The organism is Catenulispora sp. GAS73, from assembly GCF_041262085.1.
In the GTDB taxonomy this organism is placed as follows: Bacteria; Actinomycetota; Actinomycetes; order Streptomycetales; family Catenulisporaceae; genus Catenulispora.
Genome location: NZ_JBGCCM010000015.1, coordinates 115344 through 230686, shown reverse-complemented (window position 1 = coordinate 230686; position 115343 = coordinate 115344). Strand labels below are relative to the sequence as shown.

The following is a 115343-nucleotide window of genomic DNA, read 5'->3' as shown; positions in this document are numbered from 1 at the left end:
GCGGGCGTTCGCGCGGGTGGCGTTCGACGGCGACGGACCGGCGACCCGGGCGGTGGTGCGGGCTCTGCTCACCCAGCTCGCGGTATTCCACAGCCCGGAGGACCTGCGGATCGCCGTGCACTGCGGCGACACCACGCGCGAGCGCTGGGAGTGGGTCAAGTGGCTGCCGCACGCTCTGCACACCTCGGAGGTCGACGCGGTCGGCCGGGTACGGCTGATCAGCGACAGCTTCGCGGACCTGGAGCGGTTGCTCTCTCCCGGCGACTTCCGGGAGCGCGGACCGCACGATCCGAGCGCGGCGCCGACCGCGCGGGAGCCGTTCACCGTCATCCTGCTGGACGGCGGCGAGCTGCCGGCCGACCACCGTGCGCTGCGCAGCGGCTATCGCAACGCCGTGCTGCTGGACCTGACCGGCGCGGCCGTCGGGCCGGACGTCCCGGTGGCGACGCTGCGCCTGCGTGCGACGCGGGAGGGCGCCGACGCGGCGCTGGCGACGGTGACCCCGGACCGGGCCGGCGGTGAGGATGTCAGCCCTCTGGGACGTGCCGCGACCTTGAGCACCGCCGAATCTTCGGCTACGGCACGGATTCTCGCCCCGTTGCGAGTCAGCGGGGCCGGGGACGCCGGCGGACGCGGCACCGGTGACATCTCCTTCACCGGCCTGCTCGGCATCCGCGACGCCCGCGCCCTCGACCCGGCGCAGGCCTGGCAGCCGCGGCCGAACCGGGAACGGCTGCGGGTCCCGCTCGGCCTCACCGAGCAGGGGCTGCCGGCCGAGCTGGACATCAAGGAGGCGGCGCAGGGCGGGACCGGGCCGCACGGCATGATCATCGGCGCCACCGGGTCCGGAAAGAGCGAGCTGCTGCGCACGCTGGTGCTGGCGATGGCGGTGCGGAACGATCCGGAGATCCTGAACTTCGTGCTCGTCGACTTCAAGGGCGGCGCGACGTTCCTGGGGCTGGACAGGCTGCCGCACACCTCGGCCGTGATCACCAACCTGGCCGACGAGCTGCCGCTGGTGAAGCGCATGTACACGGCGCTGCACGGCGAGATGGTGCGGCGGCAGGAGCTGCTGCGGGCCGCCGGGAACTACGCCTCGCTGCGCGACTACGAGGCGGCGCGGAACTCCGGGGTGCCGCTGGCGCCGATGCCGTCGCTGTTCCTGGTGGTCGACGAGTTCAGCGAACTGCTCGCCGCGCACTCGGAGTTCTTGGAACTGTTCGTGATGATCGGCCGGCTGGGGCGCTCGCTCGGCGTGCACCTGCTGCTGGCTTCGCAGAGGCTTGATGAGGGCCGGATCCACGCGCTGGAGGGCCACCTCTCGTACCGCGTGGGCCTGCGGACGTTCTCGGTGGCCGAGTCGCGGGCCGTGCTCGGCGTCGGCGACGCCTACGACCTGCCCTCGACCCCGGGCCACGGATTCCTGCGCTGCGGCACCGATCCATTGATCCGATTCCGCGCGGGATACGTGTCAGCACCATATGTCCCGCCGAAGTCCGGCGAGGAGGCTGAGGATTCGGGGCGCTATCACGTGATCCGGTACCGCTCGTCGTACCTGGCGCCGCGCGTCGCCCCGCAGACGGAGGAGGCGGAGACGGAGGCCGAGGAGGAGTTCACCAGCCCGCCGATCTCCGAGACCACGCTTCAGGTCCTGGCCTCGCGGATGCAGGGGCAGGGCCGGCCGGCGCACCGGATCTGGCTGCCGCCGCTGTCCACGCCGCCGACCCTGGACGCACTGCTGCCGGAGGCGGTCGCGGCGCTGACCGGCGGGCTGCCGAACCCGGATCCGCGGGCCACGCGGTACGGCTCGCTGGCCGCCGCCGCCAGTCCCGCGCGCGGCGTGAACGGGCCCGACGACACGCTGCTGGCCGTGCTCGGCGTCACCGACCGGCCGTTCGAGCAGCGGCACGATCCGCTGGTCGCGGACCTGGCCGGGGCGGCGGGGCACGTCGCGGTGGTCGGCGCGCCGCTGTCCGGCAAGTCGACGATGCTGCGGACGCTGATCAGCTCCCTGAGTCTGCGGTACACCCCGCGCGACGCCCAGTTCTACTGCCTGGACTTCGGCGGCGGCGGGCTCACCGCGCTGTCGGACCTGCCGCAGGTCGGCGGCGTCGCCGGGCGGCTGGAGGGGGAGAAGGTGACGCGGACCGTCGCCGAGGTGTCGATGCTGCTGGCCGAGCGCGAGCAGGCGTTCGCCGCGGCCGGGGTCGGGTCGATGGCGGAGTACCGGCGGCGCCGGCGGGCTGGGGACTTCCCGGACGATCCGTTCGGTGATGTGTTCTTGGTCATCGACGGCTGGTTCACGTTCCACCAGGATTACGAGCGACTGGAGCCGGCGATCCAGGACATCGCCGCGCGCGGGCTCGGTTTCGGCGTGCACCTGGTGATCACCGCGGCGCGCTGGACCGAGGTGCGGCCGTGGCTCCGCGACCTCATCGGGACCCGGCTGGAGCTGCGGCTCGGCGACCCGATCGACTCCGAGGTGAACGCCGCGCTGGCCAAGGAGGTGCCGGCGATCCCGGGCCGCGGCCTGACCTCGGGGCGGCTGCACTTCCTGGCGGCGCTGCCGCGCATCGACGGGGATCCGGACTCCGCGACGCTCGGCGAGGGCACGCGGGACCTGGTGCGGTACGTCACCAAGGCGCACCCCGGGCAGGCGGCGCCGCCGGTGCGGATGCTGCCGACGCTGCTGCCGGCCGCGCGGCTGGTGCAGCCGGCGTCCCGGACCGCGGTGGCGCTGGGGTGGGACGAGACGCGGTTGCAGCCGGTGCTGCACGAGTTCGCCGCCACGCCGCACCTGATGGTGTTCGGGGAGAACGAGAGCGGGAAGACGAACCTGCTGCGGCTGGTGGCCAAGGCGGTGACCGAGCGCGCAGAGCCGAAGGAAGTCAGGGTTCTGCTGGCGGACACACGGCGCCGGCTGCACGACGCGGTGCCGCCGTCGAAGCAGCTCGGGTACGCGGTGACGGCCGGCGCGTTGGAGGAGCTGCTGAAGGAGATCACGCCGGTGCTGTTGCAGCGGGTGCCGGGGCCGGATGTGGAGCCGGCGCGGTTGCCGCTGCGGGACTGGTGGAGCGGGCCGGAGCTGTACGTGGTCGTGGACGACTACGACCTGATGATCGGCAGCCGCGGGACGCCGCTCGGGCCGCTGCTGGAGCTGCTGCCGCAGTCCGCGGAGATCGGGCTGCACCTGGTGCTGGCGCGGTCCACGGCCGGTGCGGCGCGGGGGATGAGTGATCCGGTGCTGCGGCGTCTGTGGGAGCTGAGTACGCCGGGGTTGTTGCTGTCGTGCAGCAAGGACGAGGGGGTGTTCCTCGGGGACGCGCGGCCGATGCGGTTGCCGGCCGGGCGGGCGCAGTTGGTGAGCCGGCGGAGCGGGACGATGGTGGTGCAGACGGCTTGGGCCGGCGAGGACGCGGCGTGAGGCGGGTTTTGTCCTGCGGGATGTTGAGTGCGCTCGTCGCAGGACTCATCATCGTGCCGGTCGGCGGACTGCCCTCCGCGGCGGCTGACGACTGCTCGCCGTCGGTGCAGGCTGTGCCGGTGACCGCGCAGGTGCCGTGGGCGCAGACGGCTTTGCGGTTCGGGGATCTGGCGCCTTTCGTCGCCCTGACATCCGGGGCGCGGGTCAAGGTCGCGGTGGTCGATTCGGGGATCGATGTGGGCGCGCCGCAGCTGGCTGGGGCGGTGGACGTCGCGGACAGCGTGTCGCTCGTCGATCCGAAGACGTATCCGGCGACGGCCGACGCGCTCGGGCACGGGACGATGGTCGCCGGGATCATCGCGGCGCGGGCCCGGTCCGGGTCGGGGATCGTGGGGCTGGCGCCGTCGGTGGTGAGCTTGCTGTCGATCCGGACGTACAAGACGTGCGAGAGCGAGGACGCGCCGATCGCGCAGGGGATCCGGGAGGCGGTGGCGCGGGGCGCGAAGATCGTCAACGTGTCGGCGGGGAGCTCGACGAACTCGCCCGATCTGGCTTCGGCGGTGCGGGACGCTCAGGCCGCCGGGGTGTTGATCGTGGCCGCGGCGGGGAATCTCGGTGCGCAGCAGGACGGGAATCCGCCGCAGTATCCGGCTGCTTATCCGGGGGTGATCGCGGTTGCGGCGGTGGGGGCGGATCGGGCGGTGACGCCGTACTCCGAGCACGGTGCTTATGTCGGGATCGCTGCTCCCGGCGGGTCTTCGGACGCGCCGCTGCTGGGGATCGGGCCGGCGGACAACGGGACGTTGGCTTCGGGGCTGGGGACGTCTTTCGCGGCGCCGTACGTCACGGCCACCGCTGCGCTGGTGTGGAGCCGGTATCCGTCGTTGACGGCCGCGCAGGTGCGGCAGCGGTTGTATGCGACGGCTGATCGGATGGCGGCCGGGGCGCCGGATGCTCACTACGGGTGGGGGATCGTTGATCCGTATGCGGCGCTGACTTCGGTGTCGACTCCGGCGCCGGCCGCCACGCCGCCTGCTGCCGTGCCGGCTCCGCTTCCGTTCGCCGCGGCTCCGGTGAAGCAGGATTTCACCGGCCGGGCTTTGGCCGTTGGCGGAGGCGGGATACTGTCCGCCGGGGGAGTCGCCGGTGCTGCTTGGTTGGCCCGGCGCCGCAAGCGTGCCATGCAGCCGCTGGATCCCTCTGGAAAGCTCTGACCTATGGCTTGAGTCTGACTGAGTCCGACTTGAGTCTGTCCGACACGATTCTTGGGGAACGGCGTTATGTGGGGTGAGGGAACCGTCCTGGCCGGCCGGTACCAGCTGCGCCAGCGGATCGGCGGCGGGTCGATGGGCGATGTGTGGCGTGCCCTGGACACGGTGCTGGGACGCGAGGTGGCGGTCAAGATCCTGCTGCCGGCGCTGTTGGACGACGCCGGCTTCGCCGCCCGCTTCCACACTGAGGCCCGGGTGCTGGCGGCGCTGAGCCACCCCGGCATCGTGTCGGTGTTCGACTACGGCGAGGCGGACGACCCGCGCACGGCGTTCCTGGTGATGGAGCTGATCACCGGGCGCCCCCTGTCGGACCTGCTGGACGAGAGCGCCCCGCTGTCGGAGGCCACGACGCTGACGGTGGTCGCGCAGACGCTGGAGGCGCTGCAGGCGGCGCACGACCAGGGGATCGTGCACCGCGACGTGAAGCCGGCGAACCTGATGCTGCGCGGCGGCAGCGTGGTGGTGACGGACTTCGGCGTGGCGCGCACCGCGGACGCGCGCCGCCTGACGGCGGCGGACGTGGTGCTGGGCACCGCGGTGTACGCGGCGCCGGAGCAGGCGCGGCACACGGCGGTGACGGCCGCGGCGGACCAGTACGCGGTGGGGGTGATCGCGTACGAGTGCCTGACCGGCACGCCGCCCTTCGACGGCGGGACCCCGCTCGGGATCATGATGAAGCACCTGCAGGAGCCGGTGCCGCCGCTGCCGGAGACGGTGTCCGAGCCGGTGCGCGAGCTGGTGATGCGGGCGCTGGCGAAGGACCCCGAGGCGCGGTTCGCGAGCGCGCGGGAGATGGCGGAGACGGCGCGGCGGCTCGCGGCGCGCGGGGCGCGGGAGGCGGGGGTGACGCGGATCGGGAGTCCGCGGGACAGCTTTCAGGTGGGGGTGGATGTCGCGGGGGTGGCTGCGGCAGCGGCTGCCGGTGCTGCGGGGGCGCGGGTGGATGGGGACTTTCTGTCGTTCACGGTGGTGCCTCGGGGGGTTGGGGACGATGACGGGGACGGCGCGGGTGATGTGGGTGGTGATGCGGGTGGCGATGAGGGCGAGGGCGGCGTTGGCGCGGAGCTGAGCTCGGCTGGTGGTGGTGGTGGCGGTGTGGCTGCGGGATCTGTGGGGGAGGTCGCGCCGGCGTGGGCTTCGTATGCCGTGCGGCCGGAGGCGGAGGGTACGGACTGGGCTTCGTTCACGGTGAGTGGGGCCGGGGACGAGACGGTGCCGCTGCCTGATGGTGAGGCGGCGGTCGATGGGGGTGCGGGCGGCGCGGCGGCTGGCGTGGCGGCCGAGGCGAGCGGGCGGACGGCTGGGGCGCGTGGTGGGGCGGGGCGGGTAGTGCCTCAGGACTCGTTTATCGCTGGCGTAGAGGTGGACGCTGGCGACGGCGCCGGAGCTGTTGAAGCGGCGGAGGTTGGCGGGGCTGCGCGCGGAGGTTTGGGCGGTCGGTGGCGCAAGCGTGGGCAGCAGGCAGCCGGTACGCCGATCTCGGTAGACGAAAGCGAAAACCAAGCAGGCGATCCGGCCGAGCCGGGCGAGCAACAAACGGGCAGCCCGTCAGCGACTGCCGAGCCGCAGGAAACCAGCCCGGCTGATATCCCGGTCCCCGAGCCCGAGCCCGAGCCCGCGCCTGAGTCTGAGCCTGAGCCTGAGCCTGAGTCGAAGGCCGAGGCGAGCCCGCACATCGCCCCCGGTCACGCGATGCCGCTGTACTCCTTCAACGCAGGCGTCGAGCTGGATCCCGTCGATGCGGATGACGCGACTGCGGGAAGTGGTCGGGTGGTGCCGCAGGACTCGTTCACCGTCCTCGGCGCCGATGGTCCCGATGCCCCCGACTCCGACCTCCCGGATCGGCCGATGCAGCCCGGGCGGCGGCGGGCGATCGTTCTGGCGGCTGTGGGTGCGGTTGTCGTTGTGGGGATCGCGGTCGTCTATCCGCTTTCGCACGGCAAGTCGTCGACGGCTGCTGTCGTCGGGGCGACGCAGGCTACGTCTAGTGCGTCGGGCGCCGTTTCTACCTCGGATGTGAGCGTCACGTCGGTGGTGTCGGAGACGTCGACCATCGTTGTGAGTTCGTCGGTGACGAGTGCGGCTGGGAAGCCTTCGGCGACGGCTTCGGTGCCGGGGCGGTCGAGCGGTGGGGCGGGGAGTCCTACGTCGACGAGTTCGGCGGGGTCGTCGATGGCGTCGCGGCCGTCGGCGACGGCGGGGGGTACGTCCACCGCCAACGTGCCGCCTCCGCCGGTGTCGGCGTCGACGTCCGCTGCTGTGCCGCACAAGTCGGGGTACATCACCAACGTCGGGGACAGCGATGCGATCGATGTCTTCGGGACGTCGGCCGGTGCGCCGATCTTCGGTGACGGTGCGCAGCTGACCGTGGAGCCGCAGGCGGGGCGGACCGGGCAGAGCTTTCAGGCGACCGCGTTGACCTCGGGTGGGCAGGCGGTTTACGAGTTCGGCGACGGGCTGGACACCAACCAGCTGATCGACGGCGGTGGCGGCAAGGTCAGTCTGCTGCACGGCGGGGGTGCCCCGACGCAGATGTGGTGGCTGTCGCAGGATTCGAGTACGCCGAGTGGTGCGTTCTACATCAACAACCAGGGTGCCGGGCAGTGCCTGACGGACAACGGGCCGTCGAACGCGTTGTCGCTGAAGCCTTGCGTGGCCGGGAACAAGGCGCAGCAGTGGTATCTGCCGTGAGGCGGGGCGCGGTTGGGGTGGCCGGCGCGGCTGTTCAGAGGTCGTAGGGGATGCCGCGGACCGCGTGTTCGGCGTGGCCGACGACTTCCTCGACCAGCCGCCTGATGTGGCCGCCGCGGAGGCGGTAGAGGCGGGCGCGGCCGTCGGCGCGCTGCTCGACCAGGCCGCCGAGGCGGAGTTTGGCGAGGTGTTGGCTGGCCGCGGTGGGGGTGCAGCCGGCGGTCTCGGCCAGGGCGCTGACGCCGAGTTCGCCGTCGCGCAGGGCCCAGAGCAGGCGCAGGCGGCTGGGTTCGGCCAGCAGATCCAGGAAGCCGACGGCGGTGTCCACGACCGGGTCCGGCAGGGTGCGCTCGGCGGAGTCGGCGTGGTCCGGGTGATGGTGGTCGGGGCCGGAGCCGGCCGAGTTGTCGGCGTGGGAGCCGGGACCGCTGGCGGCCGAGGCGGCACGGGAGCCGGAAAAGTCAGCAGAGTCGCCGGCAGAGTCGTCGGCGTGGGAGTCGGGCTGCTCGCCTGGCTGGGGCATGGAGGCCATCCTCTCACCTGCGCGGACGGCTCGGCGCGCCGCATGTTCAAGCCCGCTGCCGCAGAACCCCGCCATCGAAGAACCCGCCGCCGCAGGACGGGCCCCGCGCCGAAGCAGCCGGAACGGGACCCTGGCCGCGGGCTCAGCCCGTCGGCTCGAACTCCTCGGCCTTCACCCCCGCGACGAAGGCCGCCCACTCCGTGCGCGAGTACACGATCACCTCGGCGTCGGGGCGGCGGGAGTGGCGCACACCGACCGAGCCGTCGGCCAGCATCGCGACCTCCACGCAGTTGGTGGCGCCGTTGCTGTGGCTGCTCTTGCGCCACGCGGCGCCGGTCAGGAGGGTCTCGTGCGGGGCGGCTCCGTTCTCAGGGGTCGAATTCGGCGTTGCGCTGGTGCTCAACTAGCTCTCCATCTTCGTCAGCAGGTCGGCGAGCCAGAGCGCCGACCGTTCGGGGGAAAGCGCCGCGGCACGCAGCTGGTCGAACACCGACGCGTAATTGCGCACCTCGTCGACGGTCTCCAAGAAATGCGTTCGCGTCAGGTTGTCCAGGCATACCACGTCGTGTTCCAGAGGATTGTCAAAGCCTACAATCGCGAAGGGTTCGTCAAGTCCTGAATATGCCCCGGCCGAATGGGTGATGATCTGGATGATGATATTCGGGCGGCGGGATTCCTCGATGACGCGTTCGATCTGACCTCGCATCACCTCGCGTCCTCCCACCCGCTGGCGCAGCGCGCCCTCGTGCATCACCACGCGCAGCCGCAGCGGATCCGCGCCGCCGAGCATCCGCTGCCGGGTGCGGCGCACGGCCACCAGCGCGTCGACGTCGAGTGGTTCGGCGCGTATCCGCCAGGCTTCGGCCAGGGCGCGCGTGTAGTCCTCGGTCTGCAGCAGGCCGTGGACGAGTTGCACGGTGTGCGCGTCGATCGACGTCGCCGCCGCCTCCACGCTGATGTAGTCCGCGTAGGGCTCCGGGATGGCCCGCCGGTAGTACTGCCACCAGCCCTTGTCCCTGATCTGGCCGGTCAGGTTGAGTAAAGTCGTCCGCAGCTCCTCGTCGACGACCCCGTACACGTCCAGCGCGGCCGAGACGTCGATGCGCCGCAGCCGGCCCTGGCCGTTCTCCAGCCGGGACAGCGTCGAGTCCGAGATCTCCAGCCGCTCGGCCGCGCCCTGCAGGGTCAGGCCCGCGGCCAGCCGGAGCCGGCGCAGGGCCGCGCCGAGCCGGCGGCGGCGGATCGGCGGCGCCGACGGGCCGGCCGGGACCCGGGCCGCGCGCTCGACCGGGTTGCCGGGTTCGGCCGGGCCGCCGGGCTCCCGCGCGCCGCCGCGCTCCTCCGGGCCGCCGGGGACGTGCTCCTCCGGCTCGCCGTCCGGAGCGGTTCCGGTGGCGGGTCCGGGAACGTCTGCGGATGTCATCGCCAACCCCCTGCGGTTCGCTTTTGCGATGCAGGCCATTGTGCCCGAACCGGCCCCGGCGATTTCACGGATTCCCCTGCGGGGCCCGCGCCCGGGGTGGGATATTTCATTGTGGGGTGCGCGCTGGGGGAGATGGAATCGCGCAGACATCGATGATGTGAGGCCGTCATGCAGCAATTACGCCACCCCGCCCCGGCGGCGTGCCGCGTCGCCGGACCGGGCGCCGGCGGCGGGGTGGCAGCCCGAGGCGCGGCGGTCGGCTCCGAGCCGGCCCCGGATGCCCCGGCATCGCAGAACACTGCTCTGTACTGGACGTTCCCGGGCTCGGCCCTGGACGTGTGCCTGTCCCGGCGCTGGCTGGCCGCCGCCGTCGAACAGGCCTGGGGCGCCGGCGACGACGCCGACCGCGTGGTGCTGGCCTACAGCGAGATCGCGACCAACGCCGTGGTGCACGGCACCGGGCCGGTGACGGTGTCCGCGCGGATCCGGCCCGGCGCGGTGACCTGCGAGGTCGCCGACTGCTCGGCCCGCGCCCCGCAGCACCGGCACGCGACCGGCGAGGACGTCCGCGGCCGCGGGCTGGACCTGATCGAGTGGATCGTGGACCGGTTCGGGGTGGCCGTCGGCGAGGCCGGCAAGACCGTGTCGTTCGAGGTCGGACGTCATACCGGAGGTCACACCGAAGGGGCCCGCGGGTCCGGGAGAAGTCCGCTGCCGCGGTCCGGCCCGGGTCCGGTCGGGCCGCCTGAATCAGGGCTCGAACCAGCCCTCGAACCAGCCCTCGCACCACGACCCGGCCCCGGACCGGAGTCCGGAACCGGGTCGCAGGAGATCTCCGTCGGCGGGTCTGCGGGTGGGTCCGCCGACGGGAAGCAGGAAACCGGCTAGCGGGCGATCCAGACGGCGGTGTCGGCCGGGATCCGGCCCTCCGCCGTCAAAGGCCCGCTGGCCAGCAGCACTCGGCCCGCGACCGGCTGGTCCGACGGTCGCGGGCCGAAGTTCACCGCGCACACGAACCCGGGTCCGCGCTCGAAGGCCAGCACGCCCTCGGGCGCCGGGAGCCAGGCGAACGGCCCGTCGCCGAGTCCCTCGGTCTCCCGCCGCAGTCGCAGGGCTTTGCCGTACAGCGTCAGCATCGACGACGGATCGGCCAGCTGGCCCTCGGCCGTGTAGTCCTTCCACGCCTCCGGCTGCGGCAGCCACGGCTCGGCCGACGCCTGCTCGGGGCTGAAGCCGAACGGCGGCTCGCTCCCGGACCACGGCAGCGGCACCCGGCAGCCGTCCCGGCCGGGGTCCGCGGGGTTGCGGCCCTTGCGCTCCCACATCGGGTCCTGGCGCAGGTCGTCGGGGATGTCCTCGACCTCCCACAGACCCAGTTCCTCGCCCTGGTAGATGTACACCGAGCCGGGCAGCGCCTGGGTCAGCAGGGCCGAGGCCCGCGCGCGCCGCGTGCCCAGCTCCAGGTCGACCGGCCGGCCGAGCTGCCGGGCGTAGATCGCGAACGAGGTGTCCTCGCGGCCGTAGCGGGTTACCACGCGGTCCACGTCGTGGTTGGACAGCACCCAGGTCGGTGGGGCGCCGACCGGGGCGTGCAGGCTCAGCGTCTCGTCGATCACCTCGCGGAGCTTGTCCGCCTCCCAGGCGCAGCCCAGGTAGGGGAAGTTGAAGACGGTGTGCATCTCGTCCGGGCCGAGGTAGCGGGCCAGGCGCGCGGCGTCCGGCAGCCAGATCTCGCCGATCAGGACCCTGTCACCCTCGTAGGAGTCGGCGACGGCCCGCCACGAGCGGTAGATCGCGTGCACTTCCTCGCGGTCGACGAACGCCGAGTCGTCGTCGCCGACTTGGTCCGGCAGCGCCGGGTCCTTGACCAGCAGCGCTGCCGAGTCTATGCGGAAGCCGTCGGCCCCGCGGTCGAACCAGAACCGCAGCACGTCCTCGAACTCGGCCGGGACATCGGGGTGCTGCCAGTTGAAGTCCGGCTGGGCCGCGTCGAACAGGTGCAGGTACCACTCGCCGGGCTCGCCGTCCGGTTCGATGACCCGGGTCCAGGTCTGGCCGCCGAACATGCCCTGCCAGTTGGTCGGGGGCAGCTCGCCGTCCTCGCCGCGCCCGGAGCGGAACCAGAACCGCTCGCGCTCCGGCGAGCCGGGCCCGGCGGCCAGCGCCGCGGCGAACCAGGGGTTCGCCGAGGAGGTGTGGTTGGGCACGATGTCCACGACCACGCGGATGCCCAGGGCGTGCGCCTCGGCGATCAGCGCCTCGGCGTCGGCCACGGTCCCGAACAGCGGGTCGATGACGCGGTAGTCGGTGACGTCGTAGCCGCCGTCCGCCTGCGGGGACAGGTACCAGGGGTTGAACCACACCGCGTCCACGCCGAGCTCGGCCAGGTACGGCAGCCGGGCGCGGACGCCGGCCAGGTCGCCCATGCCGTCGCCGGACCCGTCGGCGAAGCTGCGCGGGTAGATCTGGTAGATGGCGGCCGAGCGCCACCAAGGCGCTGGGGAAGTATGCGCGGACACCGGGAACCTGCTCTCTAGTACGTGAAGCAGACACGACGGCGGGACAGCCGACGGTGAAGGACAGGGGGACGTTTGACGGTCGTCTGCCGGCGGTCTCTCAGGGCCCTGTCATCCCTTGACACCGCCGACCGTCAGGCCGGCCATGATGTTCCGCTGGAAGAACAGGAACAGCACGATTGTCGGGATCGAGGCCAGGAACAACCCGCCGACCAGCGCGTTGTCCGGCATGGAGGTGGCGGCGGTGTTGACGCCGACGTTCAGCGTCTCGTGCGCCGGCACGGTGATCAGCGGCCACAGGAAGTCCTTCCAGACCGCGACTATCGCGAAGATCGAGATCACCCCGAGGATCGGCCGCGAGATCGGCAGCACGATGCGCCACAGCGTGCGCAGCGGGCCCGCGCCGTCCACGGCGGCCGCGTCCAGCAGGTCGTTGGGGATGGAGTCGAAGAACCGCTTGAGCAGGAACACGTTGAAGGCGTTGGCCACCGTCGGGAGCCAGATCACCCAGGGCGTGTTCTGCAGGTTCCAGTGCACCAGCGGCAGGTCCAGCACCGTCAGGTACTGCGGGATGACCAGCGCCGCGGCCGGGATCATCATCGAGGCCAGCATCAGGGCCAGGATCCAGTTGCCGAAGATCGGCCGGAGCTTGGACAGCGAGTAGGCGGCGCCGACGCAGAAGGTGAGCTGGAACAGCAGCGCGCCGCCGGCGTAGACGACGGTGTTCCACAGCAGCTGCGCCATCCCCAGGCGGTTCCACGCCAGGCTGAAGGCGTGCGTGGAGGGGTGCGAGGGCAGCAGGACCGGGGGGTTGCGGACCAGTTCCTGCGAGGTCTTGAACCCGCCGGTGGCCATCCAGAACAGCGGGCCGATGAACACCACGGTGGCCAGTACCAGGGCCACGGTCAGCGCGATCCAGTAAAAACGCTTGCCCCGCGTGGTGTTCAGCTGGGTGCGGGATATCAGAGTGCGGTGATAGGTCGGCGCGGCCTTGGGCTTCCTGGCGCGGAAACGATTTCGGGTCAACAGGACCCGGCTCGCGGTCTGCTGGGTCATCTCTCAGTCCTCGCTTCCGCGTCGTTCCAGCACGATGTAGATCGCGGAGAAGCAGGCCAGCACCAGCAGCATGATCACGCCGAGTGCGGCCGCGGTGTTGAACTTGTTGTAATTGAAGGCGTAGTTGTAGAGCAGGTAGACGACCGTGGTCGTCGATCCTTCGGGCCCGCCGCCGGTCAGCACGAACGCCTCGGTGAACATCTGCATCGTCGCGACGATCTGCAGCATCGCCATCAGCGACAGGATCAGCCGGGTTTGCGGGACGGTGACGTGCCGGATCCGTTGCAAGACGCTGCAACCGTCCAGTTCGGCCGCTTCGTACAGGTCGCCCGGAATCCCTTGCAGGGCCGCCAGGTACACCAGCGTCGCGGTGCCCATGTTGCCCCACGTGGAGACCACGACCAGCGAGGGCATCGACGAGGACTTGGACGCCAGCCACTGCGACTTGGGCAGGTGCAGGATGTGCAGCGCCTCGTTGAACAGGCCGAACCCGGGGTCCATGAAGTACTTGAACAGCAGGATGCCGGCCACCGGCGGCAGCATCACCGGCAGGTAGACCAGGATCCGCAGATACCCCTGCGCGTGCCGGAACTCGTTGACGACGATGGCCACCGCGAACGGCGCGGCGAACCCGAACACCAGGGCCAGGCCGGTGAACTCCAGGGTGTTGCGCCAGGCCTGCCAGAACTCGGGGTCGGCGGCGACCTGGCGGTAGTTGCCCAGGCCCACCCACGTGGTCTGGCCGCGGTGCACGCGCTGGAAGGACATGATGATCTCGCGGATCATCGGGTACCAGGTGAACAGTGCGAAGCAGACCAGCGCGCCGAACAGGAACGCGTGGGCCCGCAGGTTGCGGCCGGCGGCGCGGCGCAGCGCCTTCCACGTCGACTCGCTGCCGCCGCGTCTCGTGGTGTCCTGCAGCCGCTCTGTGGCCAGGGCGTAGGCCATCGTGTCGACTCCGTTTCCTTGTATCCCTCAAGTGCGCTCCGTGGGGGCGGCCGGTCCCCGTCCCTCAACAGGGACCGGCCGCCTGCCGCGGATCGCGGCGTTACTGGTTGGCCAGGATCGAGTTGACTTGCGACTCGGCGGTGCTCAGGAGCTTGGCCGGATCGGCGCTGGCGTTGGTCATCGCCGCCGACATCGCGGTGTCCAGGACCTTGTAGAGCTGCTGCGCGGCCGGGGGTTCCAGGACCGGCGCGATCGGGTTGTTCACGAAGTCCGTGTACTGGTCGACGGGCAGCGTCGCGGAGGTCTTCAGGTCCGACTGCACCTGCGTCATCTGCGGGGAGGTCGGGTTCCAGAAGAACTTCTGCGGCAGGCCGATCGCGACCGGCTTGTCCGGCGCGGCCAGGGCCTTGTCGCGCGCGAAGTCGAACTGGCCCTTGCCCGGGGTCAGGTACTCGAACGTGATCCAGGCGATCTCGGCCTTGATCTGGTTCGGGGTCAGACCCTTCTTGAAGTAGTACAGGTCGCCGCCGGCCAGGGTGCCGGTCGCCGGCCCCGTGCTACCGGGGATCGGGCCCATGCCGTACAGCTTCGGGTCCGCGCCGAGGACTTCGACCAGGTGCTGGATCACGTCCGGGGCGCCGAGGAACATCCCGACCTTGCTGGTGGCCAGGGGCGGGAAGGCGTCGGCCCACTGGGTGAGCGGTGTCGGGCCGATGCCGCCGTCCTTGAAGCGCATGTCGTGCAGCCGCTGCAGGACCTGCTTGCCCTGGTCGGAGTTGAAGGCGGCCTTCTTGCCCGCGGAGTCGACCATCTGGCCGCCGAGGCTGTCGATCTCCCCGGCGAAGTGCCAGCCGCCGGTGTTGCCGCCGCTGTAGTCCTCGTAGCCGGTGACCCCGCCGCCGAGGGCGGAGATCTTGGCGGCGTCGGTCTCGACCTCGTCCCACGTCGTCGGGGGCTTGTTCGGGTCCAGGCCGGCCTTCTGGAACAGCGAGCGGTTGTAGATCAGACCCTCGGTGTAGAAGTTGATCGGCAGCGAGTAGGTCTTGCCGCTGTCCTGCAGGTTCTGCTTCACCCCGGGGAGCAGCTGCGACCAGCCCGGGACGGTCTGGTCGTTGACGTAGGAGCTGATGTCCGTCACGTCGCCGGAGTCCAGGACCTGGTTCTTGTCCGTGAAGTAGGCGTGGAAGGAGCCGGTCTCGTTGTGCGCCTTCAGGCTCGCGGTGAACTGCGGGGGATCCTCGACCTGGCCCACGTAGGGCTTGGCGTTGACCGTGACGTTCGGGTACTGGATCTTGAACGCCTGCAGGTCGTCGGCGTAGGCGGCCTTGTTCGCCGCCTGGTCCGCCCCGGGCGCGCCGTCGATGGTGATGGTCACCGTGGCGTTGGGATCCAGTGGCTTGCCGTCGGCGACGCCGTCGGCGGAGTTGCCGGAGCCCTTGTTCGAGGAGCCCTTGCTGGAACTGGACGAGCAGGCCGCGCCCGCCATGGCTATACCGGCCGCCGTGACGAGCGCGACCATCGTGCGTGATGCGTTGCGTTTCATGCGTTTCACCCCTTCGTTCCGTTGTCTGGGGAGGTGCCGTGCCGCAGTCATCGGCGTGCCGCGAAGGTACAGCTGTAAACAGGCGACTGCAAGAGTCTGATGAAAAATCGAAAGAACACGACTAGGTTACGGATGATCCACTCAGGCCTCTGACGGCTGGTCGCAGGGTCACCGGAGGTTTGCGGACAGATCTTGGAATCTTGCACGAGTTGGCGCGAACCCATCGCGTTCTTACCGATTTCCGTTCTACTCTTGCGGTATGACGAGCAGACTCGCCGAGGTGGCGCAAAAGGTGGGGGTCAGCGAGGCCACGGTGAGCCGGGTACTCAACGGCCGACCAGGGGTTTCCGAGAGCACCCGCACGGCGGTGCTGACCGCGTTGGACGTGCTGGGGTACGAGCGGCCCACGCAGCTGCGCGGCGAGCGGGCGCGGCTGATCGGCCTGGTCCTGCCGGAGCTGCAGAACCCGATCTTCCCGGCGGTCGCCGAGGTGGTCGGCGGCGCGCTGGCCCAGCGCGGCTTCACGCCGGTGCTGTGCACCCGCACCGCCGGCGGCCTGTCGGAGTCCGACTACGTGACGATGCTGCTGGACCAGCACGTCTCCGGCGTGGTCTTCGCCGGCGGCCACTTCGCCGAGGACGAGGCCCCGCACGAGCACTACCACCTGCTGCGCGAGCGCGGCATCCCGGTGGTCCTGTTCAACGCCGCGGTGGAGCACCTGGAGCTGCCGCAGGTCTCGACGGACGACGCGGTGGCGGTGGAGCAGGCCTTCGCGCACCTGGCGTCCCTGGGCCACGAGCGCATCGGCCTGGTCCTGGGTCCGGAGGACCACGTCCCCTCGCGCCGCAAGCTGGCCGAGTACCGCACACAGTGCGAGAAGTACGGCCGCACGGTCGACGAGACGCTGATCGAGCACGCGATGTTCGCCCTCGAAGGCGGCCAGGCGGCGGCCTCCCGGCTGCTGCGCGTCGGCGCCACCGGCATCATCTGCGCGAGCGACCCACTGGCGCTGGGCGCGATCCGCGCGGTCCGGCGCGCCGGACTGCGCGTGCCGCGGGACGTGTCGGTGATCGGCTACGACGACTCGGCGTTCATGAACTGCACCGATCCGCCGTTGACCACGGTACGTCAGCCCATTGAGGCGCTGGGGCGGGCCGCCGTGACGCTGCTGGTGAACCAGATCGAGGGCGGCCGGGTGGCGGCGGAGGAGCTTTTGTTCGAGCCGGAGCTGGTGGTGCGGGGGTCGACGGGGTCTGTGGTGGGGCGCGGTGGCGGGGTCGAGGTGGACGGGGAGGAGTTGGTGGAGGTGGTGGGCGAGTAGCGGGGGTGGAGCGGCTGGCCGCTTGCTAGATGGCGGTCCCGATCTTCCACACGGTGATGGTTGTCGTGCCGTCGTCGTTCGGCTCGGCGGCGATCTCGTAGGTGATCCGGAGCCAGCCGGCGTGGAGGCGGCCGACGCTACCGTGCCGGGGTTGGGGATTGCTTCGGAGGTCGTTGAGCGAGGCGTACACCGCGCGACGGTCGTCGGCGTCCAAAGCGGCCAGGGCGCGACCGGCGACGTCGTCGAGGATGACGCGATAGATCATGTGTCGCGTGCCGCCTTGGTGACGATGGCGTCGAATTCCTCGAACGGCATGTTCGTCATGTCGCCGATGACGACCGGCGGTCTGCCGGACGCGGTGGCGGCGGCCTTAGCCTCGGCGATCTCCCTGGCGATCTCCCGGGCGATCTCGGCGGCCTCCAGGCGGGCGAACTCTTCGGCGTCCTCGGGCGAGATGAGGACGGCGGCGGGCCGGCCGTGGTCGGTGATCGCGATCCGCTCGTGGCCGTGCCGGGCGCGAGCGGCCAGTTCGCGCAGTTGTCCACGGGCCTCTGTCATCCCTATCGTCATCATGCTCACAGTGTACGCAGTGGTAAAAGTGCGCACATTGCAGACCCGCCGAATACCGAGCCGCCCGAGCCCCGCGTGCTACCGTTTTGGATCCAGTTCCGGGCAGTGAGGGTGGGAGGCGTTGTGGCCGAGGTGGGGTCGCGGCCGCCGACCGCGCAGCAGTTCGTGTTGGCCGAGGTGCGGCGGGCGATCACGGCGGGGGAGTTGGTGCCCGGGTCTGCTATTCGGCAGGAGGCTTTGGCCGCGCGGTTGGAGGTCAGCCGGGTTCCATTGCGGGAGGCCTTGAAAACGCTTGAGGGCGAGGGCCTTGTCACCTATCGAGCGCATCGGGGGTATCGGGTCGTCGAGTTGTCGATGGCTGATCTGCGTGAGGTGTATCGGCTGCGGGAGATTCTTGAGGCCGAGGCGGTGCGGGCCGCGGTGCCGTTGCTTGATGACGCGGTGTTCGGGCGGCTGGAGACCGCGCAGGCTGAGGTGGAGCGGGCTGCCGAGGACGGTGCCGTCGCGGAGATGGCGGCGGCCAATCGGCGCTTCCACTTCGCGCTGTTCGAGGCGGCGGGGATGCCGCGGTTGGTGCGGATCATCGGCACGCTGTGGGACAGCACCGATGCCTATCGTTCCCTCTACTACGCGGGCGATGAGAACCGGCGGCACGTCGTGGCCGAGCATCGGGCCGCGTTGGCGGCGCTGCGCGCCGGGGACGCTGAGGGCGCCGTGCGGTGGTTCGATCGGCACCGGGCGGCTGCGGTGGAGACGTTGGCGGGACAGATAGAGAGTTAGGCCAGGGGCTAGGGCTGCGCCAGCCACTCCCGGATGGCGCCGCCGTCGGCGTCCAGCGCGGGTGGTGCGGCCCGGTAGGCGGCAGGCGTCGTGCTGAAGCGCACCGGATGCGCGGTCTGCCGCACGCCCCCGACCTCCACCGCCGCGTTCAGCCCCAACCGGTCGGCCAGTGCGAAGGCGTCCGCGACGTCGTTGATCGGCCCGCATGGCATGCCGGCCTCCGTCAACGTGCTGAACCACTCCTCCGCCGGTCTGGCGGCCAGTCGCTGGTTCAGCTCCGCGATCAGCGCATCGCGGTGTGCGACCCGCGAGGTGTTCGTCGCGAAGCGCGGGTCGGCGGCGAGTGCCGGGGCGCCGAGCGCTCTGCACAGGCTGTGGAATTGCCGGTCGTTGCCGGCGGCGATCACCATCGGCCGGTCGGCCGCGTCGAAGACCTCGTACGGCGCGATGCTCGGGTGCCGGTTCCCCATCGCGCGCGGCACCACGTCGGCCGCCAGGTACGCCGAGGCATGGTTCACCAGCCCTGACAACAGCGACGTCAGCAGTGACACCGACACCCGCTGCCCCTCGCCGGTGGCGTCGCGGTGGCGCAGCGCCGCCAGGATCCCGAACGCCGCGTGCAGCCCGGTGATCACGTCCACCAGCGCGACGCCCACCTTCGTCGGCCGACCCGGCTCGCCGGTGACACTCATCAGGCCGCCGACCGCCTGGACCAGCAGGTCGTAGCCCGGGAGCGTCGCGCCCGCGCCGTCGCCGAACCCGGTGATCGAGCAGTAGACGACCCCGGGATTGCGCTCCCGGAGTTGGTCGTAGCCCAGGCCGAGGCGCTCCATGGTGCCGGGCAGGAAGTTCTCCACCACTACGTCCGCGCGCCGTATGAGCTCCTGGGCCAGCGCCACGTCCTCCGGCGACCGCAGGTCCAGCGCGATCGAGCGCTTGTTGCGGTTCACGCCCAGGAAGTACGTCGCCGTCCCGTCGGCGGCGAACGGCGGACCCCAGGCCCGCGTGTCGTCCCCGCCGCCGGGCCGCTCCACCTTCACCACGTCCGCGCCGAGGTCGGCCAGCAGCATCGTCGCGTAGGGGCCGGCCAGGACCCGGCTGAAGTCCGCGACCAGGACGCCGTGCAGCGGGGGATTCATGCGGCCACCATACTGGATCCAAAATCCATTCTGTGGTGGAGTAGCCCCATGCCCTCGAAGCCTGTGTCCCCCCTCGACCTCTTCGCGATCGACGGCCTCCTGGACGACGAGGAGCGCGCCATGCGCGACCTGGTCCGCTCCTACGGCGCCCGCGAACTGCGTCCGCACATCGCCGACTGGTTCGAAGCCGGAGAGCTGCCCGCCCGCGACATCGCCCGCGGGCTGGGCTCCCTCGGCGTCCTCGGCATGCACCTGCACGGGTACGGCTGCGCCGGGACCAGTGCCCTGACGTACGGTCTGGCCTGCATGGAGCTGGAGGCCGTCGACTCCGGCCTGCGTTCGCTGGTCTCGGTGCAGGGTTCGCTGGCCATGTTCGCGATCTGGCGCTACGGCTCCGAGGAGCAGAAGCAGACCTGGCTGCCGCGCATGGCCGCCGGCGAGGCGATCGGCTGCTTCGGGCTGACCGAGGCCGACTTCGGCTCCAACCCGGCCGGGATGCGCACCACCGCCAAGCGGGAGGGCGGCGGCTGGATCCTGAACGGCACCAAGATGTGGATCACCAACGGGTCGGTGGCCGACGTCGCCGTGGTGTGGGCCGGGACCGAGGATGGGATCCGGGGTTTCGTCGTGCCCACAGACACCCCCGGGTTCAGCGCGCCGGAGATCAAGAAGAAGCTCTCGTTGCGCGCCAGCGTCACCAGCGAGCTGGTGCTGCAGGACGTCCGGCTGCCGGCCGACGCGATGCTGCCCGAGGCCGCCGGCCTGTCCGGGCCGCTCGGCTGCCTGGACGAGGCGCGCTTCGGCATCGTGTTCGGGGCGCTCGGGGCGGCCCGCGACTGCCTGGAGGCGGCGATCGCCTATGCGCTGGACCGCGAGGTCTTCGACCGGCCGCTGGCCGGCTTCCAGCTCACCCAGCAGAAGCTCGCCGACATGGCGCTGGAGCTCGGCAAGGGCATGCTGCTCGCGCTGCACCTGGGCCGGCTGAAGGACGCCGGCACGCTGGACCCGCGGCAGGTGAGCCTGGGCAAGCTGAACAACGTGCGGGAGGCGCTGGCCATCGCGCGGGAGTGCCGGACCATCCTGGCCGCCAACGGGATCACGCTGGAGTACCCCGTGCTGCGACACGCCAACAACCTCGAATCCGTGCTCACGTACGAGGGCACGAGCGAGATCCACAGCCTGGTGATCGGCCGGGCGCTGACCGGGGTTTCAGCCTTCGTGTGAGCGCGGGAGTGACCGGACTCGATCTTGTAGGCCGCTGATGCTTGGTCGCGCACAGTCCGCCGAATAGTGTGTGAGGCGTGCTGAGCAGCGAGTCACCGAGGGCTGATGAGGGGGACGGCGTCGGGGGCGGGCGTCACGCGTCCGGCGGGACCGGGGTTTGGCCGGGGCGGTCGGCTGGAAACTCGGCAGGCATGCGTGGGTCACTGCTTCGTCGGAGTGTCACTGTCGCCGCGGCGTGCGCGGCGCTGATCGCTGCGGGCGCCGGGGGCGCGGTGGCTGCTCCCGCTCCCACCCCCACGCCGTCTGTCCCCAGCTCCACGCCGCTCGGCCCGACGGTGACCAGTCCCGGGACCCCGCCGATCCCTCCGGACGTCCAGGCCGGGTCGTTCGTGCTGGCCGACGAGGACACCGGAACGATTCTGGCCGAGCGTGCCCCGCACGAACGGCTGCGTCCCGCCTCGACTCTCAAGATCCTGACAGCGCTCGCACTGATGCCCCGCCTGGATCCGGCGCAGGTCCACCTCTCCGTGCCCGGCGACATCGCGGCGCTGGGCACCACCGAGCCCGGCGCGAGCGCGGTCGGCATCAAGCCGGGGCTGTCGTACCGGGTCTCCGACCTGTGGAACGGAGTGTTCCTGCGCTCCGGCAACGACGCCATCGCCACACTGGCGGCCATGGCCGGCGGCGAGGGGCCGACCGTGGACCTGATGCGCCAGACCGCGCAGCGGCTGCACGCGAACGACACGGTCGTGGTCAACGCCGACGGCTACGACGCCGACGGCCAGGTCTCCAGCGCCTTCGACCTGGCGCTGATGGCCCGCGCGGGCCTGCAGGACCCGGGTTTCCGGGCCTACTGCTCGCTGGAACGCGCCAAGTTCCCCTCGGTCAACGGCACCACGTTCGAGATCGACAACGAGAACCGGCTGCTCGGCAGGTACCCGGGCATGATCGGGGTGAAGAACGGCTACACCTCGCTGGCACACCACACCTTCGTCGGCGCCGCGCAGCGCGCCGGCCGCACGCTCGTGGTCTCGGTGTTCGACGCCGGCACCGACATCTACCAGCAGACGGCGAAGCTGCTCGACTGGGGTTTCGCGGTGCCGGCGACCGTGGCTGGGGTGGACCAGTTGGCCGCGCCGGATCCGCTGCGGAAGTCGGCCGTTCCGGACGAGACGCTGCCGCCGCCGGACGCGCTGCACGTGAAGAAGCGTGACGCGCTGACGGGGAGCGACGGGAGCATTCCGACGTCTGCTGCCGCCGCCTCGTCGCCGCACAAGGCGGGCGGCTCCACGGCGCTGGGCGACGCGTTCGAGACGCTGCTCTACGTGCTCGGGTTCCTGGTGTGCGCGGTCGTGGCGTTACGCGCGCGGGTGTTGTTGAAGCAGCGCAAGGAGCGGTGATGTGCGTTCGGCTCGGGCTCAGGACGCCGCGGCGGACGCCGACTCCTTCAGCATCAATCCGATCGAGTTGACGCAGTAACGCCACCCGCCGAGTTCCTCGGGCGCGTCCTGGAACAGGTAGCCGAGGTGCGATCCGCAGGTGGCGCAGCGGATCTCAGTACGCAGCATGCCCTGCGAACGGTCCTCGTGCGTCTCGACGAGTTCTTCGGTGATCGGGCCCGAGAAGGCGGCCCAGCCGCACTCGGCGTTGAACTTGGACTGCGAGCCGAACAGCGCGGTGTCGCAGCCCCGGCACAGGTAGATGCCCGGGTCGTCGTTCTCGACATAAGCGCCGGACCACGGGTTCTCGGTTCCGAACTCGCGCAGGGTCTTGTAGGCGGCCGGTCCCAGATGCTGCCGCCACTCTGCCTCGGTGCGCTCGACCTTGTACACCATGTAGTCGAGCCTACTCATGTGACGCGCGGGCGCCAGGGTTTTGGAGATGCGTTACAGAGCACGGGCTGCTCCTGAGAGTGGTTTTCGGTAACCGGCGGGTAGCGTCGTGAACAGGGCGAATGTATGTACGAACTCGTATTCGCCGCAGCGCCCGGTGATATGCACTGCGGCGAATCAGGCGTCGGATGCCGCGCGGGCGGAACGTCAGCCGGCATGCCCGCCGACGGTCGTCACCACGGACGACTGGACCCCGGTCGACACCGCGACCGGGCCGCCGAAGATCTCGACCGCCGCCAGCTGCTGCTTCCACAGCGCGAGCAGCCCGGACACGTTCGGCGGCAGCTGCTTCGGATCGGTGAGGAGCAGCGGGACGCCGGCGTTGGCCGCGTAGGCGCCGCCGGTGAGGGCGTCGGGGAAGACGGTGCCGCTGGCGAGGCCGACCGCGACCGGGGCGTGGCCGGCGGTCATGGCCTCTCCGACCTTCACGGCGGTCGCGTAGCGGTCGCCGCCCCACAGGTCGGTGGCCGCCTTGCCGGGGGCGGCCTTGGCCACCGCTGTCACCGCCGCCCCGCCGACGGCGGTGACGTGGCTGTGCGCGGCCACGAACGCGGCGGTCGCCGGGTTCAGGACCGGGCCGTCGGAGAGCACGACGGCGGCGTGCTGCGCGGCCGCGAGCGGGCCGGCGGCGAGCGCGTCGGCGAAGTCGGTGCCGGTGGCCACGACGACGTTCGCGGTCGGCCCGAGGCCCTCGCCGGCGATGCGCAGCGCGGTGTCGAACCGGTCGCTGCCGCCGATGCGCTGGACGTGGTAGCCGAGCGCGGTCAGCTGCGCCTGCACCGCCGGGGAGACGGCCGTGGTGCCGCCGAGGAGGGTGATCGTCTTGGTCTTGTCGGCGCCGAGGACCCGCTTGATCTCGGCGGCGGTCGCGCCGTCCAGCGACTTGGGATCGGTCAGCAGCAGCGGGCCGTGGACGTGCGCCGCGAGCGGGACGCCGGCCAGGGCGTCCGGGGCCGCGTCACCGCGCGCGATGACGACGCCGCCGGCCGCGCCGTCCTTCCACTGCGCGGCGGAGACGTCGAGCGCGGTGCCGTAGCGGGTCGTGCCGCCGAGCCGGGTGACGGTCGCGTGGCCGGGGGTGCCGGACGGCGGGGTGGGGCCGACGGGGGTGCCGGTCGGCGGTGGTGTGGTGACCGGGGGCGGGACGGTGACGGCGATCTCGCGGGTGATGCTCGCGCTCTGGAGGGTGCCGGTCGTGACGGTGAGGGTCACCGGGTAGGTGCCGGACTTGGTGTAGGTGTGCGGGATCGGGGTCACCGGGGCGTTCTGCACGTACGGGGTCGAACCATCGCCCCAGTCGACGGTGTAGATGCTGATGAACGACCCGTTGTCGCCGCCGTTCAGGTCGGGGGGAGGAGCGGAGGCGGTCGGGTCGGCGATGATCCCGCCGGGTGTGCTCGGGTCTGCCGTCAGTGTGAGAACCGGAGTGGGCTGGATGACGGTGCCGAGTTCGTAGCTCTGCACGGCCGTGCTGCCGGCCTTGCCGTCCTGGCCGGTCGCGGTGACGTACAGGTACTGACCCTGGGTTTTGGAAGGATCCGAGCTGACCGGGAAGGTCTGGGAGAACACCGGGTTGGTGCTGGTGACCTTGGTGCCGTTGAAGTCTGCGGTGTAGCTCGCGATCGGGGTGAAGCCGGCGATACTGGCGCGGGCGTCGACGGTGATGGTCTCGGAGGTGGCCGTGCCGGTGATGGAAATGCTGGCCTTCGTGACAGGCCCGCCCTGGTACTCGGCGGCGCCCCGGTCGTAGTACGTCTCGGGCCCGGTGCCGGTGTCGCCGACCTGTGGGTCGTCCACGCGGGGATTCCCGTTGAGATCGGTTGGAAGGGCGCCGGGCGCGGAGGAATCCGCCGAGTCGATGGCGGGCGATCCGGGCAGCGGCTCCTCGTTGTCCGGGTTGAGCCGCGGGTCCGTCATCAGGTCGAAGGCGCCCCGGCCGGAGTGTGCGGCGAAGGAGGCCACGTCCGGATAGGCCGTGCCGCCCCAGGAGTACGGCGCGCCCGCGGGCAAGGGGGCGCCGGTGTCCGGGTCGTTGGACCGTGGAGCCGGATCGACGATGTTGTGGTGAACGGCGGTGCGGCTCTCCGCGGCGGTGTCGACCGAGATCTCGACCGGCTGGGCCGACGACAGAGTGCGTGTGCCCGTCGAGATGTTGTTCGCGATGGTGGTACCGGTCGAGACGCCGTACACGCCGATGCCGACGTTGAATCCGTCGACCACGGTGTTCCCGGTGATCTCGTTGTCCGGCGAGTCTGTGATCTTGACGCCGCCCTTGGCGTTGGTGATGTAGTTGCCGGCGACGACGTTGCCCGTCGCGCCGCCGGAGATGGCGACGCCACTGCCGCTGGATTCGATGCGGTTGCCGGTGAGCGTCACCCGCGTCGAGTTCCCGCTGATCACGAAGGTGTCCGTGGCGGACGAGGGACCCGATGCGGTGAAGCCCTCGATGACGACGTCGTGCTGGTCGTTCACGACGGCCGCGTGGGCCGGCGAACTGATCGGGGAGGTGCGGCCGAAGGAGTCGGTGACCGGTTTGACGGTGATCGGGGCGCCGGGTGTCCCCGACTTCGTGACGTCCAGCTCCGTGTTGTAGAGGCTGTAGACCGCGATGGTGTCGCCGGGGCCTGCCGCGCTCATCGCTGTGGGAAACGTGCAGAACGGGTCCGTGGCGGATCCGGTGCCGCTGTCGGAGCAGGCGTTGGTGCCGTTGTTCCCGACATAGATCGTGTTCCCCGTCGCGGCGTGTGCCGACGTGATGGGGGCCAGTCCCGCCGTGGCGAGCGTGGACAAGGCGAGAAGGGTTACCCGACGAGTAGACACAATCCTCAATCGTGCCGGTCGCGCACGCGCGGGGGATCCGATCGCTGGCGTATACGTTCGACGCTTTACGGCTGATCAGGACATTGATTCACGGGGTTCGGCGGGGTCGGTCGGGACTCTGCTTGGCTAGTTTTGCCAGCATCTGCCGTACTTTCGGGTCCCGGTTCTTCTCGGCGGCCTTGTACAGCTTGTCCAGGCGTTCCGGGAGGTCGGCGTAGTCGGCGGGTTCGGTGGGCTCAGATGGCCGAGGGTTCTTCGCCTTCTGCGATGAGCTGACACAGCGGATCGGCACCTCGGGCAGCTTGTACTGCCGCGTGAAGCGCGCGACCACGTCGGCGATCCGTGCCGGCTCGCCGAGGTCGAGGGTGTAGATCTCGCCGCCGGTGGCGGCGCGTGCGGCTTCCAGCGTCAGGGCGACGGCTTCCTCGACGGTCGCGAAGCAGCGGGTCGCATCCGGGTGCGTGACCGTCACCGGGCCGCCGGCTCGGATCTGGTCGGCCAGGACGGTCAGGAGCGAGCCGTGGGCGTCGAGGACGTCGCCGACGCGGACGGCGGCGAACACGGTGTTCGTGCGCTTCTTCGTACTCTTGTCCGCGGCGGCGCGGATGACGGCCTCAGCCGCTCGCTGAGAGGCGCCGAGCATCGATGCCTGATCTGCGTCGGGGGAGATCCGTACGAAGCGCTCTGTGCCGTGCCTGGCCGCCGCGCGGACCAGGTTGTCGGTGCTCAGGACGTTCGCCCTGACGCCCAGGCTCGGGCGGCGCTCCAGGACCGACGCCTGCCTGAGTCCGGCGGCGTGGAAGACAACCTCGGGGCGGAGGTCGCGGAAGGTGCGGTCGGTCTGGTCGCGGTCGGCGAGGTCGGTGGTCAACGGCGTGGCGTACAGGTCCGGACGGAGGCGGTGCACGGCGGCTTCGTCGCCGTCGAGGAGGAACAGCTCGCCGGGGTTGAAGGCGTGCAGGTGGCGGCTGAGTTCGGCGCCGAGCGCGCCGCCGGCCCCGGTGACCAGGACGCGCTTGCCGGTGACGATCTCCTTGACCTCGGGGGAGACCGCGTGTGGTTCCGGGCCGTCGATCAGCGCCCTGACGTCCAGGGGGCGCAGGTCGGAGCTGGTCGCCTCGCGGGGCAGGTAGGCGGAGTGCCAGGGCAGATACCGGACGACGGCTCCCGCGCCGATCGCCGTGGCGGTCAGTTCGCGGATGCGCGCGGTCGGCAGGCCGGGGATCGCCAGCAGTACGGCTTCGGCCTGGTGCTCCGCTACGAGGTGCGCCAGGTCCGGGAGGGTGCCGAGGAGCGGCAGGGCCGGCTCGGGCCGGGCTCCGCGGTCGGCGAACGGGTCGCGGGCGTCATCCACGAAGCCGATCGGCCGCAGCTCCTGGTCCTCGGCGCCGCGCGAGCCCGCTGCGCCGTGCAGGTCCCGCACCAGCGCCCGGCCGGCCCGTCCCGCGCCGACCACCAGCGCGCGCAGCACGGCGGGTGGCCGGATCCACGAGGCGGGTCCTTGCGACCCGTCCCATGGTGCCTCGGCCTGTCCGGTCATCGTTCCTCGCGGTGCCTGGCGCCGCCTCAGCGGGGGTCTTCCCCGATTCCGGCGCGTCGGGCCACCGCCACGGCGGCCAGCGTGGAGTGTACGCAGAGCTTGCCCAGGACGTTCTGCATATGCGTGCGGACCGTGTTGGGCGACAGGAACAGGTGCTGGGCGATGGAGGCGCGGGTCATGCCCGAGACCATGCACTGCAGGACCTCGCGCTCGCGCGGGGTGAGCGCGCCGACCAGGGTCTCGTGCTCGTTGCGCTCCTGCTCGGCGGCCATCAGGTCGCTCAGGACGTAGGTCAGCAGGCGGGGCGGGATGTGCGTCTCGTCGCGCAGGACGCCGCGGACCACCTGGAGCAGGTGCTCCACGGAGCCGTCCTTGGCGACCCAGGCGTTCACGCCGCCGCGGACCGCCTCGGCGACCCGCTTCTCCTCCTCGCCGGCGGTGACCATGATGATGCGGACGTCGGCGTGGCCGGCCCGGATCTCGGCGGCGAAGCGGATGCCGTCGCGGCCGTCGAGGTCCACGTCGAGCAGGACCACGTCCGGGCGGCGCTCGTCGATCAGCCGCCGGGCGCCGTCGATGGTGGTGGTGGCGGCGACCCCGAAGCCGGGCTCGGCACGCAGGCGCGAGGCCAGGGCCTCGGCGAAGGTGCGGTGGTCGTCGACGACAAGGATTCGGACCTCCCCGAGGCCCGCGACGTCGAGGCGCTCCTCGGCGCGGTCCTCGAGTCCGATCGTGGAGGCGTCAAGCATGCTCCCCATCCTTGCAAGCCGGTGGCGCGGCGCCCACCACCATGGTGTGGAGCCGCCGGTACTCCAAATGACGTAGACGCTTGTCTAGACGGGCCCGGTCAGACTGGACCCGGCGGTCACTGCGTCGCGCCGAGGCGGTCCACCGCGCCGACCCGGGCCACGATCGCCGAGGCCTCGACGCGGGAGTGCGCACCCAGCTTGACCAGCACGTTCTGCACGTGGGTGCGGGCCGTGGACTGCGCGATGTCCATGGCGCGGGCGATCTGCTTGGTGGACTCGCCCTCGACGATGCGGCGTAGCACCTCGCGCTCGCGCGGCGTCAGGTAACGCAGCGTGCGCTCGGCCTGATCGACGTCCGGGGCCTTGAGATGCCGGACCGCCGCGCGCAGCAGCTCGGGATCCACCGCCACCTCGCCGCCGGCGACCCGCTCCAGGATCTGCACGATGCCGTCGATCCGCTGATCCTTGCGAGTGAAACCGGACACCCCGAGATCCAGCGCGGCACTGACGATCGCCGGATCGTCGGTCGCCGAGACCATCAGCACCTTGGTGCGCGGATGCCGCTCCAGCACGGCCCGCGCCAGCTCCAGGCCCGCGGTGACCATCCGGCTGTTCGGCCGCGACACCGGGAACGCCTGCTCCCCCGCGGTCGCCAGCGGCGAGGCGGCGGCGCGCGCCGAGACGGACATCGGGAAGTGCACGTCCAGCATCAGGATGTCCGGATCCAGGGAAGCCACGGCGGCCAACCCCTGCGCCGGGGTCGAGGTCACGGCCTCGACCTGGTAGCCCTTGGCGGCCAGCGAGGCGGCCAGGGACTCGGTGAGCAGGGTGTGGTCGTCGCAGAGCACGATCCTGGTGGGCATCAGAAAGCGCCTCCTGGGAGCAGGGAGAGCTGGACCGAGGCGACCGGCTGCAGCGCCGAGGCGGGGATGCGCGGGGGATGGGTCAGGTTCGCCTGGGAGGGGAGCTGGATCGAGGCGAGGGCGGTGTCGTCCTGACCGGTGGGGATGATGTGGAGGGGCTGGGTGTCGGAGGGGTCGAAGGTGGGGGTGGGGGGCTGGGGGGCTTGGGTTGGTGTCGGTGTTGGTGTCGGTGTCGGTGTCGGTGTCGGTGCCGGCGCCTGCGCCGGGAGCTGTGGTGCGGCGAACGCGGGCGGGGCGGTCGGTGTTTGCGTGGCGGCGGCTTCGACCTGGGCCTGCGGTGTGCCGGAGTGTGCCGGGCCAGCGGCGGCAAAGACATCTGCGGCGAACGCGGGCGCGGCAGTGCGGGCCGGCTCGTCGGCAGAGGCGAAATCCGGTGCGGCGAACGCGGGCGCGGCGGCCGGTGTTTGCGCGGCGGGGGCTTCGACCTGGGCCTGCGGTGCGCCGGAGGGCGCGGGGCCGGCGGGGGCAAAGACATCTGCGGCGAACGCGGGCGGGGCGGCCGGCGTTTGCGTGGCGGCGGCTTCGACCTGGGCCTGCGGTGCGCCGGAGTGTGCCGGGCCGGCGGGGGCAAAGACATCTGCGGTCGGCGTGGCGGCTTCGGCGGGAGCTTGGGGCGCGGCGGGTGCCGCAGAGCGCGCCGGCTGCGAGGCGGCGGCCTCGGCGGGAGCCTGGGGCCCGGCGCTGCGGCGCTCGGCGAGCAGACCGGTCGGGACCGGGTGCGCGGCGATGTCGGCCTGCTGGGGCATCGGTGGCTGCGGCGCGGTGATCTCCGAGGGCGCGTCGTAGACGCGACGCTGAGGCGCGGCGTCGTTCTTCAGCGGCAGGCCGAAGTAGCCCGTCTCCGCAGCGTCCGAAGACTGGTTCTTCTGCGCCGCGACCCCGAAGAAGCCGCGGTCGTCGGCCGGGCGGTTCTGCTGCGCCGGCAGCCCGAAGTAGCTCCGGTTGGCGGCAGCCTCCGGTGCGATGGCCGGCGGCGCGGCGATCGCGTCCTGCTCCGTCGCCCGGGCCCCGAACAGGTTCCCCCGGTCCGCGGGCCCGCCGATCGCCAGCTGCTCCGGTGTACCGGAGATGGCCATCGGCTCCGGCCAAGCGCTGATCCGGGTCACGAAAGCGTGGCCGCCGGTCAGCGTGTGGCCCGTCGGCGCGACGGTGTGACCTGCCGCCGGGGCGGTGTGCCTGGCGATGGCGAGGTCGTCCACGTCCTCGAAGTCGTCCTCGTCGAGGTCATTGAAATCGTCGAAGTCCGCCAGCGCCCGGTGCAGGTTGCCGGCCGCGAGCTCGGCGGCCAGCTGGGTCAGCGAGATCTCGCCGTGGAAGGTCTTGGTCAGCTCGTCGTCGGCGCTCAGCGGGCGGATCGGGGTGACCGGGAGGACCAGCCGGACCAGCGCGCCGCCCAGCGGGCCCTCGGCGAACTCCACCGAGCCGCCGGCGGCCTCTATCGTGCGGCGGACGACCGCCAGGCCCAGGCCGTGGCCGGCCGGGATGTTGCCGAAGCCGGGGCCGCTGTCGTCGACCTCTATCACCGCGCGTTCGCCCTCGGCGGTCTCGAAGCGGCGGACGGTCACCTGGACGCGGCCGGAGTCGCCGGCGGCGCGGGTGCCGTTGGACAGGACGTTGCCCAGTGCCCGCTTGAACAGCACCGGGTCCACCGTCACGTGCAGCGGGTCCTCGGCCGCGGCCAGGGCCAGGTCGCCGTCGAAGGTGGCCCGCCAGCGCTCCACGGACTCCGCGGCCAGGCCGGCCACGTTGCACGGCACCGGATCGCCCAGGCCGTCCACGCCCTGCTTGGCGTCGTCCAGGAACTGGCGGACCGTCGCGGATATCTCCTCGGTCTGGGACATGATCTCCTGCAGCACGTCCCGGACCCGCTCGGGCACGTCCGGCCGCAGTTCGGCGGCGGAGGCCAGCATCAGGATCGCGGCGACCGGCTGGCGCAGGTCGTGGCAGACCTCGCGGACCCGGTCCAGGGGGATCGCGGTGCCGCCGTCGGCGTACAGGACCGCGTCGCGGCGGTGCGAGCCGTGGTAGCGCTCCAGCTCCGCCCCGGTGGCACTGGTGGCACCGGTGGTCCCGGCCTCGATCGCTCTGGTCGCTTCGGCGGTTCCGGGAGCTCCGGGCGATCCGGGCGTTCCGGTGGCAGAGGGATCGGCGGAAAGACCGGCGGCCGCGGCTCGCGCCGCCTTGTCCGCCGCCTCCTGGGCCCGCAGCTCGCGCAGGTCCAGCAGCACGGTCTCGTCCGTGCCGCGGAGGTACGGGTCCTTCGACCCGCCGGCGCCGCCCGCCGGTCCGCTCATGTCGGCGCCGGGCGTGGTGGTGTCCGTGGTCGTGCTCATGATCGTCCCCCACCCCAGCGGTTCCGGGCACGGTCCGACGCGCGGCGGATCGGACATGCGGCCCCGGCGGGCCGTGCGTCCGCGTAGCGTGCCACGCGCCTCCCCCTTGCTCCGGCCGCCGGGCGAACCCCGCGGCCATCATCGACGTTACGCCGGCGGACCACGGGCGAGCAGGCAGGACGCGACGGATCACGCGATGGGAGCAACCGGCCGGCCGGCGGGTGTACGCCGCCCGCGGTCCTGCCCTCCCACCTCGAACCCGGCAGGCCCCCACGACCCACCCGACCGGTTCCCCCGGTCCGGCTTCGAGGTCGATCGCCGTCTACTCGGAGAGTGAGAGCCACTCATCCTCTAGACGGAGACGTTCCTCATGCAACTCGCGTAGCTTAGCGTCCGCATCGGCCGCTGCGAGATAGTCTCCCCCAATCCGTGAGAGTTCCTCATGCAGCGCGGCCTCCAACTCGGCGATCTTGTCCAGGCGCCGTTCGATGCGCGCCAGTTCCTTCTTGGTCGCGCGGTCCTCGCGAGAGCCCGCACCACCGCTCGACAGGTTTGACTGCTGGGCGGGCGCTTTGGTTGTGCGGGAGTTGGAAACCTCTGTGGCGCGCTGCTCACGGTGGGCGAGGTACTCGTCGACGCCACCGGGGAGCAGCCGGATCCGGCCGTCCCCGTACAGCGCGGCGACCCGGTCGGTGGTGCGCTCCAGGAAGTAGCGGTCGTGGCTGACCACCAGCAGGCTGCCCGGCCAGCCGTCGAGGATGTCCTCAAAAGCGGTGAGGGTGTCGATGTCCAGATCGTTGGTGGGCTCGTCGAGCAGCAGGACGTTCGGGGCGTCCATCAGCAGCCTGAGCAGCTGCAGCCGGCGCCGCTCGCCGCCGGACAGGTCGCCGACGCGCGTCCACTGCTTCTCGCCGGCGAAGCCGAACCGCTCCAGCAGCTGCCCGGCGGTCAGGGTCTTGCCCTTGCCGATCTCGACCGTGGAGTGGACCTTCTCCACCGCCTCCAGCACCCGCCAGGTGGGGTCGATCTCGGCTACCTCCTGCGACAGGTGCGCCGGCTTCACGGTGACCCCGGTGACCACGCGCCCGGAGTCCGGCTGCGCCTCGCCGAGCAGCAGCCGGACCAGCGAGGACTTGCCGGAGCCGTTGACGCCGATCAGGCCCAGCCGCTCGCCGGGCCCGAGCTGCCAGGTGACGTGCTGCAGCAGCTGCTTCTGTTCGGCGCCCTCGCCCACGGCGTAGGACACGTCCTCCAGCTCGTAGACGGTCCGCCCGAGCCGGCTGGTCGCGAACTTCTGCAGCTCGGTGCTGTCCCGGACCGGCGGCTCGGCGGCGATCAGCTCGTTGGCCGCCTCGATCCGGAACTTCGGCTTGCTGGTCCGGGCCGGGGCCCCGCGCCGCAGCCAGGCCAGCTCCTTGCGCAGCAGGTTCTGCTTGCGGTCCCACTCGGCGTCGGCCTGCCGCGACCGCTCGGCGCGGGCCAGGACGTAGGCCGAGTAGCCGCCGTCGTAGTCGAGCACCTGCCCGTTGACGACCTCCCAGGTGCGCGTGGTGACGGCGTCCAGGAACCAGCGGTCGTGGGTGACGGTGAGCAGCGCGGGCTTGGCGGTCGCCAGATGCCGGGCCAGCCAGGCGATGCCCTCGACGTCGAGGTGGTTGGTGGGCTCGTCGAGCAGCAGCAGGTCGTGCTCGTTGATCAGGGCCTTGGCCAGCGCCACCCGCCGCCGCTCGCCGCCGGACAGCGGCCCGATCCGGGTGTCCATGCCGTCGGGGAACCCCGGGAAGTCGATCCCGCCGAACAGCCCGGTGATGACGTCGCGGACCCGCGCGTCGGCCAGCCACTCGTGGTCGGGCTTGTCGGCGACCAGCTCGTGCCGGATGGTCGCGTCCGGATCGAGGGTGTCGTGCTGCCCGACGAAGGCGATGCGCAGCCCGCCGGTGTGCGTGACGCGCCCGGAGTCGGGCTCGTCGAGCTTCGCGAGCACCCGCAGCAAGGTCGACTTGCCGCCACCGTTGCGGCCGACCACGCCGATCCGGTCGCCCTCGGACAAGCCCAGCGAGACTTTGTCCAGGAGGGTGCGGGCGGTGTAGGCCTTGGAGACGTTCTCCAGGTTGACGAGGTTGACAGCTTGGGGTGCCATTCCGCCAACGCTACCGGGTGGTGGCGGGGGCGGTTGTCAGACGTCCGTGAGATCGATCTCCACGGGGAAGCCGAGGTTGGTCTTCACGACGCCGTCGAAGATGCCGGTGTTCTGGTAGACACCGGTCTTGGGGTCGAGGGAGTACGTGTAGATGACCGGTTGTTCGCCATCGATCTCGATCCGCCAGTAGTACCGGATTCCGGCGGCCGCATATTCGAGTGGCTTCACCATCCGGTCCGTCGACTGCGAACCGGGCGAGACGATCTCGACCACCGCTAGCACTGCGTCGAGCGGGATCCGTCGATTACGCGGAGTGTCCGCCTTGTACACGAGCACGTCAGGTTGGCGGTTCAGGAGCGGGATGTCACGAAGTCGAAGATCAACATCCTCAGTGGTGCGCCACGCGGGCCCGCCTGCTGCCTCGATGACGTTCGCGATACGCCGCGACACATCGTTGTGGAACGGGGTGGGGGTAGGGCTCACGTGGACCATCCCGTCGACGATTTCGATGTTGCGGCAAAGCTCCTCCGGCATGGCGTCGTACTGCTCTGCGCTTATCTGCTCGTGCATCCACGAGTAATCGACCGTCTCAACAGACATGTCCCACTCCTCCCTCCGGCTTTGTGGCCAGCCTAGCTGTCGCTCTCGGTGTTCGGTACACCCGAAAGGACCAAATTGAGTAGCCGCCCCGCCCCCGCCTTGTCCAACGGGTTGTTCCCGTTCCCGCACTTCGGCGACTGCACGCACGACGGACACCCCTCCGCGCACTCGCACGCCGCGATCACGTCCCGCGTCGCCGTCAGCCACGCCACGGCCGCGCCGTACGCGCGCTCGGCGAAGCCGGCGCCGCCGGGGTGGCCGTCGTAGACGAACACCGTGAGGCGCTCGGTGTCCGGGTGCATCGGCATCGAGACGCCGCCGATGTCCCAGCGGTCGCAGGGGGTGAACAGGGGGAGGAGGCCGATGGAGGCGTGTTCGGCGGCGTGGGCGGCGCCGGCGCTCATGGCGGTGTCGAGTTCGGCGTCGCGGAGGGCCGCGGGGTGGACGGTCCACCAGACCGCGCGGGTGCGCAGGATGCGCTCCGGGAGGTCCAGGGGCTTGGTCTCGATGATCTGGCCGGTGCCGGCCTTGCGCTTCAGGTAGGAGACCACCTGGGTGCTCACCTCGACCGAGCCGAAGTGCAGGGAGGCGTCGCCCCAGTCCTGGGTCTGCTCGGTCTCCAGGATGGCCACCTGGACCACGTCCCGGGCCATCGTGGTGTAGTCCGGGTTGGCGCGGTGGACCAGCGCTATGTTCTGCTCCAGGTCCAGCTTGTCCACCAGGTACGTGTGGCCCTGGTGCAGGTACACGGCGCCGTCGTGGACCGTCGAGTGCGACGCGCCCTCGTCCACGGTGCCGAGCAGGCGGCCGGTCTGGTCCTCGACGATGCGGACCGTCGGGCCGCCGGTGCCGCGCAGGTCGGTCAGGGCCGAGGGGCGCTCGCGCCGGGTCCAGTACCAGCCGGTGGGCCGGCGGCGCAGGTACTCGCGGCGGGTCAGGTCGGTCAGCAGGGCTTCGGTGGCGGGGCCGAAGAGGTCTAGGTCCGCTTCCGTTAAGGGCAGTTCCGCAGCGGCCGCGCAGAGGTGCGGCGCCAGGACGTAGGGATTGTCCGGGTCCAGGACGGCGGCCTCGACCGGGCGGTCGAAGATCGACTCGGAGTGGTGCACCAGGTAGGTGTCCAGGGGGTCATCGCGCGCGATGAGGACTGCCAGCGCCCCCTGCCCGGCGCGTCCGGCGCGCCCTGCCTGTTGCCACAGAGAGGCGCGGGTGCCGGGGAAACCGGCCATGAGCACGGCGTCGAGCCCTGCGACGTCCACGCCGAGTTCCAGGGCCGTGGTGGCGGCCAGGCCGACGAGCGCGCCGTCCAGGGTCGGGTCCATGTGCAGAGCGGCCTCTAGAGCGCGGCGTTCGGTCTTGAGATATCCCCCTCGGTACGCCGCGATGCGCTTTCCATAGCCCCTGCGGCGCTCCTCCAGATAGTCGCGGGTCTGCATCGACACCTGTTCGGCGCCGCGCCGGGAACGTGTGAAGACCACTGTGCGGACGTCGTCCAGGACCAAGTCCGTCAGCAGATCCGCGGCCTCCGCTGTAGCGGAGCGGCGCACGGGCGCTCCGCGCTCCCCGATGAGGGTTGTCAGAGGGGGTTCCCAGAGGGCGAACACCAGCGGGCCGCGCGGAGAGGAGTCATCTGTAACCGCCGCGACCTCAACGCCGGTCAGCCGAGAGGCCGACACTGCGGGGTCGGCGGTGGTGGCCGAAGCCAGTATGAAAGTCGGACTGGATCCGTAGCGCGCGCAGATACGGCGCAGTCGCCTTAGGACCGCGGCCACGTGTGAGCCGAAGACACCTTTATAGGTGTGGCATTCGTCGATGACCACATAGCGGAGCTTCCGCAGGAATGACGCCCAGCGCGCGTGTCCCGGCAGAAGTGAGTAATGCAGCATGTCCGGATTGCTCAGAACGTAGTTCGCATGCTGACGTACCCAGTCGCGCGCCTCAGTGTCCGTATCGCCGTCCAGCAGTCCGGCGCGGACCCCCGGTACGTCCAAACGAGTGAGACGCCTGAGTTGGTCCGCGGCCAGCGCCTTCGTCGGCGCCAGGTACAGCGTGGTGCCGGCGTTCTCGCGGATCGCGGTCAGCGCCGGCAGCTGGAAGCCCATGGACTTGCCGGAGGCGGTGCCGGTGGCGAGCGTCACATGCCGGCCGTCCCGGGCCGCCTCGGCCGCCGCGACCTGGTGCCGCCAGGGCCGGGGCACGCCTCCGGCCTCGCGGAACCCGTGCACCACGGCTTCGTCGGCCCACTCCGGCCACTCGGCGTGCTCCGCGTCCCGGGCCGGTACCACGCGCACATGCGTCACACGTTCAGCGCGCGACGCGGGAACCGAGATCAGTCTCTCCAGCGTTGGTTGGAGGGAACCGGCGACGGAACCTTCCGGGATACCGGCATCCGACCCGGGTGTTGGTGTGGACACACCACCCGTGTCGGGGTTTTGCTGGTAAGGAGGAGTCGGCGACATCGCAGTCCAGTATCCGACAGCCAGACCGACTCCATGCCCGAATCCCGACCTGGAATCCGAGCGACCATCCGAAACGACATGAACTTCCGGCGGCGCGGAGCACTCGCCTCCCCGCTAACGGGGCCGGTACGGCGCACCATTAGAGGGCACTTGACGCGAATCGTGGCCGAGTGTCACCCCGAGGTGATTGACTGTGCTCAAGCCCTGACCCGGGTGAAGCTGTACTTTGTGTTGCCGAGGACACACCTTTTCTCACCCCCGCCACGGCGGGAAGGCACCGATTTTGGAGGCCGGCAGTGGACCTGAAGCTGGAGACGCGAGACGAGAACGGCCGGACGATCGTCAAGGTCGGCGGGGAGATCGACGTGTACACCGCCCCGAAGCTGCGCGAACAGCTGGTCGAGCTCGTCGGTGCCGGGAAGTACCACCTGATCGTGGACATGGAGGACGTCGACTTCCTCGACTCCACCGGTCTGGGCGTCCTGGTCGGCGGCCTGAAGCGGGTGCGGGCGCACGACGGCTCGCTGCGCCTGGTCTGCACCCAGGAGCGGATCCTGAAGATCTTCCGGATCACCGGCCTGACCAAGGTGTTCCCGATCAGCGACAGCGTGGAGCAGGCCGTCACCGCCGTCGACTAGCGGTCATCGGCGGGCCGCGGCGCGGGAGACAACCGCGCTCAGGCCCGCCGCGTACCCCGGCCATCACATCCCGCACTTGTTCCTAAGGGGTCTGCCAACATGGATGCGCAATCGTCGGCCGTCGGCACGGTGGCCAAGACGGAGAGCGCCACGGCCGTTCTGCTGCGGTTCACCCCGCAGCCCGAGCATGTCCGGACCGCGCGCCTGGTCGCGGTCGCCCACGCCCGCCGGGTCGGCGTGGAGGCCGGCCTGCTCGACGAGGTCCGCCTCGCCGTCGGCGAGGCCTGTTCCCGGGCCGTCGGCCTGCACCAGCGGCACTGTCCGGGCGAACCGGTCGTGGTGGTGCTGGACGCGGTCGACGAGTCCGACTCCGGCCTGGTCGCCGACCGGTTCGTGGTGACGGTGGCCGACAAGGTCTCCGGCGCGGTGCCGGGCCAGCGCGACGGGGCCGCGGCCGCCGACGACGGTGAAACCGCCGCCGAGGCGGCCGGCACCGAGGCGACCGGCGCCGCGCAGGACGACGACGAGGAAGACCTCGACGACGCCGAGATGGGCCTGGCCGTTCTGACCGGGCTGGTCGACGACCTCGACATCACCTCCGGGCCCGACGGGGGCTCGGTCCGTATGGGATGGCCCGTCAAGGACTTCTGAGCACACTTATATGAACACCGGTTCGAGCTACCGGCACAGGCTCAAGTAGGCTCGTAGCACTCATCGCGGCGGAGCGCCCCCATCCCTGGGTGCTCCGCCGATTCACTGGGCATCAGCCCACATCAAGCGACGCTCGCATTCACCAAACCGAGTGAAAAGTGTCCTTCATCACATAGCGATCCGTGAGGTCGGCGAAACGATCTGTTGACCGACCTCGGGTTTTCGCGCGTAGACTCCCCTGCCATTGGCTGTGATCTGAGTTACAGCGTCGGAAATACGGATCGTCACAGTGGAGGACGCATGCCGCGAATCGCGGACAGCGGCTCGACGGTGATCCCATTGGCCGGGGGCAACCTCGCCTGGATCTTCGTGGTGGCCGTGATCGCCCTGGGTGCGCTTGGCGTCGCCGGAATCCTCGTCAAAGAGGTTCTGGCGGCCAGTGAGGGCACAGAGAATATGAAACGCATCGCGGCCGCGGTGCAAGAAGGCGCTTCAGCATACCTCGCGCGGCAGTTCCGTACGCTGGCGATCTTCGCGGCCGTGGCCTTCTTCCTGCTGCTGGCGCTGCCCGCCGACGACTGGTCGCAGCGCATCGGCCGCTCGGTGTTCTTCCTGGTCGGCGCCGCCTTCTCGGCCACGACCGGGTATGTCGGCATGTGGCTGGCGGTGCGCTCCAACGTGCGCGTGGCGGCCGCGGCGAACGAGTCAGGCTCGCCGCGCGCGATGCGTATCGCGTTCCGCACCGGCGGTGTCGTCGGCATGTTCACCGTGGGCCTGGGCCTGTTCGGCGCCGCCCTGGTGGTGCTGATCTACAAGGGCAACGCCCCGAACGTGCTGGAGGGCTTCGGCTTCGGCGCGGCCATGCTGGCCATGTTCATGCGAGTCGGCGGCGGCATCTTCACCAAGGCCGCCGACGTCGGCGCGGACCTGGTCGGCAAGATCGAGCAGAACATCCCCGAGGACGACCCGCGCAACGCCGCGACCATCGCGGACAACGTCGGCGACAACGTCGGCGACTGCGCGGGCATGGCCGCGGACCTGTTCGAGTCCTACGCGGTGACCCTGGTCGCGGCGCTGATCCTGGGCAAGATCGCCTTCGGCACCCAGGGCCTGGTGTTCCCGCTGCTGGTGCCGGCGCTCGGCGTGATCACCGCGGTGATCGGCATCTTCGCGGTGTCCCCGCGCACCGGGGACAAGAACGCGATGGCGGCGATCAACCGCGGCTTCTTCATCAGCGCCGTCGTGGCGGTGATCCTGGTGGCGATCGCGGCGTTCACCTATCTGCCGGACAAGATCTCCAAGCTGGACCGCGTCGATCCCAGTGTGCTGACCGACGCCGCGACCAAGGACCCGCGGCTGATCGCGCTGGGCGCGGTGGTGATCGGCATCGTGGTCGCCGCCGTCATCCAGGTGCTGACCGGGTACTTCACCGAGACCACCCGGCGTCCGGTGCAGGACATCGGCAAGACCTCGCTGACGGGGCCCGCGACCGTGGTCCTGGCCGGCATCGGGATCGGCCTGGAGTCCGCGGTGTACTCGGCGCTGCTGATCGGCGGCGGCGTGTTCCTGGCGTACCTGCTCGGTGGCGCATCCCTCACGCTGTCGCTGTTCGCGGTGGCCATGGCCGGCACCGGCCTGCTGACCACGGTCGGCGTCATCGTGGCGATGGACACCTTCGGCCCGGTCTCGGACAACGCGCAGGGCATCGCGGAGATGTCCGGCGACGTCGGCGAGGAGGGCGCGAAGGTGCTGACCTCGCTGGACGCGGTCGGCAACACCACCAAGGCGATCACCAAGGGCATCGCGATCGCGACCGCCGTGCTGGCCGCGACCGCGCTGTTCGGGTCGTTCACCCAGAAGATCACCGAGACGGTCGCCAAGGTCCACAACCCCAAGCTGGGCAGCCTGGAGCAGTCCCTGCAGTTCGGCGGCGTCCTGAACGTCGGCGACCCGCGGAACCTGTTCGGTCTGATCATCGGCGCGTCCGTGGTGTTCCTGTTCTCGGCGCTGGCGATCAACGCCGTGTCCCGGGCCGCGGGCGCGGTCGTGTACGAGGTCCGCCGCCAGTTCCGGGAGATCCCGGGGATCATGGACGGCACCGGCCGTCCGGAGTACGGCCGCGTGGTGGACATCGTCACCACCGACTCGCTGCGCGAGCTGGTCACCCCGGGCCTGCTGGCGGTGATGGCGCCGATCGCGGTCGGCTTCACCCTCGGCGTCGGGGCGCTGGGCTCCTACCTGGCCGGCACCATCGGCGCCGGCGTGCTGATGGCGGTCTTCCTGTCGAACTCCGGCGGGGCCTGGGACAACGCCAAGAAGCTGGTCGAGGACGGCAACTTCGGCGGCAAGGGCTCCGAGGCGCACACCGCGACCATCGTCGGCGACACCATCGGCGACCCGTTCAAGGACACCGCCGGCCCCGCGATCAACCCGCTGATCAAGGTGATGAACCTGGTCAGCCTGCTGATCGCGCCGGCCGTGGTGCAGCTGTCGATCGGCACCTCGGCCAACGCCGCGGTCCGCGCCCTGATCGCAATCGTCGCCATCCTGGTGATCGTCGCCGCGGTCTGGAACAGCAAGCGCAAGTCGATCGCCGTCTCCGACTCCAACTCCGACTCGCACTCCACCCCGGTCACCGGCACCGGCCCGGCGGTCGAGGCCGCGGCGTCCGCCCCCGGCGCGCCGCGGAGCGGGGACGAGGACACGACGATGGAGGCTTCCGCGCAGTCGATCTGAGCGGGTGCTTCGGGAGTTCTCTCCTATTAAATAGGGCGCCCTCGGCCTTCGGGTCGGGGGCGCCCCACGTTTCCCGCGACAATGGACTCATGGAGAAGCTGCGCGAAGCCCTGATCAAGGCCGACTACACCGTCGACGGCGTCTTGGAAGTCCTCGGCCCGCTGGCGTACGCGGCGCTGGCCAGGAGCGAGAGCGTGCCGGCGCTGCGGGCGACGGGTGGGGGCTCGCCGGTCGAGACGCTGATCCGGCTCTTCCTCTTGCAGCAGCCGGTGGACCGAAAAGCCGTCGAGGCCGCGTTGCCGGTTGAGGAGTCGGTGGCCGCCGGGTTGGTCACGGTCGACGGGGAGCAGGTGCGGGCCGCCATCGACATCCGGCCCTATGGCGACGACGACGGCCACGACTGGTACCTGGTCTCCGACCTGTCCGGCGGGCTGCACGCGCAGGGGCAGGGCCATCCGGTGCGCGAGGACCACGTGCTCGGCGTCGGGGGTGCCTCCACGACGCTGGCGCAGCTCACCATCCGTGATCGGTTCGGGTCCGCGCTGGACGTCGGGACCGGCGGGGGAGTCCAGGCGCTGCACCTGTCGACGCACGTCGACCGGGTCGTCGGTAGCGACCGGAACCCGCGGGCGCTCAAGTTGGCGCGGATGACGCAGCAGCTCTCCGGGGTGGCGCTGTTCGACCTTCGCGAGGGTTCCCTGTTTGAGCCAGTTGAGGGAGAGCGGTTCGACCTGATCGTCTCCAACCCGCCGTTCGTCATCTCGCCGGACAATGTCGCGCAGGGCGGCCGGTTCGTCTACCGCGACTCCGGGCTGCCGGCCGACGAGGTGTGCCGGCAGCTGGTCGCCGACGCGCACCGGCACCTGGCCGAGGACGGCTGGTGCCAGGTGCTGGCCAACTGGCTGCACGTGGACGGCGTGGACTGGCGCGAGCGGGTGGCCGGCTGGGTCCGGGACACCGGCTGCGACGCGTGGGTGGTGCAGCGCGAGGCGCAGGACCCGGCCGAGTACGTCGAGCTCTGGCTGCGCGACTCCGGCGAGTACGGCACGCCGGACTACCCGCAGCGCTACGACGCCTGGCTGGACTACTTCGAGCAGAACAAGGTCAGTGCCATCGGCTTCGGCTGGATCACCCTGCACAACGCCGGCGCCGACAGCCCCCTGATGCGCCTGGAGGAGATCTCGCACCCGGTCGAGCAGCCGCTCGGGCCGCACATCCCCAGCTGGTTCGCCCGCCACGACTTCCTGCGCGGCACCGACGACGAGGCGCTGATGCACCGCAAGTTGGCGGTTGCGCCGGACGTGCGCTGGGAGCAGGTGGCGCGGCCGACGTACGAGGGCGGTAGCGGCTGGGGGAGCGACTCCTCGCGGCTGAGCCAGCAGGAGGGCTTCATGCGCTCGGCGGACATCGACCCGGTCGGGGCGGCCGTGGTGGGTGCCTCGGATGGTGAGACGCCGCTCGGGGAAATCTTGGACGCCGTCGGCGAACGCTACGGGATCGACGGCCGGAGCCTGCGCACCGGCGCGGTCGAGGCCATCCGGGGGCTGGTCGAAGACGGCTATCTCTTCCCCGTGGCCTAGGCGACACTCAGGGCTGTCATCAGCGTCGATCCCCTCAACACCGGTTGTCGTGCGTCACATCCGTCCCACCTCTGGCGTTTTCGGGTTCCGTCCTATACGCCAGTTCGGGTTAACGTTCGGTTGTACGCCGACCATTCAAGACAACGAGTAGGACACAGTAGACAGCGCGGAGACGTACGGCTGAGGTACGGTCACTCTCCGTTGGTGTCGCGGTATCCCGACTACGTGTCACACCGCGGTGTGCGGGGTACGCCCAAGCGCGTATCCCTTGGGGCTAGAGGCTGGGAAGCAGAGGTAACGGTGGCAGGCAAGGGTTCAGCGGACTCGGGCGGCGCGACTCGCCGGCTGGTCATCGTCGAGTCGCCGGCCAAGGCGAAGACGATCAAGGGCTACCTCGGAGCGGGTTACACCGTCGAGGCCTCGGTCGGCCATATCCGCGACCTCCCAGCCGGGGCGGACGAGGTACCCGAGAAGTACAAGGGCACCTCGATGGGCCGGCTCGGGGTGGACGTGGACGGCGACTTCGAGCCGCTGTACCTGGTCAACGCCGACAAGCGCAAGCAGGTCGCCAAGCTCAAGGACCTGCTCAAGGAAGCCGACGAACTCCTGCTCGCCACCGACGAGGACCGCGAGGGCGAGGCCATCGCGTGGCACCTCCAGGAGGTGCTCAAGCCCAAGGTCCCCTCCAAGCGCATGGTGTTCCACGAGATCACCCGCGAGGCGATCCAGGACGCCGCGCGGAACACCCGCGAGATCAACCTGCAGCTGGTCGACGCGCAGGAGACCCGCCGCATCCTGGACCGGTTGTACGGCTACGAGGTCTCCCCGGTGCTGTGGAAGAAGGTCGGCCCCGGGCTGTCCGCGGGCCGCGTGCAGTCCGTGGCCACCCGGATGGTGGTGGACCGGGAGCGGGAGCGCATGGCGTTCACCGCCGCCGAGTACTGGGACCTGACCGGCACGTTCGAGACCCTGAAGGCCGGCGGCCCGGACGACCCGCGGGCGATGACCGCGCGGCTGTCCAGCGTCGACGGCAAGCGCGTGGCCGCCGGCCGCGACTTCGGCCCCGACGGGCAGCTCAAGTCCGGCAGCCAGAACGTCGCGCACCTCACCGAGGTCACCGCCAAGGCGCTGGCCGCCGCTCTGCGGGACGCCGACTTCAGCGTGCGCGGCGTGGAGCGCAAGCCGTACCGGCGCTCGCCGTACGCGCCGTTCCGGACCACCACGATGCAGCAGGAGGCCAGCCGCAAGCTCGGCATGGACTCCAAGCGCGCCATGCGGGTCGCGCAGAGCCTGTACGAGAACGGCTACATCACCTATATGCGTACCGACAGCATCACGCTGTCGGACACCGCGCTGAACGCCGCGCGGACCCAGGTGCGCGACCTCTACGGCGCGGACTATCTGCCGGACGTTCCGCGGCGGTACGACTCCAAGGTGAAGAACGCGCAGGAGGCGCACGAGGCGATCCGCCCCTCCGGCGACACGTTCCGCACCCCGGCGCAGACCGGCCTGTCCGGCGACGAGTTCCGGCTCTACGAGCTGATCTGGATGCGGACCGTCGCCTCGCAGATGAAGGACGCCACCGGGCACACGGTGACCGTGAAGGTCGGCGGCGCCGCTTCCGACGGCCGGGACGTGGAGTTCAGCGCCAGCGGCCGCATCATCTCCTTCCACGGCTTCCTGAAGGCCTACGTGGAGGGCACCGACGACCCGGACGCCGCGCTGGACGACTCCGAGCAGCGGCTGCCCGCGGTGGCCGAGGGCGACGCGCTGACCACGACCAAGGTCACCGCGGACGGGCACTCGACCAAGCCGCCCGCACGCTTCACCGAGGCCTCGCTGATCAAGGAGATGGAAGAGCGCGAGATCGGCCGGCCCTCGACGTACGCCACGATCCTGGGCACGATCCTGGACCGAGGTTACGCGTTCAAGAAGGGCACGGCGCTGGTCCCGTCCTACATCGCCTTCGCGGTGGTCGGGCTGCTGGAGAACCACTTCGGCGACCTGGTGAACTACGAGTTCACCGCGCGCATGGAGGATGACCTGGACCGCATCGCCCGCGGCGAGGCGCAGCGCGTGCCGTGGCTGCGGCGGTTCTACTTCGGCCCGACCGAGGAGGAGCAGCTCGGCCGTGCCGATCACCAGGGCGGCGACAGCGCGGTGTTCGACCACCTCGGCGGCCTGAAGGACCTGGTGACCGACCTGGGCAACATCGACGCCCGGGAGGTGAACTCCTTCCCGGTCGGGAACGAGGGGATCATCCTGCGCGTCGGCCGCTTCGGACCGTACATCGAGCGCAATCTGGAAGACGGCACCCAGCAGCGCGCCAGCGTTCCGGACGACCTGCCGCCGGACGAGCTGACCCCGGCCTTCGCCGAGGAGCTGTTCCTGCAGCCCAGCGGCGACCGGGAACTGGGCAAGGACCCCTCGACCGGCTTCGAGGTGGTGGCCAAGGCCGGCCGCTTCGGCCCCTACGTCACCGAGATCCTGCCCGAGGGCACCCCGACCCGCGGCAAGAACGCGGTGAAGGCCCGCACCGGCTCGCTGTTCAAGAGCATGGGCCTGGACACGGTGACGCTGGAGGAGGCGCTGCAGCTGCTGTCGCTGCCGCGCGTGGTCGGCGCCGACCCGGAGTCCGGCGAGGAGATCACGGTCCAGAACGGCCGCTACGGCCCGTACCTGAAGAAGGGCGCGGACTCCCGCTCCATCACCTCCGAGGAGCAGATCTTCACGATCACCCTCGAAGAGGCGCTGGAGATCTACAAGCAGCCGAAGGCCCGCGGACGCGGCGCGGCCAAGCCGCCGCTGCGCGAACTCGGGCCGGACCCGGTGTCGGGCAAGCCGATCGTGATCAAGTCGGGCTTCTACGGCGAGTACCTGACCGACGGCGAGACCAACGTGACCATCCCCAAGAGCGAGACGGTCGAGGGCATCACGCCGGCGAAGGCCTTCGAGCTGCTGGCGGAGAAGCGGGCGAAGGGGCCGGCGAAGAAGACGGCCAAGAAGGCCGCCGCGAAGAAGACGACGGCGAAGAAGACGGCGGCTTCGGGGACGAAGACGGCGAAGGCCACGGCGGCGAAGAAGACGGCTGCCAAGAAGACGGCGAGTTCCGGGACGAAGTAGGCGGTGGGGACGACGTGGCGCGGGGCGTTTGGGGCCCCGGCCGCTGGGTCCGGGCGGCGGCGCCGGGCGGGCACGGCGGTGATGGTGCGCCGTCACGCTCAAGAGTGAATATGGCCGGGTTTTCTTCGCTCGTCCGAGTGAAGAAAAACCTTGATGTCATTTACGCTGGGTACCGACACGGAGACCGTTCGTAAGATCGGAGCATGAGCGTGGCGGCCCTACCTCCGGCGTTGGAACAGTCCTCGGGCGAGCCTCCCGAGGAGGCCTGGCCGAGCTGGATCGTGCCTCCGGTCTACGGTTTCACCTCCGCCGATCTGGACCGGTTGCCAGGGCTCCCCGCCCATACCGAACTGCTCAACGGGAGTCTGGTCTTCGCGTCTCCCCAAGGCGCTTGGCACAGCCTGGTGATGTTCTTCCTCCGCACTGTGCTGCGATCGAGCGCGCCGGAGGGCTGGCGCGTCACCCATGGGATGACCGCGTGGCTGGACGAACGGAATCGGCCCGAGCCCGACGTCCTGGTGGTCGCCGCTTCGGCGACGCGCCCGGACCTGAGCGAGACCTTCTATCGGCCCGAGGACATCGCGCTGGCCATCGAGATCGTCTCGCCGGAGTCCGTCGAGCGCGATCACGAGGTCAAGCCGCCGAAGTACGCGCGAGCCGGGATCAAGAACCTGTGGCTCATCGAGCGAGACGGCGAGGGGATGATCGCCTACGTCTACACGCTTGATCCGCTTACCGGGGACTACAGCCTGATCGGTACCTTCGGCGAGCGGTTGAAGGTCTCGGTGCCGTTCGACATCGACATCGACCTCACCACCCTCGACGACTACGAGTGACCGCCGCCCCGGCGAGTTCGGCCGACCGGGGACGGGGCGGACCGGCCATAATGGCGCGCATGAGTTCGAGCACGAGTCGGGCCCACGGCGTCGACATCCGCGAGGCGGTGGCGGGGGACGCCGACGACATCGGGCGGGTGCGGCACGCGTCGTGGCAGGTCGCCTATTCGGGGCTGATGCCGGCCGACTATCTCGCGGGGCTGTCGGTGGACGGGTTCGTGCTCAGTGCGCGGCGGATGCTCGCCGACCGGGCGGCGCGGCGGGCGGAGGTGCTGGTCGCCGAGGTGGGCGGGGTGGTGTCCGGCTTCGCGTCGGTCGGGCCGAGCCGGGACGCCGACGAGGATCGGGACCGGGTCGGGGAGCTCTACGCCATATACCTCGATCCGGCGATCTGGCGGCTCGGGATCGGCGCCCGGTTGCAGGAGGTCGCGCTCCAGCGCCTGCGGGACGAGGGGTACGTCGAGGCCACGCTGTGGGTGCTGGCGACCAACAGCGCGTCGCGCGCCTTCTACGAGCACACCGGGTGGCGGCACGACGGCGGGGTCTCCGGGTTCGAGGCCGGGACCGAGGTGCTGGACGAGGCTCGGTACCGCAGGACTTTGTGATCTTGGCCGGGTGACAGCCCGGCGCCACGGCCCGACGTCCGCCTGTGTCCCTCTTTCGGAGGAAACCCTCAGCCCTCTGACCACGCCTCGCGCGATGTGCCCTTTTTGTGATGAAAGGTCGTAGGCGGCGGTGGGTAGCTCACCCCACAGCCAATGCGGATACGGACACACTCGGGCGGCGCGGAAGGAGTTCGGCATGCGGGGACGCGGACACGGCCGGCGGGCGACGCTCGTCACGGCCACGGTCCTGACCGCGGCGCTCCTCGGCGCCGCCGCGCACGCCGACCCGAGCACCCCGGTGATCCCCGGCCAGGGCACCATCGACCGGGCCAAGGTCGACGTCCGCGACCGTCAGACCGCTGCCGACCGGATCCAGGCGGCCCTGGACGCCGCGAGCGGCCACCTGCACGCCCTGCAGGCGACCGCCGGTCTCGCGGCGGAGGCGTACGACGCGGCTGTGGCGCAGGCGGCGACCGCGGCGCAGGCGGCTGACGAGGCCCGGGCCCGCGCGTCCACCGCCCTGGACGCCCAGCACCAGGCCGAGGCGCGGCTCGGGGCGTTCGCGGCCGAGATGTACCGGCAGGGCCCGGACATGGCCATGGCCGTGGCCCTCCTGCACGTCGGCTCCCTGCACGACTACGCAGTCCGCCGCCAGGTCCAGGCGAACTACAACGCGGCCGAGGCGCTGGCCGTCTCCGGCGCGCGGCAGGCGACGAAGGACGCGGCGGCGGCGCGTCAGAAGGCTGACCAGACGGTAGCGGACCAGCGCCGGGCCGAGGCGCGGGCGCAGAGCGCGCTGGGCGCGGCGCGGGCGGCGGCGGCCGACGCGCAGAGCCAGGTCGCCGGGATCCAGGCGCAGCAGAACACGCTGGTGCAGCAACTGGCGGCGGCGCAGGGTATCGAGGTCGGGCTGGAGCGGCAGCGGGAGGCCGGGCTGGCGGAGCTCGCGGCGCAGCAGGCGGCGGCCCGGCAGGCGGCTGCCGCTGCCGCTGCGGCGTCGGCGGCCCGGGCTGCGGGAGCAGGGTCCGGTGGCGGCTCGGCGCACGCGTCCTCGGGCGGCGGCGCGACGTGGACGCCGCCGTCCGCCCCGGTCGGACCCGTGCCGTACGCGGAAGGCGCCGTCCGCCTGATGCTGAACTACATCTACGCGCAGCTCGGCAAGCCCTACGTCTGGGGCGGCGCGGGCCCGGACGTCTTCGACTGCTCCGGCCTGGCGATGCGCGGCCTGGAGGCTGGCGGCTGGTCCTTCCCGCACCCCGCACAATGGCAGTACCTGGCGATGCGCTCGCTCACGTACAACCAGCTCCGGCCCGGCGACCTCGTCTTCTGGGCGGAGGACGGCGCCAACCCGCACACGATCTATCACGAGGCCGTCTACATCGGGAACGACCGCATCATCCAGGCGCCGCACCCCGGCGGCGTGGTCGAGCAGCAGTCGCTGTGGATCAACGGGACGCCGAGCTTCTACGGCCGGCCGTAGTCGGCGCACGCTTACTCGCCGGACCTCACAGAGACACATGGTGCCGATAGCGTGACGGCATGCCGATTCCCGAATTCATTGTCGAGATCCGCAAGAAGATCGGTCACGACCTGCTGTGGCTCCCCGGCGTCACCGGCCTGGTCGTCGACGACGCCCAGCGCCTGCTGGTGGTCCGGCGGGCCGACAACCTCCAGTGGACGCTCGTCTCGGGATGTCTGGACCCGGGGGAGCAGCCGGCGGTCGGGATAGTCCGCGAGATCCTGGAGGAGACCGGCGTGACGGCGCGCGCCGAGCGGGTCTTGGCGGTGGACGTGACCGGCCAGTTCGCGCATGCCAACGGGGACGAGACCGTGTTCATGGACGTCGCGTTCCTCTGCAGGGCGACGGGAGGGACCGCGCGGGTCAACGACGACGAGTCTGTGGACGTCGGGTGGGTCTCGATCGACGAGCTGCCGGAGCTTCCGGCGCGGCATCAGGCTTATGTGAAGCAGTACCTGTCGGGAGTGGAAGCGGCTTGGTTCGCCGAATGAGCTGAATGACATGACGGGGCGCGAGCAGTCGCGCGTTCCGTGCGGACGCGCGACCTGAGGTTTTATTCGCTCGCGACTGTCAGACCCGGCCCGGATGATGGAACCATGGCCGCCATCCAGTTCATCGCCGGTGACGCGACGGTCCCGCAGGCGAAGGGGCCGAAGATCATCGCGCACGTCTGTAACGACCGGGGCGGCTGGGGCAAGGGGTTCGTGCTGGCGCTGTCGGCCCGGTGGAAGGAGCCTGAGAAGGCCTTCCGCAAGTGGCATCGCGAGCGCTCGCGCAACGACTTCGGCCTCGGCGCGGTGCAGGTCGTCGCGGTGGGCCGGGGGCTGTGGGTGGCCAACATGATCGGGCAGCACGGGACCAAGACCGGTTCGGCCGGGCCGCCGATACGCTACGAAGCCGTCGACGAGTGCCTGGCCCGGCTCGCGGAGCACGCGGTCGAGCTCAAGGCGTCGGTCCACATGCCGCGGATCGGCTGCGGGCTGGCCGGCGGCAAGTGGGGGCGGATCGAGCCGCTGGTGGCCGCGCGGCTCACCGAGCGCGGGATCGCGGTCACGATCTACGACCACGACTGAGTGCGCCCGCAACGGCCGGCAGCAGCGCCGCGGGTGTGGCGGAAATCAGCGCGCTTCTGAGTGAGCTTCGGCGCGGTGGGATTTCCGGCAGTCCGATGTCCGAACCGTCAGCAGTGGCACAACAGCCGCACGACCACGCAGTCCTCGTCCAGCGCTTCGAGATACGCCGTGGACCGCCGGGCGAACGTGTCGCTCTCCTCATCGGGGTCGGGGCTGTAGGGCTTGATGCCGGTCCACTCCCCGTCGAGGGTCAGCAGCGCGGCGCGGGCGACGGCCCAGGTCTCGGCCAGCTCGAAACCGGGCTGCGGGTCGCGCGTGTAGATGGTGATCGGGTCCGTGTCGGGGCCGAGGACCCAGGCGCCCAGGCTCGGGTAGCGATCGAAGACCGACTGGTGGTTCAGGGCCTTGATGAGCGGCTGCGCGTGGTGGTCCTCGACCGCCTGCCGGCGCGGGTAGCCCTCGGGGTCGGCGGCGTGCCGGGCCAGGAACGCGGTCAGCGGCTCGGCCGGCGGGTGGTCGGCGACCAGGCGCTCGAAGTCGCGCATCTGCGCCTCCCAGTACGTCAGCGCCTCGGCGCGGGCCGCGCGGCGGCAGGCGTCGAAGTCCAGCAGGCCGCGCGGGCCGCCGTCGCAGCGCAGTGGTTCGTGCGGGGTGCCGACGACGACCGGGTCGGCGTGGATCAGCCGCGGGTCGCCGTCGTGCCGCGGGTTCACGGCGAAGCGCTGCCGCCCGGCGTCCACGCGGTACCAGTCCCAGGTGGCGTCCGGGTCGAAGTCGTCGCCGCGGTTCATGTCGAACGGCGCCATCGCGTCGGCGAGCGCGCGCTCGACGTCGGTGAGCGCGGACGGCGGCAGGCAGACGTTGACCCGGTACTTGCTCATGGATGCGGCCCCTCTCGCCGGTCGCGAAGGGGCCGATGTTAGCCGTCCGCTGCCGCTGTCGGCCAACCGGCTGTCAGGATTCGATGTTCGTGGCGGAATCGGATGGGGACTCGGATGCGGGCTCGGACACGGGCTCAGACATGGACGCCGACGCCCACCGGGCCACCGGCACCGTCGCGAACCCGGCCACGGCGAAGACCGCGCCGAGCAGGGCCCAGCCCGCCAGGCCGTGCCGGATCGCGGTCTGCGTGACCACGAGCGGCCCGGCCATCTGCCCCGCCGCCGTGCCCGCGTTGAACACCCCCTGGTAGGCCCCGACGGCGCGCTCGTCGGCGAGGTCGTAGCTCAGGGTCCAGGAACCGGCCTGCGTCAGGACCTCGCCGACGGTCAGCAGGACACCGGCGAGCAGCAGTACCGCGACCGCCGCGACCGGTGACAGCCCCTTGGCGCACGCGGTCGTCACGCACGCGCCGGCCAGCACCAGCGTTCCGAGGCACGTCGCCCGGGCCGCCGACGCGATCCCCCGCACCCCGCGTGCCACGCGCACCTGGAACAGGACGACCAGCACCGTGTTCAGGATCAGCATCCCGGAGACCATGAAGCGCGGTGCGCGGGTGTCCTGAAGCAGCCAGAGCGGGAGGCCGATGTCGAAGAAGGCGAACTGGAGGGTCATGACGGCGTTGAGTGCTGAGATCGCTTGGTAGGGCCGGGTGACGCGGATCTTCGGCGGACGCGGGGTGCGGGAGCGGGAGTGAGCCCGGGATCGGGACCGGGACCGGGACCGGGAAGCATCGGCGGAGGCCGCCACGCCGCGCGCCGGCTCGCGCAGCGGAATCCCCGGCAACAGCGCCGCGACTCCGACGAAGCTGAGCGCGTTCGCCAGGATCGCGGCCTGGAACAGCCAGCGGCTGTCCGCTTGCAGCACCAGCGCGGCCACCGCCGCTCCCACCCCGATCGCCACGTTCGTGACCGCCCGGATCGCCGCGCGGTCGGCGACCCGCGTCTCCGGGTCGAAGGCCTGCGCGTAGAGCGCCTGCCGCACCGCCGAGGCCGCGCGGTCCAGCGCCGTGGAGACGCACGCCACCGCCGCGAACGCCCAGAACGACGTGCAGAACGCCAGCGCTCCGACCGCCGCCGCCTCGGCGACGAGCAGCACCGCGTAGCTCGGCTTGATCCCGAACCGGTCTGCGGCGCGGCCGGCCGGCAGGCTGGCCAGCACTCCCGCGAGCCCGGCGACTGTCAGCACCACGCCGACCCGCGCGGCGCCGAAGCCGAGCGTGCGGGTGAAGAAGAGGGCTGAGACGGTCAGGTACAGGCCGGTGCCGAAGTTGCTGACGAACGTCGCGAGCTCCAGCCGGCGGCGGGAGCTCGGTGGGTTCGGTGGGCTCGGTGGCGCGACCGCGCCGGAGCCGGAAGCCGCCGGCGAGCCTGGAGCGGTTTGCGGGCCCGAAGCCGGCGGCTGTGTGGAAGCCGTAGTCATGCGATCAGCACAACGCGGCTAGCATCGTCGCCGGAATGGATTCAGCGGGGGACTGAATGATCACTGTCGAACTGGGCCTGGACGAACTGGCCGCGACCTCCTTCGCGTGCTCGGCGCTCCTGGAGACCGGCATGAGTCTGCGCATGTGGACGCACCCCGGCCACTATGCCGAGCAGGTGCCGCTGTTCACCCGCATGCGGCCGGCCTTCGAGCGCCTGGACACCGAACTGCTCACCGCGCTGGTCGGGTCCTGGCGCTGGATCCCCGACTTCCTCACGCCGCGGCCCACGACGCCGTGGCCGGACTTCCACAAGGAGCTGGCGGCGCTGCGGGCGACGCCGCTGGAGCGGATCTGGCCGGACCTGGAGCGCACGTTCGTCGAGCTCGACGGCGCCGTCCCGCCCCGCCTGGTGCGCGGCCGCCGGGACCCCGGCGGGCTGCTGGCCGAGATCGCGGATGCGTTCGAGGCGTACTGGGAGACGTGCCTGGCGCCGGAGTGGTGGCCGCGGGCGCGGTCGGTGCTGGAGGCCGACATCGTCTACCGGGCCCGGATGCTCGTGGAGCGCGGGGCCGGCGCGCTGTTCACCGGCCTCGGGGACCGGCTCAGCTGGGACGGCCGGCGGCTGGTGATCCGGTGGGGCACCGTGGCGAACCCCGCCGCGGCGCCGGTGTACGACGTGCCGGTCGGCGGAGGCAGTCTGTTGCTGGCCCCGACGTGCTTCGCGCACGGCGCGCTGAGCCAGATCGAGCCGACGGCGGCGCCGTGGATCCTCTATCCGGCGCGCGGGCTGGGGACGATGGCCGAGCGGGTGGTCCCGCCGCCGCCGGGACCGGCGCTGGAGCGGCTGCTGGGGGCGCCGCGGGCCCGGATGCTGCTGATGCTCGGCGAGCCGGTGTCGACCACGGAGCTGGCGCGGCAGTTGGGGGTGACGCCGGGGGCGGTGAGCCAGCATCTCAAGGTGCTCCTCGACGCCGGGTTGACGTCGCGGGCCCGGCACGGGCGCAGCGTGCTCTACGCGCGCAGTCCGCTCGGAGATTCTTTGGCGGGGATGCCACAGGGGCTGTCACAAACCGGCGCGCGCCGGAGTCATAGAGGTGATGACGACGACGCAGCTTGTTGAGGAGCCCGAAATGACCGGCATGACCGGCACGACCACCATCCGTAGCCACCACTACCGCGTCAGCCCCGAGAAGTTCGACGAGTTCAGCGTCCGGCGCGCGGCTGTCATCGACGCGGTGCGGGCCAAGCACCCGGCGCTGGCCGCGACCCGGCTGGTCCGGCTGGAGGACGGCAGCTACTCGGACGTGTGGGTCTGGGAGAGCGCCGAGCAGATGGGGCGTGCGATGGCCGATCTGCCGAACACGCCGGAGGCGTTCGCGGCGATGTCGATGGTCGACGGGAACGTGGCGGTGAGCGGTCTGGTGCTGGACGAGCGCTGAGGCCGGAAGCTGAGCCGGAAGCCGAGCCAACTCGAAGGCGGTCCGGGACGTCGCGGCCGAGGGGGGCCGTGGCAGTGCGGCCAGGCGTGGCGACGCCCGGAACGCGAAGCCCCCGGCGGGATCTGCTCCCGCCGGGGGCTCCGACGTTCTCAACCGAGTTCTCCACCGAGTTGTCCACCGTGCCGGTCCGGGCCGGGGGCCGGCGGGTGGCACCGCTTGGCGGGCGCCACCGCCTGACTACAGGTGGTGGACCTTCTCCTCCTCCGGCAGGTCCTCGAACCGCTTGTAGGAGCGCTGGATCTCGGTCTCGGCCTGGGCCCGGTTCTGCCACTCGGCGTGGTGGACCTCCTTGCCCGGCTCCAGGTCCTTGTAGCTGGTGAAGAAGTGCTGGATCTCCTGGCGCTCGAACTCGGAGATGTGGTGGTAGTCACGCAGGTGCTCGAAGCGCGGGTCGGTGGCCGGGACGCAGAGGATCTTGTCGTCGCCGCCGGCCTCGTCGGCCATGTTCAGCATGCCGATCGCGCGGCAGCGGATCAGGCAGCCCGGGAACGTGGGCTCGTCGAGCAGGACCATGGCGTCCAGCGGGTCGCCGTCCAGGGACAGCGTGTCCTCGATGAAGCCGTAGTCGGTCGGGTAGACCATCGAGGTGAAAAGCATGCGGTCCAGCCGTATGCGGCCGGTCTTGTGGTCGACCTCGTACTTGTTGCGCTGGCCCTTGGGGATCTCGATGAGAACGTCGAACTCCATTGGTCTTTCCTCGTTTCCGCGCTTTCAGGTGCTGCTACTAGTGTCGCCCAGACAGGCGGTGACGACAGAGTTCGCAAGATCAAGGAGTGACCTGAGTGGCAAGACAGGTGCCGGGAACGCTGCCGACCGCCATTGTGTCAGCCGCGCTCGGGATCGTACTGGCCGCGGGCTGCGTGTGGGCGGCCGGTCCGTGGTCCGGCGGGCAACGCGTGAGCGAACGCGGGGGGCGCTCGCGGGCGGCCGTGACGCCGGTCGCGCAGGCGTCGCAGGACTCGGTCGCCCCCTCCTCGCCGGCCCCCTCGCCCCGCTCCGCCGGGCCCGCGCACGCCCCGGCCGGGGCCGCGCTGCTCCCCGTTCTCGCAGGTGACAAGCCCGGCGGCGCGCTGACGGCCGGCCAACTGGCCGGCGCGCTGGGACCGCTGACGCTGGCTCCGGGACTCGGCAAACATGTCGGGATCGCGGTCGCCGACCCGGCCTCGGACGCGCTGTTGTTCGACGAGCACGCCGCCGACGGCTTCGCGCCGGCGTCGACGAACAAGGTGGTGACGGCGGTGGCCGCGCTGGCGGCGCTCGGACCGGACGACCAGTTCACGACGCGGGTGACGCAGGGCCCGAACTCGGGGTCGGGATCGGCCGCGACGACGTCGATCGTGCTGGTCGGAGGGGGTGACCCGACACTGTCGACGCAGGGTCCCGCCTCGGACCCAGGATACCGGCCGGCGTCGCTGGACGACCTCGCGGCGCGGACCGCGACGGCTCTCCAAGCCAAGGGCGTGAATTCGGTCACACTGGGCTACGACGCCTCCGTTTTCGGCGGCCCCGCGCTGAACCCGACGTGGTCGGCGGGCTACACGGACGGGAACGTGGCGCCGGTGGTCGGGCTGATGGTCGACGAGGGGCGGGCGAGGGCCGCGGACGACTTGAGCCCGCGGGTGCCGGACCCGGCCGCGGTGGCGGCGGTGGACTTCGCCGGGCGGCTGGCGGCGCACGGGGTGCAGGTGGTGGGGAAGCCTTCGGCGGCTGCTGGCGCTGGTGCCGGGTCGGGGGCGTCGGACGCGGCTGGGGCGGCGGGCGCGTCGGAGCTGGCGCGCGTCTCGTCGCCACGGCTGGCGGACCTGGTCGAGCACATGCTGACGGTGTCGGACAACGACCTGGCCGAGGCACTGCTGCGGCACGTGGCGCTGGCCGACGGGCAACCGGCGACATTCCAGGGCGGCGTCGCGGCCGTGCGCGACCAACTGGGCAAGCTGGGCCTGAACCTGTCGGGCCTGAACGTCCTGGACGGCAGCGGCCTGTCCCGCCAGGACCGGATCGCCCCGGAGTTCCTGGTCAAAGTCCTGTCGACAGCGGCCGCGGACAACCACCCAGACCTGCGCGCAGCCCTGACCGGCCTCCCAGTAGCGGGCTTCACCGGCACCCTGGCCGAGGACGGCCGCTACACGACCCCGCCCTCCCTGGCCGGAGCCGGCCTGGTCCGAGCGAAGACAGGCTCGCTGGCCGGCGTGGTGACGCTGGCAGGGCTGGTACGCGACAACTCGGGCCAACTGCTGGTGTTCGCCCTGATGGCGGACCAGGCCCCGGACACCACCGCGGCGCGGGCGGCGGTGGACCGGTTGGCGACGACGCTGGCGGGCTGCGGCTGCGGGGGCGCGGCGGCTGGGTAGGCGGCGCGGCTCGGCTTGAAAGAGGCGGCGTGCGCGGCGGTCGGGCAAGGAGTGGCGCGGCGGCTGGCGGCTCGGCCCGAAAGTAGTAGCAGGCGCGGGGCGGACCGGTCAGGCTGCGGCTCGGGCGGCGGTCGGCGGGTAGGCAAACTCCTGCGCAGCGGAGGCGGCGCGCGAAGGGCGACAGCGTGGCGACAGCGCGGCGACAGCGCGGCGGCGTTGTAGCGGTGGCGGATATGCGCCAAGCGCGCGCCGAGTGGTCTGGTCGCGGCGTCGCGAATCAGCTGTCGGCGATGCAGGCGCGCCAGGCCGCGAGCGGCGCGGTCGCCGTCAGCTGCGGCTTGTCTCATCCGGCGCGTCGGGCAGGAGCGGGAACAAGCGCGTGATCAGCGCGACCGGCAGCGCGCCCTCCGGTCGTGCCAGTGGCCGTTGCTCGCGGTCCTGGTAGCGCGCGAGGAGTTGCTGGATCGTGCGGGCGAGGTGGGTCATCTCCTCGGCCGTCAGGTAGGCGACGGTGCTGAAGGCCTCTTCGCGCGGCAGGTCGGCGGGTGCCTGGTCGCGGAGGCGCTGCCAGCGCTGCCAGCTTTCGTCCTCCAGGCCGCGGGCCAGGGCGCCGAACTGGTCGTCGGGGGTCGGGGTGGGGTCGATGGCGGCTGGCTTTTGCTTCAGGCGCCAGGGCCGCGCTCTGCCTCCGCGGTGCGGTGCCTCTTCGATGAGGCCGTGGCGTTCGAGTTGGCGGAGGTGGAAGGAGCAGAGGCCTGAGCTGTGCCCGAGGCGGGTCGCGGCTTCGGTGGCGGTGACGGTTCCGACCTCGGCCAGCAGTTCCAGCAGGGCGGAGCGGACCGCGTGGGTGCGGAGGTCGGTGTCGGCGTTCGCTTCGTTCACTTTGCAAAGTTTGGTACTTTGCAAAGCCTGGGGCAAGCCGCGAGAGGACGACTGCGATGAACGTGCGGGTGCAGGGCCGACCCGTCGGGACCCACCCGACGGTGCCGCCCGAGGTGGGGCGCGGGGCGATGCGGCGGATCACCGAGGTCGGGGAGGAGGTCCTGCGCAGGCCGTGTCGGGAGGTGGCGGCGACCGAGTTCGGGACGCCGGAGTTGGCCGCGCTGATCGACGACATGTTCCTGGCGATGCACGTCGCCGAGGGGGCCGGCCTGGCCGCGAATCAGGTCGGCGTGGATGTGCGGCTGTTCGTGTTCGACTGCCTCGACGGTCTCGGGGGCCGGCACGTCGGCCACATCGCGAACCCCGTCCTGGACGTGCCCGACCTCGCGGGCAGGCGCCTGATCGAGGACGTCGAGGGCTGCCTGTCGGTCCCGGGCGCGAGCGCGGTCGTCCCACGGACCGCGCACGCCGTCGTCCGAGGCTTCGACAAGGACGGCGCGCCGCTGGTCATCGAGGGCGAGGACTACTTCGCCCGGTGCCTGCAGCACGAGGTCGACCACCTGTCGGGCACTCTCTACCTCGACCGGCTCTCCAAGCGGAGCCGCAAAGACGCCCTGCGGCAGATGGAAGACCGGCGTGCAGGGGTGTTCGAGAGGCGAGTGATGAGGCAAGAGAGGTTGGCCGCCGCCAACCCGTAACCGCCTCAACCCCGACCCCCTCCCGCTCCACCCCTAAAGCGCACTGCTTCAAAGCCAGTGCCCTGCTGCATGGCGCCGGCGCCGCACCCCGCCGTCTGGAGCACGACCTCCGACGCGATCGCCGACCACCACCTGGCGGTGACGGGGCAGGCCGGGGCCTCGGATCCGCGCGCCTGACGGGCGTCGAACGGCCGATCCGGCCGCGATCCGATCTAGGTTTCACCGCCCCCGCCACGTAGCCTGAGACTCATGACGGCGAGAGCGCAGCTGGTCGACTGGCAACTTGCGGTGGCGACGGCCCAGCGCCTGGTCCGCCCGGGCCCCCCGACTTCCGCGGCCGAGGCCGCCGCCACCGTGGCGGACCTGCGTCGGTACGCCGCCGAGTCGCGGGAGCACGTGGCCGGATTCACCGGTCTGGCGAACCAGGGCACGATCCTGACCGAGCCGCAGGTGCTGGTGGTCGACCGGGCCGGCTGGATCCGGGCCAACGCCGAGGGCTTCAAGATCGTCACCGAGCCGCTGGCGCGCAAGCTGAACGAGAAGCGCGAGGGCGTGCCGCCATCCGGCCTGGCCGCCCTGGGCCCCAAGGCCACCGCGCTGGAGCTGGGCACCCTGCTGGCCTACCTCTCGCACCGCATCCTGGGGCAGTACGAGATCTTCCAGGAGCCCGGCCGGCTCCTGCTGGTCGCCCCGAACATCGTCAGCGTCGAGCGGGAGCTGCAGGTCAAGCCGGACGACTTCCGGCTGTGGGTGTGCCTGCACGAGGAGACGCACCGCACGCAGTTCGCCGCCGTGCCATGGCTGCGGGCGCACATCCTCGGCGAGATCGAGTCCTTCATCGCCGGCATGGACACCGACCCCGGGGCGCTGGCCAAGCGGATCCGCGAGGCCGGGCAGAAGCGGCGCGAGACCGGCGAGCGGCGCCCGATCACCGAGCTGGTGCAGACCCCGCAGCAGGTGGCGGTGCTGGACCGGATGGTCGCGGTGATGTCGCTGCTGGAGGGGCACGCCGACTTCGTGATGGACGGTGTCGGGCCGCAGGTGGTGCCCAGCGTCGCCGACATCCGCCGCAAGTTCGGGCAGCGGCGGGCCAAGGGCGCCAGCCGGATCGACGCGCTGGTGCGGCGGGTGATCGGCATGGACGCCAAGATCCGGCAGTACCGGGACGGCTCGCGCTTCGTGGCCGCCGTGGTCGAGCAGGCCGGGATGTCCGGCTTCAACCGGGTGTGGACCTCGCCGAACACGCTGCCGACCCGGAGCGAGATCAACGATCCGGCGGCCTGGCTGGCGCGCGTGCGACCCTAGAAGCCAGGGAGGTGACGGGGAAGGCGCCTGGGAAAACGCCGAGGAAAATGCCGGAAAGGCAGAAAATCCGCAGGCGTGACCCGGGCCGCCACGCCGTAAGGGTGGTCCTGCGGAGTGTCGCCGCGACCTGAGCCGGGCCCGCTCGTTGCGCCGGGAAAGATGCCCAGGAAGAAAAGTCCCGGGCCTCGCACGTCCGAAGGAGTACCACCATGGGTCCCGCCCCCGCCGTCGCCGCGATACGCCTGGCAGTCCGCAAAACCCTCGCCGACCAGCCCCCCGGCGGCCTGGTCCTGGTCGCCTGCTCCGGCGGCGCCGACTCCATCGCGCTGGCCTGCGCCGCCGCGTTCGTCGCGCCCCGGCTGTCCCTGCGTTTCGGCGGCCTGACCGTCGACCACAACCTGCAGGAGGGCTCGGCCGCGCAGGCCGAGCGCGTCGTGCGCTTCCTGGCCGGCCTGGGCTTCGACCCGGTCGAGAGCCTGTCGGTGCACGTCGACGGCCGTGGCGGCCCCGAGGCCGCGGCCCGCGTGGCGCGCTACGGCGCGCTGGACGCCGCCGCCGAGCGGTTGGGAGCGGCCACCGTCCTGCTCGGCCACACCCGCGACGACCAGGCCGAGACCGTCCTGCTCGGGCTGGCCCGGGGCTCGGGGGCGCGCAGCCTGGCCGGGATGCCGGCCGTTAGCGGCCGCTACGCGCGCCCCTTCCTGGACCTGCCGCGCGCCACCACCGTGGCCGCCGCCGCGGCCGAGGGCTTCGAGCCCTGGGACGACCCGCACAACGCCGACCCCGCCTACACCCGCTCGCGGGTCCGGCACGCCGCCATCCCGGCCCTGTCCGCGGCGCTCGGTCCGGGGATACCGGAAGCCCTGGCCCGGACCGCGAAGATGCTGCGCGAGGACACCGAGGCGCTCGACGCGTGGGCCGCCCGGGAGTTCGAACGACTGGTCGAGCCCTTCGGCGACTGTGATCTGTCCCACTACCTCGACGTCTCCGAACTGTCCGGCCTGCCCACCGCGGTGCGCCGCAGGGTGCTGCGTCTGGCCGCGCTCCGGGCTGGTTGTCCCGGGTCTGACCTGGCTGCCGTCCACATCGAGGAGCTGGACCGACTGCTGACCGACTGGCGGGGTCAGGGGCCGTTGCACCTGCCCAGCGCGGTCGCAGTGGCCCGCCGGTATGGAAAGCTGGCCTTCGAGAGATCCGGTGCGTTGCGCCGTGGGGGCGCGGACCGGAACGATCCCGGCCAAGCGGCGGAGGACCCCGCCCCGGCCGGATTGTTGATGCCGGCTTAAGCGACGCACGACGGGACCGCAGCGTGGACGACAAGGACATGGGCCAGGACCTGGAGAAGGTCCTCATCCCCGCCGACGAGATCAAGGCCAAGGTGGCCGGGCTCGCCCGCGCGATCGAGGCCGACTACCAGGGCAAGGAAGTGCTCCTGGTCGGCGTGCTGAACGGCGCGCTGATCGTGATGGCCGACCTGATCCGCGAGCTGCACATCGACTCCGAGATGGACTGGATGGCGATCTCCTCCTACGGGGCCGGCACCAAGTCCTCGGGCGTGGTGCGGATCCTGAAGGACCTGGGCGCCGACATCCAGGACCGGCACGTGCTGGTGGTCGAGGACATCATCGACTCCGGGCTGACCCTGTCCTGGCTCCTGTCGAACCTGCGCTCGCGCCGTCCGGCCTCGCTGGAGGTGGTCACGCTGCTGCGCAAGCCCGACGCGGCCAAGGTCGCCATCGACGTGAAGTACGTCGGATTCGACATCCCGAACGAGTTCGTCGTCGGCTACGGCCTGGACTACGCGCAGCGCTTCCGCGGACTGCCCTTCATCGGGACGCTCGCGCCGCACGTATACAGTTCGTAGCGGAATGACACTCCGGTAAGCCACGTTGGGACCAGTGTGGGTTCATCCGGAACCTCGCGCGGGAACGCAGTGACCGCGTACGGTCGTTAGGCATCATGAACTAACACACCGAGATGCACCCCACATGCCCCCCGCCGTGAACCGCTAGCACGAGTCGTAGAGGATCGATGGACGTCAAGCGTTACTTCCGAGGCCCAGTGATCTGGGTCGTCCTGGCCGTCGTGGCGGTCCTCGCGGTCATGCAGCTGGTCTCCTCGGCCGGCGGCCCCAAATCCGTGGACACGTCCGTCATCCTGGACGCGATTCACAAGAACGAGGTTGTCTCGGCCAAGCTGGTCGGCGGCTCCAGTACCTCGATCGAGGTCAAGGTCGACCCGAACAGCGCGGCCGCGCAGTCCCAGGGCGGCGCCACCGACCTGAAGGCCACCTACCTGAACGACCAGCAGGGCAACGACATCGCCACCGCCCTGAACAACTCCCAGCAGGCCGGCGGACTCAAGGACGGCTACAACGTCTCGCTGGCCAGGCAGAACGCCATCGTCGGCATCCTGATCACGCTGCTGCCCTTCGTCCTGATCGCCCTGGTCTTCCTGTTCCTGATGAACCAGATGCAGGGCGGCGGCTCCCGGGTGATGAACTTCGGCAAGTCCAAGGCCAAGCTGGTCAGCAAGGACACGCCGAAGACCACCTTCGCCGACGTGGCCGGCGCGGACGAGGCCGTGGAGGAGCTGCAGGAGGTCAAGGAGTTCCTGGAGGCCCCGGCGAAGTTCCAGGCCATCGGCGCCAAGATCCCCAAGGGCGTCCTGCTCTACGGCCCGCCCGGAACCGGTAAGACGCTGCTGGCCCGCGCGGTGGCCGGCGAGGCCGGCGTCCCGTTCTTCTCGATCTCCGGTTCGGACTTCGTCGAGATGTTCGTCGGTGTCGGCGCCTCCCGGGTCCGGGACCTGTTCGAGCAGGCGAAGGCCAACGCGCCGGCGATCGTGTTCGTCGACGAGATCGACGCCGTGGGCCGGCACCGCGGTGCGGGCCTGGGCGGCGGCCACGACGAGCGCGAGCAGACGCTGAACCAGCTGCTGGTCGAGATGGACGGCTTCGACGTCAAGGGCGGCGTGATCCTGATCGCCGCGACCAACCGCCCGGACATCCTGGACCCGGCGCTGCTGCGCCCGGGCCGCTTCGACCGGCAGATCGCGGTCGAGGCCCCGGACCTGCAGGGCCGCAAGAAGATCCTCGAAGTGCACAGCAAGGGCAAGCCGCTGGCGCAGGGCGTGGACCTGGACTCGCTGGCCAAGCGGACCCCCGGGTTCACCGGTGCCGACCTGGCCAACGTGCTGAACGAGGCGGCGCTGCTGACCGCCCGCGGCGACAAGAAGCTCATCGACAACCTGGCGCTGGACGAGGCCGTGGACCGCGTGGTCGCCGGCCCGCAGAAGCGCACCCGCCTGATGAGCGACAAGGAGCGCAAGGTCACCGCCTACCACGAGGGCGGCCATGCCCTGGTGGCGCACGCCATGCCGAACGTGGACCCGGTGCACAAGGTGACGATCCTGTCCCGCGGCCGGGCCCTGGGCTACACCATGACGCTGCCGGACGAGGACAAGTACTCCACCACGCGCAACGAGATGCTGGACAACCTGGCCTACGCGATGGGCGGGCGCACGGCGGAGGAACTGGTCTTCCACGACCCGACCACCGGCGCCAGCAACGACATCGAGAAGGCCACCAACATCGCGCGCGCGATGGTCACCCAGTACGGCATGACCGAGCGCCTGGGCCCGATCAAGTTCGGCAAGGACTCCGGCGAGGTCTTCCTGGGCCGGGACATGGGCCACCAGCGCGACTACTCCGAGGAGATCGCCTCGATCGTCGACGAGGAGGTCAAGCGGCTCATCGAGGGTGCGCACGACGAGGCCTGGGAGGTCCTGGTCGAGTACCGCGACGTGCTGGACCAGCTGGTCCTGGAGCTGCTGGAGAAGGAGACGCTGAACAAGGAGCAGATCGCCGCGATCTTCGCCCCGGTGGTCAAGCGCCCGCAGCGCCCGGCCTGGATCGGCTCCTCGCGCCGCACCCTGCAGTCCCGCCCGCCGGTGCAGACACCGCGCGAGCTGGAGGCGGCCCGTTCGGCGGCCAACGGAACGGTGACCGACAGCATTATCGGTCGGACGGACACGGTGCCCGAACAGTGAGTGACAGCGACACCCCGAACCACGGTGGCGGTGCCGCTCCCCAGGCCCAGCAGGGCCAGGGGAGCGGCATCGCCCGCGTCAGCCTGGCGGGCCAGCCCGAGCTGGCCGCGCCGGACCTGGGCCGCGCGGTCGCCGGATACGACCCCGAGCGGGCCGAGCGCGCCGTGCGCGAACTGTTGATAGCCGTCGGGGAGAACCCGGACCGCGACGGCCTGAAGGAGACCCCGGCGCGGGTCGCCCGGGCCTACCGCGAGATGTTCGCCGGCCTGCACCAGGGGCCCGAGGACGTGCTCACCACGACCTTCGACCTCGGCCACGACGAGATGGTGCTGGTCCGGGACATCGAGCTGTACAGCACCTGCGAGCACCACCTCGTGCCGTTCCACGGAGTGGCCCACGTGGGGTACATTCCCTCGGTGGACGGACGTATCACGGGCCTGTCGAAGCTGGCCCGGCTGGTCGACGTCTACGCCAAGCGGCCCCAGGTCCAGGAGCGCCTGACGACGCAGATCGCCGACGCGCTGGTGCGTATCCTGGAACCGCGCGGGGTCATCGTCGTTGTGGAGTGCGAACACCTGTGCATGTCGATGCGAGGGATCCGGAAGCCGGGCGCCAAGACCGTGACGTCAGCGGTGCGGGGGCAGCTTCTCGCCCCGGCCAGCCGCGCCGAGGCGATGAGCCTGATCCTGGGCCGGTGAGCGAGCGTCCGGTCCAGACTGCGACCGTGGCCCGCACAGCTTCTGAGACAGGTCCCGACTGCCCCCAGCCTCCCACTCGCACCGATCGTTCCGCCGGCCCCACCGGCGGGGCGTCGGGTGTCGGCTCCGGCTCCACTGCCGGCGGCAGCGGGATCCCGGGGCCGCGCGTCAAGTCCTCCGGTACGGGTAAGCGCCGGAGTGCGGACACAGTACTTGCGAGCTCCAGCGGTGATTTCCCCAAGGATGCCCCCGCGAGCACCGGCGCGGGGCACAATCGGGTCGGGTCTGTCCCGTCCGCGGACGACGCCGGTGACACCGGTGACAACCCGCACGGTGCCCTCGAACGTCCCTCCAACATGACTCGGGCAAAAGCCATGACCTCCAATACCGCGCCGCCCCCGACCGACGCGGCGGCGGCGCAGCCGCCCCAGTACCGCAAGTGGGTGCCGCGGCTTGTCGCCTACATCACGTACCTGGCCGGCTTCGGCAACATCGCCTCGGCCATCTCGCCCGGCTACCGGCACTCGCGGGTGCATCCGTTCCTCATCAAGATGCCCACCGAGGTGCAGAACCTGGCCGCCGCGGCCACGCTGATGTCCGGCGTGCTGCTGGTGCTGATCGCGCACGCCCTCAAGCGGCGCAAGAAGCGCGCGTGGTGGGTCGCGGTGGTACTGCTGGTGACAGTCGTGGTCTTCCACCTCGTACGCTCGTTCCGCAGCGAGGACCGCGACACCGCGATGCACTACCTGGGCGTGCAGATCGTCCTGACGGTCCTGCTGCTGGTCCTGCTGCTGGTCTACCGCAAGGAGTTCTACGCCCTCGGCGACCCGTACACGCGCTGGCGGGCGCTGCGGGCCTTCGTGCTGCTGGCGGCGTTCTCCTTCGCCTCCGGCATGGCCCTGATGTACTGGCAGAGCAAGCACATCGAGAACGACCCGAGCGCCTTCGCCCGGCTGCAGCACGTGGCCCTGGGCCTGATCGGGATCGAGGGGCCGGTCCACTTCAAGACCGGCCGCACCGACGACCTGGTCGCCGCGCTGCTCGGCGGGCTGGGCCTGATGACCGCGCTGATCGTGGCCTACCTGGTGCTGCGCCCGGCCGAGCCGATCGCCCGGCAGTCCGCCGAGGACGACGAGCGGCTGCGCGAGCTGATCGCCAAGCAGGGCCGCCGGGACTCGCTGGCCTACTTCGCCACGCACCGCGACAAGTCGGTGATCTGGTCGCCCTCGGGCAAGGCCGCGATCACCTTCCGCGTGGTCTCCGGGGTGATGCTGGCCTCCGGCGACCCGATCGGCGACCCCGAGGCCTGGCCCGGCGCGATCAAGGTCTACGTGGAGGAGGCCGAACGGCACGCCTGGGTGGTGGCCGTGGTCGGCTGTTCGGAGACCGGCGGCGAGGTGTGGTGCCGCGAGGCCGACCTGGACGCGCTGGAACTGGGCGACGAGGCCATCTGCTACACCGACAAGTTCAGCCTGGAGGGCCGCGCGATGCGCAACGTGCGGCAGATGGTGAACCGCGTCGAGCGGCAGGGCTACGAGTGCCAGGTGCGCCGGCTCAAGGACATCCCGCGCTCAGAAGTCGAGCTGATCAAGACCGGCATCGAGGCCTGGCGCGGCTCCAGCGAGCGCGGCAGCTTCTCCATGGCGCTGGGCCCGGACCGGTTCGGGGACCCGGCCGACGGCGAGTGCGTGGTGGCCACCGCGACCAAGGGCAGTGAGGTACGGGCCCTGATCAACTTCGTGCCCTGGGGCACCGACGGCATGAGCCTGGACCTGATGGTGCGCGACCGGGAGGCCGAGCCCGGGCTGAACGAGCTGCTGATCGTCAAGGCCATGCAGGCGGCCAAGGGCCTGGGCATCGAGCGGGCCTCGCTGAACTTCGCGGTGTTCCGCTCGGCGCTGGAGCGCGGCGAGAAGCTCGGCGCCGGCCCGATCACCCGGATGTGGCGCTCCACGCTGGTGTTCTTCTCGCGCTGGTACCAGATCGAGTCGCTCTACAAGTTCAACTCGAAGTTCCAGCCCGAGTGGGTGCCGCGGTACGTCGCGTTCAAGAACACCCGCGACATTCCGCGCGTGGGCCTGGCTTACGCCGAGGCCGAGGGCTTCATCGTCCCGCCGGGCCTGCCCTGGTCGAAGAAGGACCGGGACGAGCGCGAGCTGGACGACCTCGACGGCGACGCCGAGTGCCCCGAGGGCAAGGGGCCCGAGGACAAGGACGTCGCGGGCAAGGACACCGCGGGCACGGGCTCGGAAAGCAAGGGCTCCGGCGTCGGGACCGACGAGAAGCCCGCCGTGAAGAACCCCGGGACGAACGTCGAGAAGAACGCGGACGAGCAGACCGCGAAGCGCTCGCGCGTCGAGCCCGAGGTGGCCCTTCGCGGGCCGGGAGGACAGAAGGCGGCGAACGGCTAGGCTTTCACCATGAACGCGCAGGGCCGGCCCCTCAACCGCAGCCAGACCGTGCGCGGTCTGCCGGAATTCGGACGCTGCGCCGTCTTCGGCGTGGTGAACGTGACGCCCGACTCCTTCTCCGACGGCGGCGAGTACTACGCCGACGGCGACACCGCCAAGGCCGTGGCGCACGGTCTGCGGCTGCACCGGCACGGCGTGGACGTGGTCGACGTGGGCGGGGAGTCCACCCGGCCGGGCGCCGCCCGGGTCACCGCCGAGCAGGAGCTGGGCCGGGTCCTGCCGGTGATCGAGCAGCTGGCCGCCGCCGGCGTGCGGGTGTCGGTGGACACCATGCGCGCCTCGACCGCGGCGGCCGCCCTGGACGCCGGCGCGGTGGTCGTCAACGACGTCTCCGGGGGCCTGGCCGACCCGGAGATGTTCCCGCTCGTGGCCGAAACCGGCGTGCCGTACATCTTGATGCACTGGCGTGGGCACAGCACTGACATGCAGACCCGCGCGGTGTACGGCGACGTGGTGAAGGACGTCATAGAGGAACTCCAGGCGCGCTACGACGCGGCCTTGGCGGCGGGCATCGCCGAGGACCAGGTGATCCTGGATCCCGGCCTCGGCTTCGCGAAGAACGCCGACCACAACTGGGCCCTGCTGGCGCATCTGGAGAAGCTGGAGTCGCTCGGCAGGCCGCTGTTGATCGCCGCCTCCCGCAAGAACTTCCTGGGCCGGCTGCTGGCCGACGAGGCCGGCGGGATCCGGCCCCCGCACGGCCGGGACTCGGCGACCGTCGCGGTGTCCGCGCTGGTCGCCGCCGCCGGGGCCTGGGGCGTGCGCGCGCACGACGCGCTGGGCTCGCTGGACGCGGTCCGGGTGGCCTCGGCGCTGGCGGCCGCGCGATGAGCGCCGGGAATCTCGGCGGGCCCGGCGACGCGGCCGAGGACCACGACCGGGACAGCCACGACAGCCACGACGGCGACGGCTTCGGCGACTTCGTCGAGTTCGAGGAGGAGTTCGGCACCTTCGCGGCCGGCCCCGGCGGCCCGCCGCCGCAGGTGACCGCGGACATCGAGGCGATCACCGAGGCCAACGAGGAGTTCTACGCCGCCGCCGAGGCCGGCGACCTGGACCGGCTGGGCGCGATCTGGCTGGCCGGGCCGTTCGAGGCCTCGGTGCAGTGCGTGCACCCCGGCTGGGCCCCGGTGTTCGGGCGCGAGGACGTGCTGCGCTCCTGGGCGGTGGTGTGCGCGAACACGCCGTTCCTCCAGTTCTTCCTCACCGACGTGCGGATCGACGTGGTGGACCGGATCGCGGTGGTCAGCCTGACCGAGAACATCATCACCGACATGTCGGCCGGCTCCTCCGAGGAGGACCCGGGGTTCATCGCCGGCGGCCGGGCCACGACGATCAACATCTTCCGCCGGACCGACGACGGCTGGCGGCTGTGGATGCACCACGCGTCGGCTGTCATGGAGAGCGTCGAGGAGTAGCCCGCCCGCGCAGGTCAGCCCCGGCGATCATGGCCGCGGGCCGGTGGCGCGCGGTATTCGGGCGATCCCGGGACGGCGGCGCCGAGCAGGCCCCGGTATGTTCGTCATGATGTCTACTCACACGAAGCGGCTCGACCGGGTGACCGTCCACGGGCTGCGCGGGCGCGGCCACCACGGGGTCTTCGAGCGCGAGCGGGAGAAGGGCCAGACGTTCATGGTGGACGTCACGCTGGGCTTGGACACCAGCCGTGCCGCCGCCACCGACGCCCTGGCCGACACGGTCAACTACGGCGAGGTCTCCGAGCGCATCGTGGCCCTGATCGAGGGCGAGCCGGTCAACCTGATCGAGACCCTGGCGGCCCGGATGGCGGCGGCGTGCCTGGAGTACCCGCTCGTGGAAGAGGTCGAGGTCACGCTGCATAAGCCGGACGCGCCGATCACCGTGCCGTTCGAGGACGTCACGGTGACCGTGGTGCGGACGCGGGACGACCTGGCGGGCGCGAAGCCGCGGCCGCCGGAGAACGGCGGGTCGGCGATATGAGCGAGACGACGACCGGCGAGGGCGGCATCCGCCTGCACACCGCGGTCCTGGCGATCGGCGGCAACCTCGGGGACCGGCTGGCCAACTTACAGTCGGCGGTGGACTCCCTGGCGGACACCCCGTCGATGACCGTCACCTGGCTGTCCCCGGTCTACGAGACCGCCCCGCTGCTCGCCGAGGGCGCCGAGCCGCAGGACGACTACCTGAACGCGGTGCTCGGCATCACCTCGGCGCTGCCGCCGGACATGCTCCTGATGCGGACCCAGGCGATCGAGGAGGCCCTGGGCCGCACCCGCGAGGTGCACTGGGGCGCGCGGACGATCGACATCGACATCGTGCAGTTCGACGAGCTGGTCCAGGACGAGCCGGAGCTGACGCTGCCGCACCCGCGGGCCGCGCAGCGCGCGTTCGTGCTGGCGCCGTGGCACGACGCGCGGCCCGAGGACGTGCTGATCGGGGCCGGGCCGGTCGCGCAGCTGCTGGCCGCACTCGGCGGGGCCGCGGCGCAGGGGGCGGCGCGCCGGGACGATCTGGAGCTGATGCTGCCGTAGGCGGTGATTCCCGCTGATTCACGCCGATTCATGCCGAGGTGTGACGGGGACTCGGTCGCGCCGATCGTGGGTTTTCCGCCACGCCTCGGTGGTTCGTCGCTGTCCGGTGACGGTCAGTCGGTGGTCGGGTCGTCCGGTAGCCGCTCGGTGGCCGTCCGGCGGAGCGGGTTTGCGGCCCCGGTTCGCCCCGCGCTTCACCCCCGGTTCCGCCGCTGGTCAGCGCGTCGTTCGGCAGTTCGGGCCGGGCTCGGGGCGGCCTCCGGCGGCGCCGCGTATCGCCAGGCGCGCAGCGGCTCGCCTCCTTCGCCCCGGTCCGCGTACCGTGGACCCTGTGAAGCCCACACGTCCCCTGGCACTCGCGGCCACGTTCCTGGTGATCGGCGCCCTGTCCTACGGCGGTGTCCAGCTCTGGGCGCACTACGGCACCCCGCCCGGCGTCCCGGCTTCCGCCCCGCTGACCCCGGCGATCCTGGCCGTCATCATGCTGGCCACCGCACTGGCCTTCCGTGCGCGCCTGAAGGCGCAGCGCGAGGCGGTGCAGCGCGTCCTCGACGGGGAGCCGTCGCCGCCGATCCTGCCCGGGCAGCGCGCGCCCAAGCCGCTGGACCCGTTGCAGGCCGCCCGCGCGGTGATGTTCGCGAAGGCCTCGTCGATGGTCGGGGCGATCGTCTCCGGCGTGTACGCCGGCTACGGGGTGTTCCTGCTCGACAAGCTCGACGTCGACGTCTTCCGCAACCGCGCGATCGTCTGCGGCATCACGGTCCTGTGCGGTTTGGCGCTCGTCGGCGCGGCGCTGTTCCTGGAGTACGTCCTGCGGGTGCCGCCGAGCGGCCCGGACGACGGCGTCCCGCAGAACGGGAACAAGACGAAGACGGCCACTCCGACGCGTCCGGTGCGCAACCGTCCGGACGGGACCTTTCCGGTCCGGCGGGAATCCAATCATTCAGGCTCTTGAATCGTCCTGTATGTCCGAACCCTGTTCATTTGCAAGATCTTGATATCCGCGTGCCCGGTATCGCTCGTACGTTTCGCTTGTCCGTGCGACGCCGCAGCCAGTAATGTTCGGCCATGCGTCACGCTCGGCAGCTACAGGCCCAGCGACGCGGGGGCGACATAGCCGGCCCGGCATGGCCCTCGATCGTCGCCACCACCACGTCCCTCACAGGCGCGGCCGCGGGCATCGCGACCACGCTCGCCTGGAGCGATCCGTTCCACCTCCGGCTCGGCGTCGGCATGGCCGCCGCCGGCGGCCTCTTCTCCTCCGTGGCGATGTTCGCCGCGCGCCGCGATCGTGCGACCCGCCGCGAGCTGGTCGCCACCATGCGCGAGGACCACGCCGCCGAGCTGCGGTATGAGACCACGCGCCGGGACAAGCAGATCGCGGACCTCAAGACCGACGCGCTGGCCGCCGAGGAGACCGTGGTCCTGTTCGAGGAGCGGGCCAAGGAGGAGCAGCTGCGCGCGGACGCCTCCGAGGCCGCGCGCGTGCGCGCCGAGCACGACCTCGCGGTGCTCTCGGCCTGGGTCCAGCAGACCACGGCCGCGGCCGAGCTGACCCGCTCGGCGGTGCAGTCGATCGCGCAGGTGCAGCCCTTCGAGCCGGCCCAGCAGTTCGAGCCGGTGTCCGTGCACGACCACGCTTTCGCGAGCTACCAGGCGGCGCGTACAGGCGCCTACGAGCTCGAATACAACCCGGGGTACACCGCGCAGCACGCCGCCTATGAAATGGTGCCGGCGTACGAGACCGAGTACGCGGGTTACGCCGACTACACGGACTACACCGAGTTCATGGACTACGGCACCGGAAACGGTGCCGCCGTGGACACGACCCCCGGCACCGAGATCGACCTGCGGCCCGCCGCCGCGGTCCCGGTCCGTGTGCAGGAGCCGCAGCTGCCCGCCGAGATCCCGGCCCAGCTGCCCCCGGCCGAGGCCCGGCCGCTGCGCTCGGCGGTCCTGGCCGTCCGCGACCAGGTCGGCTTCGACGTCGCCGCCGAGGTCGACGGCCCCGGTCAGGACCCGTACACGGTCCCCGGCGTGGTCATGCCCCGTCAGCGCGAGGACGGCCGTCCGGCGGCGCTCCCGTCGGGCCGGCCCGTGGCCCCGGAGCGCCTGTACCGCCCCTACCTCGCCGCGGACCAGGGCACGACGTCGAACGCGGCCCCGGTGGATCTGACGATGTACGACGAGACGCAGCAGATGGCGAAGATCGAGCACCGGCAGACCGGGACCGCTTGAGGTTCCTCAGCCGGTTCCTCAACACGCTGAGGTTTTCCGCGAAAGGCCCCGCCGATGTCGGCGGGGCCTTTTCGTCGCCGGGCGGCGGGTTTCTCGTCGCCCGGGTGTCGCCTTCGCGTCGCTTTTACTTGTCGATGTCCCCGACCACGAAGAACATCGACCCCAGGATCGCGACCATGTCCGCGACCAGATGCCCGGGCAGCACCTCGGCCAGCACCTGGATGTTGTTGAACGACGCCGAGCGTAGCTTGAGCCGCCACGGGGTCTTGTCGCCGTGCGAGACCAGGAAGTAGCCGTTGATGCCCAGCGGGTTCTCGGTCCAGGCGTAGGTGTGGCCCTCCGGCACCTTCAGGATCTTCGGCAGGCGCTGGTTGATCGGGCCGACCGGCAGCGTGTCCAGCTTGTCGGCGCAGGCCTGAGCGATGTCCAGGGAGTTGTACGCCTGCTCCAGCAGCACCTCGAAGCGGGCCAGGCAGTCGCCGCCGCGGCCGGTGACGACCTTGAGCTTGTCGCGCACCTCGGGCTCGCCGTAGGCCAGGTACGGGTCGTCGCGGCGCAGGTCGAAGTCGACGCCGGAAGCGCGGGCGATCGGGCCGGAGACGCCGTAGGCGGCGATCTGCTCCGGGGTCAGGACCCCGACGCCGCGGGTGCGGGCCCGGAAGATCTCGTTGCCGGTGATCAGGCGGTCGATGTCGGACATCCGGGAGCGTACCTTGGCGATCGCGGCGCGGACCCGGTCGGTCCAGCCCAGCGGCAGCTCCTCCTTCAGGCCGCCGACCCGGTTGAACATGAAGTGCATGCGGCCGCCGGAGATCTCCTCCATCACCGCCTGGATCTCCTCGCGCTCGCGGAAGGCGTAGAAGATCGGGGTGATCGCGCCCAGCTCCAGCGGGTAGGAGCCGAGGAACATCAGGTGGTTGAGGATCCGGTTCAGCTCGGCCAGCAGGGTCCGGGCCCAGGTGGCGCGCTCGGGGACCTCCATGCCGAGCATGCGCTCGACGGCCAGCACCACGCCGAGCTCGCTGGCGAACGCCGAGAGCCAGTCGTGCCGGTTGGCCAGCACGATGATCTGGCGGTAGTCGCGCACCTCGAACAGCTTCTCGGCGCCGCGGTGCATGTAGCCGATGATCGGGTCGGCAGAGACGATGCGCTCCCCGTCCAGGACCAGCCGCAGGCGCAGCACGCCGTGCGTGGCCGGGTGCTGCGGGCCGATGTTGAGCACCATGTCGGTGGTCTCCAGGCCCGTTCCGGTGCCCGCGACGCGCTCGGTCAGCTGCTGGGAGGTCATGCCGGTCATTGTGCCAGGCGGCCTGGCCGCGGCCGTGCGGCGACCGGCGGGCGGGCAGTGCGCAGGCGGTGCGTGGGCTGGTGAGCGGACGGTGAGCGGATGCTGAGCGGATGCTGAGCGGGGCGCTTGAGGGCGTTTGAGCGGGTGTTGTGCGGCCTTTGCGCGGGCGACGATCACGGTTCGGTGACGACGTGGGACGCGGGGGCAACGTGTGACGCGTCCTTGCGTCTATGTGATGGGAGGCCCGTGCGACGGGCCGCGGGGTGGTCAGGGGTCGGAGATGAGACGAAGGCTTCGCGTCGTCGTGGCGGGCCTGATGGTGGTCGTGGCGGGGTCGGCCACGACGGCGGCGTTCGCGGACGGATCGGGCCCGGTGGCCACGCCGCCGGGCACGCCGCAGACGCAGACGGTGTCCGGCGTCGCGGTCAACGGCGTGGAGCTGTCGATGACGGCGCCGGCGCAGCTGCCGCTGGACCTGCCGGGCCGGCAGCTGCCCGAGCGCGAGGTCGACGTCACGGTCAAGGACGTCGGCGGCCAGGGCTACACCGGCGCGGTGAACACGACCCTGACGGCCGACGGCGCCGGCGCCTCGGCCGCCACGCTCCGGGTCGACCACTACGACCCGGCGAGCAGCGCCTGGCAGACGCAGAGCGTCCCGGCGGGGCAGGCGTCGTTCGCGGTGACGGACAACGTCACCGTCCCGGCCAACGGCACGCAGGTCGTGAAGGTCCGGCTGTCGCCGGGTACCGCGGTGCTCGACGACGTGAAGGTGAACGTGTCGGCCAACGGCGCGTCGGCGGTCGCGACGATGCCGGTGGAGGGACCGTCGTTCCAGGCCTCCGGACTGACCGGTTCGGCGCGCGCGGGCGCCTCGACGGTGCTCAGTGGCAAGCTGACCAACCCGACGGACGTCGACCTCGCGGGCATCCCGGTGAAGCTGCTGCTGTGCCCCTCGGGCTCCGCCGGCTGCATCGCGCACGCCAGTGACGTGAAGGTCGAGGTGCAGACCGGCGGGTCCTGGCACCAAGTCTCGGTGTCGGACGCCACGTCGACGACCCCGATGTTCGCGACGGTGCTGCCGGGCCTGGCGCTGCCAGCCGGCAGCACGGCGCAGTTCTCGGTGCGGGTGACGATCGCTGCCGGGGCCTTCGGGACGCCGGGCACGCCGACGACGCCCGCCACGTCCGCCACCTCCGGCCAGCTCTCAGGCCCGCCGACCTCCGTGGCACCGCCGGCCCAGCCCCTGACGGTCCCGTTGGTCCTCGCCCCGGTCGGCTTGACCCTCACCGGCCCGCCGACCGTCTCGGGCGCACTCACGGTCCAGCCGCCCCCGCAGCCGACCCCCACGACCCCGTCGAGCACACCGAGCACCCCGGCGACGTCCGCGACGCCGACCCCGATCCCCTCGGCGACCCCGACCCCGGCCGACACCCCCGCCGACACCCCGACCGCCACCCCGACCCCGGGCACGCTGGTCACGACAGAGGTGGCGAGCACGCCCGGCGCGACGTCGTCGGGCAACCCGACGGTGCTGGTCGCCGCCGGACTGCTCGCGGTGTGCCTGGCGCTGATCCTGTGGTGGGTGCTGATGAAGCGGCGCGAGCGGACCGCACGGGCCGACGGCGGCGTCGGCGAGGTGCCGCTCGGGCACGACGAGGCCGAGCCGCATGGGGACGGCGCGCAGTATGGGGATGGGGAGCGGTAGCGGCTGCTGATTCGGGCCGGATTGGTACGGAACACGGCGCCGCATAGCGCAGAGCGGCTGGTACAGCGCGGTTGGTCTGGTGCGGTGCGCGCAGCATGGCTCGGAACGGCTTCGCCCGAGGTCGGGGGAGTGGATCCGGCCTCTGGCTGCGGATCCGGCTACTGACCCGGGTCGCCGAAGACGGCCGACGCGGCTCGGGGCTTGTCCTGGCTTGGCGCGGCTCGCTAGAGCGTGGCCGGTGCGGTGCGGTGCGGTGCGGTGCGGTGCGGTGCGGTGCGGTGCGGTGCGGTGCGGTGCGGTGCGGTGCAGAGCGCAGCAGGGCGTGGCCGGACCGAACCCTCGGCCCGGCCACACCGGACCGGCGGCCACCGCCCCATGGCGGCCGCCGGTCGTCCGGGAGCGCGCTACAGGCCGCGCTTGGCCAGCTCCTCCAGCAGGTTGTGCTTGCGCGCGTTGGCGGCGCGCAGTCCCTCGATGTAGGCCACGGCCTCGGATTTGCGGTGCAGCCGTTGGTAGGCCGCCTTCAGGTGCTGCAGGTAGCGTGCGGCCTCGGCGTAGTCGCGCCGGTTCCGGGCCGCGATCCGGGCCTCTATGTGCTTCTTGTAGACGGGGATGGCACTCGCCGGGTCGGTGAGGGCCCGCACATCGGCCAGCCGGAGCTCCGTTTCGTTGACGTCGGCCCCCGGCGTGACCAGGTCGTCGACCCGGGCCGCGAGGTGGCGCCGCAGGTCGTGGTCGTCGTGCGCGCAGTCCAGCAGCAGGTTGATGAGGTCCTCGCGGTCCAGGATCCCCAGCAGCCGCCGCAGGCCGGCGATCTCCCGCTGCGCCGCCACGAACTCCGCGCTCCGCGTTTTGGTCACCGGCCCGTCCAAGTACACCAGCCCGACCGCGACGCAGTGACGACAGAAATCCCCGATCATCCCGCGCGGGCAGTCGCAGGAGTAGTCCAGACCGGCGGGCCGCCGGTCCAGCCGTACCTGCCAGGGCTCGGAACCGTAGACGGTCGCGGTGATCTCCGCCCCCGAGGTCCCGAGACTGTCGACGGCCGGGACGGAGGCGACCCCCCGCTGATAGGCGCGCGGCCCGGCCAACCGCTCCAGATCCTTCTTGCTGAAGAATGCTGTCATACGCACATTCTAGCGAGCGGGTCTGACAAAGTCGGGGCGCAATCGGACGCTCTATCCCAAACGAGGGTGGCGAAACCCGGGCGGGCGGATCGTTGTCGAGGCGTTATGCGGACTCTGCGACGGCCGGTCGGCCGCTGCCACGTTGACGTCAAGCAGGCGTCACACAGACGGCCCGCCACAGACCGCGACCACCTGCGCGGCGGTGACGGTCGGGCCCGGCGGATGCTGCACATCAGCGGGCTGATCGTTGCTGACGCCGACGGTGAGGTTCCCGTCGGCATCGGGCGCCGCGATCCCGAGCTCGACCCACTCCCCGGCATGTGACGCGCCGGACATCGGGAACTGGCCGGCGCGGCCGGCGGTCGAGTAGTCGCCGAAGGCCAGGTTGGCCGGGCTGTTCGCGTTGTAGGCGAACAGAGCACATTCGGAGACGGCCGGGCCCGGAGTGAAGCTCCAGGCGACGCGGGCGGTCGCGGTCTGGCCGGGAGCCACGGTCGGGGCGACGAGATCGGCGCCGCCGCAGCCTCCGAAAACCGCGCCTCCGTGCGTCGGATCGGGTGACCAGCCGGTCGACGCGGACAGCGCGTGGCCGACGCCGTCCGGGCATCCGGGCCCTGCGATCGCCGACCAGGGACCGCCGGCGGACCAGGGCGCTGACGACGCGGGGATCCGCAGACTCTCGAACCATGCGAGGTTCGCCCCGAGCAGCCGTCCGGAGTACCCGACGAGGGTCCGGGGAAGCGGCGGAGGCTGGCCGGGGATGGCTGACGCGGACCGGGACGGATTCGTGCTCGGCGCGCTGGTCGAAGGATGCGATCGGACGGCGATCGAAGGCTGCGATGTGCCGGCCCGCGCCGGGGGAGCGGCGGTCGAACCGCTGTTGGTCGCCAGGGCCAGGGCGACGGCTGCCGCCGCGACCAGGCCTCCGGCCGCTGTCGCGATGACAAGACCGGTTCTCGGCCGCCGGTCGGGTGGCGGGAAATCGATGTTCTGGCGTGATTCCGTCGCCGACGTCTCGGGGATGAACGCGGTGGTCCCGTCGATCACGTTGTGTTCGACGGGAACCTCGGGCTCTACGTCCGCCTCGTCTTTGCTCCGATCCGCCTCGGCTATGTCGATCGCCTCTGCTGCGGGTCGCTCTTTCGCTTGCTTCTCCGGTTGGTCCTCCGCAGGAACGCCGTCTGACTCCAACACCGGCATCTGCGCCTGCCCGCCGTATTCGGCGAACTCCGCCGCCAACTCCGCGGCCGTCGGCCGCCCCTCGGCCTCCTTCGTCAAGCACCGCAGCGTCACCTCCCGCAGTTCCTCGGGCATCGAGCCGAGGTCGGGTTCGGCGTGCACGGTGCGGTACATCAGCGTCGTGGGGGAGCCGTCCCAGAACGGGCTCGTGCCCGTCGTCGCGTAGACCAGGCACGCGCCGAGGGCGAAGACGTCCACCGGCGGCCCGGTCTCGCGCCCTTCGATCTGCTCCGGCGCCATGTAGCCGGGCGTGCCGTGCATGCGGCCGGTGGTGGTGAGCGCGGCCAGGTCGGCCGATCGGGCGATACCGAAGTCGATGATGCGCGGGCCGTCCGGGGCCAGCAGGATGTTCGAGGGCTTCAGATCGCGGTGGACCAGTCCCGCGGCGTGCATCGCGGCCAGCGCGTCGGCCAGGCGCGCGATCAGGGTGCCGGCGTTCTCGACGGTGAGCGGCCCGAACCGCGGCACCTGTTGCGCCAGCGTCCAGCAGCGGAAGTACTCCGTCGCCAGCCACGGCGGGTCGGCCAGCACGTCGGCGTCGACGACGCGTGCGGTGTGCCGGCCGGGGACGCGGCGGGCGGCGGCGACCTCGCGGATGAAGCGGGCGCGGAACTCCTCGTGCTCGGCCAGGCCCTCGTGCACCCGCTTCAGCGCCACCTCGCGGCCGGCGTCGTCGCGCGCCAAGTAGGCCACGCCCATGCCGCCCGCGCCCAGCCGCCCGACGAGCGTGTAGCCGCCGACGCGCTCGGGGTCGCGGGGCCGCAGCGGCTCGGGCTCCGGCGGGTTGAGGAACCCGGCGGCCAGCGAGGCCTGCGGTCCGAACGCCCAGACGTTCGCCGCGTCCGCTTCCGCCACGCGCGCCACCTCCCCTGGCCGGAGCTTAAAAGGGTTTCAGCAGCTTGAGAAGGTTAGCAGCCAGCCGAACCCGCCGAGGCCGGCCGAGTCGGTGAGCTCGGCGGCCGAGGAGGCCCGGCTCAGGCCCCGGAGATATCCGAGGGGATCGGAGGAGGCCAGGGCCAGACTGGGGCGCGCGCCGGAGATGCCGAGGTCGTGGAGCATTTCGCGCTGGGTGGTCAGCACGGTCTCCGCGTCCGGGCCGAGCGCGGCGGCGCAGGCGTCGAGGGCCACGTGCGCGGTGATGTCGCAGGTGCCGTCCGGGACCGCGGGCACCTGGTGGCCGTCGCGGTAGCCGGTCAGCGTGCCGAAGCGGGGGCGAGCGGCGGCGGTGTGGGAGTAGTCGACGGCGACGGCGAGGCCGCGGTCGAGCCGGTCCACGGCCGAGCGCCAGGCCGCGTCGCGGTCCAGGCCGATTTCAGCGCGAGCGCCGGAAGAGGCGCTGACTCCCGCGCCGGAGGAATCGCCGATCTCGGTTCGCGCGCCCGAAGCGTCGCCGAGCGGCCACCACCGCTCCAGCCACTCCCGCTGCGCAGCGTCCGGCACTGCCGCCAGCCGCTCCGTCCCGCTCCCCGGATCCACCTCCACGATCCGCGCGACCCCGTCCGGCCCGACCTCCGCGACGTCGCACACCACGTTGTCCAGCCACTCGTTCGCCAGCAGCAGCCCGACCACCCCGCTCGGCGCCGTCCCGCTCCACTCCACCGCCGCCGGCAGCCCCTCCGGCCGCGGCCCGAGGTCCACCGCCACCGCCCGCAGCCGCTCCGCGACCTCCGGCGCCTCGGCCGTCAGCCAGCGCACCACTCCGGTCGCCAGTTCGCCGCGTCCGGCCGCCATGTCGACGAAGTCCAGCCGCTCCGGTGCGCCGAGCCGCCGGTCCACCCGCAGCAGCAGCCGGCCGACGGCCTCGGCGAACACCGGGTTGTGCGCCGAGGTGCGGAAGTGCGCGGCGGGGCCGGCTCCCGGCCTGCGGTAGAAGCCGTCCGGGCCGTAGAGGGCCTGGTCCATCGCCGCGCGCCAGGTCAGCCATTCCGTCACGGCGGCCACGCTACCGCCCAGGTCGTGCGACCTGAGGATGACCGCCGGATCATCCCGCGGCGCCATGTTCGGACCGCCGGTGCGCACCTACGCTGAAAACGTGTCTCGCGTCTACGCCTGGATCCAGCGCCACCCGAAGCTGATCGACGGCATCCCGGCCCTGATCCTGCTGCTGATCGGGATCGCCGCGCTGACCGCGACGAACGGCTCCGGGCTGCGCAAGGGGCTGGTCGCGCCGCTGATGGTGGCGGCCATCGTGCCGCTGGTCTTCCGGCGCAGGTGGCCGCGGGGCACGTTCGCCGTCGCCGCGGTGGCGGCCTTCCTGAGCTTCTTCACCCTGGTGGGCGCCTTCAACGCCGCCGACCTGGCGTACCCGATCTACCTCTACACGGTCGCGGCCTACTGCCAGCGGCGCTGGTCGATCCCGGCCATGGTGCTGACGTACATCGGCGCGCTCGTGCAGTTCGGGCTGCTGCACCTCTACAGCGATCCGTCGTCCGGTCAGTGCGACCAGACCGGCCCACCCCCGGCGCAGAAGGTCTGCTACCAGCAGCAGGCATCGTACAACGCCACCGACCACTTCAACTGGGTCACCTTCCTGTTCGTCGCGGTGTTCATCGCCGGGCTGGTCGGCCTGGCCTGGGTCGCCGGCGACTCCATGCGCTACCGCCGCGAGTACTACGTGCGTCTTGAGGACCGTGCCGAGCGCCTGGAGCGGGAGCGCGACGCGCAGGCCCAGATCGCCGCGGCCGCCGAGCGCGCGCGCATCGCCCGCGAGCTGCACGACGTGGTCGCGCACAACGTCTCGGTCATGGTGGTCCAGGCCGACGGCGCGACGTACGCGATGGACCAGGACCCGGAGGCGGCGCGCAAGGCGCTGATGGCGATCGCCCAGACCGGCCGCACCGCGCTGACCGAGATGCGGCGGATGCTCGGCGTGCTGCGCTCGGCCGACGACGTCGGCACCTACGTGCCGCAGCCCGGCATAGAGCAGCTGGGCGACCTGCTGGAGCAGGTGCGTTCGACCGGGCTGCCGGTGTCCCTGACCGTGGAGGGCGTGCCCCGGGAGATGCCGACGGGCCTGGCGCTGGCGGTGTACCGGATCGTGCAGGAGTCGCTGACGAACACCCGCAAGCACGGCGGCCCGCAGGTGAAGGCCTCGGTGGCGATGATGTACACCGACGACTGCCTGGTGCTGCGCATCGTCGACAACGGCCGCGGCGACGCCGCCCCCGGCGACGGCATGGGGCACGGCCTGGTCGGCATGCGCGAGCGGGTCACGGTCTTCGGCGGCACACTCGTCACCGGCCCGCACGTCTCCGGCGGCTACGCTGTGGAGGCGATCCTGCCCTTCGCCGGCCCGGAGTCCGCCGACCGGAGCGAACCGCAGGCCGAGTCCCAGGAGTCGTGACGTTGAGCCAGAGCACGCCGGAACCGATGGATCGGCTGAATCGGCTGGATCGGCTGGATCGGACTGACCCGAGCGACCCGACCGCGCAACCCGACGGCGCACCGGCCGCCATCCGCATCGTCCTGGTCGACGACCAGGAACTGCTCCGCACCGGCTTCCGCATGGTCCTGAACAGCCAGCCCGACATGTCCGTGGTCGGCGAGGCCGGCGACGGCCAGGCGGCCCTGGACCTGCTGAGCACCCTGCCGGCCGACGTGGTCCTGATGGACGTCCGCATGCCGCGCCTGGACGGCGTCGCCGCCACCCGCGAGATCGTGGTGCGCGGCGAGCGCCCCCGGGTCCTGATGCTCACCACCTTCGATCTCGATGAATACGCGTTCACCGCGCTCAAGGCGGGCGCCAGCGGCTTCCTCCTGAAGGACGTCCCACCCCCGGACCTCCTGGCCGCCATCCGCGCCGTCCACAGCGGCGAGGCCGTGGTCGCACCCTCCACGACCCGCAGGCTGCTGGACAAGTTCGCCCCGATGCTCCCCTCCGAGAGCGAACCGGCGCCGCCGGAACTGAACGTTCTGACCGAGCGCGAGCACGAGGTGCTGCTGCTGGTCGCCCAGGGGATGTCGAACGCGGAGATCGCCGGAAAGCTGTTCCTGTCCGAGGCGACCGTGAAGACGCACGTCGGACGGATCCTGATGAAGCTCGGCCTGCGGGACCGGGTGCAGGCGGTGGTTCTGGCCTACGAGACGGGGCTGGTGAAGGCTCGGGGGCGGTAGGGCTTGCTCGGGGCGTGACAATGCTCTGAATGGGTGAATGCTGCTGTTGTCGGCGCGGTGATTCGCTGGTTTGTGCACACTGGGTATCGGCAGATTAACTACCCGTATCCGGAGGTACGCTGTGAGTGTGACCGCAGAGCCGCTGCGCCCCACGCATTCCGGGCCGTATGTCGCCGAGGACCTGGATCGGATCCCTGATCTGCCGCCCCACACGGAGCTGATCGACGGGAACCTGATCTTTGTGAGCCCGCAGGCGCTCTTCCATGCCCTGGCCAAGCAAGCGATTTGGAACGCATTGGATCGAACGGTGCCGTCGCAGCTGTTCGTGACGGCCGAGATGACTGTAAAGCTCACCAAGAACACCCGCCCTGAACCTGACGTGCTGGTGGTCGACATACAGGCTGTGCGCGGCATTCGCCAGACGGGTTTCGAGGCGGCTGACGTGCTGTTGGTGGTCGAGGTCGTCTCACCCGAGTCGAAGAATCGCGACCGCAAGAAGAAGCCCGACCTCTACGCCGCGGCCGGGATCCCGCATTTCTGGCTCGTCGACGATGTCGATGGGAAGACCGTGGTCGAAGTCCGGAAGCTCGACAAGGAACTCGGCTCCTACGATCTCGTCGGCGAGTTCACCGACTGCCTGGAAGTCGAAGAGCCATTCCCCGTGACACTGGACCTCTGGGAAATCGACAAGCGTCGAAGCTAGTCGCTTCCCAGAGGCCCGCCCCCGGCCGATCGGCTACTCGATCCCCAGCGCCTGCTTGATCGGATCCAGCGCGAAGTACACCACGAAGAACAACGCCACGATCCACATCAGCCAGTTCACGTCCCGCGCCTTGCCGAGCACCACCTTCAGCACGCAGAACAGGATGAAGCCGGCGCCGATCCCGTTCGTGATCGAGTAGGTGAACGGCATCAGCGCGATGGTCAGGAACGCCGGGACCGCGATCTCCCAGTCGTCCCAGTTGATGTCCTTCGCCTGCGTCATCATCAGGAACCCGACCGCGACCAGCGCGGGGGCCGCCGCCTGGGACGGCACGATGGTCAGCACCGGGGTCAGGAACGCTGCCAGGAACAGCAGCGCGCCGGTGACGATGTTCGCCAGCCCCGTGCGCGCGCCCTCGCCGACGCCGGCGGCGGATTCCACGAAGCACGTGTTCGACGACGCCGAGCCCGCGCCGCCGGCGGAGGCCGCCAGTCCGTCGATGAACAGCACGCGGCCGATGCTCGGCAGCCGGCCGTCCTCGTCGAGCAGGCCCGCCTCGCCGCTGATGCCGATGATGGTGCCCATCGCGTCGAAGAAGTCGGCCAGGATCAGGGTGAAGACGAACACGATCGCCGTCATCACGCCCGCGTGGTGGAAGCCGCCGAACAGGCTGAACTTGCCCAGCAGGCCGAAGTCGGGGTGCGCCACGATGCCGTGCGGGACCTTCGGGGCGATGGTGCCCCAGGCCTCGTCGGGGACCGTGGCGATCTTGTTCACCACGATCGCCAGGACCGTGGTGCCGACGATCGAGATCAGCAGGCCGCCGGGGACCCTTCGGACCAGCAGGCACAGGGTCAGCAGCACGCCGATGCAGAACACGAACATCGGCCAGCCCTTGAGCGTGCCGCCGGCGCCGAGGGTGACCGGGGTGCCCGCGCCCTTGCCGACGAAGCCGGCGTCGACCAGGCCGATGAAGGCGATGAACAGGCCGATGCCGACGCCGATGGCCTTCTTCAGGGCCAGCGGGATGGCGTCCATGATCTTCTGCCGGAGTCCGGTGACCACCAGCAGGCAGATGCCCAGCCCCTCCAGCACGACCAGGCCCATCGCGTCCGGCCAGGACATGGTCGGGGCCAGGGTGAAGGCCACGACGCCGTTCAGGCCCAGCCCGGCCGCGATGGCCAGCGGCAGGTTGCCACCGATGCCCATGATCAGCGTCATCACGCCGGCCACCACCGCGGTGGAGGTGACCAGCTGGGTGTGGCTCAGGACGTGGCCGAACTTGTCCTTGGCGCCGCCCAGGATGATCGGGTTCAGCACCAGGATGTAGGCCATGGTGAAGAACGTGGCGAGCCCGCCTCGGGCTTCACGGACGTATGAGGATCCCCGCTCGTGCACCTTGAAGACGCGTTCCAGGACGCCCACCCCGCCGGGACCGCCTGCGCTTCCCGTCTGAACTGACAAGCTCCCACTCCTCGCCTGGTGAAATGTGCCGCCGTTACGGAGATCCGTGCCGTCGATATCCTGTCCACATGACAACCCAGGGCCGCAGGCGCCGAGCGGACGAACCGGAGGGCACGCCGGAGCGTGACTCTTCCGGGCGCACCGCCCAAAGAGGCCGCGCCGGCCGGCCCAAACTGGAGCCGATGCAGATCAACGAGCCAAAGGTTATCTGGATCGGTATCGGCCTGTGGGCTGCCGCTTTCCTCATCTTGTTGCCTTTTCGTAAAACTCTGATCTCCGACGGCCACGGCTGGTGGCTCTACACCCCCCTGGCCGGGGCCGGCCTGGGGATGCTGGGCTTGCCGATGGTCGGGCGCCGCAAGGCGGTCATCCAGCGGGAGACCGAGCACGGCCGCCAGGTCGGGCACGAGGAGCCTGCCGGCCGGGAGCGCAAGGGGCGGGGACGCAAGCAGGGGCGGGACAACGGCCGCGACGCCGTTCGGGATGACGCTCGCGACAACAGCCGCGACGCCGGCCGCGACCCCGGTCGAGAATCTGGTCGAGAATCTGGTCGCGACACCAAGCGCGGCCGAGGTCGTCGCTGATCCGAGCCCCCCACAACACATATCGGGATCAGCTCACCGAATCGTAGGACCATACGCTTTCTTCGTGACCTTGGCAGCCGCCGAGTCGTTGATCGTGTGTGATCGCCCCCTTATCGGTCCCCTATAGGGACGTCAGCGCCTCGGAGCTGTCGTGGTCCCTGGAAGCCCCCGACCAGCCGCCCTTACACAGCGACAGACACCCGGTCGGCAGCCTCGACGTCGAAGTCCGCATCCTCGGCGCCTCGCACCAGATCCTGGTCCGCACCGCCGACCGCGGCCGCCTGGTCTGCCGCGAGACCGTCGCCTGCCGCGAGGCCGCCCCGGGCCCGCTGCCGATAGCCATAGAGCGCGAACTCGACGACGGCTACCACTACGAGGTCCGCTGCGAGGTCCGCGAGGTGGACGCCGGCCACTTCCCGGGCTGGGCCTCGGCGCTGCGTGACTACGTCGGCGCCCTGCCAGAGGCCACCATCGCGGTGTTCCCCGCGATCCCCGACGCCATCACGGCCGTGGTCGTCGAGCCGCTCCCGGCCCGCCTGCACGGCGCGCTGTGGCGTACCTGGCACACCTACCCGCACGCCGGGGGCGGCGGGGACGTGGTCGCCACCAGGACGGTCCTCTACCTGGCACCCCCCTCTGGTGGCGCCGGAGGGGGCATGCCAGGCTTGAGGCCATGACGACGGCCTTGATTACCGGGGCGACGGCCGGCATCGGTGCCGCGTTCGCCCGCCGTTTCGCGGCGGCCCGCTATGACCTGGTGCTCGTGGCCCGCAACGTCGAGCGCCTGGAGAACGCCGCCGCCGAGCTCAGTTTGTTGGGCGCCGGCAAGGTGGAGGTGCTCTCCGCCGACCTGGGCACCGTGGACGGCCGCGCGCTGGTCGAGGACCGCCTGGCCGATCCGCTGCGCGGGGTCGACGTGCTGGTCAACAACGCCGGCTTCGGCCAGGGCAGCGCCTTCCTGTCGCATCCGGTCGAGGACGAGGAGGCCATGCTCGACGTGCTGGTGCGCGCCGTGCTGCGGCTGACCCGCGCGGCGCTGCCGGGCATGATCGAGCGCGGCAAGGGCGCGATCATCAACGTCTCCTCGGTCGCCGGCTTCGTGCCGCGCGGCACGTACAGCTCCGCCAAGGCCTGGGTGACCAACTTCAGCGAGTCCATCGCCGCCGAGGTGCACGGCACCGGCGTGCGGGTGGTCGCGGTCTGCCCCGGGTTCACCCACACCGAGTTCCACGAGCGCGCGGACATCGACACCGGCGACATCCCGGGGTGGATGTGGCTGGAGGCCGACGAGATCGTCGAGGGTGCCCTGCGGGACCTGCGGCGCGGCGTTCCGGTGAGCGTGCCGAGCATGCAGTACAAGGCGATCACCGCGGTCGCCAAGCTCGTCCCCCGGAATCTGGTCACCAAGGTCAGCCGCGGGATGTCCAAGCGCTGGTAACGTGCCACCAGGCACGCGGTCCGCACGATGGCGGGGACGCGGGTGACTTCCCGGCGAGGGGGTGGGTACGCGATGGCGTTCGAGGTCGAGGTGCCAGTGCGGCACAGGACTATGTGGCTGGCGTTCACCGATCCCGAAAAGATGGCGCGCGCCGTGCCCGGGCTGACCGTCGACGCGGTGCACGCGGTGCCCCCGGCCGACGGGCCCGAGGGCGTCGCCGGGGACGTCGTGGCCGGCCGGCTGAAGCTGCGGGTGGGCTCCGGCGCCGGGGCCGCCATCACTTATCGCGGCACCGCGTGCATAGCGGGTGCCGAGGCGCACAAGGGGACGCTGGACATCGCCGTGGACGCCGCGCAGGCGCGGGGGAACGGCGCGCTGGCCGGGTATCTCCGGGTCACCCTGGCCCAGGCCGGGGAGGACGGTGAGCGGACCCTGGTCACGGTGGTTCCGGAGCTGGAGCTGTCCGGGCGGGCTCTGGAGTTCACCCGGGAGGACTGGCACGGCGCCGTCGAGGCGCTGGGTGCGGCTTGGATCGATGTGCTGGCCGCGCAGTTCGGTGCGGGTTCTGCGACGGAGGCGGTCGAGGCGGCCGAGGTGCCCGAGTTGACCGAGGCGCCCGCGGCACCCGAGTCGGCCGCGGCGGAGCCGTCGAATAAAGAACAGGAATCCGAATCGGAATCCGACAAGATCACCAATGCCGAGATCCCCGCGCTCTCCCCGGCCGCCGCGATCTCGGACGAATCGCTTTCCGAAGACCCGTTGGCCGCGGTCTGGAACGGCCGATACGAGAAGAACCGCTGGCTCCCGGCGATCGCGGCTCTGGCATTGTTCCTGCTGATCAAGCGCAGGCGACGCCACCGCGCCGACAAGCCGGGCGCGGATTCATCATTTAGGATGGAATAGCCCTCAGATAGCTGCCTTGAGTAGACCTCGGCTCGTACATTGGCGCGCAAGTCGGTACATCACACCGGATGCCTGGAAGCCGGGCGGACCCCGCGCGGCGGCCAGTGACGCAGCAGCACGATCGAGGAGCACCAGCAGCATGTACGTCGAGGGATGGAACGTCCACCGGGTCATCCGGCCCGCCCGCCTCGCCAACGCCGTCGTCGAGCGGCTGCTGCTGCGCATACTGGAAGGCGAGTTCCCGCCGGGCACGGATCTGCCCCCGGAGGCGGCGCTCGCGGCCGAGTTCGCGGTCAGCCGCACCATCCTGCGCGAGGCGCTCAAAGCCCTGGAGGAGAAGCGCGTCCTGCGCATCCGCCACGGCCGCGGCACCACCGTCCGCCCCAAGGCCGAGTGGAACCTGCTCGACCCGCTGGTGCTGAGCGTGCAGCTGGAGTACGAATCCTCCCCGGAGCTGGTCGCCGAGCTCGGCGAGGTCCGCACGGCCCTGCTCACGCTGATGGCCGAGCTGGCCGCCCGCCGCATCCACCCGCCCCAGCGCGAACAGCTGGCCGCGGCCCTGGAGCGGATGCGCGCCGCCACCGAGGAACCGGGCCCGTTCCACGACGCGGCCATGACCTTCACCCGCACCCTGGCCGAGGCCGCCGGCAACGAGGTGGCGCGCTGCGTCATCGAGACGATCGACGTGCCCTACGGCGGCCAGGAGGACAACCCGGCCAAGCTCGTCGAGACGATGAAGCTCCGCCTGCTCCTGGCCGAGGCGGTGCACGCCACGGTCGCGGCGGGCCCGGGCGCCCCGGCCGGCTCGCTGCCGGTCCCGGCCCCGGCCTCGGCGCCGGCGGCCCCGGGCCAGCAGGTCCCGGCCCCCGCGACCGCCCCCGGCGCGCAGCCGCTGCGCCAGGGACAGGTCGCGACGGTCCCGCTGAACCGGCACGGCGTGCGGACGCCGATGCAGTCGGCCCGGGTGTAGGCAGGCAAGCCCTCCTGCTGATTCGGGGGATTCCCGTGAAGAGCGCGCATATGGCCCCGCCGGATTGAGAGATCCTGCGGGGCCTTCGTGCTGTTTGCTCGACCGTGCTACCTGCTTGGCCCGCTACCTGCTTGCCAACAACCGGCGCAGTTCCACGGGAGTGCGGCCGACGTGGTCGCGCACCGTCCGCGTCAGATGCGCCTGGTCGGCGAAGCCGAGGTCGTGCGCGAGGTCCGCCAGCGCAGTTTCGCCGTCGGCGAGCCGGTCCATGGCACGGCCAACGCGCACTCTGTTGCGGAAGCGCGTCAACGACGTACCGGTTTGCCGCGAGAAGACACGGCTGAGACGGAACGGCGAGACTCCCAAGAGCTCCGCGAGGCCGCATAGCGTTGCCGATTGCGGGACGTCGGCCAGGATCGCCTCACGGGCCGCCGCCGCTAATACGCCGTCCCCGATCACGGATTTCGTTGCGTATCCGGCAGCCAGTGCGACAAGCCTAAGGAGTTCTTCGGCGACGGCGTAGTCCGCATCTCCTGTAGTGGCCGCCACTAGTAGCCGCCTATGTGCCAACTCAATGCGCGCGTCTACATATACGACGCTTCCTACAGGGAGCCGTCCCCAGAGCTCTCTAGAGAATCCCACTGATGTGCAGACATCCCCGCCTACCGGATGCGCGAAGCGCTCCTCTTCACCGGGAGTCGCCACATAGGCGGTCGTGCGGTCCACATCAGTCTCGACTCCGTTGGTCCAGCGCCGGAACCGTCCTTTACGGATCAACACCAGACGGTGCGTCTGGTGCTCCTCGGAGCTCGACCACGCGGGACCCCCACCGAGGCAGTCGACCTCGTGCACCGAGAACTCGGGCCGTGCTGCGAGGGTTGTAGCGGTCTGCACCTCACCGACGCTACGCGCCGGGACCGACAGCTCCGCAGCCGCAAGAATCTTCAATACGGCCCCCGCCCGTGCGGCGCATCCTCGACCCATGAACGCACCACTGACCCTCACCACGATCATGTTCGACAGCGCCGACCCGGTGGCCCTCGCCGCCTTCTACAGCGCCGCGACCGGCTGGCCGGTCACCGACACCGACGAGACCTTCGTCTACGTCGGCGAAGGCCCGGTCCACCTCGCCTTCCAGAAGGTCGCCGACTACCAGCCCCCGGCCTGGCCCGACCCCGCCAAGCACGCCCACCTGGACTTCACCGCCGCCGACAAGGCCCAGGCGATCCAGGACCTCCTGTCCGCCGGCGCGAAGCAGCCCGAGTTCCAGCCCGGCGGCGATCGCTGGACGGTCCTCACCGATCCCGAGGGGCATCCCTTCTGCGTCGCCGCGGCGTGATACTCCCGCTATGTCGATGATGTGGACGGACCTCTGAATCCGTACGCGGCCAAACCGACGCAACGCCCTGAGGGCTATACGACGCACCGCTTCTTGCCGCCGAGTTGGGCCGAGGAGCGCAGGATCCTGCTGACCCTGCTGGGAAAGCCCGACAGCCCGGCCCTGGCCGCGCTGCCCTACACGCTGGTCTGGGCCACCACCTGGGAACAGGAGGCGAACGAATACATCGGCCCGGTCCTCGGTCTACCCGAACTGCCCGTCATCGTCTGGCCGGACGACCGCGTCGAGCCGGCGGACGGGGTCTTCTGGAAGACGCCCGAGATCGTGGCGTGGGCCGACGGCCGTCCGTTCGCCTGGATCGACGACCAGATCACCGACGCTGACCGGGAGTGGGTCAGCGACTGGCACGACGGTCCCGCGCTGCTGCGCCGGATAGACCCGGCGATCGGCTTGCACTAAAGCTCTGCAGACGGCCACTAAAGCGAATCGGCCCTGTGGGATTCCCTATAGCGAATCCCACAGGGCCGTCTCTGCGACCGTCTTTCCACCCGGTCAAACAGCGCTCCACATCCGCTGCTGGGCCGGCGCCGCCTGAGGTTGCGGCGTGTCCCCGTGTCGGCCGGCCAGCAGCAGCGCCCGCGCCAGGCAGGCCGCAGCACCCGTACTTAGCAGTGCCCGCGCGATGTTCCACGCGTTCCACGTGTCCTCGAACCGTGCCCGCACGGCCGCCGGGTCGGCGATCTTCGCCGCGGCGCCGGCGTTGGTCAGTTGGTTGTTCAGTGGGACGTTGACGGCCATCGTGGTAAGCAGACCGATCGTGTAGAGCACCAACCCGGCGGCGATCCAGAGGCGGAGCCGACGGTCGTGGCGGTAGCTGCGCAGGGCCCAGGCCGACAGGACGAGGGCGCCGAAGAAGGTCAGGAAGAACACCGGGTTCTCGATCTTCTTGTTGATGTTCTGCATCGCCTCGATGAAGGTCCGGTCGCCGGAGGCACCGAGTCCCAGCATCACCGAGCAGGCGAAGGCGTAGTAGACGCCGGCGATGAGGCCGGTCACGACCGTCGCGGCGGCCAGGATGCCGCTGCCGGACACGCGCGTCTTCATTTCCAGGCTCCGTTCTCGGCTGCGTTGCGGGCGAACTCTGCGAAGTCGCGCGGCGGTCGCCCTATAGCGCGCTGTACTCCGTCGGCCACAGAGGCGTTGCGGCCGTCCAAGACTTCGCTGAAGAGGTACGCGAGGATCTCGATCACTTCTGGCGCCTCACCCGCTTCCGCGAGGAACGCGGTGAAGGCCTCCAGAGGGACCGGCGTATAGGTGACCTGCCGTCCTGAGGACTCCGCTATAGCGCTGACCGCCTCCGCGAAGGTCAGCAGACGCGGTCCGGTCACCTCGTAGATCTCGCCGTGGTGCCCGTCCTCGGTAAGCGCGGCGACCGCGACGTCGGCGATGTCCTCGACGTCGATGAACGGCTCCCGCACATCCTCGACCGGCAGGACTACCGCCCCGGACATCACCGCGTCGTAGAAGGCGCCTTCGGAGAAGTTCTGCGCGAAGAAGCTGGCGCGGACCACTGTCCATTCCAGTCCCGCCCCCGCGACGACCTCCTCGGCCCGCTGCGCCTCCGCTTCACCGCGACCGGACAGCAGCACCACGCGCCGCACCCCGGCCTGTCGGGCTTCCGCGGTGAACGCCGCGATCGTCTCGGGCGCCCCCGGCACGGCTATGTCCGGGAAGAAGGACACGTAGACGCTCGTGACGTCCCGCAGCACGGCCGGCCACCCCGCCGGGTCGTCCCAGTCGAACGCCGGGCTCGCCGAGCGGGAACCACGCCGGACGTTCGCGCCGGTGGCCTCCAGACGGTCGGCCACCCGCCGTCCGGTCTTGCCGGAGGCGCCGAGGACGAGGATCAGAGAGTCGTCCGGGTTCTGGTTCGGGTTCTGGTTCGGGCTTTCGTTCCGGTTCGTGTTCTCGTTCATGACTCCAGTACAGCGGCCATGAGTGAGATCCAGAATGGTCCAGACTCCACGCTTCCATACGCGATCGTCTACAGTCGAAGGATGGACGTCATAGCCGGGTTGCTCAACGGACCGCGCGCCGACGGTGCCTTCCTGCTGCGTTCGCTGCTCACCCCGCCGTGGTCGCTGCGGGTGCAGGACGAGGCGCCGCTGACCCTGGTCGCGGTGATCTCGGGGACCGGGTGGGTGGTCCCGGACGAGGGTGCGCCGACCCGGCTGCACACCGGTGACCTGGCGATCCTGCGCGGCCCGGACCCGTACGTGTTCGCCGACGACCCCGCCACGGCGCCGCAGGCCGTCATCCATCCCGGCCAGCGCTGCACCACGCCCGACGGCGAGGAACTCGGCGACCTGCGCACCCTCGGTACCCGCAGCTGGGGCAACGCTCCCGACGGCAGTACGGTCCTGGTCACCGGCACGTACCAGGTCCTCAGCGAGATCTGCGCGCCGCTGCTGTCCGCGCTGCCGCCGCTGGCCGTGCTGCGCGACGGGGAGTGCGACACGCCGCTCATCCCGCTGCTGGGCGACGAGGTGGCCCGCGACACCCCCGGCCAGGACGCGGTCCTGGACCGCCTTCTGGACCTGCTGACCGTGGTCGCGCTGCGTACCTGGCTGGCGCGCCCCGACGTGGAGACGCCCGCCTGGTACCGCGCGCAGGACGACCCGGTGGTCGGTACGGCGCTTCGCTTGATCCACGACGCCCCCGCGCATCCGTGGACTGTCGCAGCCCTCGCCGACGCCGCGCATGTGTCCAGAGCCGCGCTCGCGCGACGCTTTACCTCTGAGGTCGGGGAGCCGCCTATGGCCTACTTGGCGAACTGGCGGCTGGCGCTGTCCGCAGACCTCCTGCGCGACCCCTCCGCGACCATCGCATCAGTGGCCGAACAGGTCGGGTACGGCAGTGCGTTCGCGCTGAGCGCGGCCTTTAAGCGGGTGCGTGGGATCAGCCCTAAGGAACACCGGGAGCGGGCCGTCCGAGAGGCAACGCCTGTGGCGGCAGTGCGGCCCTGGCGCGTAGCTGTGTAGTTCCGCGTAGTTCCGCCCTTAGAGGCGGCCGCCTCTAAGGGTTCTCTACCGCAGACTCACTGCCATGGCCTCTACAGCCAACAGCGGCGCCACGTTTCTCTCCACAGCCTTCCGGCACTCCAGCACCGCTTCGATCCGCCTTAGCGTCGCTTCAGGTGTTCCCGCCGCGGCGATTTTGCGTACGGCCGCGTACTGGTCGTCGTGGATGGGCTCGGTGACGTCGCCACCCGCCCCTCCGATCGCGCCGAGCTGGACGGCGAGCACGTCGCGGTAGAACGCCGCGAGGTCCACCAACGCCAGGTCCAGTGCGTCGCGCTGCATCCGGGTCGTGCGCTTCTTCTGCCGCGACTCCAGGTCCTTCAGTGCGCCGGCGGCGCCGGGAATCGCTTTGCGCGACCCCTCCTGGTAGCCCAGCGCGACCCGCATCTCCGCGGTCTCTATGACGTTCCGGTCCTCGGCCTCACGCTTCGCCTCGGAGATGGTCGCGTCAACCAGCCTCTGCGCCGCGGACAGCGCCGACCCTATGTCGGTCAGCGAGGACGCCAGAGCCAGTACCTCTGTGCGCTTCGCGCGCGCCTCGTCGTCCGTCGCCAGCCGCTTCGCCCGCCCGATGTGCCCCTGCGCGGCGCGGGCGGCCTCGCGGGCGCGGATCGGGTCCACGCCGTCGCGCCGGACCAGGATCTCCGCGACCGCCGTCGAGGGCGGCGTGCGCAGCAGCAGGTGGCGGCAGCGGGAGCGGATCGTGGGCAGCATGTCGTCGCGGCCCGGTGCGCACAGGATCCACACCGTGCGCGCCGAAGGCTCCTCGACTGCCTTCAGCAGGACGTTGCCGGCCGCCTCGGTGAGCCGGTCGGCGTCCTCGATCAGCAGCACCTGCCAGCGGCCCGAGGACGGGGTCATCGACGAGCGGCGCACCAGGCCGCGGGTGTCGGCCACGCCGATCGAGAGCTGGTCGGTGGCCAGCTGGAGCACGTCGGGGTGGGTGCCCTCCAGGACGGTCCGGCAGCCCAGGCAGTGTCCGCAGCCCGGCTCGCTCTCCGTCGTGCACTGCAACGCCGCCGCGAAGGCGCGCGCCGCCGTCGAGCGGCCCGATCCCGGCGGTCCGGTCAGCAGCCAGGCGTGCGTCATGCCGTTGCCGAGCGCGGCCTGTGAGAGCTCGGCGCCGACGTGGTCCTGGCCGACCAGGTCGGTCCAGACGCCGTAGGGCTCGAACGGCGCGCCGCCGCCGCTCACGCGTCGTCCCCGCCGTGCCGTGACGGCTGCCGGGCCCCGAACAGCTCGTCGGCCATGGACAGCGCGTCCTGCTCCGGTTCCTCGTCGAACTCCGGCTTGGTGATGTAGTCCGGGACTTCCCATTCGCCGCGGACCGGCGGTGCGGAGATCTCCTCGGCCCGCGGTGGGGTGCTCGGGGGAGCCGGAGTCGGCGTGACGGCGCGCGGGGACGGTGAATACGAATCCATCGTCTGCTCCGGCCGGATTGCCGGTCGGTCGGTCGGCGAGGGGCGCGAGGACAACTCACTGGAGCCCGCGCCCTGGGCCCGCTCGCGCGCCGCGCGCTCGGCCCTGGCCGCTTCTTCCTCTAGGCGGCGCATGTGTTCCTGCCGCGCGAACTCCCGCGCCTCCTGCTCCCGCTGCGCCTGATCTCGCTGCTCGGCCTCGGCCTCGGCGCGCTGGCGCTCGGCGTCGGAGAGCTCTGCCATCTGTACTGCGCGCTCCTGCGCAGCCTTGCGGCGCTCCTCCTCACGGCGCGCCGCTTCCTCGGTCATTTGCTGACGCGACAGGTGGATCCGGCCCTCCAACCGTGACTTGACGCGCCCGGAGATCTGCTCGATCGACTCCAGGGCGTTGATCACGATGAACCGCTCCGGCTCGGCCGCGGCCAGCTCCAGGTAGCGGTTGCGGACCCGGCGGTGGAAGTCCACGGACTCCAGCTCCAGCCGGTCGGCCGGGGTCTTGCGCCGCCGTGCCGCCTCGATCGGGTCCAGGTCCATCAGGACCGTGACGTCCGGCATCAGGCCCTGCGTGGCCCAGTGCGACAGCAGCTCGACCTCCCGGGCCGACAGCGCGCGGCCCGCGCCCTGATAGGCCAGCGAGGAGTCGACGTAGCGGTCGGTGATCACCACCGCGCCGCGCTCCAGGGCCGGCCGGATCACCCGCTCGACGTGGTCGGCGCGGTCCGCGGCGTAGATCAGGGCCTCGGCGCGTGGGGAGATGACGTCGGCGTTGTGCGCGTCCAGCACGATGTTCCGCAGCTTCGTGCCCAGCGGCGTCCCGCCGGGTTCGCGGGTCACCACCACCTCGTGGCCGCGCCCGCGCAGCCAGTCGGCCAACAGGTCCAGCTGCGTGGACTTGCCGCTGCCGTCGCCGCCCTCGAAGGACAGGAAGGTGCCGGTATAGGTGTGCGCGGGCCTTTCGACCCCGGTGCCTTCCGGCAGCGGGTTCCCGTCGGCTCCGGCCGCCGGTCCGGAGGTGGTCCCCGACTCCGCCACGCCCCCGGCGCGCGTCGGAGCGGCGGTGCGCTTAAGCGCCGCCTTCAGTTCGTTCCGCAACGATTTCCCTGGCACGTCATCCATCATCCTGTACGCCACCCACCCGACGCCCATCGCCAGCAATCCCGCGCCGAAAAGGGTGATGGCCGCGCCACCATAGGTGATTGATGCGCCGGGAACGCTTAGCGTGTGCGCCCCGAACATGCCGGCCACCGCCGGGGACACGGCCAGGATGAGGACCAGCGTCACCCGGATCAGGGACTGGACGAAGGCGAACGTCCGGCCGCGCAGCTCGTCGGCCACCTCGCGGCCCAGCATGGTCTGCCCGATGATCCACGCGGTCCCGCCGAGGAAGCCGATGACCAGCGCGCACAGCACGCTGAGCAGCAGGACCGGCACCAGGGCGAACACGCAGAGAACCAACCCCGCGGCGAAGATGACGGAGCCGAACAGCCGCTGCCGCGACACTCCGGCCAGCACCCGCGATCCGGAGAACATCCCGGCGGCCAGGCCGAGGAAGACGGTGCCGAACAGGACGCCGTACGCCGCCTGGCCTGCGTGGAGATCGCCGACATAGGTCCGGGCCAGCCCGACCACCGCGCCGCCGGCCGCGAAGGCCCCGGTTGTGCCGATGATCACACCGCGGATTCTCTTGTCTTCGCCGAGGTAGTGCCAGCCGTCGAAAAGAGTGCGGAGCGGGGAGCGGGTGTCGGTGGTGTGGCGGCGCTCTGCGGCGCGCTCTGTAGCGGACCGCGCGGGGATGCTCTTAAGGCGCGCGATCGTAAGAGCGGAGAACAGGAACGTCAGCGCATCGAAGTAGAGAGCGAGGCTGACCGGTTTGGCGGTGAAGAAGTTCCACTGGCTCGCCAGGCCTCTCGTGATCAGCGACAGCACGGTGAACACGCCCGCCGCGATGGGAGCGGTGCCGTAGGCGGTGAGCAGCGACACCTGGTTCGCCGGCTCCAAGAGCCGTGGCGGGACCAGGTTCGGGACCGTGGCCTCTTTGGCCGGGATCCAGAACATCGCCGCGATCTCGATCAGGAAGGTGGCTGTGAACAGCCACCACAGAGTGCCTACCAGGGGGATGGAGATGAAGAACAGGCAGCGCGCGCTGTCGCCGGCCACCATCGTCCAGCGCCGGTCCAGCCGGTCGGCGACCACGCCGGCGATCGGCCCGAACAGCACGGCCGGGATCAGCCGGACCACGAAGACGCCGGCGACCGCATAGGAGCGGCCCGCATAGCCGCCTCCGGCCAGGGACACCGCCAGCGAGGACTGCGCCAGCAGCCCGAGCCAGTCCCCGAGGCTGGACAGCGACAGGGCCGTCCACAGCCGGCGGAAGTCGGGGATGGCGAGCACGTCGCGGATCCCGACCGGTGATGACTCCATGCAACCACGGTAATGCTCTGTGTTTTCGAACGGGGCGGTCGCGTGCCGTGGTTCGGCGGCGCGGGTGATTCTCCGTACCGCCGGACCACGGACATCCGACCTGCGGCCGGGGCGCGGGCCGTCCCGCCCCGGTCCTTCACCAGGCGATGGCGCTCTGCATGTCGTACTGCCAGTAAGTGACGAACGCGGAGTTCTGGTCCACGACCGTGTCGTAGGGCAGGGGCAGCTTCAGGGAGCCGGGCAGCGAGCCGGACTGGTCCCGGGCCTCCAGGAACACCTCCACCTGGGGCTCGACCTTGCCGGCGGAGCTGTCGGCGGCGGAGGTGCCGATGGAGGCGTAGGCGGACTGGCCCGGGTCGATGGTGACCACGGCCTGCGGCTTGCTGTCCTCGACCGCCTGGGTGACGGCCTGCTGGTCGGCGTCGAAGCGCAGGCCGGGGTAGTAGTACACGCTGCAGGCGGCGCCGCCGGTGTTGGTGACGGTGAGCAGGACGTGGTTGATGGGGCGGGCGAGGTTGGAGACGGTGCCCTTGAGGTGGTCGGGGGTGCAGGCGGCGGCGATGCCGGAGTCGGTGGTGGAGGGCTTCGGGGACTTCGGGGTCGAGCCCTTCGGGGCGGAGGGCTTCTTGGTCGTCGGGGTGGTGGGGGTGTTGGTTTGCGTCTGGTTCTGGTTCTGCGGCTGGCCCTGCGCTTGCGTGGAGGCCTGGGCCACGTCCGGCGCCTGGGTGGTGGCCGTCGCCGTTGTCGTCGCGGCGTTCGGCGCGGGGGCCTGCTGGGACTGGTTCGCGGTCGGGGTGCCTGCCGCGGCCGCGGAGGGCTTGGCGGTGGAGCTGCCGCAGGCGCTCAGTCCCAGGAGGGCGGAGGCCGCGAGGGCGGCGGTGAGGAGGGTCTTGGCGGTCGGCGTGATGTGGTTCGTCATGACTCCGGAGCTTGTCCGTCCCGGGGTGGGGCGCGTCGGGGGTGGAAGGGCTGCGGGTCGCGTCCGGGACGGTTTCCCGTAGCATGAGCTGCGGATTAGCGTCTGGGATGGGACGCCGATCCGGGACGGGAGGGAGCCGCGTGGGGTCCGGGTCGGAGGGTTTCGCCGCTCTGCTGAGCGATTTGAAGGAGCGTTCGGGCCTGAGTTACGGGGTCCTGGCGAAGCGGCTGCATGTCGGGACCTCGACGCTGCATCGGTATGTGCAGGGGGAGACTGTGCCCCCGGAGTACGCCGTCATAGAGAAGTTCGCGCGGTTGACCGGAGCCTCCGCGACGGAGATGGCGACGCTTTATCGGCTGTGGATGGCTGCGGTTGAGGCGCGTTCCTCAACGGCTGCTGAGACAGCGGTGATTGCTGAGGCGGTTCCGGAGGAGCCGGCGGCTTCCTCTGTAGAGCTTCCTCCCGACGGCCCTCCTGAGGTCCCTGCGTCTGCTGTTCCGCCTGCTGCCTCTTCGCGAGGTCGTCGCCGTCTTCTTCCCGCGCTTGCCGTGCTCGCCGTCTTGGGAGTCGGCGCGGCTGTGGCTGGAGTCGCTTTTGCGTCCTCGGGATCCGGTGGGCATCCCGCTGCGGGCTCTGTGCAGAGTTCTCTACAGAGTTCGTCTTCCCTCTCTTCCTCTTCTCCCTCCCCGTCTACCTCCACCTCTGTCTCTTCTTCATCTGCCTCGTCCTCCGCGCCGTCCTCTCCGCAGAGTTCGTCCAGCGCGTCCTCTTCTCCTTCTTCCAGTTCTGCTGCTCCGCCTATCGCGGTGACTATCCGTCCCTACCAGTGGGAGGACAAGTGCGAGCAGTGGTACCTGCTGAACAGGAAGCCCAGCGAGGTTCCTCCTCCGCCGGCCGAACAGGACGCCCGGGGTTGGGCCGCCGCGCTGGGTGCGGTGCCGGCGGGCACGATGAAGATCGAGCTGGCGGTGCAGGGGACGTCGTCGGACGCGGTGGTCTTGTCGGGGCTGCACGTCCGAACCGTTAGTAAGGCCGCGCCGCTGCCCTGGTCCGCGTTCTCCATGGCGTCGGGATGCGGGAGCGGGATACAGCCGGTGTCGTTCGACATCAACTTGGACACCGACCGGCCGCTGGCGAATCCCAAGGCGGGGCAGCAGGGCGACACGGTGGTGCCCGCGGTGGACTTCCCCTTCAAGGTGTCGCAGTCCGATCCGCAGGTGCTGACCGTCTATGCGCACGCGCACATGGTGAACGTCGCGTGGTACCTGGAGCTGGATTGGAGCAGCGGGAGCCGGTCCGGGACCGTCCGGATCGACGACCACGGCAAGCCGTTCCAGACCAGCGGTGCGAAGGGGCGTCCGATCTACGACTACGACACCGGCTCGAACAGCTGGCTGATCGACGACACCGCGACCGTGAACTGACGCCCCTGCGGGTAGCCACCTTTAGTGGCCCTCGCCCTTGCCCTCGACGAGGTGGATCGCGCGGACCTTGACCCCGGTGGTCTTCATCTCCCATTTGTACCGCAGGGGCTTTACTCGCCTTTCAGGACCCTTCCTGTAGGCGCTTGAGGAGTACGGGGACGTGGCTGTGCTCGACGTCCTTAGCGGCGGTGATAAGCGTGACGGTGTGCTTGGTGTGCAGAGCGCGCACCTCTGCGAGCGCGGCCTGTTGGGCGTCTCCGCCTAGCTCGGCGTTATAGCGCGCTTCGAACTCTGCGTACTCATCGCGGTGCGCGTGGAGCCACTTCCTGAGTTCGTTGGAGGGCGTCACGTCGATGGGCCACAGGTCGAGCGCGGCCTCTTCTCGGCCGACGCCGCGCGGCCACAGCCGATCCACCAGGACCCGCTTGCCGTCCGCCTGGGACGCAGCGCTATAAGCCCGCTTCATCCTGTAGTCGCCAGTCATGGAGCCAGGCTAATAGGCCTCCGCGTACGGGACCGGTCTGTAAGGCTGACCGTGTGACCATCTGGGACGAGACCACGGACAGCACCAAAGAGCTGGTGTTCACCGCGCTGGACTACGCGCTGGAGAACGCACAGCTATCCGACCAACCCTTCACGCCCTTCTCCTTCGCACGCCGCGAGGACGGGACCGCCACCCTCACGCGCTTCGCCGTCAGCCCCGGCGCGGACGTCCCCGAGACGATCGACGCGGCCCGCGAGTACCTGGCGACCGCGGAGGCGGGCACCACGGCCATCACCCTCGCCTACGACGGCTATACGACGTACGAGGGAGAGCGCACCGAAGCCGTCTTCGTCGAAGCCCACCAACTCGACCTCGACCGCGCCCTCATCCTCGCCCAGCGCTACGTCCGCACCGACGGCGACCTGGAGCCCCTCGGCGATCCGATGCTCCAGGCCGAGGTGGCGCCGCTGGTACTGGGTGTCGAGGCGAGCGACGGGGCCTCCGACTGCGGGGCCTGATGCTGCCGCCCCGAGAGCCACATCCTGCCGACACCCGTGTCAGGGACCTGCCGCCCAAACACAGGTGACTTCGCGGATACGCCCCTCAGCGGCCACTTCATACCTTTGATGCAGCCCACGACCGCGGGCTGCATCAAAGGGGGAGAAATGACCGACACTCGACGCCGCACCACACTGGCGGCTGTCCTCATAGCGCTGCCGTTCGCCGTGGCAGCCTGCTCATCGTCGAACTCGTCGCCGAAGAACGCCACATCCGGCCAGTCGACGACCGCCCCCCTCGGCCAACCACCCGCAGCCGCCGCCGGCGGCAAAGCCGACGGCAAGTTCCCCGCCGCCTGCTCTCTGATCACCCAGGACCAGGCCAAGACCGCCCTGGGCGACGACGTGGCCCCCGGCGTCGAGCAGCAAACAGCCGGCGGCAACGGCAGCACCTGCACCTTCGACGGTGCGGGCGACGCCGACGACGTCATCCTCCAAGTCGGCCCCCCGGCCATCATCCACCACGCCCAAGACCTCGCCCAACAAACCCAACCCGTCCCCGCCCTCGGCGACAACGCAGTGGTCTACGGCTTGACCGGCAACATCTTCGACATCTACGTAGTCAAGGGCACCACCGCCATCGACATCAGCATCTCCAAAGGCGGCGAGGGCTCCGCCCCCGCGACTCTGCCCCCGCAGCCAGTCGCCGACGCGCTGACCACGCTGGCCAAGACCGCGTTGAGCAGGTTCTAGAGACAACGAGAAAGCCCAGGTCAGAACTCGTCTGACCTGGGCTTCGGCCGAGCGTCCCGTCAGAGCCGAGCTGACCGTCATGCCGCGGCCGGCGCAGCCGTTCCGACACCCAGAACCGCCTCGTCCAGCCTGACCGCCGTCGTGTCCGGCGCGGAGGAGAACCTGATCCCTCGGCCTGGTGAGACCGATGGCCCGGCCCCACCAGCGTCGCACCACAGCGCCGAAGCCGCATCCGCGGTCACAACCGCTACGGGCAGCGCTACGAAGGAACGACAAAGGCGCTCGCCGAATCGGCGAGCGCCCTGGTCAGAGGAGAGCCTCCTGTCGGAATCGAACCGACGACCTACGCATTACGAGAGTTAGCTAAGCATATTGACATACATTCCGGCGGTGTCTGGTGATGTACGCCGGCGTGCGTCAGTGCAGGTGAGCCATGGTGTCGGCCCGCGTCGCGGACGCGGGCCGACACCGGCCTATCTGGGCGTACTGCAACCAGCTGTGCAACCAGAGAGGAAGATCCCAGAGGGCTGAGCGTGCTTCCTTACGTATGGCTGATCATCCAGCTGTAAAACTTAAGACGATCTCTTCCTTCATGCGTTTGGCTAGAGAGCCAGGCCCATCCTTGGGCGGTGGTAGGTAGCGACTATCAGCCGGCAGCGCACGTGAGACACGGTCCACCAGCGCGCAACTATGATCGCTTGCGACGCGAGTCAGAATCTTCTCGATTGATACTGGAACGCCACCCATGACCGCGTTGGCGACCACAAAAGCAGCCGAACCACCGGGCTTGAGCACACGGGCGATTTCGCCTATCACCGCGTCGAGGTCACCAATATAGCGAGCAACTACGTTCGCAGCCTGTCGGGAGAGCTCGCCGGAGGTTACATCGCCAATAAGCGCTGAGACTTCCTTACTTGGGCGGGATCCGGCTGAAGAACCGACATTCGATGAGCGTAGCGAACGAAGATCTGAGAGGCTATGTCCCATCCATACCAGACTCATGCGATGGCCCCGCAAGTAGTCGATAGCGACTAGGTATGGCGGGCTTGTCATTACCGAATCGATGCAATCGTCGGAAAGTGGCAATGCACGAGCATCCGCTCGGATGAGACTTGGCGTTGACGAAGTATGCGGTATGACGTCCACGTTCGAGATCCGCGAGGCGGCTACGCGACGGGCGATAGTCTGAACAGCAGGAAGAAACGCGGTCAGCGGATCGATCGTAGCTGCTTCACGAACGCGGTGCGGACGCGAATGCGAAACATCCCTGGCGCGAGACGCGCCGGCGTCCTTTGTGATGATCAGTCGCGAGAAAGCACACCAGAGAGGTGCGTGAAGACTGGTAGGGCGCTTTCTAATCTCGTCTGCGAGTACTGCGAGACGATTTTTGGCTACGGGATCAAACCAGAAGTCAATAAACGCCAAGGTTTCTGCATCGACTGGAAGATTGGCTTCTTCCTCACGGCTCGCACGTGATACAACATCTCGCGCGTGTGTGACCAAATCTTCAAGATCAAACATTCCGGCAGCAGTATTAGAGATGATGAGGGCAAGCGGATCGGTGTCACACCCAAAGGCCCTATGTCCAGAGCCGGATGCGGCGAGAGGAAACGTTCCTGATCCCATCATGGGATCGAGGACTACCGATCCCGGCTCAAGCGATGCAACCTTTTGCGCCGCGAGTTCGGGCGCCATACGGGCAGGAAAAGGATGAACAGCAGCACGTGACATCTATGACTGCCCTCCATCGACAGTTTCGTCGTTCAATTGGACTGCTTCGAGGTATGAATTAGCCAGCCTGTCTGGGTAGTCTTGCAAGGTCTGATTTAACTCAAACAGCAAGGACTGCGGGCTGGCGTTGAGGGCAATAAACTCACCATCAAAGAATACGCTAGAAGGCGCCAGTGCTGCGAGACCACGCACGATGGAAGTCAAATCCTCGTGTGTGAGATCAAGCTTCCCATGCGTGCGCTCATAAATTGCTGTGGACAGAGTATCCGCCTTTACGGCTGACTTGCGCTCGGAATATTGTACCAGCAGTTCGATGACCTGCTTAACGGGTGGCATTTGAGGCGCAGGCTGGGCTTCGATTGTCTCAACAAATTTACGAGCACCGTCGGGCGAGCGTTCGTCAAACAGAGGGCGGAGAGACAGCGGTGACAGTCGTCGAAGGGGTGAAAGCTCGACTAGACGTGCCAAGTCTCCCACGGTAATTGGTGTGATGCCGTCGTTTGAGCAGATAGCCGTAATTAGCGCGTCTTTGTCCCCATCGCCTTGAAAACCGGGAGCGACGATTAGGGTGTGTTCTGGGGCGACATCGAGGTTGAAATCTTTTGCGGAACGTTCGCGATGAACGCGCAGAATAGACGTACGCATAGTTCCGGCTTGAATTCGAGGTGGGTTCGTCGAGGGTTCTTTCCAGCGACCCTTTTCGTCTCGCTCGCCGGCAGTGCTGATTAGTTCGAAAGCCTTCTTGCCGCTCGACTTGGCATCGTAGGTGAGTGCATAGCTCTTGCTCTCTCCGTTTCCTCTCCTACCGAGTCTCACAGTAGCGATTCCGTCAGGCTTGCCGTTTCCTCCAACGCGGATCACACTGAAACCCAGCACCTCTAGCGCGTCCGCGACTGCGTCCTCTAGAAGGTGTTCGTCGTTGCTTGCGTCCCTAAGTTGCCTAGCCACGACGGCTGCGGAGCGGGGATGATGACGCACTAAGTCTCGTAGGAATGCGTCTCGACGCTTCATGATTCTGTTTACTACTTCGGCATCCACGTTTTCGTCGAGCATGTAGGCTTGAGTGAGCAGCTCAGTCAAGCCGAAGAGTTGCAATGGCTCTTGGGCTCCGCGTTGGTCGATATAGTTTCCGATGAACGGGTGTGTCTGATTCAAAATCGCGGCTCGCCGGTCAACGTCATACCTGATGAGTCTCGCGTCATCGCCGACCGGCTCGACAATGACTTGTTCGAGGAGACCTTCATTGGTGTTCAGCATTAGTTGTGTCTGCGTATATTCGTCTGGCTTCATGCCAAGACTCTCGCGTACGGCAGCATCTCCGTCAGCTGCCCTTTGTAGCATTCGCCGTAGTGGCCCCTGGGTTAGACCCATTGGCGGGTTCGCAATACGGCCCTTCTTAGTAAGCAGGGGCAGCGGATCACGATCATCTGCTGACTTTTGGACTGTGCGCGCCTTATTGAAAACGGCAAGCATGTAGGCGCGGAGCTCCCGTAGCTCTGGCGAATCCTGCAAGCTCTCTCTCGGACTTGCGATAAGATGATCAAGGTCATCCGCGTTGATCACCATGTGAAAACGCGTCAAGGTGCCATGGTGAAGTTCCGGCCCGACGTTGAAGGTCGGATCGTCCAGATTAATGAGTCGCTGACGAATTCGAACGAAGTATCCATGGCTTCGCCCGAGCAGGTTACTATGCCCTTTCTGGAGAGATTCCTCAAAAAGCTTCGCCTCGCCCCACACTCGGCCTGCTTCCGGGAGTCGATACGCTGGCACTGGTGTGTCATTGACGTTGATTGTTTCTGCCTTGCCAATCTTTTGATCGGCAGGCAGTTCCGGCTCGTCCGCTCCTATGGTGAATTTCCAGAGCTCCGTGCCCTTTGCTTTTGATGCTTGGATCGCATCGCCGTTATAGTAGAGTTTGAACTGTGGGTTCAGAGGGATGGAGGTTGACAAAACCCACTTAAGTCGCCCTTGTTGAATACTACGAGCTGGCTTCTTCAGTTTCGTCATGACGGCCGCTGTCCAGTGCTCTAGCGCTGTCTGCCCAGTAGAGAACAGCGCATCGAGTAGCTCTTGACTAGAATCCTGGCCTGCCAGGCTTGACGCAATTGCCTCGCGCGCCTCTTCAGCGGTGATCTCGTATACCAATAGGTCAAGGCTGCGCGGATCACTCATGCCACCCTGGACTTTCTTGTAGTCCATAGTGACTGCGCGATAAACGCCATCTTTCAATGTGAGATATGTTAGCTCTTCGGCTAGTACGTATGTGGCTAGCTTTCCAATCCCGAATTTTCCAATTGGGGCACGAGCTGTGCCACTTTGAGGGGATTCCCGCTTACGTGACTTTCCGATTCGCCATAGATCATTAAGGCCTTCGATGTCCATGGCCACACCGTCATCGACTACGTGGATCGATGCGTTTGTCGCCGTAAGGTCAGATGGCATGTAAATCCATACCCGTCCCGCGCCGGCGTCGTACGAGTTGGATACTAGCTCTTCGAACGTCTTGTTGGGTGAGCTATATAGGCCTTCGGAGAAGCGCTCGATTATTTCTAGCGAGATACTGACCGGCACTACATCGGAGGCATTGCGTTCAACGCCGACGAAGTCGGCAATACTTACGCTCTTCTCGGGTGTCGGTGTTGGAAAACCCAAGTCGAGAGGCTCTTGACCTTCGTTAGCTGGGCGATTCATGGACACCCCTTTGGCGTTGCAGCCGCTCTGGTAGCCGAAAGTTCGAGTGTAGCGAGTATCTCAGGGCTCTGGTAGCGCCATCGATGCGTGCCCGCGGGGCACCTACCGCCGCGTTTGAACCCTGGTGTAGCGCATAACGCGGGACGTCTTGTTCTGCGCAGGGACGTCCCAGGACGTCTCTCCTCGCGCGGTGTGGGCGTCCTCTTGGGCTCTCAATGCTCGTGGACAAGGCCGCCATGTGCGAGAGCGATCGGAGATGACCCCGTGGCCAACACGAGTGATCATGCGTTTCTGATGAAGGGCTACCTGAGAGCGGATGGTCTACCCATGCCGCTTGCGTCGCTGTTCTTCCCGGCGAGGACGGAGTTCGCGAGTTGCGTGCGGGAGGTCGTGCGTCGAGTGCCGGTGATGGCTGCGGCGGAGGAAGATGCGTGGTCCACGCCTCTGCGCCAGTGCTCGTACGAGGAAGCGTGGAAGCCGTGACCACGCGATTCGGTGCACGCACCGTCATGGCCGCGACGTTCCCGCCAGAGCTGGGCGGGCCAAGGACGCTGCACATCGACAGCGCAACGGAATCGATCTTTGCGCGGATAGTGTCCGCGCTGCGGTCCGCTCGTCTGGATGCTGGGCTCTCTCAGAACGCGCTGTCGGCGGGTCTGCCGGTTCGGGGTAGGGCAATATCCGAGTGGGAGACCGGAGCGATAGAACCGACCCTGGTGCACCTGATCCAGTGGTCTCGATCGTTGAGCCGGCGTCTGGTGATCGTCGGGTCGGACGGCGAGTTGCGCATGGGCCCGCTGCGCGAGCGCCCCGGCGAAGTGTGGGAAGTCTTCGAGCGGCGCCGGCTGGCCGTCCCGTTGAGGCACCGGCGCCAGGCTCTAGGGATGGCGCAAGGGGAACTTGCCGAACTCGTCGGCGTCACGCGGGACTCGATCCAGCGTTGGGAGCTGGTTCGCGTGCCCCCTCGGCCGATCGCACACATCCTGTGGGCGCAGAAGCTGGGGTGCAGTCTTGCGCTGCGGCCGATCCGTATCCCGCCCAGCCGGGCGGTTTCTGCGTCCTCCAGGGTTCTCGAAGCTCGTGCGCAAGGCCGCTACGTGCGAAGGGATTGGGGATGACGTCATGGCCAACGTTAGTGATCAAGCATTTCTGATGAAGGGCTACCTGAGGGGCGGTGGTCCTCCCATGCTGCTCGCGTCGCTGTTCCTGCCGGCGCGAGCGGAGTTCGTGAGCCATCTGCGGGAGGTCGTTCGGCGTGTGCTGGTGATGGCTGCGGCGGAGGAAGACGCGCGGTACTCCGCGCAGCTTGTGACGTCGGAGCTGGTCACAAATGTCGTGCGGCACAGTGCGGTGGCGTCCAACGCGACCGTTGGGCTCGCCCTCAGTCGGGACGGGGCGACGTTGCGGATCGCGATCCATGACGCTGATCCGGAGAGCGGGGAGCCGAGCGAGCCGGACGAGGACCGAGAGTCCGGGCGCGGGCTACTCGTCGTCGAAGGCGTGTCGGATCGTTGGGGCGTTGATCGGACGCTCGTCGGCAAGCTGACGTGGTGTGAGCTGACCGCGTGGCCTGAGGACGCGCGTGCGTACTCGTGATGTCATGTACCGCGAGACGAAGGCGAGGCGGCGCGGGTGAGCGCACGGGAAACGGCGTGGGGCGCGTACAAGACCATCGCGGACGCGATGCGGCGGCGTATTGCCGAGGGTGAGTACGCGGTCGGCTCGCTGCTGCCCAGCGAGGCGATGCTGACCAGCGAGTTCAGCGTTTCGCGGAACACTCTGCGGCGTGCGTTAGGCGACCTTGAGCGGGAGGGTTTGATCACGGCTCTTCCTGGACGGGGGCGGGTCGTCGCGGGGCAGGGCGATGAGGCTGAACATGAGGCAGATCCCCATCTTCAGTACCGGCGGATTGCTGACGACCTGCGTGAGCGGATCGAAAGCGGAGACCTCCAGCCCGGAGACCTGGTGCCGAGTGAGGCCGCGCTCGTCGCGCAGTACGCCGTGGCTCGCGGAACTGCGAGGCAGGCGCTTGTCGAGCTTCAAGGGGCCGGGCTCATCGAAGCGATTCAGGGCAAGGGTCGGTACGTTCTGAACCCTTCTGATCGGGACGTCTGAAGACGTCTAGCACCTGATCAGTCATGTTCGCGTTCGATGGGGCTAGCTTGGGAGACATGGATCAAGTGACGTGGGCGTGTGAACTGGCGGGACGGCTTCTCGCGGAGCCTCTTCCTAGGCGATGGGCTCATAGTCAGGGCGTCGCTGCGCGTGCGGAATCCATCGCCTACGTCTTCGGCGACGATGCGGGTACCTTGATCGCTGCGGCATGGCTCCATGACATCGGCTACGCGCCGACCGTGGCCGACACGGGATTTCATCCCCTCGACGGTGCGCGCTACCTGCGCGAGTTGGGAGCGGATCCCCGAATTTGCTCGCTGGTCGCGCATCACTCGTGTGCAGCCATCGAAGCGCGTAATCGCGGTCTCGCCGACGTGCTTGAGGCGGAATTCGAACCAGTTGGGGGAGTCCTTAGCGACGCGCTGACGTTCTGCGACATGACCACGACCCCGGATGGCAAGCCCACCGAGGTCGAAGACCGCCTAGCGGAGATCCTGAGTCGCTATGGAGACGGTCATCTCGTCGCCGAGTCGATCCGCGAAGCGAGCCCATGCATCGTTGACGCTGCGGTAAAGGTGACGGAACTCATCGAGGCTCGATAGTGCGCTGACCTGAGGTCCGAACGAGCGCTCCCTGCTCATCGCGTCGCCATTGGCGTCCCATGCTGTCTTGGAACTCAATCTCGACCGGCTCAGGCTCCGTGTACGAGGTCAGCCATGCGCGCGGAGCTGGCCGGCGGATCGTCTGACCGGGAGGCACGAGACCTATGAACTCGGTCTCCGGGTCTTCGCCGACAGGAACCGGCAGAGGAAGATCAACCTCGTATATGGGCATGTCAGATGCATTGTGGACGTGCAGCGCCAACTCTCGCGTGCCGTCAGTCCGGCGGTACATCTCAACCCATGCACTGACTTTCGCCGCCTGCGCGCGTCGCTCGTCCTCGGTCCGGTCCGCTTCGCGCTTCAGCTCTCGGCGGAGCAGCACGAAGCCTGTGACGAAGGCACCCACCGTGCCGACAGATTGAAAGACGTTCGACCAGGTGTTGAGCCAGTCGCTACCCAAGGTGGGGCGTCCCGTCGCCCTTGAGGTAGTGCTCGATGCGTGCCCGCATGGAGCGGTGCATTTGAAGGTCGTTTACGGCGTCGATCTCAACCCAGTGAACCTCGCTGGATTCGTTGCTCGGCGTCGGTTCGCCGCCGGTCGGATGGCCCGTCAGGACGATCGAGAACTCCTGCCGGACCTCGTCGTTGCTGGTGTAGTGGATGAGGTGGCGGGGGTCGGTGTAGATCCCGTCAATCCCGGTGATCTCGCAGACGATCCCTGTCTCTTCGATCGTCTCGCGAATGGCAGCGTCGATCATGGACTCACCGAGGTCGATCGCACCGCCAGGAACGGCCCAGTTGTCGTTGTCGGTGCGGCGGATCATGAGCAGTCGGCCGGCGTCGTCGATGACGATGACGTTGACCGACGGAACCAGGCTGTTCGCGGCGGGCGCGTTCGGGTCGTTGAAGTAGTCGATCCTGCTCGGCATCGCCGCATCACTCCAGTGGTGTCGCGTTGTCCCACACTCGGTCAAAGCTCTCAAGGTAGTTCGTGACCATGCTTCCACCCGCGACCCTGCGCAGGTGGAGAACCGGAGCCTGAGCTGCGCCGAAGCCGTGAATGTGAGTGTTGACGAGGATCTGATCATCGGCCCGGTAGATCGAGTTGTACAAGATCGTGTCGTGTAGTCGGAACTCAATCCCGTCGATGTTTCGCAGTGGCCTGTACATCACGATCGCGTTCTTGATCTTCGCGGCCATGGTGTCGTCAATGCCCTCGTCAGAGCCGCGACGTGCGACGTTGTCGCTCGATGGGTCGCCGAGCAGGATCCTGACCTCTGCCCCGGCTTCGGCCTTCGAGCGGAAGACGCGGTGCAGCCCTGTGTCCTCGGAGAGGAAGAGCCCGGAGTAGACGAGTACGCCGATGTCTTCCTCTGCTGACTCGAAGAACCGGTGCCACAGCTCATTCGGCACGGCCCAGCGGTGCGGGTAGATGTTGATGATCTCGCTCTCGGAGGCTCCCGCCGCGTCGGCCGGCGATGCGACATCGGGCCAGAGATAGCCCTCGTCGACTTCGAGTACTGAGGCGACGGCGTACCGGTGCCGGCGGTAGGGCGCGCGATTCTTCGTGACCCATCGTTCGACGGTCTTTGGATCGACCTCGATCGCTGTGGCGAGGCTTTCAGGCGTCAGCCCCTTTTCGACGATGGCCGCGCGAAGTCGCTCGTTTCGCATCGTCACCCCCTGCGCGCTTGCAGTCACGGAAACCAGTCAACCGTAGGCGAGACGTTGTGGACACGTCCAGCCATGTATCAGTTCTCTGGGACGTCCTGCACATGTCCAGTCCTGTGGTGATGTCGTCCCCGGTCGCAGCGGCACTCTCGATTCATCGGCGCAACGGCGCCGAAGCCAAGAGCCGGAACCGCTCTGATCTCCCCATCTTGACTCCGAGTCGGGAGCGGGTCATCGTGAACTTGAACATGTTGTACATGTTCAAGTTATGGATCGAGCGGTAAGGCTCCGAAACGAGAGGAGTCGATCCGTGAAGCTCCACCAGGCCACTGACGAGGGGCGGAAATGCGAGTGCGGTGCCGCGATCCGCGACGACGAGCGCAACACGCTGTGCCCGAAGTGCCGCGCCCGCATCCGCTGGCATCGCCGCACTGAGGGGCGCCGAACCCACCCCCGTCCGCTGCGAACCCACCGACCCGAAGGGAGGTGAACCCCATGGCCGTTTCCCTGTCCGCCGCGGTGCTGCTCGGAGTCCTCGTGTACGTGCTCTGGCGGTACGCCGGCGTGTCGCTCTGGCACATCGTCATCTGCGCCCTGTTCGGGTTCTACCTCTCCTCGTCGACGGTCGGTCCGCACATCGCGAACGCGCTCCACAGCGTCGCGATCTTCCTGTCTCGACTGCACTTCTGAGGAGGCACAGAGTGCGTACGGTTTCCACGACTGCGAGCCGGCCGACCCGTGACCCATGGGTCGTCATCGGTATCGCCGTGACCGCTGCGACGGCCGCCGTGGCCAGCTTCACGGGGCTTCGTGGGCTCGCGATCGATGCCGGCTGGCCTACGCGGCTCTCGTGGCTGTTGCCGGTCACGCTCGACACGTACGCGATGACGTCAGCGCGCGTCTGGCTCGCGTCGACGACGCGGGCCAGACGGGCACGGCGCTTCGCGCGAGCCAACGCGGTAGGCGCGATCGCCGCGAGCATCGCGGGGAATGCGACGTACCACGCAGCGACGGTCGGACTTGTCCGGGTCACGTTCCCTGTCATCGTCCTCGTCGGTGCCGTACCGGCGGCCGTCCTCGGACTCACGGCGCACCTTCACGCGCTCCGGACTCTCGTCGACGACGAGGACGGGACGGAGTCCGGTCCTGGCGGAGAGTCCGAGCGGACACCCGACGCCGACGAGTCCGGACCGAAGGACGGACCCAACCCCCGCCGCAAGGCTCGTCCTGGGAACGGCGCGCGTCGGCGCTCGAAGTACCGGACCGAGGACGAAGCCATGGCCGCTGCGCGCGAGGCAGACGCGAAGTACCGCGCTGCGCACAACGGCCGTCCCATCACCCGCGACGCGCTCCGCGTCGCCCTGAGCATCGCCGGACCACGCGCGACCGAACTCCGTCGCCGGCTTGCCGCCGAAAGTACGGAGTTCGGGGACGCGCGTGCCGAGACCGAATCCGAGAGCACCAACCGAGAGGAGGCGCAGATCACCGCATGAAGAACCAGCAAGCACCACTCCCGACCCTGGACCAGGAGGCAGTCCGCACTCACTTCCGCACGGCCCTGCGGTACCGCACGCCTATCGCGATGTGGACCGCGATCGCAGACATCCCCGTCCTGCTCGCCGAACTCGACCGCGCCCTGACCCTGCTCACGCGCGCCCGCACCGACACCGCGAACCTGCTCGCCGCCGCGCGCGCCACCCTCGCCGCCATCGACGACAGCGAGTCCGATCCGCTGACCTACCTGCGCGACGAGGTGGCCGTGCATTGGCCTGTCGACGTCGCGCCGGTCGTCGACGACGTGGGAGGCGGCCAATGAGGGCATACAGCCGGCGCCACCGGCGCCTGCGCAACCGCAACGCCGCACCGCTCATGATCGTGGCGGACGGCAACCTGATTGGTGACGCCGTCGCGGCGATCGGACGAGCGCTTTTCCGCTACCGCTCCGAACTCGCGCCGCTGACAACGTCGGCCGCAATGTTCCTCGCCGCCGCCTTCATGCACATCAAGCATGCCGGGTGGACGGCGTACATCCTGGGCCTGACCGGCGTCCTCGTCGCGGTCATCGCGACGACAGGCTTTCCGTTCCGACTGGATCGGACCAGCGAGCGCCTGTATGCGGCGGTCACGACAGGGTTCGCGGGTCTCTGGCTCGCTGTTGCGACGAGGGTGGGGCCGTGGCGTGACCCTCTCCCGACGATCCTCGGCGTCTGCGCGCTCGCGGCTGCGCTGCCGTGGTGGACGCACCGACGCCGCCGTATGCGAGTCACCGTGGACCGCAGTATCCAGGCGTGGCCCAACATCGCCGAGATGATCGGGATCGCTGGATCGCACATCATGTCGGCTGTCGTCGACATCTGGGGATGGCGTGCGCGGCTGTCGCTTCGGCCGGGACAGACCGTCGCCGACGTCATCGCGCACGTTCCCGCCATCGAGTCCGGTCTCGGTACGCGAGCGGGCGCGGTCCGCGTCGAGCCGGACCCCGCACATGCCGGCCGATGCGTTCTGCGTGTCCTCGCCGAGGATCCGCATGCAACTGCGATCCCGTGGTCAGGTCCGTCCATCCGTAGCGTCGCCGACCGGCTCACGCTCGGAGTCTTCGAGGATGGGACTCCCGTACAGGTGTCCATCCTGCGGCGTAACGGGCTCGTCGGGGGAGTAGTCGGCTCGGGCAAGAGCGGCGTTCTTAACGTCATCCTGGCGAACCTCGCGGCCTGTCCCGACGTCGTGCTGTGGGGGATCGACCTTAAAGGCGGGATGGAGCTGTGGCCTTGGGCATCCTGCCTTGACCGGCTCGCCACGACGCCGGCCGAAGCCGCCGCGATGCTGCGTGACGCTGTGCGCGTCGTTGAGGCACGCGCACACGCCATGGGCAAGGGGTCCGCGCGTGTCTGGGAGCCGTCGCCGGAACATCCGGCGCTCGTCATCGTCGTCGACGAGTACGCCGAACTCGTCGAGAACGCGCCCGGCGCGGCGGAGGCCGCTGATTCGCTCGCAAGGCGCGGGCGGGCCGTCGCCGCGACGATGCTTGCGGCCACACAACGACCGACACAGCAAGCGATGGGCAACGGCGCCGTCCGCTCCCAGATGGACGTCAGGATCTGTCTCCGCGTCCGCGAGCGCCGCGACGCGGATCTGATCCTCGGACAAGGCATGCTCGCCGCCGGCTGGCTCGCTCACACCCTGGACGCGCCGGGCAAGTTCCTCATCTCTGCCGAAGGCCACGATCACCCGAAGCGTGCCCGTGCGTTCCTTGTCACGGATGACGATGTGGAACGCGAGGCAAGTCGCTGCGCGCCGCTACGGCCGTCGCTGGACGAGCCGTCCGCAAGCGCTCTTGGTGCGCCGCTCGACGACGCGAACGAGGTCGTTGACGCTGAACTCGTCGACGACCCCACCGGCCCTGAAACGGCGCTCTGGACCGCACTGGCCGAAGCACCCGATGAGGGTCACTCCGTCCCCGAACTCATGATGATCACCGGAATGGGTCGCACATGGATCTACGACCGTCTCCAAGTTCACGCCCTCGCCGATCGCGCCGAACAGGTCGCCCGTGGCCGCTGGCGCGCGACCGGGCCCAACCGCCAGCATCCAGCCGCCTGAACGTCCGCGTCCGCGCGGACGTCCGGAGCCTCGCGCGCGTCTGCGCCGTTCAGCGCGCGGACGGACGACGGACGGACGTTCGCGCGGACAACCCGACGTTCGGGCCAACTCTCGAAGGGAGGTGGCACCCACGAACACGAGCAGCACCGAACCACTCGTCTACACGATCTACGAAGCCGCGTCAGCTCTCCGCATCAGTAGGACCAAGATCTATGAACTCCTCGACTCAGGCGAGATCGATTCCATTCACATCGGCAGGAGTCGCAAGATCCCCGCCGACGAACTCCGCGCGTACATCGACCGACTCAGAAGCAAGGAGGAGGACCAGTGAGCAAGCGACAACCGAACGGCCGTCCGACGATCTACAAGGGAGCGGACGGGGACTTTCACAGCTACGTCACGATGGGGGTCAAGCCTGACGGATCACCGGACCGGCGGCACCGTCGAGGGCGTACCGCGTCCGAGGTTCAACGGAAGATCGATGACCTAGAGAAGAAGCGTGACGCCGGCCGTGTTCTTGGGAAGGGCAAGGCGCCGACCGTCGAGCAGTGGATCACCACGTACCTCACCACGATCGCGGTGCGAAGCCTCGCGCCCCGGTCGTACGACGACTACTGGTCGAAGGCGAAGACGTGGATCATCCCCGGTCTCGGGAAGCATCGTCTCGACAAGCTCCAGCCGGAACACCTCGACGCGCTGTACGCGTGGATGCACGAGGCCGGGAAGGCGGAGAGCACGATCCTCAAGGTTCATCGGATCATCTCCAGAGCGCTGAAGATTGCCGAGCGGCGGAACCTCGTCGCTCGGAACATCGCGACCCTGATGGACTCACCGACCGTGAGAGAGATCGAGATAGAGCCGCTAAGCGAGGACGAGACGCGCGATGTCCTCGAAGTGGCGGCGGACCGTCCAAACGGCGCTCGCTGGTCGGTGGGGCTCGCTCTGGGGCTCCGCCAGGGTGAAGCTCTCGGGCTCCGCTGGAAGTACGTCGATCTCGACACGATGGAAGTCCGCGTCTGGTGGCAGATTCAGCGGACGACGTGGCGCCACGGTTGCGACGACCCGCACAAGTGCGGGGAGCGCCTTCACAAGGCGCCGTGCCCGAAGGGCTGTCAGCGTCATCAGCACAGGGCGAAGTGTGCGGCGGGCTGCGCGAAGCCGAGTCACCTCGGCTGCCCGAAGGCGTGTGCGCCCGACTGCACTGAACACGCACGAGTCTGTTCGAAGCGCGTGGGTGGTGGACTCGTCTTCCGCGAGCCGAAGGGCAAGAGCAAGCGGACCGTCCCGCTCCCGCCGCAACTCGTTCCCATTCTGGAAGCGCACCGCAAGGCGCAACTTCGAGAGCGATTCGCGGCCGGCAAGGAGTGGGAAGACCGGGATCTCGTGTTCAGTCGGCCGGACGGAAGCCCAATCGATCCGCGAGATGACTGGGAAGAGTGGAAGGACATTCTCGCGGAGGCAAATGTGCGAGATGTTCGAGTCCATGACGGCCGCCACACGGCCGCGACGCTGCTCGTCGAGTATGGCGTAGACGTCCGAGTCGTCATGGCTGTCCTCGGTCACTCTGACCTCAGAGTGACCATGCGCTACGCGCACGCGAGTAACCCGCTACTGCGCGACGCAGCCGCGCGCATGGGTCAAGGACTGTGGGGAGACCGTCCGGCCCCTACTGCAACCAACAGTGCAACCAGAAAACACCAAAGGCGCCCCAAAAACGAAGGGACGCCCTGGCCAGAGAAGAGCCTCCTGTCGGAATCGAACCGACGACCTACGCATTACGAGTGCGTCGCTCTGGCCGACTGAGCTAAGGAGGCCCGGCCCGTCAGCATGCACCGCGGGCCGGTGCACGAGTGTACCTGACGCTAGGCGCCGACGTCACAAGTGATCCCTGCGGGGGGGACGGTGCCTTGGATGAGGTAGGCGTCTACGGCGTTGTCGATGCATTGGGAGCCTCGGGTGTAGGCGGTGTGGCCGCTTCCGTTGAAGGTGAGGAGGTGGCCGTTTTGGAGTTGTTTGGCCAGGCCCTGGGCCCAGGGGTAGGGGGTGGCGGGGTCGTCCTTGGTGCCTACGACGAGGATGGGGGCGCTGCCTGCGGCGGTGATGGGGGCCGGCTGGGTTTGGGGTTTGACCGGCCAGGTGGCGCAGGAGAGGTCGGCCCAGGCCAGCATTTCGCCGAGGAGGGGGGCTTGGGACTTGTAGTCCGGGACCTCTTTGTTCTCGATCTGCTGGGCGTTCTCCGCGTCGGGGTCGGGGCGGTCCAGGCAGTTGATGGCGATGTTGGCGTCTGTCTGATTGTCGTAGGTGCCGCTGGTGCGGTCGTTGTAGAGGTCCGCCCACTGGAGGAGGCGGGTGCCGTCGCCGTTCATGGCGGCATTCAGGGCGTCGCGGAGGTCGCTCCAGTACTGGGGGACGTACATCACCTGGAGGACTGCTGTGAGGGCGAGGCCGTAGTTCACCTTGCGGCTGCCGTCGTGGGTGGGGACCGGGTGGTCCTGGAGGGACTGCAGGTAGGTCATGAGCTTGTTCACCGCTGTGCCGCTGTCGGTGCCGAGGGGGCAGCCGGTCTGGGTGACGCAGTCGGCGGCGAATTCGCGGATCAGCTTCTCGAAGCCCTGGGCCTGGGCGATGTTCATCTGCTTGGCGGTCAGGGTCGGGTCGATGGCGCCGTCCAGGACCAGTCGGCCGGTGTTCTGGGGGAACAGGCCCGCGTAGACCGCTCCCAGGTAGGTGCCGTAGGACTTGCCCAGGTAGTAGAGCTTGGCGTCGCCCAGGACCGCGCGCAGGACGTCCATGTCGCGGGCGGCGTTGGGGGTGCCGACGTAGGGCAGGATGCGGCCCGACTTCTGCTCGCACGCCTTGCCGATCGCCTGCGACTCCTTCGCGACCTCCGCCACCTGCGCGTCGGTGCGGGGCATCGGGTCCGCCTGGACGAACTCGTCCATCGCCGCGGTGTCATCCGACAGGCAGCGCACCGGGTCCGACTGGCCGACGCCGCGGGGGTCGAAGCCGACGATGTCGTAGTGCGCCGCCACGTTCTTCGTCACCACGTTCGGGTCCTGCGCGTAGGCGATGCCCGCGCCGCCGGGCCCGCCGGGGTTCAGCAGCAGCGAACCCACCCGCTGGCCCGCCGGCCCGGTGGCGGCCTTGCGGGTCGCCATGATGTACGTCGTCCCCTTCGAGGGGTCCGAGTAGTCCAGCGGCACCGTGATCTTCGCGCACGTCCAGCCGGGCAGGCTGCTGTCCGTCGCGCAGGGCGCCCAGGTCGGCTTCTGGTCGTAGAACTGCTGCAGGTCCGCGGGGACCATGTCGGCGTTCGCCAGCGCCGCGCCTCCATGCGCGCCCGCCGAGGTCGCGCCGCCCGAGGCGCCGCGTCCGCCGGGGGTCGAAGGCTTCTGCGCCGCGTGCGAACTCCCGCCGCACCCAGTGGTCAAGAGAAGCCCCGCGGTCGCCACCGCTAAGGCCCGCCGTACTGTCGGACTGGGATTCACGGGCAGTTCTCCTCCTGCGGCGCGGTCATCGTTTGTGACTAGCTATCCAGAAACGTCCGATTCCACACCATGTCACAGCCGGGAGGAGTACCTGAGGAGTACGGAGGACCGGAGCAGAGAGATCAGGGTTGGATGTTCACTCCGCGTCCCAACGCATAGAGCCGTCCTTACGGGAAGTCTCATAGTCCTGACGAGACCCGCAGACCGAGGCCAGAGAACAAGAGCAGGTCCGTCCGGTCTCGTCGAGCCGCACCTTCACGGTCTCCGACGGCACGTTCAGCCCGACGACCCGCCCCGGCCCCTCCGGCGTCAGTACCTTCTCTCCGCGCGCGGGAGCCTTAGCCTTGGTCTCCACATAGAGCGGGTGCTCATACTTGAGACAGCACATGAGCCGCCCGCAGGCCCCGGAGATCTTCAGCGGATTAACCGGCAGGTCCTGGTCCTTCGCCATGCGCACCGACACAGGCTCGAAGTCCTTAAGGAACGTCGAGCAGCACGTGTCCCGTCCACAAGGTCCGATCCCGCCCTGGATCCGCGCCTCGTCGCGAGCGCCCAGCTGACGAAGCTCAATGCGAGCGTCCAACTCTCGCGCGAGTGTTCGCACCAGTTCGCGGAAGTCGACGTACTGCGGAGCGGAGAAGTACACGGTGATCTGCTTCTCCGACTCCACGAAGTCGACGCCGACCACCTTCATCGGCAGCCCCTGCTCGCGGATCTGCCGCTTCGCGACCACCCGGGCGCGGGCCCGCCGCTCCCGGCTGCGCTCGTCGCGCGCCAGGTCGTCCGGCGTGGCGAAGCCGACGAGCTCGTCAAGTCCGCCGATCTCCGCGTCCTCATATGTGTCGACCCACTGCGGGGCCCAGATGCACTCCGCGACCTCCGGCCCGGCGGTCGTGGGGACCAGCACCTTGTCGCCCACACGCGGGGTGATGGGCCCTGGCGCGTAGTAATACAGACGGCCGTAGCGGGTGAAGCTGACGGCACAGATCATCGCCACGGACGGTTCTCCAAACAGCCGACAGCACACGGCACGGGCACGACGTTCACCCGGTCGAGCCTAAGCGCAGTACTCGGCCCGAGGCGAGAGGCTGAGGAAGGCGATCGGCGGCGGCGCCGGGTTGGCTACCCTTGGGTACATGTCCAACGCACCGGTCGTAGCCCAGCCCTCCGCAGCCCGTGACGCCCTCCTGAAGGAGATCCAGGCCAAGGCGGTGGTGCGCGGCGAGGTGACGCTGTCCTCCGGGCTGAAGGCCGACTGGTACCTGGACCTGCGGCGGATCACCCTGGACGGGACCGCGGCGCCGCTGGTCGGCACCGCGATGCTGGAGCTCACGGCGGACCTGGACTTCGACGCGGTCGGCGGGCTGACCATGGGGGCGGACCCCGTCGCCACCGCGATGCTGCACGCCTCGGCCGCCGGTGGCCGCGCGCTGGACGCCTTCGTGGTCCGCAAGGCCGCCAAGGCGCACGGCATGCAGCGCCGCATCGAGGGCCCGGAGGTGGCCGGCCGCCGCGTGCTCGCGGTCGAGGACACCTCCACGACCGGCGGGTCTCCGCTGGAAGCCGTGCGCGCTCTAAGGGAAGCCGGTGCGGAAGTGGTGGCAGTGGCTACGATCGTGGACCGCGCCACCGGTGCCGCCGAGGCGATCGCCGCGGAGGGACTGCCGTACTACACCGTCTACACGCTGGGGGATCTTCATGTTTGAGAAAGATTCTTGATGTTTGATCGAGATCTCGGCGTGTAGGGCAACAAAAAACGGGCGCCGCGAGGGGCCCGCGTTCTTGACCGTGAATCGGACGCAACCAGCGTGGTGGTTCGCGCGTCTACCTGCCAGAACCTAATCAGGTGTCAAGACTTTGGGGTGCGGG

General features: G+C 69.8%; 101 protein-coding genes, 1 tRNA gene and 2 pseudogenes (1 of these 104 only partly in view). 61 read left to right on the top strand and 43 right to left on the bottom strand.

Going from position 1 to position 115343, the window contains the following annotated elements; genetic code table 11:
• From eccCa to ABH935_RS23720, 3 genes are all read left to right on the top strand, one after another.
• Window positions 1-3424: the 3' portion of a type VII secretion protein EccCa gene (gene eccCa / locus ABH935_RS23730; protein WP_370380112.1), read on the top strand. 728 nt of this gene lie to the left of the window's left edge; 3424 of the gene's 4152 nt are visible here — the last part of the coding sequence; its start codon lies off the left edge, out of view; its stop codon occupies window positions 3422-3424.
• Window positions 3421-4638 (top strand): S8 family serine peptidase, encoded by a 1218-nt coding sequence (locus ABH935_RS23725; RefSeq protein WP_370380111.1) that lies wholly within the window; start codon window positions 3421-3423, stop codon window positions 4636-4638. The genes eccCa and ABH935_RS23725 overlap by 4 nt, the downstream gene beginning before the upstream one ends.
• 66 nt (window positions 4639-4704) lie before the next feature.
• Complete coding sequence (locus ABH935_RS23720) at window positions 4705-7386, top strand: protein kinase (RefSeq protein ID WP_370380110.1); 2682 nt, start codon at window positions 4705-4707, stop codon at window positions 7384-7386.
• A gap of 34 nt (window positions 7387-7420) precedes the next feature.
• Here ABH935_RS23720 and ABH935_RS23715 read toward each other — a convergent pair whose 3' ends face one another.
• The 3 genes from ABH935_RS23715 to ABH935_RS23705 all read right to left on the bottom strand — a co-directional run bounded on the left by ABH935_RS23715 (window position 7421) and on the right by ABH935_RS23705 (window position 9332).
• Window positions 7421-7909, bottom strand: a complete 489-nt coding sequence (locus ABH935_RS23715) for an ArsR/SmtB family transcription factor (RefSeq protein WP_370380109.1) — start codon at window positions 7907-7909, stop codon at window positions 7421-7423.
• Window positions 7910-8051: 142 nt separating this feature from the next.
• On the bottom strand, window positions 8052-8312 hold the full coding sequence (locus ABH935_RS23710; RefSeq protein WP_370349289.1) for a DUF397 domain-containing protein: 261 nt from the start codon (window positions 8310-8312) through the stop codon (window positions 8052-8054).
• A complete protein-coding gene (locus ABH935_RS23705) occupies window positions 8313-9332 on the bottom strand; it encodes a helix-turn-helix domain-containing protein (RefSeq protein ID WP_370380108.1) in 1020 nt (339 codons plus the stop codon).
• A 168-nt stretch (window positions 9333-9500) separates the two neighbouring features.
• Between ABH935_RS23705 and ABH935_RS23700 the strand changes: the two genes are divergently transcribed.
• Window positions 9501-10220 carry an ATP-binding protein gene (locus tag ABH935_RS23700; protein ID WP_370380107.1) on the top strand — a complete coding sequence of 240 codons (720 nt, stop codon included), beginning with the start codon at window positions 9501-9503 and terminating at the stop codon, window positions 10218-10220.
• On the opposite strand, the gene ABH935_RS23695 is transcribed toward ABH935_RS23700, so the two are convergent.
• From ABH935_RS23695 to ABH935_RS23680, 4 genes are all read right to left on the bottom strand, one after another.
• Window positions 10217-11851, bottom strand: a complete 1635-nt coding sequence (locus ABH935_RS23695) for a glycoside hydrolase family 13 protein (protein WP_370380106.1) — start codon at window positions 11849-11851, stop codon at window positions 10217-10219. The genes ABH935_RS23700 and ABH935_RS23695 overlap by 4 nt on opposite strands.
• Before the next feature lie 108 nt (window positions 11852-11959).
• Window positions 11960-12904, bottom strand: a complete 945-nt coding sequence (locus ABH935_RS23690; protein ID WP_370380105.1) for a carbohydrate ABC transporter permease — start codon at window positions 12902-12904, stop codon at window positions 11960-11962.
• A gap of 3 nt (window positions 12905-12907) precedes the next feature.
• Complete coding sequence (locus tag ABH935_RS23685) at window positions 12908-13852, bottom strand: carbohydrate ABC transporter permease (protein ID WP_370380104.1); 945 nt, start codon at window positions 13850-13852, stop codon at window positions 12908-12910.
• A gap of 100 nt (window positions 13853-13952) precedes the next feature.
• Window positions 13953-15395: an extracellular solute-binding protein gene (locus ABH935_RS23680; RefSeq protein WP_370380103.1), complete on the bottom strand. Its 1443-nt coding sequence runs from the start codon at window positions 15393-15395 to the stop codon at window positions 13953-13955.
• 259 nt (window positions 15396-15654) lie between these two features.
• On the opposite strand from ABH935_RS23680, the gene ABH935_RS23675 reads away from it, so the two are divergent.
• A complete protein-coding gene (locus ABH935_RS23675) occupies window positions 15655-16716 on the top strand; it encodes a LacI family DNA-binding transcriptional regulator (protein ID WP_370380102.1) in 1062 nt (353 codons plus the stop codon).
• Between the two features lie 25 nt (window positions 16717-16741).
• Here ABH935_RS23675 and ABH935_RS23670 read toward each other — a convergent pair whose 3' ends face one another.
• Both ABH935_RS23670 and ABH935_RS23665 read right to left on the bottom strand, forming a co-directional pair.
• Window positions 16742-16981: a type II toxin-antitoxin system RelE/ParE family toxin gene (locus ABH935_RS23670; protein ID WP_370380101.1), complete on the bottom strand. Its 240-nt coding sequence runs from the start codon at window positions 16979-16981 to the stop codon at window positions 16742-16744.
• Entirely contained in the window at window positions 16978-17289 is a 312-nt protein-coding gene (locus ABH935_RS23665; protein WP_370380100.1) for a type II toxin-antitoxin system Phd/YefM family antitoxin, read from the bottom strand. Before ABH935_RS23665 ends, ABH935_RS23670 begins: the two co-directional genes overlap by 4 nt.
• A 120-nt stretch (window positions 17290-17409) precedes the next feature.
• Here ABH935_RS23665 and ABH935_RS23660 point away from each other — a divergent pair, with 120 nt between their 5' ends.
• The gene (locus ABH935_RS23660) at window positions 17410-18066 is read left to right on the top strand and encodes a GntR family transcriptional regulator (protein ID WP_370380099.1); all 657 of its coding nucleotides are present in this window, start codon (window positions 17410-17412) and stop codon (window positions 18064-18066) included.
• A gap of 8 nt (window positions 18067-18074) precedes the next feature.
• Here the strand turns inward: ABH935_RS23660 and ABH935_RS23655 are convergent, their stop codons facing one another.
• On the bottom strand, window positions 18075-19205 hold the full coding sequence (locus ABH935_RS23655; protein WP_370380098.1) for a CaiB/BaiF CoA transferase family protein: 1131 nt from the start codon (window positions 19203-19205) through the stop codon (window positions 18075-18077).
• 48 nt (window positions 19206-19253) lie between these two features.
• Between ABH935_RS23655 and ABH935_RS23650 the strand changes: the two genes are divergently transcribed.
• Both ABH935_RS23650 and ABH935_RS23645 read left to right on the top strand, forming a co-directional pair.
• Window positions 19254-20429 (top strand): acyl-CoA dehydrogenase family protein, encoded by a 1176-nt coding sequence (locus ABH935_RS23650; RefSeq protein ID WP_370380097.1) that lies wholly within the window; start codon window positions 19254-19256, stop codon window positions 20427-20429.
• A gap of 191 nt (window positions 20430-20620) precedes the next feature.
• Window positions 20621-21829 carry a D-alanyl-D-alanine carboxypeptidase family protein gene (locus ABH935_RS23645; RefSeq protein ID WP_370380096.1) on the top strand — a complete coding sequence of 403 codons (1209 nt, stop codon included), beginning with the start codon at window positions 20621-20623 and terminating at the stop codon, window positions 21827-21829.
• Window positions 21830-21847: 18 nt separating this feature from the next.
• Here ABH935_RS23645 and msrB read toward each other — a convergent pair whose 3' ends face one another.
• The 9 genes from msrB to ABH935_RS23600 form a co-directional block, all read right to left on the bottom strand.
• Complete coding sequence (gene msrB / locus ABH935_RS23640; protein ID WP_370380095.1) at window positions 21848-22264, bottom strand: peptide-methionine (R)-S-oxide reductase MsrB; 417 nt, start codon at window positions 22262-22264, stop codon at window positions 21848-21850.
• Between the two features lie 204 nt (window positions 22265-22468).
• Window positions 22469-25111, bottom strand: coding sequence for a cell wall-binding repeat-containing protein (locus tag ABH935_RS23635; RefSeq protein WP_370380094.1), 2643 nt, complete (start codon window positions 25109-25111; stop codon window positions 22469-22471).
• Window positions 25112-25229: 118 nt separating this feature from the next.
• Complete coding sequence (locus ABH935_RS23630; protein WP_370380093.1) at window positions 25230-26681, bottom strand: polysaccharide biosynthesis protein; 1452 nt, start codon at window positions 26679-26681, stop codon at window positions 25230-25232.
• A gap of 26 nt (window positions 26682-26707) precedes the next feature.
• Window positions 26708-27430 carry a response regulator gene (locus ABH935_RS23625; protein WP_370380092.1) on the bottom strand — a complete coding sequence of 241 codons (723 nt, stop codon included), beginning with the start codon at window positions 27428-27430 and terminating at the stop codon, window positions 26708-26710.
• A gap of 116 nt (window positions 27431-27546) precedes the next feature.
• A complete protein-coding gene (locus tag ABH935_RS23620) occupies window positions 27547-28293 on the bottom strand; it encodes a LuxR C-terminal-related transcriptional regulator (RefSeq protein ID WP_370380091.1) in 747 nt (248 codons plus the stop codon).
• Window positions 28293-30686 (bottom strand): sensor histidine kinase, encoded by a 2394-nt coding sequence (locus tag ABH935_RS23615; protein WP_370380090.1) that lies wholly within the window; start codon window positions 30684-30686, stop codon window positions 28293-28295. Before ABH935_RS23615 ends, ABH935_RS23620 begins: the two co-directional genes overlap by 1 nt.
• A gap of 322 nt (window positions 30687-31008) precedes the next feature.
• A complete protein-coding gene (locus ABH935_RS23610) occupies window positions 31009-32826 on the bottom strand; it encodes an ABC-F family ATP-binding cassette domain-containing protein (protein WP_370380089.1) in 1818 nt (605 codons plus the stop codon).
• Window positions 32827-32862: 36 nt separating this feature from the next.
• Window positions 32863-33426: a Uma2 family endonuclease gene (locus ABH935_RS23605; protein WP_370380088.1), complete on the bottom strand. Its 564-nt coding sequence runs from the start codon at window positions 33424-33426 to the stop codon at window positions 32863-32865.
• Window positions 33427-33458: 32 nt separating this feature from the next.
• A complete protein-coding gene (locus ABH935_RS23600; protein ID WP_370380087.1) occupies window positions 33459-35882 on the bottom strand; it encodes a DEAD/DEAH box helicase in 2424 nt (807 codons plus the stop codon).
• A 296-nt stretch (window positions 35883-36178) separates the two neighbouring features.
• Between ABH935_RS23600 and ABH935_RS23595 the strand changes: the two genes are divergently transcribed.
• The 10 genes from ABH935_RS23595 to ABH935_RS23550 all read left to right on the top strand — a co-directional run bounded on the left by ABH935_RS23595 (window position 36179) and on the right by ABH935_RS23550 (window position 48643).
• Window positions 36179-36520, top strand: coding sequence for an anti-sigma factor antagonist (locus ABH935_RS23595; protein WP_015796998.1), 342 nt, complete (start codon window positions 36179-36181; stop codon window positions 36518-36520).
• Window positions 36521-36619: 99 nt separating this feature from the next.
• A complete protein-coding gene (locus tag ABH935_RS23590) occupies window positions 36620-37171 on the top strand; it encodes an ATP-binding protein (protein WP_370380086.1) in 552 nt (183 codons plus the stop codon).
• Window positions 37172-37471: 300 nt separating this feature from the next.
• Window positions 37472-39907 carry a sodium-translocating pyrophosphatase gene (locus tag ABH935_RS23585; RefSeq protein ID WP_370380085.1) on the top strand — a complete coding sequence of 812 codons (2436 nt, stop codon included), beginning with the start codon at window positions 37472-37474 and terminating at the stop codon, window positions 39905-39907.
• Window positions 39908-39996: 89 nt separating this feature from the next.
• Window positions 39997-41487: a methyltransferase gene (locus ABH935_RS23580; protein ID WP_370380084.1), complete on the top strand. Its 1491-nt coding sequence runs from the start codon at window positions 39997-39999 to the stop codon at window positions 41485-41487.
• A gap of 300 nt (window positions 41488-41787) precedes the next feature.
• The gene (topA, locus tag ABH935_RS23575) at window positions 41788-44610 is read left to right on the top strand and encodes a type I DNA topoisomerase (RefSeq protein WP_370380083.1); all 2823 of its coding nucleotides are present in this window, start codon (window positions 41788-41790) and stop codon (window positions 44608-44610) included.
• A gap of 203 nt (window positions 44611-44813) precedes the next feature.
• The gene (locus ABH935_RS23570) at window positions 44814-45446 is read left to right on the top strand and encodes a Uma2 family endonuclease (protein WP_370380082.1); all 633 of its coding nucleotides are present in this window, start codon (window positions 44814-44816) and stop codon (window positions 45444-45446) included.
• Window positions 45447-45505: 59 nt separating this feature from the next.
• Window positions 45506-46051 carry an N-acetyltransferase family protein gene (locus tag ABH935_RS23565; RefSeq protein WP_370380081.1) on the top strand — a complete coding sequence of 182 codons (546 nt, stop codon included), beginning with the start codon at window positions 45506-45508 and terminating at the stop codon, window positions 46049-46051.
• Window positions 46052-46247: 196 nt separating this feature from the next.
• A complete protein-coding gene (locus ABH935_RS23560) occupies window positions 46248-47531 on the top strand; it encodes a C40 family peptidase (protein WP_370380080.1) in 1284 nt (427 codons plus the stop codon).
• Window positions 47532-47590: 59 nt separating this feature from the next.
• On the top strand, window positions 47591-48061 hold the full coding sequence (locus ABH935_RS23555; RefSeq protein ID WP_370380079.1) for an NUDIX domain-containing protein: 471 nt from the start codon (window positions 47591-47593) through the stop codon (window positions 48059-48061).
• Between the two features lie 105 nt (window positions 48062-48166).
• On the top strand, window positions 48167-48643 hold the full coding sequence (locus tag ABH935_RS23550) for a macro domain-containing protein (RefSeq protein ID WP_370380078.1): 477 nt from the start codon (window positions 48167-48169) through the stop codon (window positions 48641-48643).
• Between the two features lie 107 nt (window positions 48644-48750).
• Here the strand turns inward: ABH935_RS23550 and ABH935_RS23545 are convergent, their stop codons facing one another.
• Both ABH935_RS23545 and ABH935_RS23540 read right to left on the bottom strand, forming a co-directional pair.
• Window positions 48751-49524, bottom strand: a complete 774-nt coding sequence (locus ABH935_RS23545; RefSeq protein WP_370380077.1) for a hypothetical protein — start codon at window positions 49522-49524, stop codon at window positions 48751-48753.
• 73 nt (window positions 49525-49597) lie between these two features.
• Window positions 49598-51004: an MFS transporter gene (locus ABH935_RS23540; RefSeq protein ID WP_370380076.1), complete on the bottom strand. Its 1407-nt coding sequence runs from the start codon at window positions 51002-51004 to the stop codon at window positions 49598-49600.
• 56 nt (window positions 51005-51060) lie between these two features.
• On the opposite strand from ABH935_RS23540, the gene ABH935_RS23535 reads away from it, so the two are divergent.
• Together ABH935_RS23535 and ABH935_RS23530 are read left to right on the top strand one after the other, a co-directional pair.
• Window positions 51061-52125, top strand: a complete 1065-nt coding sequence (locus tag ABH935_RS23535) for an ArsR/SmtB family transcription factor (RefSeq protein ID WP_370380075.1) — start codon at window positions 51061-51063, stop codon at window positions 52123-52125.
• A gap of 10 nt (window positions 52126-52135) precedes the next feature.
• On the top strand, window positions 52136-52444 hold the full coding sequence (locus ABH935_RS23530; RefSeq protein ID WP_370380074.1) for a hypothetical protein: 309 nt from the start codon (window positions 52136-52138) through the stop codon (window positions 52442-52444).
• A gap of 237 nt (window positions 52445-52681) precedes the next feature.
• On the opposite strand, the gene ABH935_RS23525 is transcribed toward ABH935_RS23530, so the two are convergent.
• Window positions 52682-53191, bottom strand: coding sequence for an inorganic diphosphatase (locus ABH935_RS23525; RefSeq protein WP_194916482.1), 510 nt, complete (start codon window positions 53189-53191; stop codon window positions 52682-52684).
• Window positions 53192-53286: 95 nt separating this feature from the next.
• Between ABH935_RS23525 and dacB the strand changes: the two genes are divergently transcribed.
• Window positions 53287-54855, top strand: coding sequence for a D-alanyl-D-alanine carboxypeptidase/D-alanyl-D-alanine-endopeptidase (gene dacB, locus ABH935_RS23520; protein ID WP_370380073.1), 1569 nt, complete (start codon window positions 53287-53289; stop codon window positions 54853-54855).
• 327 nt (window positions 54856-55182) lie between these two features.
• On the opposite strand, the gene ABH935_RS23515 is transcribed toward dacB, so the two are convergent.
• Complete coding sequence (locus ABH935_RS23515; RefSeq protein WP_370380072.1) at window positions 55183-55737, bottom strand: helix-turn-helix domain-containing protein; 555 nt, start codon at window positions 55735-55737, stop codon at window positions 55183-55185.
• Window positions 55738-55793: 56 nt separating this feature from the next.
• Here ABH935_RS23515 and def point away from each other — a divergent pair, with 56 nt between their 5' ends.
• The 13 genes from def (at window position 55794) to ABH935_RS23450 (ending at window position 69707) form a co-directional block, all read left to right on the top strand.
• Complete coding sequence (gene def / locus ABH935_RS23510) at window positions 55794-56435, top strand: peptide deformylase (RefSeq protein WP_370380071.1); 642 nt, start codon at window positions 55794-55796, stop codon at window positions 56433-56435.
• Between the two features lie 249 nt (window positions 56436-56684).
• On the top strand, window positions 56685-57740 hold the full coding sequence (locus ABH935_RS23505) for a zinc-dependent metalloprotease (protein WP_370380070.1): 1056 nt from the start codon (window positions 56685-56687) through the stop codon (window positions 57738-57740).
• Between the two features lie 209 nt (window positions 57741-57949).
• A complete protein-coding gene (gene tilS, locus ABH935_RS23500) occupies window positions 57950-59026 on the top strand; it encodes a tRNA lysidine(34) synthetase TilS (RefSeq protein WP_370380069.1) in 1077 nt (358 codons plus the stop codon).
• A 23-nt stretch (window positions 59027-59049) separates the two neighbouring features.
• The gene (gene hpt, locus ABH935_RS23495; protein WP_370380068.1) at window positions 59050-59604 is read left to right on the top strand and encodes a hypoxanthine phosphoribosyltransferase; all 555 of its coding nucleotides are present in this window, start codon (window positions 59050-59052) and stop codon (window positions 59602-59604) included.
• A 167-nt stretch (window positions 59605-59771) separates the two neighbouring features.
• Window positions 59772-61790, top strand: a complete 2019-nt coding sequence (gene ftsH, locus ABH935_RS23490; RefSeq protein ID WP_370380067.1) for an ATP-dependent zinc metalloprotease FtsH — start codon at window positions 59772-59774, stop codon at window positions 61788-61790.
• A gap of 101 nt (window positions 61791-61891) precedes the next feature.
• The gene (folE, locus tag ABH935_RS23485; RefSeq protein ID WP_370380134.1) at window positions 61892-62488 is read left to right on the top strand and encodes a GTP cyclohydrolase I FolE; all 597 of its coding nucleotides are present in this window, start codon (window positions 61892-61894) and stop codon (window positions 62486-62488) included.
• 374 nt (window positions 62489-62862) lie between these two features.
• Window positions 62863-64899 (top strand): phosphatidylglycerol lysyltransferase domain-containing protein, encoded by a 2037-nt coding sequence (locus ABH935_RS23480; protein ID WP_370380066.1) that lies wholly within the window; start codon window positions 62863-62865, stop codon window positions 64897-64899.
• A 9-nt stretch (window positions 64900-64908) separates the two neighbouring features.
• Window positions 64909-65790: a dihydropteroate synthase gene (gene folP / locus ABH935_RS23475; RefSeq protein WP_370380065.1), complete on the top strand. Its 882-nt coding sequence runs from the start codon at window positions 64909-64911 to the stop codon at window positions 65788-65790.
• Window positions 65787-66377, top strand: a complete 591-nt coding sequence (locus ABH935_RS23470; protein WP_370380064.1) for a nuclear transport factor 2 family protein — start codon at window positions 65787-65789, stop codon at window positions 66375-66377. Before folP ends, ABH935_RS23470 begins: the two co-directional genes overlap by 4 nt.
• Window positions 66378-66486: 109 nt before the next feature.
• Window positions 66487-66918, top strand: a complete 432-nt coding sequence (gene folB / locus ABH935_RS23465; RefSeq protein ID WP_370380063.1) for a dihydroneopterin aldolase — start codon at window positions 66487-66489, stop codon at window positions 66916-66918.
• A complete protein-coding gene (gene folK, locus ABH935_RS23460; protein ID WP_370380062.1) occupies window positions 66915-67469 on the top strand; it encodes a 2-amino-4-hydroxy-6-hydroxymethyldihydropteridine diphosphokinase in 555 nt (184 codons plus the stop codon). The genes folB and folK overlap by 4 nt, the downstream gene beginning before the upstream one ends.
• Window positions 67470-67800: 331 nt before the next feature.
• Entirely contained in the window at window positions 67801-68424 is a 624-nt protein-coding gene (locus ABH935_RS23455; protein WP_370380061.1) for a DUF3180 domain-containing protein, read from the top strand.
• Window positions 68425-68537: 113 nt separating this feature from the next.
• The gene (locus ABH935_RS23450; protein WP_370380060.1) at window positions 68538-69707 is read left to right on the top strand and encodes a hypothetical protein; all 1170 of its coding nucleotides are present in this window, start codon (window positions 68538-68540) and stop codon (window positions 69705-69707) included.
• 124 nt (window positions 69708-69831) lie between these two features.
• On the opposite strand, the gene ABH935_RS23445 is transcribed toward ABH935_RS23450, so the two are convergent.
• Window positions 69832-71004, bottom strand: a complete 1173-nt coding sequence (locus ABH935_RS23445) for an NADH-quinone oxidoreductase subunit D (RefSeq protein ID WP_370380059.1) — start codon at window positions 71002-71004, stop codon at window positions 69832-69834.
• Window positions 71005-71275: 271 nt separating this feature from the next.
• Between ABH935_RS23445 and ABH935_RS23440 the strand changes: the two genes are divergently transcribed.
• Complete coding sequence (locus ABH935_RS23440) at window positions 71276-72700, top strand: hypothetical protein (protein WP_370380058.1); 1425 nt, start codon at window positions 71276-71278, stop codon at window positions 72698-72700.
• 404 nt (window positions 72701-73104) lie between these two features.
• Here ABH935_RS23440 and ABH935_RS23435 read toward each other — a convergent pair whose 3' ends face one another.
• From ABH935_RS23435 to ABH935_RS23425, 3 genes are all read right to left on the bottom strand, one after another.
• A complete protein-coding gene (locus ABH935_RS23435) occupies window positions 73105-73827 on the bottom strand; it encodes an SWIM zinc finger domain-containing protein (RefSeq protein WP_370380057.1) in 723 nt (240 codons plus the stop codon).
• Window positions 73828-73986: 159 nt separating this feature from the next.
• Entirely contained in the window at window positions 73987-75921 is a 1935-nt protein-coding gene (locus tag ABH935_RS23430) for a serine/threonine-protein kinase (protein WP_370380056.1), read from the bottom strand.
• Window positions 75922-75957: 36 nt separating this feature from the next.
• A complete protein-coding gene (locus tag ABH935_RS23425) occupies window positions 75958-77007 on the bottom strand; it encodes an SAM-dependent methyltransferase (RefSeq protein WP_370380133.1) in 1050 nt (349 codons plus the stop codon).
• A gap of 91 nt (window positions 77008-77098) precedes the next feature.
• Between ABH935_RS23425 and ABH935_RS23420 the strand changes: the two genes are divergently transcribed.
• From ABH935_RS23420 to ABH935_RS23410, 3 genes are all read left to right on the top strand, one after another.
• On the top strand, window positions 77099-78409 hold the full coding sequence (locus ABH935_RS23420) for a sensor histidine kinase (RefSeq protein WP_370380055.1): 1311 nt from the start codon (window positions 77099-77101) through the stop codon (window positions 78407-78409).
• 161 nt (window positions 78410-78570) lie between these two features.
• A complete protein-coding gene (locus tag ABH935_RS23415) occupies window positions 78571-79179 on the top strand; it encodes a response regulator (protein ID WP_370380132.1) in 609 nt (202 codons plus the stop codon).
• A gap of 127 nt (window positions 79180-79306) precedes the next feature.
• Complete coding sequence (locus ABH935_RS23410) at window positions 79307-79882, top strand: Uma2 family endonuclease (RefSeq protein ID WP_370380054.1); 576 nt, start codon at window positions 79307-79309, stop codon at window positions 79880-79882.
• A 33-nt stretch (window positions 79883-79915) separates the two neighbouring features.
• On the opposite strand, the gene ABH935_RS23405 is transcribed toward ABH935_RS23410, so the two are convergent.
• On the bottom strand, window positions 79916-81346 hold the full coding sequence (locus tag ABH935_RS23405; protein ID WP_370380053.1) for an NCS2 family permease: 1431 nt from the start codon (window positions 81344-81346) through the stop codon (window positions 79916-79918).
• Between the two features lie 182 nt (window positions 81347-81528).
• On the opposite strand from ABH935_RS23405, the gene ABH935_RS23400 reads away from it, so the two are divergent.
• From ABH935_RS23400 to ABH935_RS23380, 5 genes are all read left to right on the top strand, one after another.
• Entirely contained in the window at window positions 81529-81930 is a 402-nt protein-coding gene (locus tag ABH935_RS23400; RefSeq protein WP_370380052.1) for a hypothetical protein, read from the top strand.
• A gap of 98 nt (window positions 81931-82028) precedes the next feature.
• Entirely contained in the window at window positions 82029-82607 is a 579-nt protein-coding gene (locus ABH935_RS23395) for a DUF2617 family protein (RefSeq protein ID WP_370380051.1), read from the top strand.
• Entirely contained in the window at window positions 82604-83368 is a 765-nt protein-coding gene (locus ABH935_RS23390; RefSeq protein ID WP_370380050.1) for an SDR family NAD(P)-dependent oxidoreductase, read from the top strand. The genes ABH935_RS23395 and ABH935_RS23390 overlap by 4 nt, the downstream gene beginning before the upstream one ends.
• A gap of 72 nt (window positions 83369-83440) precedes the next feature.
• Window positions 83441-84271 (top strand): hypothetical protein, encoded by an 831-nt coding sequence (locus tag ABH935_RS23385; protein WP_370380049.1) that lies wholly within the window; start codon window positions 83441-83443, stop codon window positions 84269-84271.
• Between the two features lie 139 nt (window positions 84272-84410).
• Complete coding sequence (locus ABH935_RS23380; RefSeq protein ID WP_370380048.1) at window positions 84411-85241, top strand: FadR/GntR family transcriptional regulator; 831 nt, start codon at window positions 84411-84413, stop codon at window positions 85239-85241.
• A 123-nt stretch (window positions 85242-85364) separates the two neighbouring features.
• Here the strand turns inward: ABH935_RS23380 and ABH935_RS23375 are convergent, their stop codons facing one another.
• Complete coding sequence (locus tag ABH935_RS23375) at window positions 85365-85967, bottom strand: helix-turn-helix domain-containing protein (RefSeq protein ID WP_370380047.1); 603 nt, start codon at window positions 85965-85967, stop codon at window positions 85365-85367.
• Window positions 85968-86223: 256 nt separating this feature from the next.
• On the opposite strand from ABH935_RS23375, the gene ABH935_RS23370 reads away from it, so the two are divergent.
• A complete protein-coding gene (locus tag ABH935_RS23370) occupies window positions 86224-86580 on the top strand; it encodes a VOC family protein (protein WP_370380046.1) in 357 nt (118 codons plus the stop codon).
• A gap of 21 nt (window positions 86581-86601) precedes the next feature.
• Window positions 86602-87039: a hypothetical protein gene (locus ABH935_RS23365; RefSeq protein WP_370380045.1), complete on the top strand. Its 438-nt coding sequence runs from the start codon at window positions 86602-86604 to the stop codon at window positions 87037-87039.
• A gap of 93 nt (window positions 87040-87132) precedes the next feature.
• Here ABH935_RS23365 and ABH935_RS23360 read toward each other — a convergent pair whose 3' ends face one another.
• Both ABH935_RS23360 and ABH935_RS23355 read right to left on the bottom strand, forming a co-directional pair.
• Entirely contained in the window at window positions 87133-87684 is a 552-nt protein-coding gene (locus ABH935_RS23360) for a DUF1772 domain-containing protein (RefSeq protein WP_370380044.1), read from the bottom strand.
• A complete protein-coding gene (locus ABH935_RS23355; protein WP_370380043.1) occupies window positions 87681-88556 on the bottom strand; it encodes an NAD(P)H-binding protein in 876 nt (291 codons plus the stop codon). Before ABH935_RS23355 ends, ABH935_RS23360 begins: the two co-directional genes overlap by 4 nt.
• Window positions 88557-88637: 81 nt before the next feature.
• On the opposite strand from ABH935_RS23355, the gene ABH935_RS23350 reads away from it, so the two are divergent.
• Window positions 88638-89621: an AraC family transcriptional regulator gene (locus ABH935_RS23350; RefSeq protein ID WP_370380042.1), complete on the top strand. Its 984-nt coding sequence runs from the start codon at window positions 88638-88640 to the stop codon at window positions 89619-89621.
• A gap of 45 nt (window positions 89622-89666) precedes the next feature.
• Here ABH935_RS23350 and ABH935_RS23345 read toward each other — a convergent pair whose 3' ends face one another.
• The 3 genes from ABH935_RS23345 to ABH935_RS23335 all read right to left on the bottom strand — a co-directional run bounded on the left by ABH935_RS23345 (window position 89667) and on the right by ABH935_RS23335 (window position 94418).
• Window positions 89667-90854: a DNA polymerase III subunit delta' gene (locus tag ABH935_RS23345; RefSeq protein WP_370380041.1), complete on the bottom strand. Its 1188-nt coding sequence runs from the start codon at window positions 90852-90854 to the stop codon at window positions 89667-89669.
• Window positions 90851-93499: a dTMP kinase gene (tmk, locus tag ABH935_RS23340; RefSeq protein ID WP_370380040.1), complete on the bottom strand. Its 2649-nt coding sequence runs from the start codon at window positions 93497-93499 to the stop codon at window positions 90851-90853. The genes ABH935_RS23345 and tmk overlap by 4 nt, the downstream gene beginning before the upstream one ends.
• Window positions 93500-93635: 136 nt before the next feature.
• Window positions 93636-94418, bottom strand: coding sequence for a DUF4232 domain-containing protein (locus ABH935_RS23335; RefSeq protein WP_370380039.1), 783 nt, complete (start codon window positions 94416-94418; stop codon window positions 93636-93638).
• Window positions 94419-94501: 83 nt separating this feature from the next.
• Between ABH935_RS23335 and ABH935_RS23330 the strand changes: the two are divergent.
• Both ABH935_RS23330 and ABH935_RS23325 read left to right on the top strand, forming a co-directional pair.
• Window positions 94502-94756 (top strand): annotated as a pseudogene (locus ABH935_RS23330) (helix-turn-helix domain-containing protein); the annotation flags it as partial.
• Window positions 94757-95224: 468 nt separating this feature from the next.
• Entirely contained in the window at window positions 95225-95842 is a 618-nt protein-coding gene (locus ABH935_RS23325; protein ID WP_370380135.1) for a hypothetical protein, read from the top strand.
• A 121-nt stretch (window positions 95843-95963) separates the two neighbouring features.
• Here the strand turns inward: ABH935_RS23325 and ABH935_RS23320 are convergent, their stop codons facing one another.
• Window positions 95964-96326, bottom strand: coding sequence for a DUF488 domain-containing protein (locus ABH935_RS23320; RefSeq protein ID WP_370380038.1), 363 nt, complete (start codon window positions 96324-96326; stop codon window positions 95964-95966).
• 53 nt (window positions 96327-96379) lie between these two features.
• On the opposite strand from ABH935_RS23320, the gene ABH935_RS23315 reads away from it, so the two are divergent.
• Complete coding sequence (locus tag ABH935_RS23315) at window positions 96380-96844, top strand: hypothetical protein (RefSeq protein WP_370380037.1); 465 nt, start codon at window positions 96380-96382, stop codon at window positions 96842-96844.
• A gap of 147 nt (window positions 96845-96991) precedes the next feature.
• Window positions 96992-97576 (top strand): hypothetical protein, encoded by a 585-nt coding sequence (locus tag ABH935_RS23310; RefSeq protein WP_370380036.1) that lies wholly within the window; start codon window positions 96992-96994, stop codon window positions 97574-97576.
• A 555-nt stretch (window positions 97577-98131) separates the two neighbouring features.
• Here ABH935_RS23310 and ABH935_RS23305 read toward each other — a convergent pair.
• Window positions 98132-99271, bottom strand: coding sequence for a hypothetical protein (locus tag ABH935_RS23305; protein WP_370380035.1), 1140 nt, complete (start codon window positions 99269-99271; stop codon window positions 98132-98134).
• 36 nt (window positions 99272-99307) lie between these two features.
• Window positions 99308-101998, bottom strand: coding sequence for an ATP-binding protein (locus tag ABH935_RS23300; protein WP_370380034.1), 2691 nt, complete (start codon window positions 101996-101998; stop codon window positions 99308-99310).
• A gap of 470 nt (window positions 101999-102468) precedes the next feature.
• Here ABH935_RS23300 and ABH935_RS23295 point away from each other — a divergent pair, with 470 nt between their 5' ends.
• Genes ABH935_RS23295 through ABH935_RS23280 form a run of 4 tightly spaced genes read left to right on the top strand, consistent with a single transcriptional unit; the run spans window position 102469 to window position 104715 of the window.
• Entirely contained in the window at window positions 102469-103116 is a 648-nt protein-coding gene (locus ABH935_RS23295; RefSeq protein WP_370380033.1) for a helix-turn-helix domain-containing protein, read from the top strand.
• Window positions 103117-103150: 34 nt separating this feature from the next.
• On the top strand, window positions 103151-103594 hold the full coding sequence (locus ABH935_RS23290) for an ATP-binding protein (protein ID WP_370380032.1): 444 nt from the start codon (window positions 103151-103153) through the stop codon (window positions 103592-103594).
• A 36-nt stretch (window positions 103595-103630) separates the two neighbouring features.
• On the top strand, window positions 103631-104113 hold the full coding sequence (locus tag ABH935_RS23285; protein ID WP_370380031.1) for a GntR family transcriptional regulator: 483 nt from the start codon (window positions 103631-103633) through the stop codon (window positions 104111-104113).
• A gap of 56 nt (window positions 104114-104169) precedes the next feature.
• Complete coding sequence (locus tag ABH935_RS23280) at window positions 104170-104715, top strand: HD domain-containing protein (protein WP_370380030.1); 546 nt, start codon at window positions 104170-104172, stop codon at window positions 104713-104715.
• Here the strand turns inward: ABH935_RS23280 and ABH935_RS23275 are convergent.
• The 3 genes from ABH935_RS23275 to ABH935_RS23265 are packed head-to-tail and all read right to left on the bottom strand — an operon-like array spanning window position 104699 to window position 106389.
• Window positions 104699-105175, bottom strand: coding sequence for a hypothetical protein (locus ABH935_RS23275; RefSeq protein WP_370380029.1), 477 nt, complete (start codon window positions 105173-105175; stop codon window positions 104699-104701). The genes ABH935_RS23280 and ABH935_RS23275 overlap by 17 nt on opposite strands.
• Window positions 105168-105644 carry an NUDIX hydrolase gene (locus ABH935_RS23270; protein ID WP_370380028.1) on the bottom strand — a complete coding sequence of 159 codons (477 nt, stop codon included), beginning with the start codon at window positions 105642-105644 and terminating at the stop codon, window positions 105168-105170. The genes ABH935_RS23275 and ABH935_RS23270 overlap by 8 nt, the downstream gene beginning before the upstream one ends.
• Window positions 105645-105651: 7 nt before the next feature.
• A complete protein-coding gene (locus ABH935_RS23265) occupies window positions 105652-106389 on the bottom strand; it encodes a DUF5919 domain-containing protein (protein ID WP_370380131.1) in 738 nt (245 codons plus the stop codon).
• Between the two features lie 492 nt (window positions 106390-106881).
• Here ABH935_RS23265 and ABH935_RS23260 point away from each other — a divergent pair, with 492 nt between their 5' ends.
• The 6 genes and pseudogenes from ABH935_RS23260 to ABH935_RS23235 form a co-directional block, all read left to right on the top strand.
• Complete coding sequence (locus tag ABH935_RS23260) at window positions 106882-107076, top strand: hypothetical protein (RefSeq protein WP_370380027.1); 195 nt, start codon at window positions 106882-106884, stop codon at window positions 107074-107076.
• 11 nt (window positions 107077-107087) lie between these two features.
• Window positions 107088-107879: a DUF2637 domain-containing protein gene (locus ABH935_RS23255; RefSeq protein WP_370380026.1), complete on the top strand. Its 792-nt coding sequence runs from the start codon at window positions 107088-107090 to the stop codon at window positions 107877-107879.
• Complete coding sequence (locus ABH935_RS23250; protein WP_370380025.1) at window positions 107876-108202, top strand: hypothetical protein; 327 nt, start codon at window positions 107876-107878, stop codon at window positions 108200-108202. Before ABH935_RS23255 ends, ABH935_RS23250 begins: the two co-directional genes overlap by 4 nt.
• On the top strand, window positions 108199-109986 hold the full coding sequence (locus ABH935_RS23245; RefSeq protein WP_370380024.1) for an FtsK/SpoIIIE domain-containing protein: 1788 nt from the start codon (window positions 108199-108201) through the stop codon (window positions 109984-109986). The genes ABH935_RS23250 and ABH935_RS23245 overlap by 4 nt, the downstream gene beginning before the upstream one ends.
• Entirely contained in the window at window positions 109937-110317 is a 381-nt protein-coding gene (locus tag ABH935_RS23240; protein WP_370380023.1) for a helix-turn-helix domain-containing protein, read from the top strand. The genes ABH935_RS23245 and ABH935_RS23240 overlap by 50 nt, the downstream gene beginning before the upstream one ends.
• Window positions 110318-110388: 71 nt before the next feature.
• Window positions 110389-111528 (top strand): annotated as a pseudogene (locus tag ABH935_RS23235) (tyrosine-type recombinase/integrase); the annotation flags it as partial.
• A 198-nt stretch (window positions 111529-111726) separates the two neighbouring features.
• On the opposite strand, the gene ABH935_RS23230 reads toward ABH935_RS23235, so the two are convergent.
• The 3 genes from ABH935_RS23230 to ABH935_RS23220 all read right to left on the bottom strand — a co-directional run bounded on the left by ABH935_RS23230 (window position 111727) and on the right by ABH935_RS23220 (window position 114465).
• Window positions 111727-111800: transfer RNA gene (locus ABH935_RS23230), tRNA-Thr, on the bottom strand.
• A 48-nt stretch (window positions 111801-111848) separates the two neighbouring features.
• On the bottom strand, window positions 111849-113417 hold the full coding sequence (locus ABH935_RS23225; RefSeq protein WP_370380022.1) for an alpha/beta hydrolase: 1569 nt from the start codon (window positions 113415-113417) through the stop codon (window positions 111849-111851).
• A 193-nt stretch (window positions 113418-113610) separates the two neighbouring features.
• Complete coding sequence (locus ABH935_RS23220; RefSeq protein ID WP_370380130.1) at window positions 113611-114465, bottom strand: stage 0 sporulation family protein; 855 nt, start codon at window positions 114463-114465, stop codon at window positions 113611-113613.
• A 145-nt stretch (window positions 114466-114610) separates the two neighbouring features.
• On the opposite strand from ABH935_RS23220, the gene pyrE reads away from it, so the two are divergent.
• Window positions 114611-115180 carry an orotate phosphoribosyltransferase gene (pyrE, locus tag ABH935_RS23215; RefSeq protein WP_370380021.1) on the top strand — a complete coding sequence of 190 codons (570 nt, stop codon included), beginning with the start codon at window positions 114611-114613 and terminating at the stop codon, window positions 115178-115180.
• The last annotated feature ends 163 nt before the right edge of the window (window positions 115181-115343 follow it).

Bases quoted from the DNA above. Each gene is read 5' to 3' on its own strand.
- ABH935_RS23720 (WP_370380110.1), top strand. From the start codon at position 4,705: ATGTGGGGTGAGGGAACCGTCCTGGCCGGCCGGTACCAGCTGCGCCAG.
- ABH935_RS23715 (WP_370380109.1), bottom strand. From the start codon at position 7,909: ATGCCCCAGCCAGGCGAGCAGCCCGACTCCCACGCCGACGACTCTGCC.
- ABH935_RS23705 (WP_370380108.1), bottom strand. From the start codon at position 9,332: ATGACATCCGCAGACGTTCCCGGACCCGCCACCGGAACCGCTCCGGAC.
- ABH935_RS23700 (WP_370380107.1), top strand. From the start codon at position 9,501: ATGCAGCAATTACGCCACCCCGCCCCGGCGGCGTGCCGCGTCGCCGGA.
- ABH935_RS23690 (WP_370380105.1), bottom strand. From the start codon at position 12,904: ATGACCCAGCAGACCGCGAGCCGGGTCCTGTTGACCCGAAATCGTTTC.
- ABH935_RS23685 (WP_370380104.1), bottom strand. From the start codon at position 13,852: ATGGCCTACGCCCTGGCCACAGAGCGGCTGCAGGACACCACGAGACGC.
- ABH935_RS23680 (WP_370380103.1), bottom strand. From the start codon at position 15,395: ATGAAACGCAACGCATCACGCACGATGGTCGCGCTCGTCACGGCGGCC.
- ABH935_RS23675 (WP_370380102.1), top strand. From the start codon at position 15,655: ATGACGAGCAGACTCGCCGAGGTGGCGCAAAAGGTGGGGGTCAGCGAG.
- ABH935_RS23670 (WP_370380101.1), bottom strand. From the start codon at position 16,981: ATGATCTATCGCGTCATCCTCGACGACGTCGCCGGTCGCGCCCTGGCC.
- ABH935_RS23665 (WP_370380100.1), bottom strand. From the start codon at position 17,289: ATGATGACGATAGGGATGACAGAGGCCCGTGGACAACTGCGCGAACTG.
- ABH935_RS23655 (WP_370380098.1), bottom strand. From the start codon at position 19,205: ATGAATCCCCCGCTGCACGGCGTCCTGGTCGCGGACTTCAGCCGGGTC.
- ABH935_RS23650 (WP_370380097.1), top strand. From the start codon at position 19,254: ATGCCCTCGAAGCCTGTGTCCCCCCTCGACCTCTTCGCGATCGACGGC.
- ABH935_RS23645 (WP_370380096.1), top strand. From the start codon at position 20,621: ATGCGTGGGTCACTGCTTCGTCGGAGTGTCACTGTCGCCGCGGCGTGC.
- msrB (WP_370380095.1), bottom strand. From the start codon at position 22,264: ATGGTGTACAAGGTCGAGCGCACCGAGGCAGAGTGGCGGCAGCATCTG.
- ABH935_RS23630 (WP_370380093.1), bottom strand. From the start codon at position 26,681: ATGACCGGACAGGCCGAGGCACCATGGGACGGGTCGCAAGGACCCGCC.
- ABH935_RS23625 (WP_370380092.1), bottom strand. From the start codon at position 27,430: ATGCTTGACGCCTCCACGATCGGACTCGAGGACCGCGCCGAGGAGCGC.
- ABH935_RS23620 (WP_370380091.1), bottom strand. From the start codon at position 28,293: ATGCCCACCAGGATCGTGCTCTGCGACGACCACACCCTGCTCACCGAG.
- ABH935_RS23615 (WP_370380090.1), bottom strand. From the start codon at position 30,686: ATGAGCACGACCACGGACACCACCACGCCCGGCGCCGACATGAGCGGA.
- ABH935_RS23610 (WP_370380089.1), bottom strand. From the start codon at position 32,826: ATGGCACCCCAAGCTGTCAACCTCGTCAACCTGGAGAACGTCTCCAAG.
- ABH935_RS23605 (WP_370380088.1), bottom strand. From the start codon at position 33,426: ATGTCTGTTGAGACGGTCGATTACTCGTGGATGCACGAGCAGATAAGC.
- ABH935_RS23600 (WP_370380087.1), bottom strand. From the start codon at position 35,882: ATGTCGCCGACTCCTCCTTACCAGCAAAACCCCGACACGGGTGGTGTG.
- ABH935_RS23590 (WP_370380086.1), top strand. From the start codon at position 36,620: ATGGATGCGCAATCGTCGGCCGTCGGCACGGTGGCCAAGACGGAGAGC.
- ABH935_RS23585 (WP_370380085.1), top strand. From the start codon at position 37,472: ATGCCGCGAATCGCGGACAGCGGCTCGACGGTGATCCCATTGGCCGGG.
- ABH935_RS23580 (WP_370380084.1), top strand. From the start codon at position 39,997: ATGGAGAAGCTGCGCGAAGCCCTGATCAAGGCCGACTACACCGTCGAC.
- ABH935_RS23570 (WP_370380082.1), top strand. From the start codon at position 44,814: ATGAGCGTGGCGGCCCTACCTCCGGCGTTGGAACAGTCCTCGGGCGAG.
- ABH935_RS23565 (WP_370380081.1), top strand. From the start codon at position 45,506: ATGAGTTCGAGCACGAGTCGGGCCCACGGCGTCGACATCCGCGAGGCG.
- ABH935_RS23560 (WP_370380080.1), top strand. From the start codon at position 46,248: ATGCGGGGACGCGGACACGGCCGGCGGGCGACGCTCGTCACGGCCACG.
- ABH935_RS23555 (WP_370380079.1), top strand. From the start codon at position 47,591: ATGCCGATTCCCGAATTCATTGTCGAGATCCGCAAGAAGATCGGTCAC.
- ABH935_RS23550 (WP_370380078.1), top strand. From the start codon at position 48,167: ATGGCCGCCATCCAGTTCATCGCCGGTGACGCGACGGTCCCGCAGGCG.
- ABH935_RS23545 (WP_370380077.1), bottom strand. From the start codon at position 49,524: ATGAGCAAGTACCGGGTCAACGTCTGCCTGCCGCCGTCCGCGCTCACC.
- ABH935_RS23540 (WP_370380076.1), bottom strand. From the start codon at position 51,004: ATGACTACGGCTTCCACACAGCCGCCGGCTTCGGGCCCGCAAACCGCT.
- ABH935_RS23535 (WP_370380075.1), top strand. From the start codon at position 51,061: ATGATCACTGTCGAACTGGGCCTGGACGAACTGGCCGCGACCTCCTTC.
- ABH935_RS23530 (WP_370380074.1), top strand. From the start codon at position 52,136: ATGACCGGCATGACCGGCACGACCACCATCCGTAGCCACCACTACCGC.
- ABH935_RS23525 (WP_194916482.1), bottom strand. From the start codon at position 53,191: ATGGAGTTCGACGTTCTCATCGAGATCCCCAAGGGCCAGCGCAACAAG.
- def (WP_370380071.1), top strand. From the start codon at position 55,794: ATGAACGTGCGGGTGCAGGGCCGACCCGTCGGGACCCACCCGACGGTG.
- ABH935_RS23505 (WP_370380070.1), top strand. From the start codon at position 56,685: ATGACGGCGAGAGCGCAGCTGGTCGACTGGCAACTTGCGGTGGCGACG.
- tilS (WP_370380069.1), top strand. From the start codon at position 57,950: ATGGGTCCCGCCCCCGCCGTCGCCGCGATACGCCTGGCAGTCCGCAAA.
- ftsH (WP_370380067.1), top strand. From the start codon at position 59,772: ATGGACGTCAAGCGTTACTTCCGAGGCCCAGTGATCTGGGTCGTCCTG.
- ABH935_RS23480 (WP_370380066.1), top strand. From the start codon at position 62,863: ATGACCTCCAATACCGCGCCGCCCCCGACCGACGCGGCGGCGGCGCAG.
- folP (WP_370380065.1), top strand. From the start codon at position 64,909: ATGAACGCGCAGGGCCGGCCCCTCAACCGCAGCCAGACCGTGCGCGGT.
- ABH935_RS23470 (WP_370380064.1), top strand. From the start codon at position 65,787: ATGAGCGCCGGGAATCTCGGCGGGCCCGGCGACGCGGCCGAGGACCAC.
- folB (WP_370380063.1), top strand. From the start codon at position 66,487: ATGTCTACTCACACGAAGCGGCTCGACCGGGTGACCGTCCACGGGCTG.
- folK (WP_370380062.1), top strand. From the start codon at position 66,915: ATGAGCGAGACGACGACCGGCGAGGGCGGCATCCGCCTGCACACCGCG.
- ABH935_RS23450 (WP_370380060.1), top strand. From the start codon at position 68,538: ATGCGTCACGCTCGGCAGCTACAGGCCCAGCGACGCGGGGGCGACATA.
- ABH935_RS23445 (WP_370380059.1), bottom strand. From the start codon at position 71,004: ATGACCGGCATGACCTCCCAGCAGCTGACCGAGCGCGTCGCGGGCACC.
- ABH935_RS23440 (WP_370380058.1), top strand. From the start codon at position 71,276: ATGAGACGAAGGCTTCGCGTCGTCGTGGCGGGCCTGATGGTGGTCGTG.
- ABH935_RS23435 (WP_370380057.1), bottom strand. From the start codon at position 73,827: ATGACAGCATTCTTCAGCAAGAAGGATCTGGAGCGGTTGGCCGGGCCG.
- ABH935_RS23415 (WP_370380132.1), top strand. From the start codon at position 78,571: ATGGTCCTGAACAGCCAGCCCGACATGTCCGTGGTCGGCGAGGCCGGC.
- ABH935_RS23400 (WP_370380052.1), top strand. From the start codon at position 81,529: ATGCAGATCAACGAGCCAAAGGTTATCTGGATCGGTATCGGCCTGTGG.
- ABH935_RS23390 (WP_370380050.1), top strand. From the start codon at position 82,604: ATGACGACGGCCTTGATTACCGGGGCGACGGCCGGCATCGGTGCCGCG.
- ABH935_RS23385 (WP_370380049.1), top strand. From the start codon at position 83,441: ATGGCGTTCGAGGTCGAGGTGCCAGTGCGGCACAGGACTATGTGGCTG.
- ABH935_RS23380 (WP_370380048.1), top strand. From the start codon at position 84,411: ATGTACGTCGAGGGATGGAACGTCCACCGGGTCATCCGGCCCGCCCGC.
- ABH935_RS23370 (WP_370380046.1), top strand. From the start codon at position 86,224: ATGAACGCACCACTGACCCTCACCACGATCATGTTCGACAGCGCCGAC.
- ABH935_RS23360 (WP_370380044.1), bottom strand. From the start codon at position 87,684: ATGAAGACGCGCGTGTCCGGCAGCGGCATCCTGGCCGCCGCGACGGTC.
- ABH935_RS23355 (WP_370380043.1), bottom strand. From the start codon at position 88,556: ATGAACGAGAACACGAACCGGAACGAAAGCCCGAACCAGAACCCGAAC.
- ABH935_RS23350 (WP_370380042.1), top strand. From the start codon at position 88,638: ATGGACGTCATAGCCGGGTTGCTCAACGGACCGCGCGCCGACGGTGCC.
- tmk (WP_370380040.1), bottom strand. From the start codon at position 93,499: ATGGAGTCATCACCGGTCGGGATCCGCGACGTGCTCGCCATCCCCGAC.
- ABH935_RS23335 (WP_370380039.1), bottom strand. From the start codon at position 94,418: ATGACGAACCACATCACGCCGACCGCCAAGACCCTCCTCACCGCCGCC.
- ABH935_RS23320 (WP_370380038.1), bottom strand. From the start codon at position 96,326: ATGACTGGCGACTACAGGATGAAGCGGGCTTATAGCGCTGCGTCCCAG.
- ABH935_RS23310 (WP_370380036.1), top strand. From the start codon at position 96,992: ATGACCGACACTCGACGCCGCACCACACTGGCGGCTGTCCTCATAGCG.
- ABH935_RS23305 (WP_370380035.1), bottom strand. From the start codon at position 99,271: ATGGCGCCCGAACTCGCGGCGCAAAAGGTTGCATCGCTTGAGCCGGGA.
- ABH935_RS23300 (WP_370380034.1), bottom strand. From the start codon at position 101,998: ATGAATCGCCCAGCTAACGAAGGTCAAGAGCCTCTCGACTTGGGTTTT.
- ABH935_RS23290 (WP_370380032.1), top strand. From the start codon at position 103,151: ATGAAGGGCTACCTGAGGGGCGGTGGTCCTCCCATGCTGCTCGCGTCG.
- ABH935_RS23280 (WP_370380030.1), top strand. From the start codon at position 104,170: ATGGATCAAGTGACGTGGGCGTGTGAACTGGCGGGACGGCTTCTCGCG.
- ABH935_RS23270 (WP_370380028.1), bottom strand. From the start codon at position 105,644: ATGCCGAGCAGGATCGACTACTTCAACGACCCGAACGCGCCCGCCGCG.
- ABH935_RS23265 (WP_370380131.1), bottom strand. From the start codon at position 106,389: ATGCGAAACGAGCGACTTCGCGCGGCCATCGTCGAAAAGGGGCTGACG.
- ABH935_RS23260 (WP_370380027.1), top strand. From the start codon at position 106,882: ATGGCCGTTTCCCTGTCCGCCGCGGTGCTGCTCGGAGTCCTCGTGTAC.
- ABH935_RS23250 (WP_370380025.1), top strand. From the start codon at position 107,876: ATGAAGAACCAGCAAGCACCACTCCCGACCCTGGACCAGGAGGCAGTC.
- ABH935_RS23245 (WP_370380024.1), top strand. From the start codon at position 108,199: ATGAGGGCATACAGCCGGCGCCACCGGCGCCTGCGCAACCGCAACGCC.
- ABH935_RS23220 (WP_370380130.1), bottom strand. From the start codon at position 114,465: ATGATCTGTGCCGTCAGCTTCACCCGCTACGGCCGTCTGTATTACTAC.
- pyrE (WP_370380021.1), top strand. From the start codon at position 114,611: ATGTCCAACGCACCGGTCGTAGCCCAGCCCTCCGCAGCCCGTGACGCC.